Here is a 115,343-nt window from a genome sequence, read left to right as displayed (position 1 = left end):
TGGACTTTGCCCATTCAACGCGATATTGCAGGATTGAGCACCGTCGTTGGGCTTGCCATTGCGGATTGTTTGCAACAACAAGGTGCGGCTATTCAATTAAAATGGCCTAATGATTTATTATTTCAACAGCGTAAACTCGGTGGCATTTTAATTGAGTTAGCTAAGTCAAATGATAAGAATTTATGGCACCTTGTTATTGGGGTTGGGATCAATGTTTGTTTACCCACACAACAACAGATTGATCAGCCTTGGGCAAATTTGAATGAAATACTTGAACAGCCTGATCGAAATTCACTTATCGTGGTATTGATAAAATGTATTGAGCAATATTTAAATGACTTTGAACAGTATGGCATCACACCGCATTTACAACAACAATGGCAAGATTTTGATGCTTATTTTGATCAAGAAGTAAAAGTCATCACAGAACAAAAGGAAATTATTGGTATGGCTAATGGTATTGATTTACAAGGACGTTTACAGCTAATAACTGAGGATCAGCAATGCCTTTTATTTAATGGCGGTGAGGTATCTTTGCGAAAAAAATAAGCCAGCAACGCTGGCTTAATCAGATTAAGAATTTTGATATTCTTTAAGTGCTTTTTTGGCATCTTTTTTATCGAAATCAACACTATCATCATTGACTAATTCTTGTGCGACTTCTTGGTGAACTTGTTCAGCGAGTTCATCATTATCTAAATTAGAATTATTCACACGAAAATCTAATTCGGCAGCATCTTTTTTAGTAAATTCTTCTTCTGGGTGTAATTTTAAATTTACTAATTCACGAATACGATTACGACGCCAAATTTCTTTCTTAATGACTGCACGATCTTTAAACCATGCGACCATTAAACAGATAATAAGGAAGGCTCCTGCATAACCAAGCACTGGATAAACATAGCTTACTAGGGTTCTAAATCCTAAGAAACTGAAGGCAAAACCCGCTAAACAGGTGATGACAAAATAAGGGTAAAAGCGTTGTGGTTTATTTGTGCTTAAACGTTTACCTAAGGCATAAAATAATCCGATTGCGGTGTTAAAAATCATACCGTAGATAATCAATGCCATAATAACACCTAAAATAGGATTAACATTGTTAATCAAAGTTAGCATTGGCATATCGCTGTCTTTGATATTTTCCACTTCAAAAAATAAGGCTAATGTAGAGGTTACAAGAAGAAAACCAAATAAACAACCGCCTGCAAGCCCACCAATACCAGCGATACGAGGGTTAAGTTGGTTACCACCAATCACAATCATCATTGAGACGGCAAGCACTAAAGCAAGACCAACATAATTAATCACGGTAATCCAAGGATTCGGTAACGCTGGTCTAACAGTTTGTGCAATTTGTTCATAATAGGCAAAAGGTTGCTCAATTTGCATAAAAGAAATTACTGCCGCAAAAATAACCGCAACGATGACAAATGGGGTAATCGCCCCAATCACTCGTGATACTTTATCCACATTAAGCAAACCACAGACTAGCACTAAGCCAAGCATAATCGTTGAGCCTACCCAATTAGGCAGATCCCATTGTTGATTGAGGTTTGCTCCTGCCCCTGCGAACATCACAAAACCGATACAAAATAAGGCAAACACCACAATAAAATCAAAAATTTTAGAAATAACCGGGTGTGCGACACTATCAAATACGGCGGTATGTTCGTCCGCACCAAAATAACTTCCCAGTTGAACAATGGTAAAAACCGCAATACTCATAATAATTGCCGTAATCAATGCTGCCCAAATCCCTTCGGCACCAAAGGCGATAAAATATTGTAATACTTCTTGTCCTGAGGCAAAGCCTGCACCGACAATTAAACCAACAATCGCTAATGCAATGCTAATTGATTGTTTAAACATAATTCAAAAATTCTCCGTTCCAAAATAAATATACTAAATCATAGTTATTTTTAGCATAAAATACTAAAGTTACCCATTAAGGATAGCGGAATATACTAGATTAATTTTATAAGCATTGCAAGTTATTGATTAAATTAATGAATTTTTTATCTCTATGTTTGCTTATGTAATTCGGTAATTTGGCTGAAAAAATAGCCATCGGCTAACTGGGTTTTAACCTGTTGATTTTGTTGAATTTGATCAATATGTGTCAGGGGTATATTATCCATATTCTGTGTAACGGAATAGCCTCGTTGTAGCACTTTTAATGGGCTAAGATGATCAAGTTGTCCAGTAAGTTTAGCAAAATGATATTGTTGCTGTTGGTAATATTTTTTTATGGCAAATTGTAAGCGTTCCTGCCATTGATAAAGAGATTGTTGCTGCCGTTTTAATTGATGAGGTAAGGGATTTTGTTGTAAACGTGAACAAAGTGCGGTCAGTTTTTGATATTTTTTTTCATATTGTTGTTTCAAGGCAAATTGTAGCCGATGTTGTAATTGTTGGATTTGCTTATTTTGTTGCTGTAATTGATTGAGGGGATGCTGGGCTTGCAAGCGTAATAATAATTGCTTTACTTGTTGATTTTTATGCTGAAAAATCCGATCTATTGCCATTTCTAGGCGTTGTTGTTGATATAAGATTTGCTGATGCAATTCTTTTTGATCTCGGCTCACTAATTCCGCTGCCGCTGAGGGGGTAGGTGCTCGTACATCCGCAACGAAATCAGCAATGGTAATATCAGTTTCATGCCCAACGGCACTGATAATAGGAATAACGGAACGAAAAATGGCTCTTGCCACATTTTCTTGATTAAAACAATTTAGATCTTCTAATGATCCGCCGCCTCGTCCTACTATTAATACGTCCACTTCTTGGCGTTGATTGGCAAGCTCAATCATTTGCACAATTTCTGCACTAGCATCTTCGCCTTGCACTGCGGTGGGATAAATAACGACAGCGAGGCTTGGATCACGACGAGCCAAAATCTGTAAAATATCCTGTAAAGCCGCTCCCGTAGGCGAGGTAATAATTCCCACTTTACGACTAAAGTGCGGTAGATTTTTCTTGAGATTTTGAGCAAATAATCCTTCGCTAGCTAATTTCATTTTTAGGGCATCAAATTGCTGTTGCAATAACCCTGCCCCTGCAGGTTGCATACTTTCAAGAATAAGTTGATAATCGCCTCTCGGTTCATAAAGGCTGACACCCGCTCGCACTAACACTTGCATACCGTTTTGTGGACGAAAGCCCACACGTACATTTTTCATTCTAAACATTGCACATCGCACCTGAGCATTTTCATCTTTGAGCGTCAAATACCAATGTCCAGAAACTGGCTGAGTAAAATTTGAGATCTCGCCACTTAACCAAACAAGCCCTAATTGTTCCAATGATAAACGTGCTGCTTGATTAAGTTGGCTTACGGAGTAAATATGATTATTCATTTAATAACACCCAGCCGTCATCTAACCAATTACAAATGCTATCTAATAATAACGCCAAGGTATCTTCTTTTTCTTGAATAGGGGCTAATAAGGCTTGAATATCCTGCCAATAAATAGACTCGCCATCAGCAAGGCGTTTTAATAGCTGACTTTCTAAAGGATTGAGTTCATCAATCCATTCTCCATTGGCATAAATTCTTAAAGGCTGTTGGGTATAAATTAATTTGCAATTATTGTCTTGGCTTAGCCAGCCTTGTTGTTGTAAGATTTCGCCCACTTCTTCAGGCATATTGACTTCTTCACTGACTAATAGATCATAGCGACGTGAAGATACTGTTGTGGCTAAGGCTTGTTGAAAGAGGTGATCAAATTGTGATGAATTTGCCAATCTGTCTAAGAATAATTGTTTAATATGTTGAATATCTTGTGGGGCTAATTCTCCCGTAGCCTGTGGTTGAGGGCTTAAACGAAAAGGAATATGTGCCTCGCTTAACGCCAAGTCAGGATTATCTTGGCAAAGCTGTTGATTGATATTTTCTATTAACTCCGCCATATTAGGGTAACGCAAACCAAAGGAAAAGGTTAAGCAATCATCTTGCGCTACACCATAATGCGCCATACGCGAAGGCACATATAAAACATCGCCTGGCGCCATCACTTCATCAAGCACTAATTCTCCCATATCATCAAAAATACGAATAGGTTGGTTTGGCTTAAATTCTGTACTTGGATCACACCATTTACCTAATTGCCAACGGCGATGCCCATAACCTTGCACCAAAAAAACATCATATTCATCATAATGTTTTCCCACTGATCCCCCTTTAGGGGCATAAGACACCATAATATCATCACGTTGCCATTGCGGAATAAAGCTAAATTTTTGCCATAATTCCCCTAATTCTGTTGACCATTGTTCCATATTTTGTACTAACACCGACCATTTTTCCGCAAGCTGAGTAAAGTCTTGAGCAGAAAGTGGGCTGGCTTTAAAACTCCAATGATCCGCTTGATGTTGTTGTAATAAACGAGCTGTAACCTCCTCTTGTTGTGCCAACTCAATAATCTCTTGTGGTTCAAATAATCCCACAATTTCAGGTAAACCTTGGCGAATCACTAACGGCTTTTTTTGCCAATATTCGGTTAAAAAACGTTCTACGGTAATCTCTTTGGGTAAACAATGTTGCATAGCCTATTCCTTATTTCTTGTTTAATGGGTTGGCGACGGATTTTTCTGTGCTTTTTCACTTTGGCGTTTTAATTTTTCGGCTTCTTTCTGTTGTTCCGCACGTTTACGCCGAATTTCCTTTGGATCGGCTAATAAAGGACGATAAATTTCAATCCGATCCCCTGCATTGACAATATCCGTTAATTTAGCTGGACGGCTAAAAATACCAATTTTGTTTTGGCGTAAATCAATATCGGTGTACTGTTGTAAAATACCTGACTGCAAAATTGCATGTTGAATGGTTGTTCCACTCTCCACTTGCAAAGTTTTTAAATAATAACGATCAGGCAATGCGTAAGCCAATTCAATCTGAATTTTAGACATCATAAACCTCTTTGGCACGTTGTTTAAAGGCATTGATCATACGTTGATTTAACTCAGTGAAAATTTTGCCAAAAGCAAAAGAAATGAAAGGATTAGCAAACTCAAAGGTCAAATTTAAACGAATTTGACAGCTTTGTTCATCAATTTCATCAAAACGCCATTCCCCTTGCAAATGTTTAAAAGGCCCCTCCACCAGTTGCATTTGGATCGCACGATAAGGCATTAAACGATTACGGGTAGAAAAGCTATGTTGTATGCCTGCTTTACTGATAGTTAATTCACCAATAAGTTCATTATCTTGCTGCCAAATGGAACGAGTCGCAATACAGCCTGGCACAAATTCAGGGTAGCGAGCATAATCATTAACTAATTGATACATTTGTTGACAGCTATAAGGCACTAAGGCAGAGGTTGTAATTTGTGGCATTTTGTTTTTATCTAATAAAATATTTTTCATTATTATATGCAAAACTTGGGGAGAAATTAAGGGCTATCTTGTTAAACAAGATTTTATCCTCAATTTGTAATGATTGAGCCATTTTTTCTTTTCAGCTACAATAGCCGTTTATTTTTTATGGTAAATGCTAACAAAATCAAATATGGCTGAAATTAAATTAATTGTTGGATTAGGTAATCCTGGCGAAAAATATGCGGAAACAAGACATAATGCAGGCGAATGGTTCATTGAAGGCTTAGCAAAACAATTCGGTTTTCAATTAAAACCTGAGGCAAAATTTTTTGGAAAAACAGCCCGCACCTTATTGAATGGCGAAGAAGTACGCTTTTTAGTCCCCACTACATTTATGAATTTAAGTGGTAAAGCGGTTTCAGCATTAGCAAATTTTTACCGTATCAAACCTGAACAAATTTTAATTGCACACGATGAATTAGATTTACCTGTTGGGGTAGCAAAAATCAAACAAGGTGGTGGACATGGCGGACATAATGGTTTGCGTGATAGTATCGCCCAATTAGCCAATAACAAGAATTTTTACCGTTTGCGTATAGGCATCGGACACCCAGGAAGCAAGGAATTGGTCGCACCTTATGTGCTAAGCAAACCTTCCCCCAATGATCGCGCTTTCATTGATCAAGCATTACAACAAGCGGTGAAGTCCATCGATTTATTGTTTAAACAAGGTATTGTAAAAGCAACAAATCAATTAAACGCCTTTAAAGCAAATTAAACTAAACTATTTTTATTAACGAAAGGAAACATTATGGGATTTAAATGTGGTATTGTTGGGTTACCAAATGTTGGTAAATCCACACTTTTTAATGCATTAACCAAAGCTGGCATAGAAGCGGCAAATTATCCGTTTTGTACGATTGAACCCAATACGGGAGTCGTGCCTATGCCTGATCCTCGCCTACAAGCCCTCGCTGAAATTGTCAAACCTGAACGCATCTTACCTACCACGATGGAATTTGTGGATATTGCAGGGTTAGTGGCTGGGGCAAGTAAAGGCGAAGGGCTTGGTAATAAATTTCTCGCCAATATTCGTGAAACTGATGCTATTGGACACGTAGTACGTTGTTTTGAAAATGATGATATTGTGCATGTAGCAGGTAAAATTGATCCTGTTGAAGATATTGACACCATTAACACCGAATTAGCTTTAGCAGATTTAGAAAGTTGTGAAAAAGCGATTCAACGCTTAACTAAACGAGCGAAAGGTGGTGATAAAGAGGCAAAATTTGAACTAGCCATTATGGAAAAAATCCTACCGGTGTTAGAAAACGCAGGAATGATTCGCTCTATTGGTTTAGATAAAGAAGAACTACAAGCCATTAAAAGCTATAATTTTCTTACCTTAAAACCAACTATGTACATTGCCAATGTAAATGAAGATGGTTTTGACAATAATCCTTATCTTGAACGAGTAAAAGAGATTGCCGAAAAAGAAGGGGCGGTTGTTGTACCAGTATGTGCGGCAATTGAAGCAGAAATTGCTGAATTAGAAGAGGAAGAAAAAACAGAGTTCTTACAAGAATTAGGGCTAGAAGAGCCGGGCTTAAACCGCGTTATTCGTGCAGGTTATAAACTCTTGAACCTACAAACCTATTTTACGGCAGGAGTTAAAGAAGTACGCGCCTGGACAGTCTCCATCGGTGCAACCGCCCCCAAAGCGGCTTCCGTTATTCATACAGATTTTGAAAAAGGGTTTATCCGTGCAGAAGTCATTGCCTATCAAGATTTTATCCAATACAAAGGCGAAAATGGCGCAAAAGAAGCTGGAAAATGGCGTTTAGAAGGTAAAGACTACATTGTACAAGACGGCGATGTTATGCACTTCCGTTTTAATGTGTAAATAAAAATTTTAGTTGTAAAACAACCAACCCTTTGGGTTGGTTGTTTTTTGTTATAATAGACCAAAATATAAAATGTATAAACACCTACAATTAAAAATTATCTAATAATAAACCATAAATTAGAAAAAATAACTAATCAAACGCAAAAATCACAAGAAAATTAACAGAATTACTTACAGTCTAACAATTTATCTATATAATTACCCACCTTAGTACTTTTTAACCTATCAACAGGAATATTTTATGTTTATTATTGAAATTGCTATCGTCTTATTGTGTATCCTCGTTGGTGCACGCATTGGCGGTATTGGTCTAGGGGTATTTGGCGGCTTGGGGCTCGCTATCCTTTCCTTTGGTTTTGGCTTAAAACCAGCAGGCCTGCCTATTGATGTGATGTTTATGATTATGGCAGTGGTTTCTGCGGCGGCGGCCATGCAAGCGGCGGGAGGATTAGATTATATGATCAAAATCGCCAGCAATATTCTGCGTAAAAATCCTAAATATATTACTTTTATGGCACCTGCAGTAACTTGGTTATTTACGGTATTAGCAGGCACAGGCCACGTTGCTTATTCTGTGCTTCCTGTGATTGCTGAAGTAAGCCGACATAATGGCATTCGTCCTGAGCGTCCATTATCTATGGCGGTCATTGCTTCTCAATTTGCTATTGTTGCAAGCCCAATCGCAGCGGCGGTAGTTGCAGTGGTTGCTTATCTTGAACCGCAAGGCATTCATCTTGGTGATGTATTAATGGTAACCATTCCTTCAACCATTCTTGGTATTGGCATTGCCTGTATTTTTGTTAATAAAATGGGAAAAGAACTTAAAGATGATCCTGAATACCAACGCCGTTTGAACAATCCTGAATATGATCTCAGTAGCCATTCTAATACCTACCAAGATATTCATATTACCAAACAAGCAAAAATCTCTTTAGGTCTTTTCTTATTTGGATCATTATTAGTGGTATTAATGGGGGCAGTGCCATCATTGCGTCCTCACTTTAGCGAAGTCGTCAATGGCGTTACAGTAAGTAAACCTATGGGTATGGCACATACTATTGAGATCATTATGCTATCCGTTGGTGCATTAATTATTCTATTTTGTAAACCTGATAGTAATGCCATTACCAAAGGATCGGTTTTCCATGCAGGAATGCGTGCGGTTATTGCTATTTTAGGTATTGCTTGGCTAGGCGACACCTTAATTCAAGCACATATTAGTGAAATCAAAGATATTGTTTCTAGCTTGGTAGAAACCGCACCTTGGACTTTCGCCTTAGCATTATTTGTGCTTTCTATTTTAGTCAATAGCCAAGGGGCAACTGTAGCAACGCTATTCCCGCTTGCCATCGCTATCGGTATTCCACCTGCGGTATTAATTGGGGTTTTCGTTGCTGTAAATGGTTATTTCTTTATTCCAAATTATGGTCCAATCATTGCGACCATTGATTTTGATACCACAGGTACCACAAAGATCGGTAAATTTATCTTTAACCATAGCTTTATGATACCAGGATTATTAAGTATGGTATTTTGTTTAATCTTTGGGTTGTTATTCTCTAACCTATTCTTATAATTCATTAATGAAAAAAGAAGTCTGAGGACTTCTTTTTTATCTTTAGGACATTTCTCATTCCTAATCATTCATCACAAGATTATCTGTTACTATAATCTTTTATATTCGTTTCAATTTAAAATAAATGGACTTATCCGCATTATGATCTAGTATTCAAGCTATTAGCCAATTATAATAACATTTACTAGTAAAAAAGTGGATTTACAAAGACCAACTGACAGCATTATCAATACTTTATTTAAATATTACTGATGAATAATACTATTTGCCAATTTCATTTTAATCTTGCCAAATGGCATATTGCCACCGATCATACATTATCCGTTGAAGATTGGATAACTGAAGATCTTAATCATTGGTATCAAGGATTAGAAAAAACCTCACCTACCTTAAATTTTTTACCGCCATTAAAACGGCGTAGGCTAAGTGGCTCTGCTCGTTTATTTATTGATTCCGTATGGAATTTACTGGAAGACAATGCCAATATTCCTGTGGTTTATGCCTCAACTAATGGTGAAATCACGCGTAATTTTGAATTATGGCAATCGCTTTTACAACAAGGTGATGTTTCGCCCACATCCTTTAGTTTATCGGTACATAATGCTTTAGTAGGACAATGGTCAGAGTTACGTCAAGTTAAAACCGAAACAACCGCAATTTCCGTCAGAATTGATAGCCTAGAAATTGCTTTATTAGAGGCTTATTTATTATTACAAGAAGGGGCAAAACAAGTATTAGTGGTACTTGCCGAATCCCCATTATCCGACAAATATAATCCTCAACCCGTTTATCGTCAACCCTTTGGTTATGCTTTGAGCTTTATTGTTGAGCAAGGCAATGATTATCGGCTTAGTTTAATCAATACTCCTTTAACCAATAAAATCAATATGGATAATGCCTTATTATGGGTAAGAAATCATCACTTAGTGGTGGATCAATGGCAAGCACCGAGCGGTCAAGGGGGGCATTGGCTATGGGAAAGAAAATAAATTATTTACAACGTTTAATTGCCACAGGATTCGCTTTTTTATTTTGGGGAATTGCTGGGGCATTATCCCAACTTCTACTCTATCCCTATGCTAAAAGAACTGATTTCGCTAACCATTTAAAAATAAGAAAAATCGTGGGTAAAATTTGGCTTTATTTTATTCGTTATCTCCAATGGTCGGGCGTGTTGGAAGTAAAATATGTGGGATTTGAACGCTTAGGGCAAGCAGGACAATTAGTTATCGCTAACCACCCATCACTCTTAGATGTGGTCTTAATTCTATCGCAAAAACCTGAATTAAACTGTATCGTTAAACAGGATTTACTAAATAATCCTACAATGCGTAATCAAATTTTAGCCTGTGGTTTTTTACCTAATAACCAATCTTTAGAATTATTAGATGACTGTGATCGGGTTTTACAACAACAAGCCTTATTATTATTTCCCGAAGGAACAAGAACAGGTTGGGATAATGTGGTAAAATTAAATCGTGGTGCGGTATCTATTGGCTTGCGTAGTGCAAAAACCATTACACCTGTGGTAATAAAAATGTCGCCCTTAGCCTTAAAAAAAGGACAGCCTTGGTATAAAATCCCACCACAAAAAATGTGTTATCAATTTATTGTTGGTGAAGATATTGATCCACAACAATGGTTAAAAGACGCATCAATCCCAATGGCTTCACGCCGCTTAACCAAACATTTAGAAGATTATTTTAACTCCACAACTAAGGATAATAACAAATGGAACTAGAACAGCAACTTAAACAACTGATTATTGATAGCCTTGCTCTTGAGGATATTCATATTGATGAGATTGAAAATGATATACCATTATTTAGTCAAGAAGGACTAGGATTAGATTCTGTTGATGCACTAGAACTCGGTTTAGCCATTCAAAAAAAATTTAATTTCCAATTAGAAAGCGAACAACAAGAATTGAGAAATCATTTTACTAGCGTTACCACATTAGCAAACTTTATCCGTTCACATCAATGTTAAGGAGAATATATGACTGAACAACAAATTCAAACCTTACTGACTGAGGCATTACATCAATTATTTGAAATTGATCCCAATAAAATTACGCCTACAACCCATTTATACGAAGATTTAGAAATTGATAGCATTGATGCCATTGATTTAATTGATTATATCAAACGGAAAACAGGGCATAAATTACAAGCCGAAGATTTTCGTAACGTACGTACTGTTAATGATGTCGTACAAGCGGTATTGAAAATTAGCCAAAAAACTTCCCAACAATAGGCTTCATCTATAAATTATAGTCGTTCCATAAAACAACTCGGACAATATACCGAATACAATACAAATCGTATGGTAGAGCATATTATTTTAAAATAGAACGACTATCACATAAAAGTGCGGTAAGTTTTCCATTAATTTAACCAAATATCATTATTATTTAGTCAAAATTCAATCAAGCGCTATAACAATGATAGAAAATATTTAGATTAAGTATTAGGATCTTATAGTGAAATCAAATGATAATACTCTTTCCCTTATTCAAAAGCTAGAGAATCAACTACAGTTGCATACTTTCGTTGATGATTGCTATCTTGATCTTTACCTAGATCAACAAGATATTCTTATTGCCTGGGTTGCATTAAATCCTAAAGGGATTAATTATCTTCGGGAATATGGACATAATAATACATTAAATCAATTAAAACAATCATTAACAACACTTATTCCTCAATACTGGCGACTCACTGATAAATTACCATACAATCGCCAAGCTAATAGAGAACGATTACTCTTTAATCAAAATTGCCTTCAACAAATTAAAGATCCAATTTGGTTATATAAAAAATTTGAAAAACAGACCGCACTTTGTTATGCCAAAATTCCTTTAGACTTAATTTATTTGGAAAACCATTTTGCTAATTTTCCTCTCGTACCCGGCGTTATTGAATTACAATGGATACAAGAACAAATTAATGTTTTACTAAAAAAAACAGTTATTATTCAACAAATTAGCAAGTTAAAATTTCAAAAGTTCTTACGCCCTAATGATATTTTTAAATTAACATTAAATTGGCAACAAGAGAAAAAAATGGTGATATTCTCCATGCAATGTGCCGAAGAAAATTGTTGTAGTGGCATAGCACATTATAGGGAATAACCATGTCAACCTCTACTCCCTATCTCACACTTGTTAATTTATTCTTATTTTTTACCAGTGCTTGTTATCCAGTGATTTGGTTAATCAATAAAACAGCCCCATCATTATCCTATTTACCTTGGGGATTAGGCCTATTATGGTTAATAAAAGGCATAATAACCCGAAAGCAACAAAGTTATTTTGCTTATTTATTCGCAATAATCCTGTTTGTTACTGGTTTAAATAAAACGAATCAAATAATGTATTGGTATCCTGTCATCATAAATGCGTTTATGCTTATTTTATTTGCTGGCAGTTTATTTACCAGCCAATCTTTCGTAGAACGTATTGCAAGATTAAGCACACCTCATCTTAATGCTAAAGGCATCATTTATACTTATCGCGTTACCCTATTATGGTGCTTAATTTTTAGTTTTAATTTATTGATTATCACTTTTTTAATTATGCAAGAAAATTATCAATATTGGGCATATTATACTGGTGTGATTTCCTATGTTATTATAGCCATCGTTATGCTAAGTGAATGGCTCATACGGCAAAGAGTAAAAAAACAACATGAAGAATAAAGCATTTTATGATTATCCAGATGATAAAATTATTGCGTTAAACCCTACTTGGACTTGGCAACAATTTCGTTATCGGAGCTGGCAAATTTATCACCAATTAAAACAAGATAATATTCAATCAGTGGCTTTAATGCTAGAAAATTATGCATTTCAAACTTGTGTAATGTTAGCCTGTTTTAATGCCAATGTTACAATTTTACTTCCCCCTCATTTACTTGATGACAATGTAGAATGGATTGAACAAAATGCACAGCTCTTATTAACCGATGACAATATTAACAACTACGCCATAGAACAATCTGGAGAATCTGAATTAACTTTAATTAATAAATACTCAAAAAGCCAAATTTGGCAAAAAACCTCTGGTAGCACAGGTAAGCCTAAAATTTCTGTCATCAATGCCGAAAAAATGTGGAAAGAAGTAGATTCTATCTATAATGTCTTGAACCTTAAACAAGAATCCCCCCTTCATTTAGTGGCTAGCGTATCCGCACAACATCGTTATGGACTTACTTTTTGTACATTATTGCCATTAAGAATGGGATGGACATTCTCTCATTCACAGCAACATTACCCTGAATTTATGATTGAAGAAAGCCTAAAAGCGTCTTCAAGTATTTGGATAACGAGCCCAACCTTACTCAACAATCTTAATTTAAGTAATCAACAATTACTCAATTGCGGTCTTCATACTATTATTTCAGCAGGCGGCGCATTATCTCCCAATGTTGCCAAACACATTGAAAGTATACTTAATTGTAAAATCATAGAGTTTTATGGTAGTACAGAAACAGGTATCATCGCCTTTAAGCATACAACATCAAATTGGCTTACCGCACCACTAGTGCAAATAGGCATAACAGAAAAAGGGACACTATGGGTTGAGTCCCCTTGGCAAAACCAACGAGAGGAAACAGCTGATGCTATAGAATTCTATAATAATCAACAATTTAACTTATTAGGGCGTATCGATCGTATTGTAAAATTTGGTGATAAACGTATTTCATTAGTACATATTGAACAGAATTTATTATCTCATCCTTGGGTAAAAGATTGTTATATTGCCCAACATCCTATTCATTTTCGCCCAGCGGCTTGGGTTGCTCTTTCTACACAGGCGCAACAAATATTGACGAAATCAGGGAAAAAGCATGTTCAAAAAACATTACGGCAACACTTAGAAAAATCACAAGAAAATATTGCTATTCCCAGATATTGGCGTTTTACACATCAATTACCACGAAATAGTCAAGCAAAAATATCACGTCAAGTTTTTGAGCAGGTCTTTCTAAGTGAAACACAGGACAAGCATTATGAATAATACCATTGTCGTTATTCCTCATTATAATCATTCAGAAACAATTCATAACGTCGTCAAACAAATTACTCATCTAGGATTACCGATTTTAATTGTTGATGATGGCTCAAGTCTTGAACATAAAAACCGTTTACAACGCTTAGCTGGACAACCACAAGTTAGTTTATATTTTTGCCCAAACAATCAAGGCAAAGGGGCAGCCATGAAAATCGGTTTCCAAACTGTTGAAAAATTGGGATATCGCTATGCTATTCAAATTGATGCCGATGGACAACATCAAATTTCCGATATAAGCAAAATGCTGAAGCAAATAGCTTCTACCCCTGATGTATTAATTTGCGGTCACCCAATTTATGGCAATGATGCCCCTAAATCACGTTTATATGGACGAAAAATTACTAACTTTTGGAATGCAATTCACACTCAATCTTTCCAAATTAAAGATGGAATGTGTGGTTTTCGCCTTTATCCACTAGTACATATTATTCCTCTTATTGAACAAGAGTTTATTGGTAATCGTATGGATTTTGACATTGAAATATTAATCAAAGCCTACTGGCGCAATATTCCCATTGTTTGGTTAGATACCCCCATTCGCTACCAAGCAGAGGGAATATCACACTTTAAAATGTGGCGTGATAATTGGCAAATTAGTAAAATGCACACCCGTTTATTTTTTACTATGCTATATCGCTTATTAATAGGAAAAAGAAATGCAAAATAAACATTGGGCAAAACAGAAAGAACGAGGTAATGTTTTAGGCTTAAGTATTATCCGCCTTATCGTCAAATATTGCCCATTTTGGTTAATACGTTTTGTCACATTTAATATTGTTTGTTATTTTTTTCTTACCTCGCCACAAGCCAGAAAAAACATTAAACAATATCAGAAAAACTTAAAACATTACGCTCCTAAAATACAGCTAGGATCTTTTTCTCTATTTAAACAATTTCTTGCTTTTGGTGAATCTATTATTGATCGTTTTGCCATTTGGCAACATCGTATTCCACTAGAACAAATCATTATTGATGATACTGATAATCTTTCTTCTCAAATGAACGGTTCAGGGAGAGGACAATTAATCGTTTGTTCACATTTTGGTAATACAGAAATAAGCCTTTCCTTAATTAATCAAAAACAATATCCCAACTTTAAGCTTAACATTTTAGTACATCATCGCCATGCTAAAATATTTAATCAAATATTAGCAAGTACTGGAGTTAACCAATTACCATTTATTCAAGTAGATAGCCTTGATGCACAAAAAATGTTTGAAATTCATCAACGTATTGAGCGAGGAGAATGGTTAGCCATTGCCGCTGACCGTACGCCTATTAGAGGAGAAAAAACCTTACCCGTTTCATTTTTAGGCGAAAATGCTGAATTTCCCCAAGGGGCTTGGTTGCTTGCTAGTATTCTGAAAGTTCCCATTAATACAGTATTCTGCTTAAAAGAAAATGGCAAATATCGTTTTAAAGTTCGCCGATTTTTACCTGAAATAACAGGAAGTGGTAAACAACGTGAACAACATATTGCTATGGCAATGCAAAAATATGCCGCTCTATTAGCTGAAGAATGTCGCCAAAATCCCTTACTTTGGTTTAATTTTTACGATTTCTGGAATAAAGGTAACAAATGAAAATAAAAAAACATCAATATTGCCGACATCAATCAGAATATGAAATCCCCTTTTTTGATGTGGATTCTATGAATATTATGTGGCATGGTAATTATGTAAAATATTTAGAAATGGCACGCTGTGAATTTCTCGCCGAAATTGGTTATACCTACGATGTTATGCCACAAAAAGGCTATGGCTGGCCAGTGGTACAACTAAATATAAAATATATCAAACCCAGTTTATTTCGGCAAAAAATTCGTGTTGAACTTGCAGTGGTAGAATATGAAAGCTGTTTTCGTGTGGATTATGTTATCTTTGATGCCCAAACGCAGCAAAAATTAACCACTGCCACCACCACTCAAGTGGCCGTTGATATTCATAGCAAAGAAATGCAATTACAAACCCCATTATGCTGGCGTAATGCTATTGAACAACACCCTAGTTTTAAGCCATTAGACACATCAAAGGAAAAACAATGAAAAAAATGCTATGTTTATTACTTTGCCTTATCAGCAATTACAGCTTTGCTCTTACAGAGCATGAATTAATGGCGTTACTACAACAACCTAAAAACCTACAAGGTCAGTTTACTCAACAGCGCTATCTCAATAATCTTTCTCAACCCATGACTACCAGTGGCGAGTTTACCCTTGTTGCCCAACAAGGTTTACTATGGCAAATGGAAAAGCCTTTTAATCATTTATTAAAAGTAACGCCACAAGGTATTATGCAATGGAACGGACAACAATGGATCGCTAACTCACATCTCGCTCAAAAAGAACAAATTAAACTATTCCTTGGCTTACTTTCTGGCGATCTTAGCCCACTAAAATCACAATTTCATTTGCAACTCAGCGGTACGCCCCAACAATGGCAACTTGAACTACAACCTCATACACTTATTATGCAAAAGATATTTAAAAAAATTGAAATTAGCGGAGATCAATATGTCAGAACAATCCGTTTAATTGAACAACAAGGCGATAAAACAGAAATATCCTTTGAACAAATTCAGCGGGATATTCCCTTATCTGAATTTATTCAAAAAAGTTTGTTTTCATCCCAAGGTTAGTGGATAACCATTAACTCCATTATATTTTATTTGAATAGAATAAAGGGATTAAAAAAATAAGCGGTGAATTATTTTCTTTGAAACAGTATAGCCCTTTCAATTTAAACTGAGACAAGTCGGTAAATAGAATATAGTACAAATAGTAGGCAAGACATACTAACACTGTATCATTTTAAAGTATTTCATATCCTGCTTTTTCTGTCGCTCTCTTGTGCTTTCTCGTTTATGAAAGGCAACGTTATCCATAACCAATACATGTTTTCGAGCAATTCAAGTAGCAAAACTTGTTCTACTCATGCCTAAAAAATATCACTATTGATACGGCATTCAAATATGCCAACAACAAAGAGAATATTTTTAAAAAGCCTCTACCACATTGGTTGTATGGCTGTGAAATTGATGCCAAGCATTTTGGCTATTTATTTTAAAGAGTAACCTTCTTCAAGTTTTTTATGACCTTTTTTCTGACATCTAATGAATATGCACGCATAAGGTTATGCCAAATATGATTATTCGATATTCTTAATTCTTTAGCTATACAACCCCCAAAAATTAAGCAATAATAGATTTTTTCATTTTACATCAAGCAGAATCCTATGAATAATTTTAATTTAGAGAAATTACTTAACCAAAAACTTAATGCCGATAAAATCAAAGATTACGCGCCTAATGGATTGCAAATTGAAGGTAAAGCTGAAGTAAAACGTATTATTACTGGGGTAACCGCCTCGCAAGCCTTAATTGATTATGCTATTCAACAACAAGCTGATGCTATATTAGTTCATCATGGTTACTTTTGGAAAAGCGAACCGCTTTGTATTAAAGGTATGAAAGCAAAACGTATTAAAGCGTTATTACAAAATGATATTAATTTATATAGCTATCATTTACCCTTAGATATTCATGAAGAATTAGGAAATAATGCTCAATTAGCCAAAATATTAGGGATTCAGAGATTAAAACCTTTAGAGGATACCCCTTATAGTATTCCAATGTATGGCGAGCTTGATCCTCCAGTGAATACAAAGGATTTTATTACCCGTATTACACAACAATTACAACGTACCCCATTGGTTTGTACTGATAATGCTCCATCTATTATTCGTACGATTGGAATTTGCACTGGCGGGGGGCAAGGTTATATCGATCTTGCCGCCGCACAAGGGCTAGATGCCTATATTACAGGCGAGGTGTCAGAACAAACGATTCACTCAGCCCGAGAGCAAGGGATTAATTTCTTTGCGGCTGGGCATCACGCCACTGAACGTTATGGTATTAAGGCTCTTGGGGAATGGCTTGCGGAAGAATATCAACTTGAGGTAATTTTTAAAGATATTGATAACCCAGCTTAATAAGATTTATTTATAAATCATAGGATTAGGTTATTATCTTAATTTGACTTTAATCAGTGAAATTCGTTATTATACACAAGTGCGGTCAATTTTGACCCACTTTTTTATTAATGACAAATAGAGAGAGGAACACTTATGAGCTCACAATTTGATAAAAAACGTGATGAATTACTTGATGAGATTCGTGATATTTTAGCTAACGCAGAAGAATTATTTGATGACTCATCTAAATCCAGTGCAGCAGAATTAAAAAAACTAAAAAGCTCTCTTAATTCTCGCATTGGCAAAGCTAAAGAACAATTTACAGCGTTGCAAGAAGATGTTGTTGATGGTGCGAAAAAAGTGGCAAAACAAACAGATACTATCGTGCAAGATAATCCTTATAAAGCAATGGGAGTTGCGGGTGTTATCGGTTTATTACTTGGTGTATTAATCAGCAAAAAATAATCTTTGTTTTTAGGTCTTGTTTCAGGCAAGACCTTATCATTTTTCTTGTTAGGAACTATTATGCAAGCAATTCAAAATATTAAAAAAAGTATCAAAAACGTTTTTATGACTAGCCTTGAGCTTCTTCATGTGCGTTTGGAAATGGCTCGCATAGAACTCACTCAACAAAAAGAAAGATTAATTTTTACCCTTATTCTTACGTTCACTAGCTTAATTTTAATGCTAATTGCATTAATGAGCGGACTATTCGGTTTAAATGCGTTGATTATTGATCCACAAAACAAAATTAAAATTTTCTTTGCTATCAGTGCCATTGCGTTATTGATAATATTTTGTCTCGCATTAATGATTATTTATTCATTACGCAAACAACGTCGCTTTATGGCAGAAACCTTAAATGAATTGAAACTAGATATTGTCGCATTAAAAAAACTGGCAAATCGTTCACATTTAGATAATGAGTAAAAGGAAACTATGAAAAATAATCTTAATGAAGAAAAAGAATTACTCATAATGAAAGGCAGTGCCTTGCGTATTCAGCTTGAACGTCAAGCAATAAATACCCATAAAACCTTTTCTTATCCCTTGGAACAAGTAAAAAAAATCAGAGGATCAATGTTGACTCCCTTGGTTTTCGCATTAATTAAACGCCGTTTCTTCACGAAACGTCGCCTTGCTTATTCGTTGCTAGGATTGACTTCTATTTATCTGTTGGCAAAACGTAAATGATCCTTAAGGTCTGATTTGCGTTATTCATTTTTTCGCTTATACTAACGCTTAATTTTTTACACATTAGCTATATTAGGATAACAATATGGGTTTTCTTACAAATAAACGTATTTTAATCACTGGATTAGCGAGTAATCGCTCTATCGCTTATGGTATTGCTAAAGCAATGCAACGTGAAGGTGCTGAATTGGCTTTCACTTATTTAAACGACAAACTTAAGGGACGTGTGGAAGAATTTGCCAAAGAATTTGGTTCAAATATTGTCTTACCATTAGATGTTGCGAGCGATGAAAGCATTGAAACTTGTTTCAATCAACTTGCTCAACATTGGGAAAAATTTGATGGCTTTGTTCATGCCATTGGTTTTGCTCCCGCTGATCAGTTAGAAGGCGATTATGTGAATGCAGCTACTCGTGAAGGTTTCCGCATTGCTCACGATATTAGTGCTTATAGTTTTGTTGCTATGGCGAGAGTGGCTCGTCCAATGTTAAATGAAGGGGCAGCATTATTGACCCTATCCTATCTGGGAGCAGAAAGAGCTATTCCAAACTATAATGTGATGTGTCTAGCTAAGGCTTCTTTGGAAGCAGGAACTCGTGTTATGGCTGCGGATATGGGTAAACAAGGTATTCGTGTTAATGCCATTTCTGCGGGGCCAATCCGTACCCTTGCCGCTTCTGGTATTAAAGACTTCAAGAAAATGCTATCAACCTTTGAAAAAACTGCCCCATTAGGACGTTGTGTTACCATTGATGATGTAGGTAATACCGCTGCGTTCTTATGTTCTGATTTATCTGCGGGCATTACAGGCGAAGTTGTCCATGTTGATGCCGGTTTTAGCATTACTGCAATGTCAAATTTAGACTAACCATAGCATTTAATTTCATAACACCATAAATTGAGAATAGTTTTGTCGTCATCACAACCTAAACTGACGAAAACTATTCTCTTACTTTATTATTCAAAAATGAAAACATATTATGTTGCAAAATAATCCTCTATTAGCCCAACTTAAACAACAAATTCAAGCCAATAAAACCTTTGTCGAAGGAAGTGTAAAAGCCACTGACAAATCCTATGGCTTTTTAGAAACCGATAAAAAAAGCTATTTTATCCCGCCGAATGCGATGAAAAAATTGATGCACGGCGACAAAATTAAAGCCGCAATCGAAACCGTTAATGATAAAGAGCAAGCAGAGCCAGAAGCATTAATTGAGCCTATGCTAACTCGCTTTATTGCTCAAGTGCATATCAATAAAGATAACAAAATGCAATTAAAAGTGGATCACCCCAATATAAAACCTTTAATTGCCTGTCATAAAATTAAATCAGTCAATGAAAAACTGATTGAAGGAGATTGGGTTGTCGCTAGATTAAAAACTCACCCTTTACGCGATGATCGTTTTTTCTTTGCTCAAATCGAACAATTTATTTGTCATCATGATGATCACTTTGCCCCTTGGTGGGTCACGCTTGCACGCCACGAACAATCTCGCTATCCTGTGAATGGACAAGCTGAATACCCAGAAATTGAACAATATTCTCGCCAAGATCTGACCGCACTTCATTTTGTTACCATTGATAGTGAAAGCACCCAAGATATGGACGATGCGTTATATATCGAACCTATCCAACAAAATGGCGAACAAATTGGTTGGAAATTAGTGGTCGCGATTGCCGATCCTACCGCCTATATTCCCCTTGACTCACAAATTGAACAAGATGCGAAACAAAGTTGCTTTACCAATTACCTACCGGGATTTAATATCCCAATGCTACCACGAGAACTGGCTGACAACCTTTGCTCCCTCGTACCGCAACAAAATCGCCACGCTTTAGTTTGTTATATTCATACTGATTTACAAGGCAATCTCAATGCTGAGCCTGAGTTTACTTGTGCAATAGTACAATCTAAAGCCAAATTGGTGTATGACAAGGTCTCAGATTATTTAGAAAACCAACCTAATCATTGGCAACCCGAAGATGAAAGTACTCGCCAACAAATTGATTGGCTGCATCAATTTACCCTTGCTCGTACCCAATGGCGTCAACAAAATGCCCTACTTTTTAAAGAAAAACCTGATTACAGCTTTGTCTTAGAAGAAAATGGCAAAATCAAACAAATTAAAGCCCAATATCGCCGCATTGCTAATCAAATCGTGGAAGAATGTATGATTATTGCCAATATCTGTGCCGCCCAATATCTCAACGAAAAGGCAAAATGTGGTATTTTCAATACGCATAGTGGTTTTGACAAAAAATATCTTCAACAAGTACAACAATTTCTTGTCAGCCAACTTGCTAACGAACATAACCAAGAGGAACTTAACCAACGCTACTCAGCGGAAAATTTAACCAGCTTATCGGGTTATTGCCGTATGCGACAAGATATTGAGCCTTTAGCCAGCGACTATTTAGAATATCGCCTACGCCGTTTTTTAACTTTTGCGGAATTTAAAAGCGAAAACGCACCGCACTTCGGCTTAGGACTAACAGGATACGCCACTTGGACATCGCCAATCCGCAAATATTCGGATATGGTTAATCACCGTCTTATCAAAGCCTGCATCCACCAACAGCCTTGTAGCCAGCCCGATGACAGCATTCTACAACGTTTACAAGAAGCACGCCGACAAAACCGCTTAGTAGAAAGAGATATCGCCGACTGGTTATATAGCCTTTATTTCGCTGACAAAGTTGAGGAACAAAAAACTTATTCTGCCGAAATTATTGATATTAGTCGTGGCGGTTTACGGGTATTACTCACGGACAACGGTGCAACTGTTTTTGTTCCCGCTTCAACAATTCACGATAATAAAGAAGAGATTTCTATTAATAATGAGGAAATTGCTTTTTATGTTCAAGATCAACAACGCTACAAATTAGCAGATAAAATTCATATAAAATTGCTTGAAGTAAAACCTGAAACACGCAGTATTATCGGAAAAATTGTTGATGAATAGTCATAATTTTCTTGTGATTTAACAAAAATCGCCCTAGATAGGGCGATTTTTTTATAAGTAATGTGGTGTAATGGACAAAAGTGTGGGTTCTAATTATTTTTATGTCATTTTACTGGCTATTTTTGCTCAAAAAATCCTTTATAAACATAGTATTATGCTTTACACACATAAAGCAACCTATCGGTTTAACCAGACATTATTATACGATATTCTTTTATATAGCTATATTATGGATACCACTTTCTTTAAGCGAAACTTTGGTATTTTATAGTCATTCCATTTTAACGCGTGCCAACACCTATTTTTAAATGAAAGGACTATATAACCACCTAAATCCCAAAATTAAGAGAATACTATAACCTGCCGCAAGGACATCATCGATCATTATGCCGAAACCATTATGTAATTTTTGATCGAAGTAACGGATAGGATAGGGTTTGAGAATATCAAATAAGCGAAATAAAACGAATGCCACTAAACACCATTGCCAGCTAAGGTTAGGTATTGCAAGTAGGACGCAAAAAATGCCGACAAATTCGTCCCAGACAATGGAACCATGATCATGTACGCCCATATCTTTCGCTGTTTTGCCACAAAAATAACAACCAAGTACAAAACTGAGTAAAGTAAATAACAAAAAACCAGCAGGGGAAAAGAAATGCAGTAATAGGACTCCTAATAATAATCCAGCTAAGGTTCCCCAAGTTCCCGGTGCGGGGGTAAGCAATCCTGATCCAAAGCCTATTGCACAAAAATGAATGGGATTGGTTAAATGAAGTCCAGTTAAATTTTTTGCCATTATTCTTCCTTATTTAAAATGGTCAAAGGCGGTTGTTAAGGCTAAATCTATTGGCTTGCCACCTTTGGTATAATGAATCGTTGGTTTTCCATGATGAATTTGCCCAATACAAGTCAAAGGCACGCCAATATGATTGAACAGTTTCGTTAATTTTGTACGATGATTTTCTGCCACTGTGAAACAAAGTTCATAGTCCTCTCCTCCTGTGAGGGCATATTGTTGTGCTTTTTCTAATCCCACTTGATTTAATAAAGATTGTGAGAGAGGTAAATACGTTAATTCTATCTGCGCACAACATTGGCTGCGTTGCAAAATATGCATTAAATCCCCCGCTAAGCCATCGGAAAGATCAATGGCTGAATTAGCTAATTGTGATAGTGCTAACTCTAATCCTAATAATACGCGTGGGGTTGGGCGTAAATGGCGTTGAATTAAAAATTCTTGTTCAAAATTGACCGCCCTTTTTTCTTGTTGAGATTGCTGTAATAATGCTAAGCCAGCGGCACTATCGCCTAAGCTACCTGACACATAAATCCAATCCCCTGCTTTTGCGCCATGTCGGCATAATGCTCGCCCTTTTGCCACTAAACCATGTGCAGTAATCGTTAAAGATAAAGGGCCTTTGGTGGTATCGCCACCAATTAAATCAATATTGTAATGATCCAATACTTGAAAAAACGATTGGCTAAATTGGGCTAACCATTGTTCATCTAATTTCGGTAAAGTTAATGCTAAAGAAACCCAAGTAGGTTCTGCTCCCATGGCGGCGAGATCACTTAAATTGACGGCTAAGGCTTTATAGGCTAAATCTTGTGGCGCAATATCGGCAAAGAAATGAATATTTTCAACTAAAGTATCTGTCGTAATCACTAAGGATTGATGAGGAGGAATGTTGGTGATCGCACAATCATCCCCCACTGAAAGTAATACATCTTTACGTTGAGGACGTGTTGAGGCAGTAAAATAACGCTGAATAAGATCAAATTCTCCTGTCATTTACCACCTCAAATGTTATTTACGCGATAATACGGGAGCAATTTTATCCAATACACCATTAATATATTTGTGGCTTTCCTCTGCTCCAAAGGATTTCGCCAGTTCAATAGCCTCATTAATTACCACTTTATAAGGCACATCTAAGGCATATTTCAATTCATAAACCGCTAAACGTAAAATGGATTTTTCAATAGGATCTAATTCTTCAAAATCACGTTTATCTAAATAAGGTTTAATTTGTTCATCAACGGGGTCAATAAATTGTACCGTTTGGCGAAATAATTGACGAAAATAAGGCTTATCTGCCCCTTTTAGCACCTCTTCATCACTGAAAAATGCTAACTCAATATCCTCCGCTGGATTTTGTGAAATTTGCCAAGAATATAAGGCTTGTAAAGCACATTCACGCGCTCTATGGCGTGGCGAGATCTTTTTTTGTTTTAGGCTCATATTATGCGGTTTTAATTTGTTCAAGTAAGTTTACCACTTCCAAAGCAACCAATGCTGCCTCAGCCCCTTTATTGCCCGCTTTTGTGCCAGCTCGTTCAATGGCTTGCTCAATATTTTCTGTGGTCAATACACCAAAGGCGACTGGAATATCCGCTTGCATTGCCACTTGACCTAAACCACTACTTGCTTCTCCAGCCACATATTCAAAATGTGCTGTACCGCCACGAATAACCGTTCCTAATGCAACAATCGCATCATATTGTTTACTTTCTGCCAAACGGCGAGCCACAAGAGGTAATTCATAAGCCCCAGGCACACGCACTAACGTAATATTTTCATCTTTCACTTGACCTATACGTTTTAATGCGTCCACTGCCCCTTCTAATAAACTTTCATTAATAAAACTATTGAAACGTGCAATAACAATCGCAATGCGTGCATTAGGTGCGGCAACCGCGCCTTCTAATATTTTCATATTTTTTCCTAATAACTGTAAGTTGATCAAAATTCGCGACAAATTCTAGCATAAAATAAATGGAATTTCATTGTTTGCTTATTGCTATCTTTTTGCCAATAAAAAAGTAAAGAGGATCATTTTTGTCAAATTCATAAACAAAACGAAACAAAAACAAACCGCACTTCCCTCTCCTAAATCACATTGACTAAAATCGTTTCGTCCCCAGCTTGCGGCATTAATTTCCCTACTGCAATTAACTCAATACCCGCTTGTTGAGCAACTTCAAATACCTCAGACTCAGCCTCAGGTTTTACAGCGATTAATAAGCCACCAGAGGTTTGCGGATCACATAAAATGGCTTTTTGCTGGTGCGATAAGGCACTGACTTTATGTCCATAACTGGCAAAATTACGCTCAGTTCCTCCCGGAATACAACCTTTTTCAATATAATCAAGCGCACCCGCCAAAGTTTTAATCTGTTGGAATTGCACTTCAGCTTGTAAATGCGAGCCTTCACACATTTCAACTAAATGCCCTAATAAACCAAATCCCGTCACATCGGTCATAGCGGTAACGCCCTCAATATCTGCGAATTTCGCCCCAATCATATTCATTTGGCACATCGTTTCGGTAGCAAGATGTTTATGGGCCTCTTTTAATTTCCCTTTTTTCTCCGCAGTGGTTAAAATCCCTATGCCCAAAGGCTTGGTTAAATACAAATGGCAACCTGCTTGTGCTGATGCATTCTTTTTCACTTTATGCGTATCAATCACCCCCGTTACCGCCAAACCAAAAATAGGTTCTGGTGCATCAATAGAATGACCGCCAGCTAAGCTAATGCCTGCTTGATGACAAGCAAAACGCCCGCCATCAACAATACGTTGAGCGACCTCGGCAGGTAATAATTTAATGGGAAAACCTAAAATCGCAATGGCCATAATTGGCTTTCCTCCCATCGCAAAAATATCACTAATGGCATTGGTCGCCGCTATACGCCCAAAATTAAAGGCATCATCAACAATCGGCATAAAAAAATCTGTCGTACTAATAATCGCCGTACCATTACCAAGATCATAAACCGCCGCATCATCTTTCGTTTCATTTCCCACCAATAAATTTGGATCAATAAACTTATCCAAATGGCTATGTAAAATGGTTTCCAATACCTTTGGCGATATTTTACAACCGCAACCCGCACCATGACTATATTGCGTTAATCGGACCAAATCTGTTACCGTAGAATTTAATTCTTGGGCTAATTCTTGTTGTTCGTTCATTTCCGCCTCCTATTTTGCTGATATATTGTCCTTTCAATTTAAAAGGGGCAACTGTGATCTAGTTTACAGCTTATGCTTTTCTTAGCCAACAGATATAAAAAAACGGTGAAAATTCACCGTTTTAGCTCAAAGAAAAATTTACTCAACCACTAAGGTACGGCAGGTATTGGTTCCACCAACCGCTAATTCATCACCCTGTGTTAAAAGCACAAGATCCCCCGCCACTAAAAATCCTTTATCTTTTAGGATTTGTACCGCTGCCTTAGCACCTTCTACAGTACGGCTAATTTCATCGCAGTAAACTGGCGTTACCCCACGATATAAAGCACATTGATTTAAGGCATCTTGGTTACGAGATAAAGCAAAAATCGGCAAGCCAGAACTGATTCTTGACATTAAACGAGCAGTTTGTCCTGAACTTGTCATCGCAATAATGGCTGCCACGCCTTCCATATGGTTAGCCGCATACATTGCCGACATCGCCACAGATTCTTCAATAGAAGTAAATTTAACGTCCATACGATGGCGAGAAATATTAATGCTAGGCATTTTCTCAGCCCCTAAACAAACTCGTGCCATCGCCGCAACGGTTTCCGCAGGATATTGACCTGCTGCGGTTTCTGCTGAAAGCATTACCGCATCGGTTCCATCTAACACTGCATTAGCAACGTCCATCACTTCTGCACGTGTTGGCATAGGATTACTGATCATACTTTCCATCATTTGCGTTGCGGTAATCACAACACGATTTAACTTGCGTGAACGGCGAATAAGTTTTTTCTGTACGCCCACTAATTCAGGATCACCAATCTCAACCCCTAAATCACCACGAGCCACCATAATCACATCAGATGCGAGAATAATATCGTCCATAGCTTCATCAGTGGCTACCGCTTCAGCACGCTCTACTTTTGCCACAATCTTCGCTTTCAAACCAGCCGCTTCCGCTAATTCACGAGCATAATTTAAATCGGCACTTGAACGAGGGAAAGACACCGCAAGATAATCCACCCCAATTTTTGCTGCGGTTTTAATATCTTCTTTATCTTTTTCCGTTAAGGCATCAGCGGATAATCCCCCACCTAATTTATTAATACCTTTATTATTTGATAAAGGACCACCAACGGTTACCTCAGTAAAGACTTTACTCCCTTCGGTAGATAAGACTTTTAATTGCACACGTCCATCATCTAATAAAAGAATATCGCCCGGTACCACATCTTGAGGTAAGGTTTTATAATCTAAACCAACCGCTTCTTGTGTACCTTCTCCTTTTGGTAAATCCGCATCAAGCACAAATTTATCACCAATATTTAAGAAAATTTTGCCATCTTTAAAGGTAGAAACACGAATTTTAGGCCCTTGCAAATCCCCTAAAATCGCCACATGACGACCTAATTTTTTGGCAATTTCACGCACTTTCTCCGCACGCTCAATATGATCTTCTGGTGAACCATGAGAAAAGTTCATACGAACCACATTTGCCCCAGCGGCAATAATTTTTTCTAAATTATTACCACGATCCGTTGCCGGCCCCATTGTACATACAATTTTCGTTCTTCTTAGTCTTCTAGACATGAAATACTCCGTAAATATTTAATCAAATCTGATACATTAATCTTATAAAAAGACGTCATAGCCCAGGAATTATACAAAACATTATCGCTAAGCTAGAAAAAAGTTTGGCTATTATACGCTTAAATCAAAATTAGATCGAGATCACATTTTGTAATTTTATAATCGTTTCAATTTTAAATAAGACAAAGCATACTAGTCCTGTATCATTTTAAAGTAAGACAACTATAACAATATTTATCCTGAAATATTTATTGGTATAATCTGTAGTATCACAATCTTATGTTAAGGAAAACCAACATGAAAATTCTTATTATGCGTCATGGTGAGGCGGAGATGATTGCCAAAAGTGATCAGCAACGTCCTTTAACCGCATTTGGTCAGCAACAATCTTTTCAGCAAGCAAACAAACTGATTAAGGCGGATATTTTTCCTCAATATGTGCTAGTTAGCCCTTATTTACGGGCTCAGCAAACTTTTCAGCAGGTAGAAAAAGCCTTTGGTTGTCAGTTAAATATGGAAACTTGGCAAGGGCTTACACCTTATGGCGATGAGAGATTAGTCAAGGATTATCTCGGCGTACTAGAACAGCAAGGGATCACAACTGTATTAATTATTTCTCATTTACCCTTAGTGGGGAATATTGTGAATGAATTTTGTCCTTCTGATTTTATCAGTTTTTATCCTGCGACCATTGTAGAAATAGAATGGAATAAATCTCAGAGTGACATCATTAATCTTTATCCATCTATAAAAGAATAAGGGTTATAATCCCTGTAAAATGGCTTTTTCAAACAGATCATAATCTACCAGAAAGGCATCGTGACCATAATCAGAGGAAAACTCATAGTAATTAAGATTGATACCGCTTTGTTCTAGCAAGGCTTTTGTTTTATGTAAATCATTTAATTTAAATAATTGATCATTTGCTACGGCCACTAAGGTATAGCGTGCTTTTATGCGAGCTAAGGCTTGCTTGCTATCGGCATAACCTAAAGCGGGATCATAAAGGTCTAAGGCACGCAATAAATAGAGATAACTGTTAGCATCAAAACGGGTTAAGAATTTTTTTCCTTGATAGCTTAGATAAGATTCTACTTGAAAATAATCCCCCCAAAACTCACCATCATTTTTTGTGGCACGCCCAAAGGCTTTGGCTAATTGCAAATCGGTGCGATAAGTCAACATGCCCAACATACGAGCGGTAGCTAATCCTTGGTTTGGGGGCGTTTTGTCATAATAATCGCCATGATAAAAATGGGGATCATTAATAATGGCTTGTCGCATAATATGATTAAAACCAATGGCTTCTGCACTTAAGGTTAATGAGGAACAAAGATTAATCACATTATCCATAAAATCAGGATAATCAATCGCCCATTGATTTGCCTGCATTCCGCCAAAAGATCCGCCGATTACTGCGTGTAAATGCTCAATATTGAGATGTTCTAATAATGCTTTTTGTACTTTAACAATATCCTGTACGGTAATAGCTGGAAAGCGGCTACCATAGGGTTGTTGGGTTTGCGGATCTAACGAAGCTGGGCCTGTTGTGCCTTTGCAGCCACCTAATACATTAGAACAAATGAAAAAATATCGATTGGTATCCAACGCCAAGCCAGCACCAATGAATTGTTGCCACCAGCCTGTTTGTTGTGCCGAGTCAAAATAAGGTTCGGCATCGCCTGTTAAGGCGTGGCAAATTAGTATGACATTATCCTTGTTTGGACTTAATTGCCCATAAGTTTGATAAGCCACGTCAATTTGGCTAAGTTGCCCACCGAGTTTAAGTTGCAATACATGATCGGTAAAAACCTTTGCTTTTTTTAGCTGATTCATTGCATTCCTTGTGATATTTTCATTTTGGCGTATAAACTACCTTTAGCTGATCCGCTTGTCAAGGATTTTTAGCCGTCTAAACTTCTAGATAGTCAAACATCTATACGGCTTAATTTTCAGTTGAAATCTCTCTTTATTTTCTCTATGCTAGGGTTTCTCGTAGCTGATTGATTATTGATCTTGTGTCCTTTTTTATATGACAAAACCGCAAAAGCCAGCAACCCCTTGTTTATCTCAAGTCTCTCATCAAACAACAAAAATAAGATTGATGAACACTTGGCTTGTGGCAAAAATAAAGCGGTTTTGTGTGCTTATGTTGGCGTTATTATCATTATGTTTTGCCTTATTAATCCTTGTGGATCAAGCCATTAGTTTTTATGTGCGTAAACAGATTTATCAAGATATATCAAGTTTGCCCTATCGTCCTTATGGCGTAGTGTTAGGCACTGCAAAATATGTGGCCAAAAATACGCCCAATCTTTTTTATCATTATCGTTTACAAGCCGCCGAGCAACTCTTTAAACAGCATAAAGTAGATTATCTTTTACTGAGTGGCGATAATCGTACTTTACAATATAATGAACCTCGTACCATGTATCGAGATTTACGCCAAATGGGCATACCTGCAGAATTTTTGTATATGGATTTTGCTGGATTTCGGACACTAGATTCGATTATCCGAGCGGATCAAGTGTTCAAGGCACATTCCATTACCATTATTACGCAAAAATTCCATTGTGAACGTGCATTATTTATTGCCAAATATCATCATATTGATGCCATTTGTTTTGCGGCGGATTATCCTGATAGCTATAGTCTTGTCAGAGTGCGAGAATTTTTTGCTCGTTTATTAGCCTTATGGGATTTATTCACCAAAAAAGAACCGCACTTTTTAGGCGAGGTTGAACCACTACCGCCCCCCATTTCAAGATAATCTTGGTTATTCTTCTCGTCCTTTCTATTGGCAAGGCGTACCAACGCTGTATCATTTTAAAGTGAGACGACTATATTACCCCAATTTAAGTAATATCAAGATAAACTATTGTCCTTAACCGTGAAAATGAGGATAATATACGGCTCAACAAACCTAACGATATTTATGATTGAATATATTTTATTACTAATTAGTACCGCCCTGATTAACAACTTTGTCCTAGTGAAATTTCTAGGGCTTTGTCCTTTTATGGGGGTATCCAAAAAGATTGAAACCGCAATAGGTATGGGATTAGCCACCACATTTGTGTTGACAGTGGCATCGCTTTGCTCTTATTTAGCGGATACCTATTTGCTTGCCCCATTTGATGCCAGCTATTTACGCACTCTGGTCTTTATTTTAGTGATTGCGGTGGTGGTGCAATTTACCGAAATGGTTATTAATAAAACCAGCCCAACCCTTTATCGCTTATTAGGTATTTTCTTACCGCTAATCACAACAAACTGTGCGGTATTGGGCGTCGCCTTACTTAATGTAAATTCAGCCCATAATCTAACCCAATCAGTGGTTTATGGTTTTGGTGCCTCGGTGGGATTTTCTTTAGTCTTGGTTTTATTTGCCGCATTGCGTGAGCGTTTAGTCGCCGCCGATGTTCCAACGCCTTTCAAAGGGGCTTCCATTGCATTAATTACCGCAGGGCTTATGTCATTAGCCTTTATGGGATTCACAGGGCTAGTAAAATGATCGCTCAACTTTCTACAACGGGCTATATTGTTATTATTGTTGCCCTTGTCGCCATATTAGCCTTGATTTTTGGAGCAATTCTAGGGTTTTCTGCTACAAAATTAAAAGTGGAAGCCGATCCCATTGTAGAAAAAATTGATGCACTGTTACCGCAAAGTCAATGTGGACAATGTGGCTATCCCGGTTGCAAACCCTATGCCGAAGCCATTGCTAATGGCGATGTGATTACCAAATGTGTCCCCGGCGGACAACCTTTAGTGGTGAAATTGGCAGATTTGCTTGGCGTTGATGTGCCACAAACGGAATTTGAAGAACAAGCCCCTTTACCTAAAGTAGCATTTATTGATGAAGAAATGTGTATCGGTTGCACAAAATGTATTCAAGCCTGCCCCGTTGATGCCATTATTGGTAGCAATAAAGCTATGCACACTATTATTCCTGATCTTTGTACAGGCTGTGAACTTTGTGTCGCCCCTTGTCCCACAAACTGTATTAGTATGGTAACGGTAAAACCTGATATTGAGCATTGGAATTGGAAATTTGATCCTAATTTGGTGATTCCTGTGGTGAATACGGAAACAAATAAGCGAGTAATAGGGAAATGACGGATATATTAACAGCCTTTAATTCAGGGCAATTATGGGATTTTCCCGGCGGTATTCATCCCCCTGAAATGAAATCCCAATCCAATGTATTGCCTATTAGCCAATTACCCTTAGCACAGGATTTTTATATCCCCGTGAAACAGCATGCTGGGCAAGCAGGTAATCTTTTAGTGCAAGTGGGCGATAAAGTTCTGAAAGGGCAAGCCCTAACTCAAGGAAATGGCTTGCGTGAGTTGCCGATTCATGCCCCAACCTCAGGGGAAATTGTGGCTATTGCCCCTTATGTTGCCCCACATCCATCGGGTTTATCGGAGCTGACTATCCATTTAAAAGCTGATGGCAAGGATCAATGGCAGGCACAAAATCCTATTGAAGACTTTCTTAGCCAAAGCCCAGAACAATTAATTGATAAAATTTACCTTGCAGGTATCGCAGGTTTAGGGGGAGCCGTTTTTCCGAGTGCTGCCAAAATTAAAGGGGCAGAAAATCAAGTTAAATTGTTGATTATTAATGGGGCAGAATGTGAACCCTATATTACCTGTGATGATCGCTTAATGCGTGATTATCCACAAGACATTCTCGAAGGCACAAGAATTTTACGCTATATTTTACGCCCTGAAAAAGTGGTTATTGCCATAGAAGATAATAAACCCGAAGCCATTCAAGCCATTCAGCAACAACTTGAGGGAGCGAATGATATTGAGTTGCGCGTGATCCCCACTAAGTATCCTTCTGGTGCGTCAAAACAGCTTATCCAAGTGCTGACAGGTATGGAAGTGCCAAAGGGGCAACGTTCCTCTGCCATTGGGGTATTAATGCACAATGTAGGGACAGCCTTTGCAGTAAAACGTGCGGTCGTCAATGATGAACCTCTGATTGAACGAGTGGTTACCCTCACAGGCGATAAAATTCCCCAACCGAGAAATTATTGGGTAAGATTAGGGACGCCCATTTATCATTTATTACAGCAAACAGGCTATCAATATGATGAGCGTTTACCTGTATTTCTTGGTGGCCCTATGATGGGCTTTATGTTGCCGAACTTAAATGCGCCAATTACCAAAATCGCAAATTGCATCATTGCCCCCGATCATTTTGAGTATCAACCCGCCCCTGAAGAGCGAGCTTGTATTCGTTGTTCTGCTTGTTCCGATGCTTGCCCTGTTCAGCTTATGCCCCAGCAATTATATTGGTTCGCTCGAGGGGAAGAACACGAAAAATCGGAACAATATAGCCTATTTGATTGCATTGAATGTGGGGTTTGTGCTTATGTTTGTCCAAGTCATATTCCCTTAATTCAATATTTCCGCCAAGAAAAAGCCAAAATTTGGGATATAAAGCACAAAGCCAAACTTTCCGAAGAAGCTAAAGAACGCTTTGAAGCACGCCAAGCACGTTTAGAGAAAGAAAAAGAACAACGTTTAGCACGAGCCCAAAAAGCCGCAGAACAACGGCGTGAAGAATTAGCCAACCAACAGGGGATCGATCCTGTGCAAGCCGCTTTGGAACGTTTAAAAGCGAAAAAAGCCACTTCCGAACAGCCGCAAACTGAGCAAAAAACCTTAACAACGGCTCAAGGGGAAGTTGTGCCAGATAATGCAGATATTATGGCACAGCGTAAAGCTCGCCGTTTAGCGAAACAGCAAGCTCGAATCAATGATGATAAACCAACATCGCCAGCTGCCAATGGGGATAAAAAATCTACTGTTGCCGCTGCCATTGCTCGTGCTAAGGCGAAAAAATTGGCACAACAAGGGGGCGAACAGCCTAGCGAGGCAAAAAGTGCGGTGCAAAATGAAAACGTTTTAACCGACAACACCAAGCCAGAAGATCCCCGTAAAGCAGCGGTTGCCGCCGCTATTGCTCGGGCTAAAGCGAAAAAATTGGCACAACAAGGGGCTGAACAGCCTAGCGAAATAGAAAGTGCGGTGCAAAATGAAAACGTTTTAACCAACAACACCGCGCCAGCAGATCCCCGTAAAGCAGCGGTTGCTGCTGCCATTGCTCGGGCTAAGGCGAAAAAGTTAGCACAACAAGCGACTGAACAGCCTAGCGAGGCAAAAAGTGCGGTGCAAAATGAAAAGGTTTTAAGCGACAACACCACGCCAACAGATCCCCGTAAAGCAGCGGTTGCTGCCGCCATTGCTCGTGCTAAAGCGAAAAAGCTAGCACAACAAGGGGCTGAACTGCCTAACGAAGCAAAAAGTGCGGTACAAAATGAAAAAGTTTTAAGCGATAATACAACGCCAGCAGATCCTCGTAAAGCAGCGGTTGCTGCTGCCATTGCTCGGGCTAAAGCGAAAAAGTTAGCACAACAAGGGGCTGAACAGCCTAGCGAAATAGAAAGTGCGGTGCAAAATGAAAAAGTTTTAAGCGACAACACCACGCCAACAGATCCCCGTAAAGCAGCGGTTGCCGCCGCCATTGCTCGGGCTAAAGCGAAAAAGTTAGCACAACAAAATGCACAAAACCAAGATAAATAGGGAAACAAGATGTTTAAAATAGCAAGCTCACCCCATACCCATTCTGGGAAATTAACCGCTCGCATTATGCTTTGGGTAATGTTGGCAATGTTGCCCGCCATCGCTATGCAAGTGGTGTTTTTTGGTTATGGGGTATTGATCCAAATTGCTCTTGCCATCAGTTTTGCATTATTGCTTGAATTGATGGTAACCAAATTGCGTGCGAAACCCCTTTGGTTTTATCTTTCCGATCTTAGTGTTAGCCTAACGGCTTTAATTCTTGCGGTGGCAATTCCGCCTTATGCCCCTTATTGGGTCATTTTAATTGGAACCTTTTGTGCGGTGATTTTTGGCAAGCACGTTTACGGCGGCTTGGGACAAAATATTTTTAATCCTGCCATGGTAGGTTATGTGGTGTTACTTATCGCTTTTCCATTACAAATGACCTCTTGGCTCCCTCCGATTCAGTTATTAAATGAACCGCCAAGCTGGACAGATGCTTACCAACTAATTTTCTTTGGGCATACTAGCGATGGTTTTAGTTTATTGCAATTAAGTGCCAATATTGATGGGGTGAGCCAAGCAACACCTTTGGATGCGGTAAAAACAGGGCTAAAAACTACCGCACTGACACAAATTGAACAATCGCCTATTTTTGCACAATTTGCAGCGATGGGCTGGTGGCAAGTGAATATGGCTTTTTTACTGGGCGGGCTTTTTCTCTTGTGGAAAAAAATTATTCATTGGCAAATTCCTGTGGCAATGTTAGCCACCTTTACCTTATGTGCAAGCATAACTTGGATCATTGAACCTGAACAAGTGATGTCGCCGTTACAACATCTTTTCAGTGGAGCGATGATGTTATGTGCATTTTTTATTGCCACCGATCCTGTTACGGCGTCCATTACGCCAAAAGGCAAACTCTATTTTGGTTTATTGGTGGGGATTTTACTCTATATTATTCGTTTTTATGGTAATTATCCTGATGGCGTGGCTTTTGCCATTTTATTAGCCAATATTTGTGTTCCATTAATCGATCATTATACTCGCCCAAGGGTATATGGTCGTCCTATGAAGTAAGGAAACCCTATGCGATCCATTACCTTAGGTTACGCCTTTATTTTGGCATTAGTGGCATTCGTTTGTAGTGCCATTTCAAGTGGTATTTATTTTTTAACCAAAGATCCTATTCAACAATCTGTGGCAAAACAACAAAAAGCCTTATTGTTAGAAGTCGTACCTCAAGGCTATTTTGATAATGATTTATTGGCAAGTTGTGTCAAACCTAATATACCTTATATTGATAAACTTTATATTGCTAAGCAAGGGGATAAAATCAGTGCTTATGCTTTTGAAACTGTTGCCCCTGACGGTTATTCTGGCAATATTTATTTATTAGTCGGGCTAACGCCAGCAGGGGAAGTGCTGGGCGTGCGTGTCATCGCTCATAAAGAAACCCCGGGATTAGGGGATAAAATTGAAACGCGTATTTCCGATTGGATTTTATCCTTTAATCATCGTATGTTGGATAAAGCCAATTTGTCCTCTTGGGCTGTCAAAAAAGACGGTGGAAGTTTTGATCAATTCGCTGGGGCAACCATTACGCCTCGCGCCATTGTCAATCAAGTAAAACGATCTGCATTAACGATGTTAGAGCATTTTGATGCAAACGAGCAAATGAAGAGTTGTGATCTATGACAAATAATGAAAATATTGAATATGAACCTCTTACAACCAATAGCGAACCTGTGGCAAAAACAGAATCGGTATGGAAAAAGATTTTCTTACAAGGCGTTTGGAGCAATAACTCGGCATTGGTGCAATTATTGGGCTTATGCCCCTTATTAGCGGTATCAAATACTGCCACAAATGCTTTAGGATTAGGACTTGCTACCCTGTTAGTTTTAACCTGTACCAACACCATTGTCTCAATTTTTCGCAAGCAAATTCCTAATGAAATTCGTATTCCGATTTATGTGATGATTATTGCCACAACGGTAACGATGGTGCAATTATTGATGAATGCCTATACCTATAGCTTATATCAATCTTTGGGGATCTTTATCCCCTTAATTGTGACTAATTGTATTGTGATTGGACGGGCTGAAGCCTTTGCCTCAAAAAATAGTATCGCTCAATCCGCTTTTGATGGCTTTGCCATGGGGCTAGGTGCAACCTTGAGTTTATTTTTATTGGGGGCATTGCGTGAAATTTTAGGTAATGGCACCTTATTTGCAGGCATTGAAAATTTATTAGGAAGTTGGGCAAAAGGATTGAAAATAGAATTTTTTCATTTAGAAAGCCACTTTTTATTAGCTATTTTGCCTCCTGGGGCATTTTTAGGTTTAGGCTTATTATTAGCATTAAAAAATATGATTGATAAAAAATGAATAAACAAAAACGTATTGAAATTTTAACAAGGTTAAGGGCGGATAATCCCAAACCAACCACAGAATTAAATTATAAAACCCCTTTTGAGCTGTTAATTGCAGTCATTCTTTCCGCACAAGCCACTGATAAAGGCGTAAACAAAGCTACGGCAAAATTATTTCCCGTTGCGAATACCCCTCAAGGGATTTTAGATCTGGGCTTAGAGGGGTTAAAAGACTATATCAAGACCATCGGGCTTTATAACAGCAAAGCAGAAAATATTATCAAAACTTGCCGCACTTTATTGGAAAAGCATCAAGGGGAAGTGCCTGAAGATCGTGAAGCCTTAGAAGCCCTTGGTGGTGTAGGGCGTAAAACCGCCAATGTGGTATTAAATACCGCCTTTGGACACCCCACTATTGCGGTAGATACCCATATTTTTCGGGTATGTAATCGTACTGGGTTTGCACCGGGCAAAAATGTGGTTGAAGTGGAAAAGAAATTACTTAAAGTTGTGCCTGATGAATTTAAATATGATGTTCATCATTGGCTTATTTTACTGGGACGTTATACCTGCATTGCTCGCAAACCACGTTGCGGATCTTGTATTATTGAAGATCTTTGCGAATATAAACAAAAAACCGACATTTAATCTGGAATTAAGCATAAATTATGAGTATAAAAAAAACTGAACGACAAACTTGGTCAAGCAAACTTACCTATATTATGACCGTTGCTGGTGCCACCGTTGGCTTTGGTGCTACCTGGCGTTTTCCTTACTTAGTGGGCGAAAATGGTGGCGGTGCTTATGTGTTATTATTTTGTATTGCTATGTTAGTCATAGGTATCCCAATGATTTTAGTAGAAAATGTGATTGGACGGCGATTAAGAGTGAATTCTGTTGATGCTTTTGGCGACAAATTGCAGAATAAAAACATCTCTAAATATTGGAAAATACTCGGCTATATGGGGCTATTAGGGGCTTTTGGCATTATGGCTTATTATATGGTGTTAGGTGGCTGGGTACTAAGCTATATTATCAACCTTATTTCAGGACAACTGGATATATCTAGCCCAATCAATAAAGATATCGCCCAACATTTTTATGATAACAGTATCCAAGCCAGCCCTTTTGCCATTATGGGATACACCTTTATCTTTGTTATCATCAATTACATTATCCTCGCTAAAGGCATTATTGGCGGCATTGAACGCTCAGTGAAATACTTGATGCCCTTGCTCTTTATTTTCTTAATCGGCATGGTTATCCGCAACATTACCCTACCAGGCGCCGCAGAAGGTATTATCTATTACCTCAAACCTGATTTTTCTAAAATTACCCCACAATTATTTGTTATGGTATTAGGGCAAGTGTTTTTTGCCTTAAGTCTTGGTTTTGGTGTGTTAATTACTTTATCAAGTTACCTCAGTAAAGAAGAAAATTTAATTCAAACCGCAATTATCACAGGCTTTACCAACACCATTATCGCCGTATTAGCGGGCTTTATGATCTTCCCATCCTTATTTAGTTTTGGCATCGCCCCTAATGCAGGCCCAACCCTAGTATTCCAAAGCCTACCCATCGTTTTTTCTCACTTATGGGCAGGAACATTTTTTGCTGTTATCTTCTTTAGCCTATTATTTATCGCCGCACTCACCACCTCTTTAACCATTTACGAAGTCATCATTACCGTATTACAAGAAAAGCTCAAAATGCGTCGCAGCAAAGCCATTCTTTTAACGCTAGGTGGCATTTTTATCTTCGGTAATATTCCCGCCATTTTAGGGGATAATCTCTGGAAAAATGTGACGTTATTTGGACGCAGTATTTTTGATAACTTTGATTACATCAGTGGCAATATTCTCTTTATGCTCACCGCCCTTGGCTGTGCCATTTTCGTAGGCTTTGTGCTAAAAGATGACGCCAAAAAAGAACTCTCCCCCACCCCAAATTCTCGTTTTACCCGTATTTGGTTTAACTATGTAAAATATGTTGTACCTTTAATTATTTTACTGATTTTTATTAGTAACCTTATTTAATACAAATAAGAAAAACCTACCACTTAATGGGTGGTAGGTTTAAATATAAAAATATTATAGTAGTATCACTTTAACATAATAGGGTTGGCACGCCTCTCTGTATTCTTTGTACGGTCTTCAGCATTTGCCCTATCTTATTTTTAATTGAAACGCTCATAATAGCCGAGAAACGATACTCAATAATTTTAAATAAAGTGCGGTAAATATCCAGCAATTTTTTACTAAAACACCATTCCCAAAATCATTGTTATCCTGTATAATCCCGCCGCAATATTTTTTAACATTAACCTTTATAAAGAGAGATATTGCAATGCTTAGAATAATCAAAGAAGCCTTAACATTTGATGATGTTTTGCTTGTTCCAGCCCATTCAACGGTCTTACCTAACACAGCCGATTTATCCACTCAATTAACTAAAACCATTCGTTTAAATATTCCGATGCTTTCTGCCGCGATGGATACCGTAACTGAAGCTCGTTTAGCCATTTCATTGGCTCAAGAGGGCGGTATTGGTTTTATTCATAAAAATATGTCCATTGAGCGTCAAGCGGATCGAGTACGCAAAGTGAAAAAATTTGAAAGCGGTATTGTCAGTGATCCCGTTACCGTTCGCCCTGATATGAGCTTAAAACAAGTGGCGGAATTAGTTGAAAAAAATAAATTCGCTGGTTACCCTGTTACTTTGGAAAATGGCGATTTAGTGGGCATTGTTACAGGGCGTGATACCCGTTTTGTGTCGGATTTGAGTTTACCTGTGAGTGCGGTAATGACGCCAAAAGAACGCTTAGTGACTATTCGTGAAAATGCGCCTCGTGAGCAAATTTTTGAATTAATGCATAAACACCGTATTGAAAAAGTGTTAGTGGTTGATGAGCATTTTAAATTAAAGGGTATGGTTACCTTAAAAGACTTCCAAAAATCGGAGCAAAAACCTAATGCCTGTAAAGATGAATTTGGTCGTTTGCGTGTTGGTGCGGCAGTAGGGGCAGGTGCAGGTAACGAAGAACGGATTGAGGCATTAGTGCAAGCTGGGATTGATGTGTTATTGATTGACTCTTCGCATGGTCATTCTGAGGGCGTATTGCAGCGTGTGCGTGAGACACGTGCAAAATATCCTGATTTACCGATTATTGCCGGTAATGTGGCGACCGCTGAAGGGGCGATTGCTTTGGCTGATGCTGGGGCAAGTGCGGTCAAAGTGGGAATTGGTCCTGGATCAATTTGTACTACACGTATTGTTACTGGGGTAGGTGTGCCACAAATTACGGCCATTGCGGATGCAGCGGCTGCCCTAAAAGAGCGTGGTATTCCAGTGATTGCTGATGGCGGTATTCGTTTCTCTGGCGATATTGCTAAAGCCATTGCGGCAGGGGCATCTTGTGTGATGGTGGGATCAATGTTTGCAGGAACAGAAGAGGCACCTGGGGAAATTGAACTTTATCAAGGGCGTGCCTTTAAATCTTATCGTGGTATGGGATCGCTGGGAGCGATGGCAAAAGGCTCTTCCGATCGTTATTTTCAAACCGATAATGCCGCTGATAAATTAGTGCCTGAGGGAATTGAAGGGCGTATTGCTTATAAAGGTTATTTAAAAGAAATTATTCATCAACAAATGGGTGGTTTACGCTCTTGTATGGGCTTGACGGGCTGTGCTACTATTGACGAATTGCGTACCAAAGCACAATTTGTTCGTATCAGTGGAGCTGGTATTAAAGAAAGCCATGTGCATGATGTGGCAATTACTAAAGAAGCACCGAATTATCGAATGGGCTAATTTTTAATTAAGTGGGCAATGATGCCCACTTTACTATTTTAGAGAGACAATATGAATAATATTCACAATCACAAAATCTTAATTTTAGACTTTGGTTCTCAATATACTCAACTGATTGCTCGCCGAGTGCGGGAAATTGGGGTGTATTGTGAACTTTGGGCGTGGGATGTGAGCGAACAGGATATTCGTGATTTCAATCCTAACGGTATTATTTTATCTGGCGGCCCAGAAAGCACCACAGCCGAAAATAGCCCTCGTGCTCCTGAATATGTGTTTAATGCGGGTGTACCTGTGTTAGGTATTTGTTATGGTATGCAAACCATGGCAATGCAATTAGGCGGTTTAACGGAAAGCTCAAAACATCGTGAGTTTGGTTATGCGGCAGTTTCGTTGCAAAATCCGACCGCACTTTTTGCCGATTTAGATGACGGTGAACATCAGTTAGATGTTTGGATGAGCCATGGCGATAAAGTTACGCAATTACCACCGCACTTCCAAATTACAGGTATTACTCCAACCTGTCCGATTGCGGCAATGTCTGATGAAAGTCGTCATTTCTACGGTGTGCAATTCCACCCTGAAGTTACCCATACCAAGAGCGGTCTAAAATTGCTACAAAATTTCGTCGTGAACATCTGCGGTTGTGCCACTAATTGGACAGCAGAAAATATTATTGAAGATGCAGTCGCTCGTATTAAAGCTCAAGTAGGCGATGACGAAGTCATTTTAGGCTTATCTGGCGGCGTAGATTCTTCTGTTACCGCATTATTATTACATCGTGCGATTGGCAAAAATTTACACTGTGTCTTTGTGGATAATGGACTATTACGCCTTAATGAAGCGGATCAAGTGATGGCAATGTTTGGCGATAAATTTGGTTTAAATATTATTCGTGTTGATGCCGAACAACGCTTCTTAGACGCACTGGCAGGAATTGATGAGCCTGAAGCAAAACGTAAAACCATTGGAAAAGTCTTTGTTGATGTGTTTGATGATGAAGCCAAAAAACTGAATAAAGTAAAATGGCTTGCACAAGGCACCATTTATCCCGATGTAATAGAATCTGCCGCTAGCAAAACAGGCAAAGCCCATGTGATTAAATCTCACCATAATGTTGGCGGGTTGCCTGATTATATGAAGTTAGGTTTGGTTGAACCATTGCGTGAATTATTTAAAGATGAAGTGCGTAAAATTGGTTTAGCCCTGGGGTTACCTGCGGAAATGCTCAACCGCCACCCATTCCCTGGACCTGGATTAGGCGTGCGTGTACTGGGTGAAATCAAAAAAGAATATTGCGATTTATTACGCAAAGCCGATGCGATTTTTATTGAAGAGCTTTACAAAGCGGATTGGTATTACAAAGTAAGCCAAGCCTTTACGGTTTTCTTGCCAGTAAAATCCGTCGGAGTAATGGGCGATGGACGTAAATATGATTGGGTCGTTTCATTACGTGCTGTTGAAACTATCGATTTTATGACCGCCCATTGGGCACACTTACCTTATGACTTATTGGGTAAAATTTCTAATCGTATTATTAACGAAATCGATGGCATCTCCCGAGTGGTTTATGATATATCAGGAAAACCACCTGCGACTATTGAGTGGGAATAAAACATACGCATTTCAATGATGTTCAATTCATTTCAAAAATAGCTAAAAGCCTTGTTATTACAAGGCTTTTTTATTTCTTTCTATTTCACTCTATTTCATATTATTTTAATTTTTTGTCGGTTATTTTGACGGTAATAATGACAGAAAAATGCTAACAGATACAAAAATCAAATCTTTAAACCCAAAAGATAAAGTTTACAAAGTTTCAGATCGTGATGGGCTTTATGATTCGTTTTTATTTTAAAATAGCAAACCACTATAAAAATAAAAAAGAAAAGATAAACAAGTTACAATTAATAAACAACATAATTTTTTAACCATTCTAACAAAAAACATTTTATTACTCATAAAATCTACTTTATTCTTACACTCCTATTATACATTTATGTAACTACTCTTAAAAGTTATTATATTTTATATAATACTATAAATCATTTTTATCCCTTACAAAATTATTCCTTACTTCTTTAGATAATATTGAAATAAACCTATCCTCTTTTTCTTTCTGAATTTTTTTATCAGTCTTTTTATAAGTCCAATTTTTATCTGAACCATAAAAATACAATAATAAATATAATAAAGATATTGGTATCGTACAACAAATAGTCGCTATAAAAGGATCTTTAAAATTTATAATATCCCAAACCCAATAATTATATCTATAAGAATAATATAGAAATCTTAAACCATATTTTAATATAAATAATAAAATATACACATATATATTTAGATATAGATTCCAGAAAAAAACATAGCTTAGAGGTGGACAATTTTTTAATTTATTTAATTTATTTATTTATTTATTTATTTATTTATTTATTTATTTATTTTATTCATCATAATCCTCTTTCATTATAATATATTTTAAATTATTACTATCCCCTAAATATTCACTAGCGCCTCCAACTATAACAGGACTAATTACATAATCTAAAAACTTATTTCCTGATTTTAATGTTGATAATTTAATACTCCCAATACTACTACCAACGGCCCCCAAAGTATTCCAACCATAATCCTCATTATTCTCCGCTGCCAATAAACCTATACCTATATTAATGCTAATTTGCTGATCTAACCCTCTACCTCTTGTCAATACTGTTGATAATTCCGATTGTAATAAACTATATGGATCATATTCTCCACCTTGAGAAAGTTGATAACCTGTATTCGCTATCCCTGTGGTTATTATATCTGTTGTTAATGGATATTTTTCTGCAAGTTGTCCCATCTTATTTAACACGGGAAGTGTTGATGCTCCTTTAGCTACAATACACTTCGCTTTAAACCTCCAACCTCAATGACTATTTTAATTCATTTTGCCTCGATTATGTGACTATCCACAAAATCATATAGACTAAAATACTTCTACCTCAATCTATTATATTTCTTATCGTATTTTTCATTATAACGTCCGAAATTATCTCTATTTTTCTCTTTTTGAGTTTTATAAAGTAACTGATTTTGAATTTCTTCACCAAACAGCATTAAGGTGAATGAAACTGTAAACAACATAATCACTCGTCTAAAATTATAATCTGACATAAAAAAATCCATTTGATCAATATTACCTGTATCTAAATAAAGCTTTAACCAATATGAAAATTCATAACATACAATTAAAATTATAGTATCTTTAATAGAAAAAATAATTCTATTTATTATTCTTTTTATCATATTATTTGTCCTTATCGTTTGGAGAAATATATCTATTGTTCAACTCAGAAACGGAACTACCTATAACAGGTTTCATAATATCTAATTTAATTGGAATATTTCGTTGTATAACATCACTTATAATACTACTCTGAACATTTTATCCTGCCCATATAATGGAGATTTATTATTAAGATTAGCATCTATATTTGCACTTATTGCACCTGCAGAAATAGATGCTCCCAAAGATGGATAAACAATATAAGGCGTTGATAATCCCACTTTAATCACTTCTTCTGGATCAATTCTTCCTGTATCTAAATATTGTGCTCCCGCATTAACCACGCCGCCTATAAAAGCACCCTGTGCATATTGTGTTGGAGTAATTTCAGATATTGACTGCAATCCTTTCTCAACACGATTTGCTACATTATTTACAACTCCTAATTGCTGTGGATTATAGCTATAATAAATCCCCTCATTTAAAGCAATTTTTCCTTTAGTAACTAACTGATGGGTGGATTTCTCTACTTTCAGCGCAGATTGCAGAGCAAGGTTATTTAAAGCCGTACTTCCTTTACTTGTAATACTAAGTGGAGTTCCTCCACTTAATAAGAATAATCCTTCTGAGGTTGATTGAGCTAATTGATAATCCGTTGAATTATAAATCGCTTTATAACGACGATATTTTTCATCTAACCCGGGTATAAATACTTTTAACTTAGGTCCTAAATCCGCTTCTGCACGAGAACTTAATACCGATAACATCATTCCTGGATTATTATTCAACCATTCAGCTACCCATTCCTTAAGTTGATCAACCTCATACGAGGTTAAAGACGTTGGATCTGTTTGATAGCGGACTAATAAATCATCACTGATTTTATCTTTTGCCATATAATAAGAAATCATTTCTACATCTTGTTTGCTTAAGACTTTTTTCTGGTTTATGCGTTCAAGTATGGCAATCTCTTTTTCTGATAAGAAATTATTCTCCACCGCATTTCTCGAGACTTCTCCGCCCAATGTCGCTGAATGACCCAATGAGATACTATCTTGCCCTGATTGTGATAAACCACCTGCAACGGCTCCCGCTAACTGGCTTAATACCAATACCTCTTGTTTTTCCTGCTCTGTCAATTCACTCGCGGATTTACCATAAAGCTGTTCACTAATGACTTTCGCTCCAAGCTCTCCTACCCCGGCAGCAACCGCACCTGTGCTTGCCTGACCGCCTAATAATTCAGCCTCTATGGCTCCCCATAATATATGCGCTGGAATATTAAGTTCAGGGTATTGCTCCGTGGCTTGTTTAATTGCTTGGTTAATATAAGGTGAGGCGACGCCTGTTGCAATAGACTCTGTGGGTTTACCCGCTAAAACTAGCCCTAACCCTGTCGTTATCGCCTCAGCAAGACGTCTATGTGCGCCTCCTATTCGCCATTTATCTGCCTCTGTTTGTAACGCTATTGCTTGAGCCATATGCTGTTCAGCTTGATGTTTATCTCCCTGTTGTAGAGCCTTTTCTGCCGCTTGTTGCGCTTGCGTCGCTTGGTCATTAAGCTCTTGGGCTTTCGTTGCACCATAAACCCCTACCGCTTTGCGGATTTCACTCACACTAGCTTGGATTATTTTTTGTTCTTTTAATACCCCTTGAATATCTTTTACTTCGGCGACCTGCCTATTACTATGAGATAATTCCGTATTTATCCCTAACGCTGCCGCACTGGTTTCTATCGGTGCGCTGTCTTTATTTAATACAATACGCCCTTCTGTTAAGGTCGATTTTGTCACGCTGCTATCATGACCAAAACTGCCTAACGGTAACCCTGTTGACAAGGTTTTTCCTAAACTTTGCGCTTTACCATTCTTTTCCGATTGACTTGATGAAGGTTGATTTTCTGTATTTTTTGCTTGTTTTCCGCTAATACTCCCTTCTAACGACCCACTAAAAGCGCCATAATCACTGCGGTTATCAATATCTCGGAAAGTGATTTGATTGGTGATTAATTCACTGTTCACTGTATTGGTACTACTTATTACACCTCCCACTAAATTGACATTATTCGCCTTGATATGATAACCGCCATCACCAATAAATAACCCACTTTGCTCTTTCACTTGTTCATAATAAGCATTGCCGCCACTCAATGAGGCTGAGCCACTAAACTGCCAAGCACTCCCAAAACCGCCTTCTACATGAACCCTTACTCCGCCTTGATGTGATTTGCTTTTTATTCGGTCTTGCTGACTTTCTATATGCAAATCGCCACCCACATCAATATAAGCCTTATCTGCATAAGCCGCTGCCCCTGTTAATATTGTGTAATGCTAAATATTCTAATTTATCATTAAGCATATTTTTCCATTAACTTCACAAAAGGCTTATAATGTGGTTCATACTCAGCTAAAGCACGAAATGATTCTAAGATACTTTCATCTGAATCTTCTGATCTAACATAATGTACATTCCCTCCCTTTTGCAACATCAGTCTCAAAACATTTAATTTATTCGGCATAATACCTATTTGCGATAAAGGAGTAATATTTCTTTTAGACGGAATATTTGGATCCGCACCAGCATTTAATAACACTATTGCAGCACCTGCATTAGCAACCCCCATAGCTTTAGATAATGGCGTCATGCCATAACAATCTTGTGCGTTCACTGGCACACCATGACGAATATAAAAATTAATTGTTCTTGGTGGTGACTTCTTAAAAAAGCCTAAATTACATCTATGTAACCAATTCCATTGATACTCTTCTGTTATTTCTAAAATATCTAATAATTTCTCTTTAATAAATATTCTTTCTAAATATTTTATATCTCCCCTAAAATTAGCTTTTTCTACACGTTCTTCAAGAATTGTTTTGCTTATTTCTAATTTAGACATCATTTATTCCTCATATTAAAAACTTCTTTATAAATTATCAGAAAATACATTAACATAATCATTTAATTGCTGTTGAGTTAAATTCAATTCTTTTGCGGCTAATGATAAACGACGATACTCCCAACTAAAAGCATATAGGCTAAAACATTTTCTGCTTTAGCCTATGAATAAAATTAATTCCTAAGCATATTTTTCCATTAACTCAATTACAGGCAAAAAAATCGGTTCATCATATCTATATTTTTTTATCCCTTCTAAGATACCATGTTGACCGTTATAAAAATGCACATTTCCACCTTTTTCCAACATTAACTCTAATAATGCTAGCTCCTTTGGCATTCCACTTATATATGCTAACGCTGTTGCATGATCTCTATCTGGAATATTCGGATCTGCCCCCGCATTTAATAACGCTATCGCAGCTTCCGCATTTCTTGCTTGCATCGCGTAATGGAGTGATGTCATTCCCGCTCCATCTTGGGCATTCACTTCTACACCATGAGTAATATAAAAATTTACTGCGTCTATTGCTGCCGCTCTTCTTGGATTTAAATTACATCTGTGTAACCAATTCCAATTTTCAACCTCTGTTGCGGCTAAAATATTCAATAATTTTTTTTCAAAAAAGATTTCTTTTAATAATGATATATCCCCTCGACAATTTGCATCAATCACTAATAGTTCTGGATCTTCCTTTTTAATTTTTTTTTCTTCATTCATTATTTATTCTCCTCTGCTAAAAATTTATTCATATCCTCAAGAATATCTTTAATATTATTCTTACCAGGCATCTCATTTTTATGACTACGGTTAATTGAACGATTTTCTAATCTAAATCTCTCAGGACGTGCATTCACATAATCATTTAATTGCTGTTGAGTTAAATTTAATTCTTTTGCCGCTAACGATAAACGACGATGCTCCCAACCGTAAGCATGCCCTATATCTATCGGTCCTTTAATCAAATTTCCTTTACTATCTAAATAATCACCATTAGATAATTCCTTATATTCCGCAAAAATTTTCTGCAATGTTTCCGAGCGTAAATAAGAACGGTTATATAGACCATCAACTGGATCACCTGTTGATAAATAACGTCCTGTTTCAGCATCAATCCGTTGATGGAGACGATTAAAATGGGGCTCTGTTATTTGATGATTAAGGGTTTCAAAACGGTTAGTATCTTTTTGTATCACTGTCACTTGTTGACCATTTTGATCGGCAAATTGATAAGCTTTATAACCATCAATATCATCTATTCGTTTCGCCCCCTCTGGTAACGCATGCCAACAGTCATTATGTACCCATACCCCTTCATTCAAGCTATCTTTACCTTTCACAAAGTAACTGTGGTCTTGAGCAACCGTTAAGTTATAAGCCTGTAATGGTTCTTTTTTAATGGTTACTCTTTCTACCCTTTGCCATCGGTTACTTTCTGACAATAATTTAAAGCCTGCTTGTAAATGCTCAGCGTTTATCCATTTACCATTTTCAATCTGACCTTGATAATTATGCCCTGCTGATTGTGGGGTGTTGTTATCCATTGCTACTTGAGCAAAGAATGGGTGTATTTTATTTGATATGATCGTTTGGGTTTGTCCTTGACTATCTGTAATTTCAATGTAAACACGATAATCATAAGGATTGCTATAATGGGCTTGTACCTGTTGATAGGTGCTGATCCCTGTAACCGCATTTTTGGCTAACACTTTATCGCCAACATTTAAGTTGGCTATTGCAGTATAGCCTGTTTGCGTTTTGACTTGCATATCACCATGGAATGAACAAGTTAAACTAACAGGAGAAGTTTTAGGTATATTAGTACGCTGAGCAACAAGTTTTATACTATCTTTGGCAAGACCGCCTATGCCTGTTATAGCACTGATTACGCCTAACTCCGTTGAGAGGTACACTTCCATTCGTTTTAAATCAGCCTCTCTTGTTCTTCCCATTGCTTCTAATCTATCTGCCTCTGCTAACTGTTGCTTTATTTCATCAGAGGTATTTTCTAATGGTGATTGAACAAAATCCTTAATTGCCTGACCTATTTCTTTCAGTTGAGATTGTGCCTCGCTATCGCCGATAATGGCTTTTGAAGTAATATCAATTAATTCTACTGAACCATGAACCCCCTCTTTGGCGATTTTAATTAATGCCTCTTTAGCAACATCTTCCATATAAAGGTGACGAGCTTGTCCATATTTTTCGGCAACATCAAGATAGTAATTTGAGGTAGGTTGATTAATTTCATTCATTAGCTTGTCATAACTATGATAAGCTGCAGAAACAGTAAGCAATTCCTTAGCACAACTATTTGTCATGCCTGCACGACAAGCTGCGGCTAATTGCTCACTCCGAGAATGATATAAAGCATGTAGTTCAGCAATGCGTTTACCTATTTGACTACAATCTTCTCCTTGGCTTTTACATTCCGCATTTTTCTCCATTAACTTGACTAATTCTTCTGCCTCATGCCTAAATAGGTAGTTATTCTCCACCGCATTTCTCGCGACTTCTCCGCCCAATGCCGCTGAATGCCCCAATGAGATACTATCTTGCCCTACTTGTGATAAACCACCTGCAACGGCTCCCGCTAACTGGCTTAATACCAATACCTCTTGTTTTTCCTGCTCTGTCAATTCACTCGCGGATTTACCATAAAGCTGTTCACTAATGACTTTCGCTCCAAGCTCTCCTACCCCAGCGGCAACCGCACCTGTGCTTGCCTGACCGCCTAATAATTCAGCCTCTATGGCTCCCCATAATATATGGGCTGGAATATTAAATTCAGGGTATTGCTCCGTGGCTTGTTTAATTGCTTGGTTAATATAAGGCGAGGCTACGCCTGTTGCAATAGACTCTGTGGGTTTACCCGCTAAAACTAGCCCTAACCCTGTCGTTATCGCCTCAGCAAGACGTCTATGTGCGCCTCCTATTCGCCATTTATCTGCCTCTGTTTGTAACGCTATTGCTTGAGCCATATGCTGTTCAGCTTGATGTTTATCTCCCTGTTGTAGAGCCTTTTCTGCCGCTTGTTGCGCTTGTGTCGCTTGTTCATTAAGCTCTTGGGCTTTCGTTGCACCATAAACCCCTACCGCTTTGCGGATTTCACTCACACTAGCTTGGATTATTTTTTGCTCTTTTAATACCCCTTGAATATCTTTTACTTCGGCGACCTGCCTATTACTATGAGATAATTCCGTATTTATCCCTAACGCTGCCGCACTGGTTTCTATCGGTGCGCTGTCTTTATTTAATACAATACGCCCTTCTGTTAAGGTCGCTTTTGTCACGCTGCTATCATGACCAAAACTGCCTAACGGTAACCCTGTTGACAAGGTTTTTCCTAAACTTTGCGCTTTACCATTCTTTTCCGATTGACTTGATGAAGGTTGATTTTCTGTATTTTTTGCTTGTTTTCCGCTAATACTCCCTTCTAAAGACCCACTAAAAGCGCCATAATCACTGCGGTTATCAATATCTCGGAAAGTGATTTGATTGGTGATTAATTCACTGTTCACTGTATTGGTACTACTTATTACACCTCCCACTAAATTGACATTATTCGCCTTGATATGATAACCGCCATCACCGAGAAATAACCCACTTTGCTCTTTCACTTGTTCATAATAAGCATTACCGCCACTCAATGAGGCTGAGCCACTAAACTGCCAAGCACTCCCAAAACCGCCTTCTACATGAACCCTTACTCCGCCTTGATGTGATTTACTTTTTATTCGGTCTTGCTGACTTTCTATATGCAAATCGCCACCCACATCAATATAAGCCTTATCTGCATAAGCCGCTGCGCCTGTTAATAAGGTATCCCCTTTACTTTGGATAAATAAGCTCTCTGTATCAATACGGCTATTTTGTTGGGTCAGGCTTTCATATTCATTTTTTCCTTTACTAAAACCTGCTTTACCATAAAAAGACCAACCCGTTTTGGCGCCTACACTTACCGCTGTGCCTACCTCTACTCCGCTACTTTGGTTTTTACCCAAAAATTCTGAGTAATCTTGCCCTGAATAAAGATGAATTTTTCCTTTCTCTGCACTTAATATCACTTTGCTGTTAGCTAAACGATTGCCTTGTTCATCTCGGTTACTTAATAAGGTATGCTCTCCATGAATATCTCCCTCGCGAGCAACCAAACTCACCTCTCTGCCATTTATTACATTACCTACACTTAATCGTTGTTTGCCATAATTATCTTCCCGAGCATGACTAAAACCCGTTCCACTTTCTGCCCTAAATAATACGGCATTATCTTTGTTATTTAATACGCCTTGTAAGGTTTTATAAGTAGTATAACCCTGTGCTGCCAGCCCCATTGCTTGAGCAGCTTTCACTCTATCACTTGCCTCTTTATTGTCTATTGCCTGCTCTGCCGCTTGAATTACATCAATAATCGGAGAGATTATCCGAGAAAACTGACCGATTTTTAAATCACTACGATGAGATTGGCTATCCTCAAGATTATAAGCACTGCTCATATTTATAGATTTTGCACTTAAAAATACCCCTTCTTGGCTTAATAACTTCGCACTTGTCTGATTAAAATCTCCACCAGCATATATCTCTACCTTATCATTTAAGCTGGCTACGGTCGTAGCACTATGACTAACCTGTTGTTGATTGCTATTATCAATTAAGCGGTTATAACCAGAAAAACGTTCGGTATCCGATATTGCCACCGTACCAATACTTTGTCCTTTATTACTTTGTGATTGTTGATAACGGCTCTGTGCAGTATCAAGCTGAATATTCCCCCCTGCATAAATGCGATTACGTCCCTCACTCACAATTTGTGCACCTTTAACCATCACATCGCCCTGTTGAGCTATAATATGACTTTCTCCGCCAAAGGATAAAACGGTTCCTTGTTGTGATAACGAATAGGCTTGACCTTGATTTTTATCATAATAGGCACCAAACGCATCTTGTCCTTTCCTAGCGAGATCAATTTCTATACCATTCCGTTTTATATCACTTTGTTGTTGATTAGATGTATTTGCACTGTCTAATATAATATTCCGTTTTGCTATTAACCGACCTTCTTGTTTAGCACTTAATACCGCCCCTGTCGCAACAATATCTTTTTCTGTTGCAACAAGTGTTAAATTACCACCTGCATCAATTTGACTCGCTAATGCTGTCTGTTGTGATTGATATTGCTGTTGTTGCTGCCGATTAGCGTATAAATAAGGCGAACCAGGTGATTTCACTTGATTAAAAGTATTCATTATTGATTCATTTGTAGTAATGATTTTCCCTACTATTCCTGTCGCCGATCCCTGATTTGCTTGCTTTTCATAATCTCTTTTAAACATTTTTACCGGATCGATACCAACACTCACGCCAAAACCTGCTGCTTTTTGTTTAAATTGTGATGATTGTTGGTTGGTTTGATAAACACTGTTTATATCAATTTGTGCAGCTTGCAAATGGGCATTTTGCCCAGCTTTGAGTTTCGCCCCATCTATTGTTAATGCCCCTTGTTCAACAGATAAACGTATCTGATTTTTAGCTGAAAGTTGACTCACCGCAGCAATAGACTGATGCTGTTGTTGATCAAATTGAGAACGTTGATATTGAAAACCAATTTTTGCAACACTATTTGTTAGTGCCGATGAAATCCCTGTTTTCTTGTATTTTTGCCATTCTTTTTGAGAATAATGGTGATAATCAGCCGCAAGATGTATTGATTGTTTCGCACTAATGTCAATATCTTGTTTGCTTGATAATTGACTATTTTTTAACATAACTCTATCAGCTTGTAACTGAATTTGTTGAGCATTAAGCTTACTTGCTCGTTGCTCTGTTTGTCTTGTTTGTAGAGAACTTTCATAACTACTTGAACTAAACAATCCTTTATTTTTCACATAATGATATTCATCTAATTCGTGGTATTCCGCTACACTATCCAATATAAGTTGATTTTCCGCCAATGCCACCAATTTCTGTTGGCTATTGATTTCACTACCACTAATATGAATATCTTTACCTTGTAAAAGAACATCGCCTTGACTTTGTAAATGAGTTATCACCGCTGATTGTTCACTGACTTTTTGTTGATGATGTGCTTCACCTTGCCGGCGATGCTGTTGTTGCCCCATACTACCAATATTTAATTGTTGAGTAGCACGAATTTCGGTTTGTTTACCATCGTTACGAATGATTATCCCGCTAAGTTCAATATTGTCACCATTTAGGCGTAATGCACCTTCCGCATTTTTCACATATAATTTCGCTTGACGATCAAGATTCTGACGAGAGAAATGATAATTTTGCTGTTTTATTTCATCTGTTGCTAAGGTATTACTTAATGTAAGATGATGTGCTTTAAGCATAAGGTTATCTTCCACTTCAATTTCTCCGCCTTGCACGCTGAGACGCTCCTTAGCTTGCAAATTAGCCTGGCGAGCAATAATGTTACCTTGATGTTCAATATTATGACCACGAAGCAAAATATTATTTGCTATAAATTTTCCTGTATTGCGAATTGTGCCTTGGCTATCAATATAAATATCATTAGCTTGGAATCCACTGTGCAATAAAGTTCCTAATGATTGTACATCTTCTGTCGAATCTTGATGTTTTATTCTCCGCGACATAACATAAACTTTAGGCTGATAAACCTGTTGAATCCGTCCATCAGGTAATCTAACTTCCTCTAACTCAAACCATACTATATCACTAGTTAGGTTTTTGACTTGCTCTGCACTTAATTTTATCCCTACGGAAAGATTAAATTGTTTTGCAAAAACAATTCCATTATCCATAAGTTGCTTATATTGCTCTTCAAAAGCCCGTCGATCACCGTTAAATGTTTTTCCTGTGAGTTGATGCAGTTGCTGAGCCACTTTTTGTTGTTCATAATATCCGTCACCAAGTCGTTTATGTACATGACTATGCTCATAACGAAGAGCATTAAACATATACTCCCCGCTTAACCATTGCCGCCGATCAGTAAAACGAGAATCCGTTTCAATCAGAGGACGATTATTAGGCTCAGGATTTAATTGATAAAGGCTTGATGTAGGCAAAAGTTGTTGAGCGAGGGTATCAGGTAAACGCTGGGCATCAAGATCATTAAATTGATAATTTTCAAAAAACTGTGCAACAGGCAAGGTTATACTTTTTGTTTCTTGAGACAGTAACCCTGTATAATATGAAGTATTTTCACGACGATATTTAGAACGTCCACTCCCCGTTTTACTGCTCCGTTTACGTTCATAACTATAATAATGATTGCCATAACGCTCGCTCACTTGGCTACCTTGAGCATGAATGTTATCAATATCTCCTCCGCTTAAATAAGCGACTCCACCAAGAATAATTTGGCTTTTATCATTAATAAATTGCTGGCTTTCCACGCTAAGATCGCGACCAATAGATATTTTACCTGCTTGGCTTTGTACGACAGTATCCGCTTTAATCCGTTGTTTATCAATGTTTTTTACCCAATAATCTGTATATTCTGCGCCTCGTCTAGCTAATAATTTTTGATTATGTTGTTTAATTTCACGGCTTAATTGTTCAAAAGCAAATGAGTTATCCTCTACCCATTGTTTATATAATGCGAATGTTGGAGCAAGTGAGGTTATTTGTTGTTGATATTGTGCTAACTCTTGTTCATAAAGAGGTAATTTTTGCTGATATTCTTCTAATACTTGTTGATAACGGACTAACGCCTGCTGATAACGGAGTTGACTACGACGACTGGAGCCATCTTGTTTCGGCTCTGTGGGTTTTATCAATGGAGTAGGTGCCGTAGGCAATGTAACATGAAGTAGCTTATCACCAACACTTTTACGTTGTTGCGTTTGAATACCAAAAGCAAGCCAAACGGGATTATCTGGAAAATAATAGCTCTTCGGATTTAATTCACAATCTGCACTATTACCACTTAAACATTGATTAACTTCAGGCAACAAATAAGACTTTACATCGCCATTGGTAGGTTGAAGGGCTTGTTCAAGCTTAGGCATATAAGCAACTTGATTGCGTGTTTTACCCCGATTAAGAGTGCGATATTGCATATAGTCTTGTGCAATACGAAAATGATTTTCATCGCTACCTTTCGGTACAATATAAGACCAATTTACGGGCTGCTCAGCAATGATTTGTTGTTCAGTACGGAAAAATGCATTGTTATTTTCAATATAATTTACTCGCCAATGCCCATTTGCGGCTTCAATCAATCCACTACGATTCACTAAGCGCTCTGCTTTCCCCGTTGTATGATAGTTACTATCTAAATACTCTCCAATAAATAATCCGCCTAGACTTATTAAGCTCGTCGCTTGTTCTGGATAACCCGTATAATAACGACTTTGATTAATCACTTCTTTGGCTCCAATATCAAAACGTTCACGCGCCGCGATAACAGGAGATCGAATTTCACCTTGTTCAGATATTTCATCTTGATTAAACAGTTGTTGTGTTTCAATAGCAATATGATCACCAAAAATTCGCCCTGTTCCTTGATTAGTCAAGACCTGTGCTTTTATCAATGTTTGTGAAAGAGGAAGTGATAATGTTGAGGATTTTTCTTGAATATCACTAATACGGCTATTAATCACGCCTTGATTAAATAACTGTTCAGAAAGGGCAATATCAATATATTGTCCTTGTATCTCGCCTTCTCGCTCTTGTGTCAAAGATTGTGCTTTTATATCAACCTTGTTCTTAGCAGCAATACCACCAACCTGTTTTATTGTCTCTTTTACCTGCCAACTCACATCGCCTTGTTCCGACAATATCAAGCCGCTTTGCTGATTACTCCCTTTCGTTCCCTTAATGCTGACATTTTGTTTACCCTGTATCAGCCCCGAATTATCCAATAATCCAGCTTGTGCTAATAGAGGATTATTTTGCCCTTGAATACGAATTTTACCCCCAGCAATCACCTTTCCTTGAGATTGATTTTCTATCTTACCATTGCCTACCAACAGGATTTCTTGGATCGCTTGTATTTGCCCTTGATTAACCACATTCCCCGCACTATCAACCACGACATCGCCCGCGGTTGCACCAATATGCCCAAAATTACGTACCCCTAAACCTTGTTCTGTGCCAATTAAATGAATTTTGCCTGCATACATTCCTCCTAATTCTCCAATATCCACTGCATAATATTGCTCTGGTTGGGAATGGGCCGTATGACGATTTTTGCTGTTAATAATTTGTACGGATTGATTATTATAGCTAACTTTATTCTGACCAGTTGTTACCTTCAATCCTTTATTTGCCCAAATACCTGCGTTAATATCAGCGTGGCGAGCAATAATATCAGTATAGTCTGACTGACGATTATCCATACCTTTGCCACTTACCTTAACGGCTCCTTGTTCTACAATAAATCCTGTCAGTTCACCATCTTGAATCTCTACTTTCCCTGTAGTCATTGTGGTTCTATTCGCATTAATTACACCGCAACCTTCACAATGCAAACCACTTGGGTTAGCAATCACAATATCGGCTTTTTTGCCAGCGACTTCAATATATCCCTTTAACTGACTTGGCTTGCTACTATTGACCTCATTAACGATCACTTTCGCCTCTCCAGCGGCTAAATAAGGATTACCTTGTACCATTCCAGCCAGTTGGGTTGAAGTCGCTTTACGACTATTATTTAAAATCGCCCCTTTCTTATCCACATCAAATTGCTGATAGCGGTTATAAGACAACCCTTTTTCATTGGGCGTTTGAATATTAACTTGAGGGAGACCATTTGCCGTTTCTAATACGATTGGGCGTTGATGATCCGCTGCGCTTGGATCAGAAACGATCATTAATGGCTCTGCTTGAGCTGGTAAAACACTGACAAAGCCTAATGCGAGATAACAAGCGAAAGATAAAAAAGTTAATGGCTTATTTACATAAAGTGCGGTCGCTTTTTTAATTCTTTTTGTGCTTTCTGTATTGGATTTACCACCTGTTTTAGCTAACTCAGAAACCACCACGAAACGACTAAGGCTTTTATTAAAGATCACACGATAACAATATTTATTCATTTCCTATCCTTAATGCTCAATTTGCCATTAAAAATTCAAACTCAAGTTAAAACCGACAATGTTATTTTTTGCCCTAAATCCTTCTGGAACATAAAGCGGTTTACCTACAAAAAAATCATAATAAAAGGCTTTCCAATGCCCACGAAATCCTACACTTGTCCCTATCATTGTACGTCCAAGCAGCTCCTTTGTTGAAGGACCTCTTACAATCCCTTTATCTAAGGTGACATAAAATTGTTGTTGCACATAGGGAATCGTCCAGGCTAGCTCATTTCTCCATAACCAACCTCGTTCTCCCGACAAACTTAATTCGCCATCTGTTCCTCTCACAGTATAACGTCCACCAAGACTAAATCTATCCTGTTGAATTAAAGGGGTTTTGCTCCATTGCGCATTCCAACTTGTTGTCAAATCAAAATGTTGTCCTAACCACTGAAAAGGTTGTTGATAACTAACTTCAGCAGTAATAATTCTCATTCTTGAACTTCCCTCATTAAAGCGTTCTTCAGAATAAGGACGAGCATGAAATGCACCTGTACCTCGTTTAAAACCCGCGTGAAAATTTAAGGTTGCTGAACCAAGATAAATACGATGGTTTACTCCAATTTCCCAACCACCTGTTCGTTTACGCTGAATACCAACCTCTCGCCCATCAATATAGTTTTTAGATTGCCTCGCCCAACCGCTAACAGAAAAAGTGAGCTTCTGTTGGTGATTACGAAACATAATCCGAGAAAGTGTGGCTTTACTATTTTCACTTTCGCCCGCATAAAGTAATCTTGAACCATAAGCTGCGGCCACTTGTTGATGATAATCATTAAGGCTATGACTTAAAGTTAAACGCCAGTAACGAAAAGGAATAGAATAATAAAAGCTCAAATTTTTACTCTGTCTCGGTCCGTTATCATCTTCGCCAAGCCAAGTAGGACGAGCCATTGAATGGGTAAAACTGCTATAAAATAAATCATTTGCCGTAAACATATTATCTAAAGATAATGTCAAAGAGCCTTGTAAACGCCCTGTTGACTTTGAGCCTGAGTCATCTAATCCCAAGGTCAAACGAAATGGAAAAGTTTGAACATATTGAATAGCTAAATCACTTTGTCCTATTTCCCCACTTTCCTCTCCTGCTGGAACAATATTAATAGTTGCATCAGCAGTAGGTAAATGCTTAAAATTTTCCAAAGACTGTTCAATATCTCTGATATTCAATAATGCCCCTTGTTGCGGAACTAACCCTGTTAAAGCCGTTAAGCGAGTAAATTTATTTACATCAGAACGGTCTTCAATTAACGCATAACGCATTCTACCTGGAATAATGGTAATCACTAACTTACCTGAAGTTAAAGATTGTTCACCAACGACAACTTTTGTTGTAACAAAACCTTTATCCAAAATAATATTTTGCATACTACGCAATAAAACATTAATGCCTTGTCCACCTAAACAATAGGGTAAAGACAAATTTAACTGCCTAACCGCCTGATTATATGCCCATAAAAACTCGCTTTTCTGGTTCGCCTCTTTCCCATAATCCCTTACATAAATGTCGCTAATTGAATAACAATTTGATTCATCAATGGGGAGCTGTAAAGATTCTGTTTTAGGTTTTTCAAAATGAATATCTGGGGTTTTCGCAAATTGTGCCTCTCGTTCATTCTCTTGTTGTTGCTGTCGTTGCTGCTGTTCAGCATCAATTTGCGTGGTTTGCTGTAATGTTGATTCTGAAATAGGATTAGATTGGCTAGTAAGAGGCATACATAGCGTGGAAATAATCAAAGATAATAAAGCTCTTTTTCGCATTTTATATATTATATAGTAACCATAAATAGCTTATAAAATAGTATAAATTTACATTTATCACAATATTTTTTACATAAAGCTCTATTATCATTATTTATAATTGCTTCTCTTTAATAGAGTACAAGACTGTACGGCGAGGTATACCAAGGCTGTATTATTTTAAAATGAAAGATTATATATGAAAAATCCACCGCTCTTTATCTGATAAAAATGTGACCTGATAAAAGTGCGGTGGATTTTTACGAAATTTTTGAGTTGGTCGATAAGCCGAGTTCTGTCGTGGGCAATCATTCCTCTAGGCGATAAATCACTTTATCGCTCAAGCAACCTACCCGAATCCTGTGCGGGCAACACATTGGATTCCTATTTGGTCTTGCTACGAGTGGAGTTTACCTTGCCATAAACTGTTACCAGCTATGCGGTGCGCTCTTACCGCACCCTTTCACCCTTACCTAAAAATAGGCGGTCTTCTCTCTGTTGCACTTGTCGTCGGCTCACGCCGCCCAGACGTTATCTGGCACTCTGCCCTATGTAGCTCGGACTTTCCTCTCGTCTATTTGTCCCACTCATTTCAGTAAACTGACGTTAAGGGCTTCAATAAACCAGCGATTGCCTAACCAACTCGGGCGGCATTATACTGTAAAAACAAGGCTATCGCTACTTACTCATGAGAAAAGATAGAGAAAACATAAAACTTATTATAAAATGACCGCACTTTTATTATTGATATTAGAGAGATCAATATGAATTATTTACCTATCGCACAATCTTGCTTACAAGTTGAACAACAAGCGATTTCTCAACTTAGCTTAAACCTTAATGAGAATTTTAATCGAGTCGTTGAATTGATCTTACAAGGCGAGGGGCGTTTGGTTATTGGGGGCATTGGTAAATCAGGCTTAATCGGTAAAAAAATGGTCGCCACCTTTGCTTCCACAGGCACACCGAGTTTTTTTCTCCACCCCACAGAAGCATTTCATGGCGATTTGGGTATGTTAAAGCCAGTTGATATTGTGATGTTAATTTCTTATAGTGGCGAAACCGATGATGTGAATAAATTAATTCCTAGCTTAAAAAATTTTGGTAATAAAATTATTGCCTTAACGGCCAATCCAAATTCAACCCTAGCGAAACACGCAGATTATTGGCTCAATATCCGTGTTGAGCGTGAAGTGTGTCCCAACAATCTTGCACCAACCACTTCCGCATTAGTTACCCTTGCATTAGGCGATGCTTTAGCGGTGTCCCTTATTACTGCTCGCCACTTCCAACCTGAAGATTTTGCCAAATTTCACCCTGGAGGTAGTCTTGGCAGACGTTTACTTTGTAAAGTTAAAGATCAAATGCAAACCCAGCTACCATTAGTTACGCCACAAGATAACTTTACCGATTGCTTAACCATTATCAATAAGGGCAGAATGGGAGTGGCTATTGTTATGGAAAATAACCAATTAAAAGGCATTATTACTGACGGCGACATTCGTCGTGCGTTAGCAAAACAAGGGGCAGAAACCTTTAATCAAACCGCACAACAATTAATGACCGCATCACCAAAAACCGTTTATCAAGATGAATTTGTTGCAAAAGCAGAAGATTTTATGCGTGAACATAAAATTCATTCCTTAATTGTGTTGGATAAAAGTGATAATGTAGTTGGCTTAATGGAGTTCTCAAACTAATGCAGAAAAAATTAGCAAATATTAAATTAGTGATTACCGATGTTGATGGCGTGCTTACCGATGGATTATTACATTATGACGCACAAGGAGAAGCCATTAAAAGTTTTCATGTAAGAGATGGATTAGGTATCCGTATGCTTATTGAAAATGGTATTCAGGTTGCCGTATTATCTGGACGTGATTCCGCTATTTTGCGTAAACGAATCCAAGATCTCGGTATTCAATTAGCCTTATTGGGTAAACTAGAAAAACAAACCGCCTGCTATGAATTGATACAACAAGCGGGCGTTACCCCCGAACAAACTGCTTATGTTGGTGATGATACAGTGGATCTTCCCGCCTTTGCGGTTTGTGAATTATCATTTGCTGTTGCTGATGCTCCCGAATATATCCAACAACAAGCAAATTATGTTCTCAAACAAAAGGGAGGGCAAGGCGCTTTCCGTGAAGTCGCTGATATGATTTTACAGGCACAAAATAAAGCGGATATTTATACAACCGCTCAAGGTTTTTTATCCACTATGGAAAAAATGGCACAGTGAAAATAAGGCAAGAAATATTTTCTTGCCTTATTTGATACTCGCTTCACCGCACTTCAAATAAAATTACTGAGCTTTTACCTCAATCACTCCCCCTGCTGTTCCGCCAACACATCTAATTGTTTTAACCAAGCGAGTTTTTCTTTTATTTTTGCTTCCATACCTCGTTCGGTGGGGAAATAAAATGCTGTGCCTTTTAGTGGTTCGGGGAAATAATTTTCTCCTGCGGCGTAGGCGTTGGGTTCGTTATGGGCGTAGCGGTATGCTTTACCATAATCTAAGGATTTCATTAGATTCGTAGGGGCATTGCGTAAATGCAAGGGAACGTCAAAATCAGGGCTTTCGCTCGCAAGTTGTTTAGCCGCTTTAAAGGCAGTGTAGATCGCATTACTTTTCGGGGCTACGGCTAAATAGACGATAGCTTGGGCAATGGCACGCTCTCCTTCATAGGCACCCACGCGAGTAAAACAATCCCAAGCGGCAATGGCTACTTGCATTGCTCTGGGATCGGCATTACCAATATCTTCCGATGCTATGGCTAATAAACGGCGAGCCACATAAAGGGGATCGCCGCCTGCGGTAATAATTCTGGCATACCAATAAAGAGCGGCATCAGGGGCGGAGCCTCTCACTGATTTATGTAAGGCAGAAATTAAATCATAAAATCGATCGCCCCCTTTATCAAAACGTGCTTGCCTTTCGCCTAGCACTTCACTCAATAAAGTGCGGTCTAATTTTTTGCCATTTTTTCCTTGCTCTGCCATATCGCTCATTAATTCTAGGCAATTTAAGGCTAAACGGGCATCGCCGTTCACATAATCTGCTAACAAGGTTAGCAAGCCTTCCTCAATGTCAAAATGCTCTTGTCCTAACCCCTGTTCAGGATTATGTAGGGCTTGTGTTAGCACTTGTTCAATCTCTTGCTTGGTTAGCGCTTTTAGCACATAAACTCTAGCACGAGATAGCAAGGCATTATTTAATTCAAAGGAGGGATTTTCGGTGGTGGCACCAATAAAAATAATGGTGCCATCTTCAATATGAGGTAAGAAAGCGTCTTGTTGGCTTTTATTAAAGCGATGTACTTCATCAACAAAAAGCAAGGTTCGCAAGCCTGCTAATTTGTTATGTTGTGCTTGTTCAATGGCTTCGCGAATTTCTTTCACGCCACTGGTTACCGCCGATAAACGTACCACTTGAGCTTTTATGCGTTGGGCAATAATTTCCGCTAAGGTGGTTTTTCCTGTGCCTGGAGGTCCCCATAAGATCATAGAATGGCTTACCCCTGCTTCAATGGCTTTGCGTAATGGTTTGCCCTCGGCTAATAAATGCTGTTGTCCCACATAGTTTTCCAAACTTGTCGGACGCATACGTGCCGCTAAGGGCAAAAAGTCATTATCACTAAAATCTAAACTGAGGTTAGCCATTTTTAGATACCATTATTTTTTACGTTGATCGTCAAATTCTGCCCCTTTAGGTGGGCTAAATTGAAAAAGTTTATCCGCTAAAGGTTGGTTACTAATGTTACGCAGGCTATATAAATTGCTTTGTCCGTCTTGTTCAATGGTGCTGAAATTGCGTAATACACCATTGCTGTCAATACGAATACTAAATTGTTTAATTTGGCTATTGTTTGCTTTTGGCTTTAATACAAAGGTATCCACTTGTTGTTCCACATTATAAGCCGCCCAATGATTGTTATCATTACTGGTAAGCAAAACAAAAGGGGTATTATTTACGACATCTGTTACCCAATTTGCGGTGACTTGTTCCACAAAGGGATCATAAAACCAGAGGGTTTTGCCGTCAGAAATCATTTCTGTTTGTTGTGGCGAGGTGCTTTCCATACGGAATAAATTTGGGCGTTTCAGTTGTAATTTACCACTGCCTTGTTGCACATTTTTGCCCTCAGGCGAGGATACCGTTTGTTGATAATCTGCACTGAGATTTTGCACTAAGTTTAGGCGTTTTTGCAGCTCGCCGCTAGCATCAGCCCAAGCCATACCGCTAATAAACAAGATAAAAAGTGCGGTCATTTTTACGGTTATTTTTTTCATTGCTTTTCCTTTTGCTCATTAATAAATGATTAATTAATAGTCGCTGTTGCGTGCTAACACTTCGCGTTTTCCATTTTGCATTGCGGAAACAATACCTTGTTCTTCAAGCTGATCCATAATACGAGCGGCACGATTAAAGCCCACACGAAAACGGCGTTGGATTGCTGATGTTGAGGTTGTGCCTGTACTGACCACAAATTCCACCACTTCATCAAATAAACCGTCAAGCTCATCGTCCATAAGCATAGGGCTATTGCCATCATCCTCCGCACTATTTTCTAAAATGGCATCAATATAATGAGGCTTCGCCCTTGCTCGCCAATCATCAGCCACACGGCGTACCTCTTCATCGCTCATAAAAGCACCATGAACACGCACTAAATCTGTGGTGCCATTACCAAGGTATAACATATCGCCACGCCCTAATAATGCCTCTGCCCCATTTTGATCCAAGATGGTACGAGAGTCGTTGCGTTGTACCACCGTAAAGGCAATACGACTAGGGATATTGGATTTAATCAAGCCTGTAATCACATCAACGGAAGGACGTTGTGTGGCTAGAATCACATGAATACCTACCGCACGTGCTTTTTGGGTTAATCGGGCTATTAATTCCTCAATTTGTTTGCCTGCCACCATCATTAAATCAGCAAATTCATCAACGATGACTACGATATAGCTCATTTTTTCTAATGCCGGTGGCATAGTATCCATGCTATCGCCTGGTTTCCACAATGGATCAGGGATCGGTAAATTCATTGCTGCCGCTTGATCGATCTTTTCGTTGTAGCCTTCAATATTACGTACATAAAGTTTTGATAATAATTGATAACGGCGTTCCATTTCCTCAACGCACCAACGTAAGGCATTTGCTGCCTTATTCATATCTGTTACCACTGGCGTGAGTAAGTGAGGAATATCGTTGTAAATGGATAACTCCACCACTTTAGGATCAATCATAATAAACTTAACGCTTTCAGGTTTTACCTTAAATAATAGGCTTAATATCATTGTATTAATCCCAACGGATTTTCCTGACCCCGTTGAACCTGCCACCAATAAATGGGGAGTTTTGGCTAGATCAATCACAATCGGCTTGCCGCTGATGTCCTTACCCAATGCCATTGGCAACAGGAAATTAGATTGCAAAAATTCCTTAGAGTTCAACACATCGCGTAGCCACACCACTTGTCGCCGTTGATTAGGTACTTCAATGCCAATATAAGGCTTGCCTGGAATCACTTCTGCTACACGAATAGAACTAAAACTCAAGGCACGAGCTAAATCACGATCAATGCTAGTTACCTTAGCGGCTTTAACCCCAGGTTGTAAGGCTAATTCATAACGGGTTACCACAGGTCCAACTAAAATATCTTCCACCGTCGCTTTGACACCAAAATCCTGTAATTTTTGGCTAATATGTTGTGCGGTTTGTAAGGTTTCCTCACGCGTCACTTGGTTGGCTTGCACCGTATGACGCTCCAATAAATCCAAGCTCGGCATAGGTGTTGTCGGTTTTGCCGTATTGGTTTGGGTAGGCTGTAATAAAGGATGAATTAAACTGCCCTCATAAGGTTTATAAGCTGGCGGCTCAATTTTATCTGTGGCTTCGTCAAGATGAGATAAGGTGACCACTGGCTCGCCATTTGCTTGTTCTACCTCAACATTGTGCTTATCAGTTGCCAATGAGGCATTGTTTTGTTCAACCGCAAGGGGTTGACTTTCTTTATCCCCTTGAACAGGATTAACTAAACTCACTTTCGGCATTTCTGGCAAATCTGAAGAGGAATGAACCACCTGAAAAGCGGTATTTAATGGCAATGGCGGTTCTTGATAATTTTCCGCAATGCTCACTTTAGGCAATTCGCTGTCTTGCTCTGTATTAAAATGAAAATCAATATTTTCTCGTGAAATCTCCTCTCCCCCTTGGGCAAAAAATGGCGTTGCCACTTGAGAAGTTGAGTGATGTTCTTCCTGTTCACTATGCTGTTCTGTAATATGCTCTGGTGCGTTATTGTCTAAACCTGTTATTGTCGGTTTCACAAAGTTCGCCACATTTACCATTTGATTTTCCGTTGGCTTAATACTAGGTTCTGCCGTAATCGGTGGGTTTTTCTCTGAGCTTTGTTGTGTTGGTGTTTGCTCCTCATTATTTTTACCTGCTAGCCAACGATAAAACTTAACCAATACACCTACAAATAAAGTACCAGAACAACAAATAAAGCCAATAATGGTGGCGCAAACTGCTAGCAATACCACGCCAAAATCGCCAATATAAGGGGCAAGCACAAGATTTAGCCAACTGGCTAATACCCCTCCCGATAAGTAATAATTTGAATTTGGCAAGGCAAACTTCGCCAATAGGCTTAGCCCTAATAAGAAGAAAGTAAAGCTAATCAATGTAATAAAAATCGTTAATTTGGATAAAGTTTTGGCTTTTTTACTGCATAAAATATAAACAGGCACAAAAAAACACAAAAAGGGCAATATATTGCCCATATAACCAAATAAGGTAAAAAATAAATCAATTAGCCAAGCCCCTAATGCCCCCGCTTTATTAATACTTTCTGGTTGATAACTGGACACTGACCAAGCATTATCAATAGGGCTATAACTTGACCAAGCCACAATAAGATATAAACCAAATAAAGCAAAAAAGAAAAACACTAACTCTGCCAAATATTGCTTTGGCGTAAAACCTATTTTCATTCGTTCAATCATCTTGCGTTATTTTAATTGTAAAAAATTTGTCTGTTTCACTTCTTCCATCACAACATAAGTACGTGTGTCGTTAACACCGGGTAAACGTAGCAAGGTTGTGCCTAATAATTTACGATAAGCCGCCATATCCGCCACTCTGGTTTTAAGCAAATAGTCAAAATCCCCCGATACCAAATGACATTCTTGGATTTCATCAAGCTGTTGTACCGCGACATTAAAGGCTTCAAAAACATCAGGTTTACCACGCACTAAGGTAATTTCCACAATCACTAATAAAGGCGAGTCTAATAATTCAGGGTTCAATAAGGCACGATAGCCCATAATAACCCCTTGCTTTTCCAAGCGTTTTACTCTCTCTAAACAAGGTGTCGGCGATAAGCCCACTTTTTTTGATAAATCAATATTTGAAATTTTGCCATTGCGTTGCAATTCATTCAAAATTTTTATATCAATATGATCCAATGCTTTAACCAGTTTTTTATCCATAATTCTACCTTATCATCACGCATTTCATTTGAACCTGCCTATTCTACACGATTTTTTTATGAATTTTGCCTTGATCTTTCATTCTCGGCGGATTAATCAAATTGCTCCAAGATTGCCAAAGCGTCCGCCAATTTTTTTACAGTAAAAACTTGCATATTTTTGACCGCACTTTTGGGTTTATTGGCAAAAGGCACGATAGCACGTTTAAAACCATGTTTCGCCGCTTCATAGATCCGCTCTTGCCCACTGGGTACAGGACGAATCTCACCCGCTAAGCCCACTTCGCCAAATACCACCAAATCTTGTGGCAGTGGATTATTGCGGAAGCTAGAAATCAAGGCAAGCAACAAAGCAAGATCCGCACTGGTTTCACTGACCTTAACACCACCTACCACATTAACAAACACATCTTGATCGGACATTTGTAAACCGCCATGACGATGTAACACCGCTAATAATAAGGCTAAACGATTTTGTTCTAACCCCACCGCAACACGGCGAGGATTGGCTAACATGGAATGATCCACCAAGGCTTGAATTTCCACCAAAAGAGGGCGAGTTCCCTCCCATAACACCATCACCGAGCTACCTGAGGTTTGTTCATCGCCTCGGCTTAGAAAAATGGCAGAAGGATTTTTTACTTCACGCAAGCCCTGCTCGGTCATCGCAAACACGCCAAGTTCATTCACCGCCCCAAAACGATTTTTATGGCTACGCAAGGTACGATAACGTGAGTCGGTTTCCCCCTCCAATAATAAGGAACAGTCGATCACGTGTTCCAATACCTTCGGCCCCGCCAAAGTGCCGTCTTTGGTGACATGTCCCACCATCACAATCGCCACCTGACGAGTTTTGGCATAACGAGTTAAAAATGACGCACATTCTCTCACTTGTGCCACACTGCCGGGCGAAGATTGAATATCGGCAAGGTGCATTACCTGAATAGAGTCAATTACAATGAGTTGAGGTTTAAGTTGATCCGCCAAATGACAAATTTGTTCCACCGAAGTTTCCGATAACATTTGTAACTGATCCGTAGGCAAACCTAAACGGTTGGCACGCATTGCCACTTGTTGCAAAGATTCTTCCCCTGTCACATAAAGAGCGGTCATTTTTTGCGATAATTGGCACATCACTTGCAACAGTAATGTGGATTTTCCTGCCCCTGGGTGTCCACCAATTAAAATGGCAGAACCTGGCACAATACCGCCCCCTAACACCCGATCTAACTCATTAAAACCGCTGCCAAACCTTGGGGTTTCTTGCAAACTAATTTCCGCTAAGGTTTGGATTTTCGCTTGAGTTTCCCCCGCATAACCACTAAAACGATCGCCCTTTGCCGACTTTGCTGGGGCTAAACGCACTTCCGTAATGGTATTCCAAGATTTACAAGCGGAACATTGTCCTTGCCAACGAGGGTAATCCGCCCCACATTCATTACACACATAAGCGGTTTTCGCTGCTTTCGCCATTCTTTACTCCTGAGTCAGCCATAATAAATTGATTAATCTTGGTACATAACTGCCTAAATGCAACAATTCAATTAATACTTGCATAGCTTGTTGATTATTTTGGTTTTCACTATGCTGGCGAATAATCTGTTTTATCTGTTGATACACATAATCATTCGCCTCAATCATCTCTTCTACAATATCTTCATCAACTGGCACAGTAGATTGTCTTTGCTCAAGGCATTGCCCCAATAATTTGGCATTATCTTGATAATAATGGTAAAGATTAAAAAACGCCCCAACACGTTCCACCGTATGAATAAAGGTATCAGCAAAATAATCAGCCCCTAATGCCACCGTTTCTTCGATCAACTGCTGCTCATATTGTAAAAGGGCGGTCAAAATTTGATGAGAATTTTTTTGTTGCGTCGCCTTTAAGAAATCGCACCATTTCGCCACCCAATCCTGTGGTACGATATTGCTGACCTTAGCTAACTGATAACCTCGCTCCGCTTTACTGCAAGAACTTAAACGAATACCATCGGTTAAGGTTAAATTTTTGATAAAACGAAATAAATCCGCAATATTACCTTGGGTTAATTCAAATTCTACCTCACAAATAGGGGCTTTAAGACTTTCATTTACAATAATTTCCCCTTGATCTAACGCCACCTCAATTTCACTATAATTAGCCAGCTCCACTTGCCAACTCTGGCGACAAAAATCCGTCCGAAAAATGGGAATTAATTGTTGCTCTAATTGATATAAATCTTTATCTGCCAATTCTTTAATAGGATTATCGGCAAACTGTTCAGCAAATTGCTGCAATATTGGCGATGAGGAAAGCAACGGTATATTGTATTCTGGGCGGATATGTAGCCCTGCTTGCACTTGCCCTTTGGTTTTTAGGGTCAATACAAAGTGTTCATTCTCGCCTCGTACACGCAAACCCATTTGCTGCTTGGCAAAAAAATGTTCAGCGGTATCATAATAACAATTTGTCAAAAAACGTTTTTTTTGCCCTAAAAGATGAAAATCACTCATTTGTTGGCTCAAAAAATCAGCAAAAGCCTGGTTTACTGTCAATTTTAATTCAATTTCTTTATTCATAATAAAACCTTATTAAATCAAACCGTTAGCAACAATTTTTCGTCAAAAACTCGTATTATCCTCCAATAAAAAACAAAGTTTTTCACTGAAAAATCGTGAATTTCAATGCCATATCTTGTAATATTCGCATAAATTTTACTGGTTAGCATAAATTTTTATATTTATTTTAACAGTAATAACCCTAGAAAATGATTAATTTATCGGAGTAACCTGATATGGCGATGAATAATATTTTGGGATTGTTTGCTCATTCCCCCTTAAAACCTTTACAAAAACATTCAGCAAAGGTCACTGATAGCTGTGCATTATTAGTGTCTTTTTTTGAGAAAACCTTTGCTGATCAATGGGAAGAAGCAGAAGAATTACGTGTAAAAATTTCTGAATTAGAACGCCGAGCTGACACCTTAAAACGTGAAATTCGTCTAAAATTGCCAAGAGGTTTATTCCTGCCGATTGATCGTACGGATTTACTTGAGTTGGTGACTCAACAAGATAAATTAGCTAATTATGCAAAAGATATTGCTGGGCGTGTAATTGGGCGTCAATTAGCCATTCCAACCCTTATTCAAACGGATTTTCTCCACTTTTTACAACGTAGCATTGATGCCGCACAACAAGCCCATAAAGTGATCGATGAAATGGATCAACTGCTTGAAACAGGCTTTCGTGGTCGTGAATTGACGTTAGTTAATAATATGATCAATGAATTAGATGCCATTGAAGACGATACTGATCGTATGCAAATTAAATTAAGACGTGAATTAATGAAAATTGAAACGGAATACAATCCCATTGATATGATGTTTTTATACAAAATTATTGAATGGGTCGGTGTACTTGCTGATCAGGCTCAGCGTGTTGGCTCACGCATTGAACTGATGATTGCACGTTCGTAATAATGTTATATTAAATAGGAAAAGACAATGGAAATTATCAACCAGTATGGCTCCTTATTTATTATTATCACCGCCGTTTTTGGGCTATTAATGGCTTTTGGTATTGGGGCTAATGATGTCTCCAATGCAATGGGTACCTCTGTGGGGTCTGGTACAATTACCGCTAAACAAGCGATTTTTATTGCAATGATTTTTGAATTTGCTGGGGCCTATCTCGCTGGGGGGGAAGTCACAGAAACCATTAAAAGCGGAATCATTGATCCCATGCAATTTGCTGATGCCCCTGATACCTTAGTATTAGGTATGATGTCTGCTCTACTTGCCGCAGGTGTTTGGTTATTTATCGCTTCTAAAATGGGCTGGCCAGTTTCCACCACCCATTCTATTATCGGGGCCATTATTGGCTTTGCCTTAATTACTGTGGGGTCACAAGCAGTAGAATGGGGTGAAATTCGCAATATCGTAGGGAGTTGGTTTATTACGCCAGTCGTAGCGGGTATTGTGTCTTATAGTATTTTTATCAGTACCCAAAAATTGATTTTTGATACCGAAGAACCCCTTAAAAATGCCAAACGTTTTGGACCTTATTATATGGGCTTAACCGCCTTTATTCTCTGTATCGTTACCCTAACCAAAGGGCTAAAACACGTTGGTTTACACCTTACCTTAACCGAAACCTTTTTTATTTCGCTTGCCATTGCGATTATTGCCATTATTGCTTGCCACTTTTACTTACGTAGCGAATCCTTCAAAAATCGTATCCAAGGGGGTACATTCGGTGGGGTTGAAAAAGTCTTTAGTATTTTAATGTTGATGACCGCTTGTTCTATGGCATTTGCCCATGGTTCTAATGATGTTGCTAATGCGATTGGGCCATTGTCCGCAGTGGTATCCATTATTGAACATAACGGCGAAATCGTCGCCAAATCTCAATTAGTATGGTGGATTTTACCACTCGGCGCATTTGGGATTGTATTAGGTATGGCCGTTATGGGCTATCGTGTAATGGGAACCATTGGTACAGGAATTACGGATTTAACCCCAAGCCGTGGTTTCTCTGCTGAATTCGCTTGTGCGATTACGGTGGTCATTGCCTCTGGCACAGGCTTACCTATTTCCACCACGCAAACCTTAGTGGGAGCAGTATTAGGGGTAGGCTTTGCTCGTGGTATCGCCGCACTGAATTTAAATGTGATCCGTAATATTGTTGCTTCTTGGGTGGTTACCCTACCTGCAGGTGCCATTGGTGCAATAATTATTTACTCTACTTTAAACGCGATTTTCCGTTAATTCCGCAAGAGAGTGCTATGATTAATATGATTAATATAGTCGTTTCAATTTAAAATGAGACAAGGCGGTACGCCGAAGACAGTACAAGTAGTACGGCGAGGCGTACCAACGCTGTATCATTTTAAAGTGGAACGACTATAGCACTCTCTCAAACATATTTAAGGATATTATGAAAACTATCACAAAAATCTTTCTTCCTATTATCTTATGTCTTGCTTTTGCTCAACAAGTGATTGCTGAAACACGTTATGTCAGCGAAAACCTAAATACTTTTTTACGCCGTGGGGCGGGTGATCAATACCGTATTGCAGGCGCAATCCAAGCTGGTGAAAAAGTGACCGTATTAAACCAAAAAGATAAATATAGTTTGATTCGTGATAGCCGTAATCGCGAGGCTTGGATTCTCACGAGTGAACTTAGCGATAGCCCAAGTAGTCGTGAAGAAAATCCACAATTAAAACGCCAAATTCAAGAATTAACCTTAAAACTCAATAAATTAGATGAAGATTGGCAACAGCGTACCGCTGAAATGCAACGCCGTACCAAACAAGCCGAGCAACAAAGTAGCGAATTATTAGAACGCAATTCACAGCTTAACCGTGAGCTTGAAATCACTCGTAATAAAAACCGTGATTTAGAAGCAATGCTTGATGCAGGCAAACGAGAAATTGCGATCCAATGGTTTATTTATGGCGGCTCAGTATTGGGTGTTGGCTTGATTTTAGGGCTAATTATTCCATTTATTTTGCCAAAACGCCGTCGCCGTCGTGATGGTTGGGTATAATTCCAATGATGCAAATTTATTTAGTCGGTGGTGCAGTCAGAGATCAACTGCTTTCCCTACCGATTAAAGATAAAGATTGGGTGGTTGTAGGGGCAACCCCCGAACAATTATTAGAACAGGGATTTCAGCCTGTGGGCAAAGATTTCCCTGTTTTTCTTCATCCTCAAACTAAGCAAGAATATGCCCTTGCTCGCACCGAACGCAAAGCAGGACAAGGCTATACTGGCTTTATCTGCGACAGCAACCCCAATGTAAGCCTAGAACAAGATCTTTTACGGCGTGATCTCACCATTAATGCCATTGCCCAAGATTCACAAGGTCATTTCTACGATCCCTATGGCGGTATTCAAGATTTACAACAAAGGCTATTACGCCACGTTTCTCCAGCCTTTAGTGAAGATCCACTGAGAGTATTAAGAGTGGCACGCTTTGCCGCACGCTTTCATTATTTAGGCTTTAAAGTCGCAGAAGAAACCCTAACCTTAATGCAACAAATTAGCCAAACAGGAGAATTAAGCACACTTTCAGCAGAACGTGTATGGCGAGAAACAGAAAAAGCCCTAAACGAAAACAATCCTGATATTTATTTCCAATTGTTACAACAAGTAGGGGCATTAGCCGTCCTTTTTCCAGAATTAGACAAATTAAATGGCGTGCCTAACCCTGCTAAACACCACCCCGAAATTGATAGCTTTATTCATAGCCTTATGGTGTTACAACAAGCCACACAACTTAGTCAAAATCATCCCCATAAAAGTGCGGTTCGTTTTGCGGCAATTTGTCATGATTTAGGCAAAGGACTAACGCCAAAATCCCTGTATCCTCATCATTATGGACACGAGCAAAAAGGGCTTATCCCCCTTGCTCATCTCTGCCAACGGTTAAAAGTCCCTAATGAATTTACCCAACTCGCCCAAATTTGTTGCCAATACCATAGCCATATTCATCGTGCCTATGAACTTCGCCCAGAAACCATTATCAAATTATTTAATCATATTGATGTATGGCGTAAACCAGAACGACTACAAGATCTACTCTTAGTTTGCCAAGCGGATAGTCAAGGACGGTTAGGCTTTGAACAACGCCCCTATCCACAAAAAGAGTATATAGCAGAGGCTTACCAACTTGCTCGCCAAGTGGATATCCAACAAATTATTGCTGAGGGTTATCAAAAACAAGGCATTAAAAATGAACTGAATAAAAGACGTATTCAAGTGGTGAGGGATTATAAAAATAGGGTTAAAAATACTCTACACCAATCCTCAATTTAGCATTATAATGACGAGATTACTGACTTAAATAAGCACAGGCTATGAAATTAAAATCCCTTTTATTCTTATTCTGTTATGGCTTACCTAGCTTACTTTTTGCCCAATGGAAAATGGTAGGAAAAGCCGATTATACTTGGGGGCCTTTTCACGTCTATACCATTGCACTTTATACTGAAACTGGGGAATACAAAGCAGGCATTCGCCCTTTAATGTTGACCATCAAATTTAATAAACCCGTAGAGGGAAAAAGTTTTGCGATAACCCTAATGAAAGAAATGAATTCTCTCAACATTGAAGGCTTTAATAAACATAAAGTGTTAGAGGATTTACAAGCCATTTTCCCTGACTTACAACCCAATGATCAACTGAGTTATATTGCAATGGAAGATCAAGGGTATTTTGTGCTAAATGATACAGTGCTTAACCATAATTTTGATGCGGCGTTTAGTGATGCGGTTATTGCTATTTGGCTGGCAGAGAATAGCAATTTTTCACGTTTACAAAACGCTTTATTAGGTAATAAAGATAAAACCCAAACGGAAAAATTACCACATAATACCCCTGAGATCGCCCCAACAAACCAAGAGAATCTTGATCCTAAACTTGATTTAGAAGCCACAACGCCACTTAGTTAAATATATCAAGTTACTGAGGATTATTTTCCTTTTGCTCCGCAGGTAGGGTTTTAATCCAAAAAAAGAAAAACCAATATTGAATAACTAATAAAAGAATAATGCTGATTCGTCCATAAATATTAGACATAAAATAAAAAGAAAGCCCCATCATAGACGTAGAAAGGCACAAAATCGCAATCTTGGATTTCAGCGTTAATGCCCGTTGCTCATGAAACGTTTTTAAATGTTTATGATAAATTTGGGTTTGCATAAACCAATTTGATAAACGTTCTGAACTTTTGGTAAAAAAGAATAAAGTACATAATAAAAAAGGTGTGGTTGGCAATAACGGAAGAAAAATACCAATAATACCCAATGCTAAACAAAGAAAACCTAATAAAATATAAATAATTCGCATAAATAATACTTAATGAATGAAAACAAAAATGGTTTTCAAGTATATCGGATTTTGTTAATTTTTACATGATGAATATTATTGAATTTAACTATCAACATCATCACAATAATATATGATTGAACAACAATTTATCGAGCAAATACAGCTATATTACCGCCCACCACAAGCCTTTTTAATTGCGTTTAGTGGTGGCTTAGACTCCACAGCCTTACTCAGTTTATGCAAAAAATTGCGTGAAAAACAACCGCACTTTTCCTTGCGAGCTATCCATATTCATCATAATTTAAGCCCCCATGCGGATCAATGGCTAAGCCATTGTCAACAGCTTTGCCAACAATGGCAAATTCCTTTTATCAGTGAAAAAGTACAGGTTCAATCAGGACAAGGCATTGAAGCTGGGGCAAGAGAAGCTCGTTATCAAGCCATCAAGCAACATCGTTTTAGCAACGAAATCTTAGTGACCGCCCATCATCAACAAGATCAAAGCGAAAGTTTTTTGTTGGCATTAAAACGTGGTAGCGGTATTCAAGGTCTAGGCGCAATGCAAACACAAAGCCAATTATTTGATATGCCTATTTTTCGCCCTTTATTAACATTTTCACGTTGGCAATTACAGGATTATGTGCAACAACAAGGTATTTGTTGGATCAATGATGAAAGCAATTTAGATAATCAATATGATCGTAATTTTTTACGCAATGAGGTACTTCCTATCTTACGTCAACGTTGGCAACATTTTGATCAGGCAGTACAACGCTCTGCACAACATTGTTATCAACAACAACAATTAATCAATGAATTACTCGCCGAGGAATTTGCCCAAATTTATCAACAAACAGAAAAAACCCTTGATATTGCCAATTTTTCACAGTATTCCCCCTTAAAACAAGCCGCCTTGTTGCGTTTATGGTTACAACATCATCATCTTTCTATGCCCTCAAGCCAACAACTAGAACATATCCTTGCCGAAGTGGTATTTGCTAAAAGGGATAGAACCCCAGAATTTCGTTTAGGGCAAGTCATACTACGCCGTTACCAACAACGGCTATTTATTACCCCACCTTATCAAGATTTAAGCCAAGTAAAACTAGAACTCCGCATTGATAGCCCTATTCACTTGCCCGATCAATTAGGTACATTAACCTTACAAAAAAAAGGTAAAAAACTCACCGCACTTTGGCAAACAGAAACCCAAAACTACCACAGTGAATTTTATGCACAAGACGATCAATTTGAAGTCAGATTTGGCTATTCAGGCAAGCTCAAACTTGAAGAAAAACGCCCAAACCAAGATATCAAAAAAGTGTGGCAACAACTCAACGTCCCCGTCTGGCAACGCCAACGCATTCCTCTCATTTTCCAACAACAAAAATTAAAAAGTGCGGTGGGTTTTTTTGTTGTTTTGGGATAGGGAGGTGATTGTTTTATAGAGGGTATAAATGGATAAAAAGGCGAATATTGATTCGCCTTATAAAGCATTAAAATGGAATAATAATATTATTGATTAACAAAATTCTCGCCTAGCTCAATATCCGCACGCAAAGTAGCTAACATATTATCTAGTGCAGATTGCTCAAAGCTACTTAATTTACCAATAGGTAAAATTTCTTCTACCCCCTCTTTGCCTAAACGCACAGGTTGTGCAAAGAAACGGGCATATTCGCCATTACCTTCCACATAAGTACATTCAACAACAGATTCGCCACTTAATCCTTTTACCAGAGAACGGGCAAAACGTGCGGCGGCTTGTGCCATAGATAAAGTCGCTGAACCACCACCCGCTTTGGCTTCAACCACTTCAGTACCTGCATTTTGGATACGATGAGTTAATGCGGAAACTTCTTCATCATTCCAGCTAACGTCTTGAACTTGAGATAATAATGGTAAAATAGTGACGCCAGAATGACCGCCTATTACAGGCACATTAACATGATTAATCTCTAATCCTTTACGTTCAGCCACAAAGGTTTCTGAACGTATTACATCTAAGGTCGTTACACCAAATAATTTACGTTTGTCATAAACGCCTGCTTTTTTTAAGACTTCAGCGGCAATGGCAACGGTGGTGTTCACAGGATTAGTAATAATGCCCACACAGGCTTTTGGGCAAGTTGTCGCTACTTTTTCTACTAAATTACGTACAATGCCAGCGTTAATATTAAATAAATCAGAACGATCCATACCGGGCTTTCTTGCCACGCCTGCAGAAATTAATACCACATCGGCACCTTGTAAGGCAGGTGTCGGATCTTCGCCTGCAAAACCACTGACTTTAACGGCAGTAGGAATATGGCTCACATCTGTGGCAACCCCTGGGGTGATTGGGGCAATATCATATAAAGATAATTCAGAACCAGCAGGTAATTGTAATTTTAATAATAATGCTAAGGCTTGACCAATACCACCTGCGGCACCTAAGACGGCTACTTTCATATAAGACTCCTTAATTAATAATAAGACACACTGGCTATAGTGTAAGGCTGGGGGAAAAGAAATTCAATGAGATTAATTCAATATTGCGATCTAGTGCAAATTTTCCAATAAAAATACCTTATTTTCTAACTTTTTATTGCTATCATTTGCATTTTTATGCAAAATTTATGCAATTTTCACAACCAATAAAATAATGATGACAAATAAAACAGATAAACTACAAAGTGCATTTAAGCATTTACTTTCACAAGAACGTTTTGGCTCACAAAGTGAGATTGTCAATGCCTTACAGGCATTAGGATTTGAGCAAATTAACCAATCTAAAGTGTCACGAATGCTCACTAAGTTTGGTGCGGTGCGTACACGTAATAGCCGTATGGAAATGGTTTATTGTTTGCCTGCAGAACTGAGTGTCCCTAATACCAGTAGTCCCTTAAAAAATCTAGTATTAGATATTGATTATAATGCGATGTTAATTGTGGTCAAAACCACGCCGGGTGCGGCACAATTAATCGCTCGCTTACTGGATTCTTTGGGAAAAAGCGATGGTATTTTAGGAACCATTGCAGGCGATGACACCATTTTTATTACCCCAACCAAAGACACCGATATTGAACAACTGATGGCAAATATTCAACGACTTTTTAATAAGGCATTATAACGGGGTAAAAATGAAAATCTTGGTAACAGGTGCAACAGGATTAGTCGGACAACAACTGACGAAACAACTTATTCAGCAACAACATCAAGTAACGGTGCTAACACGCTCATCACAAAAAGCGAAAGAGCTATTTGCAGATAACGTGGACATTTGTACGGATCTCAACGACTATCAAGATTTTAATGGGTTTGATGCTATTATCAATTTAGCTGGCGAGCCTATTTTTAAACATTATTGGACAGATAAGCAAAAGCAGAAACTCGTCAATAGCCGTATTCATCTCACCCAACAATTAGTACAACGAATTAACCAAAGCCAAACACCACCTCATACTTTTATTTCTGGTTCGGCAATGGGCTATTATGGCGATTGTGGACAACAACTCATTGATGAGAATACGAAAAGTGGTAATCAATTTCCTGCTCAACTTTGCCAACAGTGGGAACAAACTGCTCTTGATGCTAAAACACGAGTTTGTTTACTGCGGACAGGTATTGTCTTAGCAAAACAAGGGGGGGCATTAAAGGCAATGCTTCCTCTCTACCAAGTGGGTTTAGGGGGAAAATTGGGGAATGGCAAGCAATATTGGGCTTGGATTAGCCTTGAGGATATGGTCAAAGCGATTGTTTTTTTGTTGGATAATCCAGCTTGCCAAGGTAGTTTTAATTTGGTGTCGCCTTACCCTGTTACCAATCAAGAATTTAATAAAATCTTAGCACAACAACTTAAACGCCCAGCAATAATGGCTGTACCCCGTTGTTTATTAAGCCTTATACTCGGCGAACGAGCACAATTATTATTGGATAGCCAAAACGCCTTTCCCATAAAATTACAAGCGATGGGGTTTGAGTTTGGTTATCCTAGTTTAAAAGAGACCTTATCAAAAATCTTGACTTAAGAGGGAAAGATAACGGCTTTTATTCATTGTATCGCCAGCAATAAATTTCCGCTATAATATAGCCGTTCCACTTTAAAATAATGCGGTGTGGGTACGCCTCGCCGTACTATTTGTACTGTCATCGGCATACTGCCTTGTCTTATTTTAAATTGAAACAGCTATAAACAAATTTTGATAAAGTAATTGAGGTTTTTTATGACTCCTGTTGTTGCATTAGTTGGACGTCCTAATGTGGGGAAATCCACCTTATTCAACCGCTTAACGCGTACCAGAGATGCCTTGGTCGCTGATTTTCCGGGTTTAACACGCGATCGTAAATATGGACAAGCCCATATTGCTGGTTATGATTTTATTGTGATTGATACTGGGGGGATTGATGGCTCGGAGCAAGGCGTTGAAGAAAAAATGGCTGAACAATCCCTATTGGCTATTGACGAAGCGGATGTGGTGCTATTTTTAGTGGACGCACGAGCAGGGCTGACTTCCGCCGATATTGGTATTGCACAATATTTACGTCAACGGCAACAAAAGAAAACGGTATTAGTCGCCAATAAAACCGATGGTATTGATGCGGATTCCCATTGTGCTGAATTTTATCAGTTAGCCTTGGGGGAAGTGGTACAAATCGCTGCTTCACAAGGGCGAGGAGTAAACCAATTAATGGAAAATGTGCTTGTGCCATTATTTGAACAACAGGCTGAATCAAGTGAAAGTGCAGTGCAAAATGACGAAAATTTTGAGGAAATCGCTGTACAAGATGAATGGGAACACGACTTTGATTTTAATAATGAAGAAGAGAGTCAATTATTGGATCAAGCCCTAGAAGATGAAGCGCAAGATAATGAAGAAAAAAGCATTAAAATTGCGATTGTTGGTCGCCCTAATGTGGGTAAATCTACCTTAACAAATCGGATTTTAGGCGAAGATCGTGTGGTAGTCTATGATATGCCCGGCACCACCAGAGATAGTATTTATATTCCTATGGAGCGTGATGGCCAGCAATATACCTTGATTGATACCGCTGGGGTGCGTAAACGGGGTAAAGTGACGCTAACAGTGGAAAAATTTTCTGTGATAAAAACGTTGCAAGCCATTCAAGATGCTAATGTGGTGTTATTGACGATTGATGCACGCGAAGGTATTTCTGATCAGGATTTGTCTTTATTAGGCTTTATTTTAAATGCGGGGCGTTCTTTAGTCATTGTGGTGAATAAATGGGACGGTTTAGATCAAGAGATTAAAGATCAGGTGAAATCCGAGTTAGATCGCCGTTTAGATTTTATTGATTTTGCTCGTATCCATTTTATTTCTGCTTTACATGGTAGTGGCGTAGGAAATTTATTTGAGTCTATTCAAGAGGCTTATGCTTGTGCTACACAAAAAATGACGACATCTATGCTCACGCGTATTTTACAAATGGCCACTGATGAACATCAGCCTCCTATGGTAAGTGGACGTCGTATTAAGTTAAAATATGCACACCCAGGCGGTTATAATCCTCCGATTATTGTTGTGCATGGTAATCAAATTGAACGTTTACCTGATTCTTATAAACGTTATCTTACCAATTATTATCGCCGTAGCTTAAAAATTATTGGTAGCCCAATTCGGTTATTGTTACAAGAAGGGAGCAATCCTTTTGCGGGGCGGCGTAATACCTTGACGCCAACGCAATTACGCAAGCGTAAACGGTTAATGAAATTTATTAAGAAGTCAAAAAAATAAGTGAAAAAATTGCCAGTATTTACTGGCAATTTTGTTATGTTATTTTACCAAAACTTCCACCAGGCTGATTTTGCGGGTTTAGCATCAATAATTGTATTATTTTCAAAAACTTGATCACTGTCAAGCAAAGGGCGATCAAGATGAAAACTGGTGACGATTCGATTATGATCAAAATTCACTGTGAGCGTATGTTGATCAGGTTTTTCATAACCACGTTGTTCAAGGTAAACATAGTACCAAGTATTTGCACTAAAAGGATCGGTTAATACGGGCGTACCTAATAAATATTGTACTTGTTCAGCATTCATACCGGCTTTTAATTGTTCTACCTCATAAGACTGTAAATAATTTCCTTGTGGCACATCAATTCGATAAACAATTCTGTCCACACTAGAACAAGCAGTTACCGCCATAGCTAAACAGGCGATACTGATAACGGATTTTAATCGCATAGAAATCTTACCTTTTTACCTTGTTGTCATAAAATTCTGTTGTTGATAATACCTAAACTTACTTTGAAAGCCAACTCATTCTCATCAATTAGTCTTTTTGCTTTTCTAATTGCTCCCGTAAATTCGGTGGAATTCCCTTAATGGTAAGCGTATCGGTATTAGCGTCCCAATAAATACGCGAATTTAACAATGCAGCATCAAAACTAATGGTGATGCCTTTTCCTGATCCTGAAAATTTGGTTAAACTTTTCAACGCCGAACGTACGGGAGGAATACTTTGTTCTAATCCATAATCTTGTTGTGCCGTAAAATCAGCAAAAGGCTGTTCATTTAGAGTAGGCATATTATCGGAAAGTTCCCTTAGACCAATTTCATCACCAGCATTAATTTGCCCTTTACAATAATCAAACACTTGTTTTTTTACGGCACGAGTTTGTTCTTTATTTAATTCCCCTTGTTCACAATAATCTTCAACCGCTTGTAGTAAACATTGATTTTGTAATTGTGGATCTAAGCCGGTTTCTGCGCCAAGAAAATCCAAGAAAAAATCACTGACTTTACGCCCTACTCGCCCTTTCACAAAGGTTAAATAGCGGTTAGAGTTAGCATTGACTTGTAATTCAGTTAAATTAATACGACAAGCAATATCAAACTGATTAATATCTAAATATTGGGTGCGATGAATTTCTAAGTTGTCGTCCACTAACATACTTGAACGACTATCCAATAATGCAATAAATAAATAATCTGTGGCTAAAAAATTATATTGGCACAAAATAAAGGTTCCACTGTCCGCAAACACATATTTGCTCAATTCTGTCGCCAATAATTTTGCTGATTGATGACTAAAGGTTAAAAAATCCTGTTCACGTTCTAAAAATTCGTTCAACCATTGGGCAAACAATGAAGAAGATTGAAAAACACCATAGCCTTTAGCTTTATTTTGATAGCCTTGATGTAAGAGTAACATCATTTGTTGGACTTCGGCATTAACAGGCAATACCTCTTGTCGTAATTGCACCGCTAAAGACACTTGATTTTCAGCTTGAGAGGCTTCTTGTTCAATAGGCGTTTCCGCTACTAACTGATGTAATACAATTTGTTTAACATTTATACTCATAATCTTTATGTACTCACATAAGGGAAAATTTTTAGCATTATAATGCAATTCTCTCTACTTTTTTAACTAAAACAGGAATAAAATATGCTAATATTATTGAGTTATTCATTCAATAAAATGATAAAAAGACTATGGCAAAAACATCAAAATATACAGATCAACAGATTAATCCTATTTTAGCGGAAATGATCGCCGTACTAGAAAAACATCAAGCCTCCGTAGATTTATCCCTTGTCTTATTAGGCAATATGACTTCAAATTTACTCATAAATAATATGGGCGAAAAACAACGTGTAGCCTTAGCCCAAGCCTTTGCGAAAGCATTACTTGATTCCGTACAACCAAAAAAATAACGCATCAATGATTAAAGTAAGCAGACAATACAAAGAAGATACCTCACAAAAAATCTCGTGGGGGCATTGGTTTGCTTTTTTCAATATTATTTGGGCAATCATTATTGGGGCACGCTATGCCTTTTTAATCGATTGGCCTGACACCCTATTTGCACGAGTTTATTTTTTCATCAGCATATTAGGGCATTTCAGTTTTGTGGTCTTTGCTTTCTATTTACTGATTATTTTTCCACTCAGTTTTATCGTCAAAAACCACCGCACTTTTCGTGGCTTAAGTGTGATTATCGCCACATTATGTATTAGCCTTTTATTGATTGATACCCAAGTTTTTGCTGAATTTAATTTCCATTTATCTTCCGTTGTCTGGAATTTATTAGTCAATCCTGAAAATGGCGAGTTAGCCCGTAGTTGGCAAATCTTTTTTGCCTTTATGCCGTTAATTTTACTGACTGAAATGGTATTTTCTCGCTGGTCTTGGTATAAATTACGCAGTTTAAATCGGCAAAAATGGCGAACTTGGATCGCTCCGCTCTTTTTTAGTTGTTTTATCGCTACCCACTTAATCTATACTTGGGCTGATGCTGTACTTTATCGCCCTATTACTATGCAAAAATCTAATTTCCCATTGTCTTACCCAATGACCGCCCGCTCATTTTTACAAAAACATGGTTTTTTAGATAAACAAGAATATCGCCAAACCATTCAACAGCAGGGACGGCCAGAGGCAGCGAAATTAGATTATCCGAAACAGCCTTTAGAGATTGATCCTCATCATCAAGCCCAAAATATATTATTTATTACTATCGCAGGTTTGCGTTATGATGCGATTACGCCGACAACAATGCCAGCACTTCGCCAATTTGCCGATAAAGCAAGCGAGTTCACCAACCATTACAGCACAGGGAATAATGCCAATACAGGCTTAGCAGGGCTATTTTATGGGCTTAATGCCAATTATGTGGATAGTTTATTAAATGCTCACCTCAGCTCATTATTGCTCCAATTAGCTCAACAGCAACATTATCAAATTGGCTTATTTTCCGATAACAATTTCAACCAATTTTTATTTCGCCAATCCATTTTGGGCAAAATAACACCAAAAAATCAAGCCAATCAAACACAACAACAAAGCATACAGGCGTTACAACATTGGTATCAAAACGCCCTAACCCAGCAACAACCTTTATTGGCTTATTTAGATCTCAATATTGCCAATAATCTCGATCAAGAAGCCTATCAACAGGCATTGCATAAACTAGATCAAGCATTAGCACCACTCTTAAACCAAATTCAATCAAATACATTAGTGATCATTACTGCAGAATATGGCTATCAATTTACGGACGATCATCAACTACAACTACAAGACAATTTCTCACGCCAACAAATTCAAGTGCCATTGATTATCTATGGCAAAGATTTACCTGTGGGCAAGATCAATAAACTTACGAGCCATGTGGATTTATTTGCCACATTACTCCCTTTTTACGGCGTAAAAAATCCATCTTATACATATAGCCAAGGGGAAAATCTTTTTGCCCCTGAACGGCAATTTAATTGGGTAATAGCAGGTAATTATCGCTGGAAGGTGATTATCACGCCTAATGGCACTCAATATCATATTGATGATAAAGGAAATTATCAAAAATATAATGCAGACTATCAAGCGGAAAACTCCGCAAGCCCACCATTAGGATTATTTTTAGAAGTCTTTCGTCAAAACCATCAATTTTTTGCGGATTAACCAATATGTTGTGGATTTTAATTATTAGCCTAATGCTATTAGGCGGATATTTATACTTATTTCATCGTAAAAAGCCAAAAATACATTGCTTAATGTATCATCATATTAACCCAGAAAATAACCTGCACGGCGTGTTTATCCAAGATTTCCAACAACAAATGGAAAAGATCAAAGGCTACCAGACCTTTACTTTTCAACAAGTTATCGCAAAAAATTATCAATTACCCGCTAACAGCATACTCATTACCTTTGATGATGGTTATCGCAGTAACTATGAGTTGGCTTACCCTATTCTTAAACAATTTAACCTCAAAGCAACCATATTTCTTAATACAAAATACATTGATATTGATGAAAACTACTTAACTTGGCAACAAATTCAAGAAATGTATCAAAGTGGGCTTATTGATTTTCAGCTACATACCCATTCCCACAGCTTGATCCCAAAAAGTACTGAAGTCACAGGCTTTTACGATCACAGCACCTCAGAATACCTAAAACGCGAAAGTTTTAGCTTATTTTTTAAGGGGCTATACCGGCAACAACAACATTCTAACCTGTTTAATGGTTTACCGCTGTTTAAATTCAGAAGTCGCCTTGCGGTCAAAGGCTATTTGCCACATAAGGATTTTATCAGCAAATACCAACAGATTGTGCAACAAAAGGCTTTTCAACAAAAAAACCTAAAACAACGACAAATATGGCTTAGCCAACATTTTAAACAACAGCAAAGCCATTACTTCCAGCCGATAAACAAAAAACAGTTTTTTGCTTATATGTATGATGAAATCAAACAAAATCAACAACTTATAAAACAGCATCTAGGTTACAATGCTACCGCACTGGCTTATCCTTGGGGACAACGTTCTCATATAAGCCAAAAATATCTAAAACAATTAGGGGTAAATACCTTTATTACCACGAAAAAAGGCGCAAATTCCTCCCCTCTAAACCCTAATTGCATTTATCGCTTAGATTGTGAAACCTTTAAAAACATTGAAGATTTTTCTCGTAACATTCAATGCGATTATGGCTATTGGCATTATAAAGTGAAAAAACTTTTTATGAGAAAATGATAGGGGCAAATTGTTTAAAAAACGATAGTCCTTTCAATTTAAAATAAGAGGGTACGCTGAGACAATACTAAAAGTACAGCAAGGCGTACCAATATTGTATGAGTTTAAAGTGGGACGACTATTTCAAACTAAAGGATTATTTTTTCTTTCCAACAACACTAGCACTTCATAATGGAAAGAATGAGGGAACATATCAAAGAGTTGAACTTTGCTGAGATGATAATCGGTTAATTGCTTTAAATCTTGTGTCATCGTTATGGCATTACAGCTTGAATAAAGCAAAAAGTGCGGTCTGATTTGGTTAAGAAATTGAATGAGCGATTGCCCTATACCACGTCTTGGCGGATTAACAATAATTAAATCAGGCAAATGTTGTTCACGTTGCTTAAGTGCAAATTCTGCACTGTCCAATGACTGAAAATTCACTTGCGTTAATCCCAATAATTGAGCGGATTTTTTGGCACAAGCAATGGCGGATGCAGAAATTTCAATGCCGGTTAAACTCACTTCGGATTGAGCTTGTTTTAAAGCCTTAGCACAATGCAAGCCAAAGCCACCAACCCCACAAAATAAATCCCATAAATGCTGAATAGGTAAGGTTTTTATCCATTCTGCCGCTGTAGCATAAAGCTGTTCAGCCACAATGGGATTAGTTTGGAAAAAGCCTTGTGGACGAATAAAAAGCGGAATTTGGTTAAACTGCTCTAATAGGCTTTGTTGTTCCGTCAAAAAAATCTCTTGTTCGCCCTCTAATACCGCAGAATGTTGCGGTTGAATATTTAAACTTACCACTTTGAGCTTAGGCAATTTTGCCATTAAGCCCGCTAATTCTCGCTGTACCAAACTTAAGCGACGAGACGAACGCACCACAAAACGTAGCATTAATTCGCCATTATAACGGCTTTCTGTGAGCAAAATATATTTAAGCTCCCCTTTCTGTTTTTTTACGTTATAAGGCACTAGCCCTGCTCGAGCGATAAAATCTTTTAACTGTAAAAAAATAGCTTGAAAATGTGGCGGATACAATAAACAATCCGTTAAATCCACCGCACTTTGTGGATCATCAATGGCTTTTAGTATGCCCAATTTCGGGCGTTCAACCACACCACTCACCACCATTTTGGCTTTATTACGAAACCCCTGTTGTGGCGAGGTTACCGCAGGTAAACATTGGGTTGTCGCTTGAATAAGCCCTGTCAGCTGTTGAGCGAGATGGTTTTGCTTGCGTTGTACTTGCTGCGCATAAGGCAAGGTCAACCACTGGCAAGATTGACATTCAAGCTGTTGATAATGTTGACAAGGGATCGCTAACTGCATGAATGTTATCCTTGTTTTATCGCTAACCAATTTTGTTGTAATTGGGTTAAGGCATTATGATTGGCTATCCAACGTGGCGAGCGAGTCAATTCACGCCAATTAAAGGGTTGAGGACGGAATAAGGTTTGGATACGTTGTTGACGTAAACTGGCTTGTGCCGTTGTTTCTTGATATTTGAAATGATCTAAGAGTTGAATAACCGCTTGAGGATTATTACAAAGCAATAATAAATCACACCCCGCCTTTAAAGCACAATGGGAACGTTGTACAAAATCCCCCATAAAGCTCGCTCCCTCCATACCCAGATCATCGGAAAATATCACGCCCTTAAAGTCAAGTTGCTGACGTAGCACCTGTTGTAGCCAATAGGAAGATCCACTAGCCGGTTGGCTATCACATTGTGAATAAACCACATGAGCTGGCATAATTGCTCCTAATAAATTTTGCTCAATCAAGGTTTGAAAAGGTTTAATATCTTGTTGCCAAATTGCTTGTGGAGGGCGATCATCAATAGGCGTTTCTAAATGAGAGTCGGCAATGACCTGCCCATGCCCCGGAAAATGTTTGCCTGTGGCGGGCATTTTGGCTTGTTGCATACCAAGAATAAAAGCACGCGCTAAATTCACTACCTGTTGCCAATCTTCGCCAAAACTGCGATCGCCAATGGCTTGGCATTGATGACCTAAATCCAATACGGGAGCAAAACTCAAATCAATATCTAAGGCTCGCATTTCGCTCGCCATTGTCCAACCAGCCTCTAATGCCATTGCCTGTTGAGCTTGGGGATCATCAAGCTGTTGGGCAAAGGCTTGCATAGCGGGTAATTGGGTAAAGCCTTGGCGAAAACGCTGTACTCGCCCCCCTTCTTGATCAACGGTAATCAATAATGGCTTATTAACTCGTTGACGTAAGGATTTTACTAAGGCCTGAATTTGGTCAAGATCATAAAAATTACGGCTAAATAAAATCACCCCTGCAACCAGTGGATGATGTAAAATTTCTACTTCTTCTTGGCTAAGTTCTTTTCCTGCCAGATCAATTAATAGGGTTGACATAAAAAATAAATAAACTCGTTTTTGGGCTAATATAGTCGCTCCCAATTTAAAAGTGCGGTCAAAATTTTATATTTTTTACAAAAAAATTAAAAATCAGACCGCACTTTTTCACTACTGAGGCGTATCAATAAATAAGCGATAATTAACACTTTGTACCGTTGGCTTAGTTAAGGGCAAACGTAAATGTTGCTTACCGTCAAGCTGAATAATAGCTTGTTGCTCAGTTTGTTGTTGAGCAAATAATTGGGTAACCCCTTGCTTATCATACCAAGTTACCGCATAACGCAAGCTCAGAGGATGATCTGTTTTGTTTTTGATACGAAAACTGTTGTGATCTAATTGAATAGCCAGCACAGGATCAAGAGCGGCTACCACATTTAAAATCGGCTTATGTGTATGCACCAAATTAGGTTGATGACTGCCACAAGCGGTTAATAACAGCATTAATGACAAGCCAAACCAATACAAACCAGTTTTTTTCATCTTATTTTCCTAACATTTTGCCTAGCGGTTCGCCACCAACCAAATGCATATGCAAATGAAACACCTCTTGCCCAGCATGGCGGTTGCAATTCACAATTAAACGGTAGCCATCTTCGGCAATTCCCTCTTGCTGTGCAATTTTCGCCGCTACAGTAAATAATCGCCCTAAAGCACGTTCATCTTGTTCACTCACATCATTAACTGTTGGAATAAGATGATTAGGAATAATTAAAATATGGGTTTTTGCCTGCGGAGCAATATCACGAAAGGCGGTAACAAGATCATCTTGATACACAATATCCGCAGGAATTTCTTGGCGAATAATTTTACTAAAAATGGTTTCCTCTGCCATTATAGCCTCCTCAAATAGCTGTTTATTTAAACAATTTCTCTCCTAAAAAATAGGTTTCTTTTGTAACAGAAAACGTAGCAAATAGCAATTTGATTGAAAATTTGATCTGAATCAAAAAAGCCCTTTTTCCTGCTATTTTGCCTTGAAATAACCCTATTATTCCCCTACAAAAGGGCTTATAATGAACAAATCTTATAAAATATAAAAAATTTTTTAATCCTGATATTGGGGATTAATTTTATTATTTATCTATCGGAGTCTTACTATGAAGCCAGAAAATTCAGCTTCAACTTGTATGCTTAAACCTGCCGAAATGTCCCAAGTGGGCGAAGATGTGGCGGTTTATAAAGCAAGTAAAAAACAAATTTTCTCCTTCTTTTCTGCTATTCCTGCTGGTGCGTTTATCGCTCTCGCCTTTGTGTTTTATACCACTACCCAAACAGGGGGAGCCGATGTGTCTTGGGGATTACTCAAACTCGTTGGCGGTATCGTGTTCTCCTTAGGGGTAATTATGGTTGTGGTTTGTGGTTCAGAACTTTTTACCTCCTCAACAATGACCTTAGTGGCTAAAGCCAGTGGACGAATCTCTTGGCAACAAATGGTGCGTAATTGGATTGTGGTTTATTTTGGCAATTTTCTTGGTGCATTATTTATTGTCCTACTTATTTGGTTTGCTGGGCAAACACTCGCAGCGAATGGGCAATGGGGACTTACCATTCTAAAAACCGCTCAACATAAGATCCATCATACTTGGCTCGAGGCTTTTTGTTTAGGGATTTTATGTAACATTATGGTATGTATTGCCATTTGGATGAGTTATGCGGGCAAGACTTTGTTAGATAAAGCATTAATTATGATTTTACCCATAGCGATGTTTGTGGCTTCTGGCTTTGAACATAGCGTTGCCAATATGTTTATGATCCCTATGGGAATGGTTACTGCCCATTTTAGTGGGGCGGAATTTTGGCAAGCCATTGGTTTTGCCCCCGAACAATTTGCAGATTTAGATTTTTATCATTTTGTGGTGAAAAATCTTATTCCTGTTACCTTGGGCAATATTATCGGCGGTGGTTGTTGTGTTGCGTTAGCGCAATGGTATATCAACAGACCCCATTAATCTGATTAAGCGAAAATCGGCAAGAAGTGCTGTCGGTTTTAGCAAAATTTTTAACATAGTTTTACTTTTTCATTTAATCAATAGAAGGAATGTACACACATGACTCAATTAACTGAACAACAACAAAAAGCATGGGCTGGTTTTACTGGCGGAGATTGGCAAAAGGAAGTCAATGTTCGTGATTTTATTCAAAAAAACTATACCCCTTATGAGGGCGATGAATCTTTCTTAGCGGAAGTTACCCCTGCCACAACCGAATTATGGAACGCAGTAATGGAAGGCATTAAAGTGGAAAATAAAACCCACGAGCCTTATGACTTTGATACTTCTAATCCATCAACCATTACTTCTCACGCCCCAGGCTATATTAAACAAGAGCTTGAGCAAATTGTCGGTTTACAAACTGACGCCCCATTAAAACGTGCCATTATGCCATTTGGTGGGATTAAAATGGTAGAAGGATCTTGTAAAGTTTATGGACGTGAGCTTGATCCTGAAGTGAAAAAAATCTTTACTGAATACCGTAAAACCCATAACCAAGGAGTATTTGATGTTTATACCCCAGATATTTTACGTTGCCGTAAATCTGGCGTATTAACGGGCTTACCTGACGCTTATGGACGTGGACGTATTATCGGAGATTACCGTCGTTTAGCGGTTTATGGTGCTGATTTCTTGATGAAAGATAAAGTTAATCAGTTCAATTCATTACAAGCACGTCTTGAAGCTGGCGAAGATATTCAAGCCACCATTCAACTGCGTGAAGAAATTGCCGAGCAACATCGTGCTTTAGGCAAAATCAAAGAAATGGCAGCGAGCTACGGCTATGATGTATCTCACCCAGCAACCAATGCAAAAGAAGCGGTACAATGGACGTATTTTGCTTATCTTGCCGCTGTAAAATCACAAAATGGTGCGGCAATGTCTTTCGGACGTGTGTCTTCATTCTTGGATATTTATATTGAGCGTGATTTACAAGCAGGTAAAATCACCGAGCAAGAAGCCCAAGAATTAATTGACCATTTAGTGATGAAATTGCGTATGGTGCGTTTCTTGCGTACCCCTGAATACGATCAATTATTCTCTGGGGACCCAATTTGGGCAACTGAAACCCTTGCGGGTATGGGATTAGACGGTCGTACTTTAGTTACCAAAAATAGCTTCCGTTTCTTACACACCCTTTATACTATGGGACCATCGCCAGAACCAAACCTAACCATTCTTTGGTCTGAGCAATTACCAGACGCATTCAAACGTTATTGTGCCAAAGTATCTATTGATACTTCATCTGTACAATATGAAAATGATGATCTTATGCGTCCAGATTTCAACAACGATGACTATGCCATCGCTTGTTGTGTCAGCCCAATGATCGTGGGTAAACAAATGCAATTCTTCGGTGCAAGAGCTAACTTAGCCAAAACCATGCTTTATGCGATAAACGGCGGTGTTGATGAGAAAAATGGTATGCAAGTTGGGCCTAAAACTGCCCCAATTACCGATGAATACCTGAATTTTGATGATGTAATGGCACGTATGGATAGCTTTATGGATTGGTTAGCGACCCAATATGTTACCGCATTAAACATCATTCACTTTATGCACGATAAATACGCTTATGAAGCAGCATTAATGGCATTCCACGATCGTGATGTTTATCGTACTATGGCTTGTGGTATCGCTGGGCTCTCTGTGGCTGCGGACTCACTTTCAGCTATCAAATATGCCAAAGTGAAACCAATTCGTGGCGATATTAAAGATAAAGACGGCAATGTAGTGGCAAGTAATATTGCGATTGACTTTGAAATTGAGGGCGAATATCCACAATTTGGTAACAACGATAGTCGTGTTGATGAAATTGCTTGCGATTTAGTTGAACGCTTTATGAAGAAAATCAAAACTCACAAAACTTATCGTAACGCCGTTCCAACACAATCAGTATTAACCATTACATCTAACGTAGTTTATGGTAAGAAAACAGGTAATACCCCTGACGGTCGCCGTGCTGGTGCGCCATTTGGTCCAGGTGCGAACCCAATGCACGGACGTGATCAAAAAGGTGCGGTAGCCTCTCTGACTTCTGTGGCTAAATTACCATTTGCTTATGCAAAAGACGGTATTTCTTATACTTTCTCTATCGTACCAAATGCGTTAGGTAAAGATTATGAAGCACAAAAACGTAATCTTGCTGGCTTAATGGACGGTTATTTCCACCACGAGGCTGAAGTGGAAGGCGGTCAACATCTTAATGTAAACGTTATGAACCGCGAAATGTTGTTAGACGCAATGGAAAATCCAGAAAAATATCCACAATTAACCATTCGTGTTTCTGGTTATGCGGTGCGTTTTAACTCTTTAACTAAAGAGCAACAACAAGATGTGATTACTCGTACTTTCACACAAAGTATGTAATCCTATCTATTAAGCAAAAATATAGTCGTTTCAATTTAAAATGAGACAAGGCGGTACGCCGAAGACAGTACAAGTAGTACGGCAAGGCGTACCAACGCAGTATCATTTTAAAGTGGGACGACTATAATCAAAATTCTGACCGCACTTTGACGAAGTGCGGTTAGTTTTTTCATCGTTTTTTTCAACTTTTTAAGGTAAAATTGCAAAAATTTTTTAAGGTATGAGGTAATTATGTCTGTTGTGGGAAGAATTCATTCCTTTGAATCCTGTGGTACGGTTGACGGTCCGGGTATTCGCTTTATTTTATTTTTGCAAGGCTGTTTGATGCGTTGTAAATATTGCCATAATCGTGATACTTGGGATCTGCACGCTGGTAAAGAAATTACTGTCCCTGAACTAATGAAAGAAGTGGTAACCTATCGCCATTTTATGAAAGCCTCTGGCGGCGGAGTTACAGCCTCAGGCGGTGAGGCTGTTTTACAAGCTGAATTTGTCCGAGATTGGTTTCGAGCTTGCAAAGAGCAAGGTATTCATACCTGTTTAGACACCAATGGCTATGTTCGCCGTTACGATCATATTATTGATGAACTCATTGATGTCACCGACCTCGTACTCTTAGATTTAAAAGAATTAAATGATGATATTCATCGCAACCTTATTGGCGTTTCCAACAAGCGTACCCTTGAGTTTGCCAAATATTTACAAAAACGCAATCAACCTGTTTGGATTCGTTATGTGGTGGTGCCGGGCTATACGGATGATCTCAATGATATTCATCAGCTTGGGCAATTTATTCAAGGTATGGAGAATATTGAAAAGGTGGAACTTCTTCCTTATCATCGCTTAGGTGCACACAAATGGGAAGCCATGGGCGAAAAATACGAATTAGAAGATGTAAAGCCACCGAGCAAAGAATCTCTCGAACAAATTAAACAGATCCTAGAAAGCTATGGGCATAGGGTAAAATATTAACTTTATTCTATGTTTTTTGTTTATGTGCTTTCTTTTCAGCTCGCCGACGCTGAAAAAAAGCACTTAATTTTTCACTACATTGTGAGGCTAAAATGCCTTCCGTGATTTCAATACAATGATTCATTTTATAATCATGAAATAAATGAAAACGTGAACCTATTGCCCCTGTTTTATAATCCCTCGCCCCAAAAACTAAACGCTTAATCCGACTATGTAAAATTGCCCCTGCACACATAGGGCAAGGTTCAAGGGTTACATAAAGGGTGGCATTAATTAACCGATAATTTTGCAAATATTGCCCTGCTTGACGTAATGCCATAATCTCTGCGTGGGCAGTAGGATCGGACAAGCTAATGGATAAATTCCAGCCCTCGCCAATCACTTGATGATGTTCATCAACTAACACCGCCCCCACCGGAATTTCCCCTAATTGTTCGGCTTTATCCGCCAAGGATAACGCCTGTAACATAAATTTTTCGTCTAATTCTGACCGCACTTTTTACTACCTCAATAAGCCGTTTTTAAAATGGATCGACTATACTTATTGTAAAGCAAATAACGCTCCTTTACCCCTTAAAAAGCCCCAGCCTAAACTTAGAACGATAGAATAATTTTGGCGTTCAGAGGACGGAGAACTGAGGACAGAAGACAGTATTAATTTTAAATATCAATAAATTAGCATATCCATTATTCTGTCCTCTGTCTTCCGTCGTCTGTCCTCTGAATAGTAAAGAAAGTAGGTCGTCCCCTTTGTAAAAGGGGGCGAAACTGTTAGTAAATACGGAGAAATAACAGTGAAAAAATAATCCCAAAACTCACCGCACTTTAACAATCTCAGCGTACCACTTCGTCTTATTTTAAATTGAAACAACTATATTTTAAATTGGAACGACTATAAAAAGAGCGTTATCATAACGCTCTTTTCACTCTCTTATCCAACTTATTTACGTCCACGAGAACGTTTTTCTCGAGCAGGGCGTTCCATAAATGCCTTTTCTTTAAAGGTTCGCCCTTTTTTATCCTGCCCTGCAAAACGTTGATGACCTCGTTCACCTCGCTTGGATTTGCGTTCCTTGCCGCCCGATTGTTGAGCATGAGCAATCAGCGACATACGCATTTGTTTATTCAATACTCGCGTTTTAGCGAACATTTGCAATAATTCTTTTGGCATACCCTGTGGTAGCTCAATGGTAGAATAATCATCATAGAGCTTAATATGCCCAATATAACGGCTATCAATATTGCCCTCATTGGCAATCGCCCCCACAATATGACGCACATCAACGCCGTCGCCACGTCCTACCTCAATACGATAGAGATCCATTTCTTTTGGTAAGCCATAACCGCTACGGCGTTCACCACCACGAGAAGATTGCCCTCTTTCACGCTCACGCTTAGGTTTTGTGGGTTCAATCGGATCAGGTGGTAAAATCATTTTTTGTTTACCTTGCAATAACATCATCATCGCCGCAGCAATATCTTCTTGATCCTGATCGGCGGTAAACATATCCTCTAATAGGCTACGGTATAATTCCAAATCATGATGTTCCAGCTGTTTAGTGATTTTTTGCTGAAATTTCTTACGGCGACATTGCTCTAAAGTAATATGATTTGGTACGCTCACTTCTTCAATGGCTTTTTTCATTAAATGTTCAATATTACGCAATAAACGGCGTTCTCTTGGCTCAACAAATAATAAAGCTCGCCCTGCTCGTCCTGCTCGTCCTGTACGCCCAATACGATGTACATAGGATTCTGCATCAAGTGGAATATCATAATTTACCACCAAGCTAATGCGTTCAATATCAATACCACGCGCCGCAACATCCGTTGCCACCACAATATCTAAACTGCCATGGCGTAAACGTTCTAAGGTTTGTTCACGTAATTGTTGGGTCATATCGCCATTTAAGGCTGCCGCACGAAAACCGTGTTTTTCCAATAACTCGGTAACCTCTAAGGTGGCGGTTTTGGTGCGGGTAAAAATAATCGCCGCATCAAACTCTTCCACTTCTAAAAAACGTAATAAAGCCTCATTTTTACGAAAGCCTTTCACAAACCAGCAGCTTTGGCTAATATCAGGGGCGGTACGTTGTGTTGATTGAATTTTGACCTCTTGCGGATTACGCATAAAACGTTTGGTAATACGGCGAATTGGCTCAGGCATTGTGGCTGAAAATAATGCGGTTTGATGAGCCTCTGGTAATTCTGCCATTACCGTTTCAACATCATCAATAAAGCCCATTCTCAACATTTCGTCGGCTTCATCTAATACAATAAAGCGTAATGCCGAAAGATCTAAGGTGCCACGGCGTAGATGATCAAGGATACGTCCCGGTGTCCCTACAACCACTTGAGCCCCTTGTCTTAAGGCTCTAAGCTGAATATCATAACGTTGCCCCCCATAAAGGGTAACGATATTTATACCTTTCATATATTGACTAAACTGCTCACAAGCATCGGCAACTTGAATAGCTAATTCACGTGTTGGTGCCATCACGAGCATTTGCGGATATTTTTCGTCCACATCAATTTGTGCTAATAAAGGCAAGGAAAATGCAGCGGTTTTACCACTGCCTGTTTGTGCCATACCTAACACATCTTGTCCAGCTAAAAGGAAAGGAATACAAGCCTGCTGAATAGGAGAAGGTGAACTAAAACCTAAGTCAGAAACAGCAGAAAGAATGAATTTAGGCAACCCTAAATCCTCAAAAGTCATTGTTTGTTCAGTCATTTAAAAATACTCAAAAAGAAAAATAGAAGTCGTTGTACGTTCTATTTTAATAAAAAATTATGTTGCTTTATTGAGCAACCGCCCCTTGCTTGCGATTATCTCGCCATTGAGATAATTCAAACAATGCAAAACGATACTCAACAAAGTTATATACTTGATTTGCTACGGCAAGTTTAAATAAACCCATTGCTTCATCGATATGATTTGTATCGAGTTTTTGTTTTGCGAGATAAAAATACGTTTCCGTTAAAACTTCTGCATAATCCGCAGATTGTTGATCATATTCTGCAATCTGTTGCAAAAGTTGATTTAGCGATTTTTTACCCAAAAAATAATCCACAATTTGGGTTCCCCAATATTCAAGGGAAAGTGAGTTCGCTCGCTCACGAAGATTAACTATGGCCTGCCTTGGGTTTAGTTTTACTTCATTGAAATAAAGCCATAAAGCTCGATAAGGATCGCTGGGATCATTTTGATAAAAATGTTCAAAATCCTGTTGAGCTAAATGATAACGTTCAGTGTAATAAAAATTTAATCCTCGATTTAAATAGGCATATTCATAATTTGGCTGCAAAGCCAAAACCGCATTAAATGCCTCTAAGGCTTCTTCATAGTCTTGTTGCAACAAAAAATATAAACCTAAATAATTATAAGCTGAAGCCATTCTAGGTTGTAGCCTCAAACTCTGGGCAAAATCATAGCCCGCTAATGTCCAAAGACCAAGGCTATCATAAATGACACCTCGTTCAAAATGTAAATCAGCACGTTCCTCTGTCGTTAAAGGGGCAAGTAACAAGACTTGACTAAGGCGAACCAACATTTCTTCTTGTTCAGAATGAATAGCTGGCGTCTGTGGCGCTAACAATATATCTTGTCGAGCCAAGCCATCGCTTTCCTGTGCCATACACCCCATAAGGAATAGACTAACAAAGAAATTAGATAAAAAAATGCTTAAACCAAAACCTTTACATTGTTTGTCTAACATCTTCATTACGCCTAATCCCCTATATCAATAATCACTCCATAAGGAGATGATTATCTACAAATAAGAAACCGCAGGCTTGTTTATACAACAAACCTTGCGGTCTAAGATACAATTATTGTTCTGTATCAAGTTGTTGTGCTTGATCTACCGAGTTTTGCTCAACATCATTTGAAACATTTTTATTCGCTAACTCTTTCATTGTTAAACGAATACGTCCTTGGCGATCAATTTCAACCACTTTTACTTGTACATCTTGCCCAACCTGTAAATAGTCAGACACTTTCTCAACACGCTCTTCGGCAATTTGAGAAATATGCACCAATCCTTCTTTACCACCGACAATGGCAACAAATGCCCCAAAATCAGCAATACGGGTCACTTTACCTTTGTAAATTGCACCGGCTTCCACTTCCGCAACAATTTCTTCAATGCGTGCCATAACAGCTTTAGCGGCATTATTATCCACGGCGGCAATTTTTACAGTACCATCATCTTCAATATCAATAGATGTAGAGGTTTCTTCGGTTAAGGCACGAATAGTTGCACCACCTTTACCAATCACATCTTTAATTTTCTTCGGATCAATCTTCATGGTATGGATACGAGGAGCAAGATCAGAAATTTCCGCACGAGGAGCAGGAATTGCTTGCTCCATCACGCCTAAAATATGCATACGTGCTGCTTTAGCTTGATTTAAGGCAATTTGCATAATTTCAGCAGTAATCCCCTCAATCTTAATATCCATTTGCAACGCCGTTACCCCTTCACGTGTCCCAGCCACTTTAAAATCCATATCGCCAAGATGATCTTCATCACCTAAAATATCAGAAAGTACCACAAAATTATCTTGCTCTTTCACTAAACCCATAGCAATCCCAGCTACCGCAGATTTAATCGGCACTCCAGCGTCCATCAGGGCTAATGATGCACCACACACCGATGCCATAGAAGAAGAACCATTTGATTCAGTAATTTCAGATACTACACGTACCACATAAGGGAACTCAGCTTGTGATGGCATAACCGCTGCCACACCACGTTTAGCCAGACGACCATGCCCAATCTCACGACGTTTTGGTGAGCCAATCATACCTGTTTCCCCCACAGAATAAGGCGGGAAATTATAATGGAATAAGAAATGATCTGAACGTTCGCCAGTTAATTCGTCAATAATTTGAGCATCACGCTCAGTACCTAATGTGGCTACCGCTAAGGCTTGGGTTTCACCACGGGTAAAAATAGCTGAACCATGAGTACGAGGTAATACCCCAGTACAAATATCTAAAGCACGCACTGTATCTACAGTTCGTCCATCAATTCGCGGCTCGCCACGCAAAATTCGTCCACGAACAACCGCACTTTCTAATTGACTTAGAATATCCGCAATTTTTCCTTCCGTAATACTTTCATCTTCATTATCGGTAAGAACAGCCTGTAAAACATCATTTTTAATCGCATCAATTTGCTCATAACGTGCTTGTTTTTCAGTAATACGATAGGCCTCGCCTAAACGTTGCTCCGCTAATTCTTTCACACGATTAATTAACGCGGTATTTGGCTCAGGAGCAACCCAATCCCAACGAGGTTTTCCTGCCTCTTGAGCAAATTCCTTAATGGCTTCAATCACGACTTGTTGCTGCTTGTGTCCAAAAACCACCGCCGCTAACATTTGTTCTTCTGTTAAAATATCCGCCTCGGACTCCACCATTAACACCGCTTTATCAGTACCAGCAACCACTAAATCTAAACGGCTTATTTTTTGCTCTGCCATAGTTGGATTTAATACAAATTGATCATTGATAAAACCCACTCTTGCAGCCCCAATCGGCCCATTAAATGGCACACCAGACAGGCTTAATGCGGCTGAAGCACCAATCATTGCCACTAAATCAGGACTGACTTGTGGATTAACAGAAACCACAGTGGCAATAATTTGAATTTCATTATAGAAGCCTTCAGGGAAAAGCGGACGAATCGGACGATCAATTAAACGAGCAATTAAGGTTTCCCCTTCAGACGGACGCCCCTCACGCTTGAAAAAACCGCCCGGGATACGCCCTGCCGCATAAGTACGCTCTTGATAATTAACAGTTAATGGAAAGAAATCTTGCCCTTCCTTAACCTCTTTTTTTGCCACAACAGTCACAAAAACTGTCGTATCGTCCATACTCGCCATCACCGCCGCCGTAGCTTGACGTGCAATAGCCCCTGTTTCTAATGTTACAGTATGTTGACCATATTTAAACTGTTTTACGATAGGTGTCACAATTTTTCCTTATAAATAAATGAGTTAATCTTAATATTTTATTTATTCATTGCGACTAGCAAAAATAATCTCAAGAAAATCACTTTTGATAGCCGCACGCTAAAACGAATAAATAAAACCCTGCCATTATACAGGGTTTTATTATAAAGGGTAAGGTTTTATGCTAAATAATGAGAAAATCCTTAAACTACTGCACCACCATCAACCCCATTGCGCCTTTATCTGCAAGCATTAAATCTGAGGTGCCGAAGGTTAATGGGAAATTATGAGATGAGGGATTAATAAAATGCACCAAGAGCTGTACGGATTTATCCACCCATACCGTATCTTTCCAGCCTTGTTGCTCTGGCGGTAAAGGTTGATTATCAATGCTTTCAATGATAAATCTTGCTCCTTGTAAACGAAATCCAACTGGTGAGTCTGCACTAATATTCCAACGTTCTAGCGAACCGAGTTTCGCATTAACATCAATACGCCGAGGATCAAAACGGCGTTGATTAATCATAGCGTTATCATTATTAATATGAAAATGCCGTTCTTGGCTTATTGTTGTTGGTAATGTTAAATCTGGTGGAAATGGAATTCTAGGTTGTTGGCTAAATACGGATAGCAATCCTTCTGGTCTCAACTCCAAAATAGTATTATCAAGTAAATTCTGTTCAGCGGAAAATAAGCCTGTTAATTTATCCCAAAGGTTAGTAGCACGCCCAGCCATTAATCTCACATTGCCCCCTTCATTGAGATCGAGCAAAATTTCTGCCCTTTCACTAGGGGCTAAGGACAAGGATTTGACTGCTCTACTTACGGGCAAAAATCCTTGATCGCTGGCGATCCAATGTAAGTCTCTGCCATCATCACAACTCAGCTCATAACGTCTAGACAAAGAAGCATTAACGATGCGTAGCCTTACCCAGCCTCGTGCGACCTTTAAATAAGGCGATTGTTGTCCATTAACAAATAAACGGTTGCCTAAAAATTGATTTTGATTCGGTTGAAATAATTGCGTACCTTGGTTATTCAATTCTAAATCTTGCAAAATTAATGGGATATCGTTGACACCATATTGATTAGGCAACGCGTTTTTCGGCGAGTTAGGCTCTTCAATAATCCACATTCCAGCTAAACCGCGATAGGTTTCATAAGCGGTTTGCGTTAAACTATAGCCTTGATACCAACAAGTGGCTGGGGCTTGTTCAATACTGATAATAGGCGACCAACTTTGATTAGGTAGTAACACTTTACCTACACCCCCTAATAATTCTGCGGGGGCTTGTAGCCCTTGTAAATTCATAGCAACAGGGCGAGATAAGTTATTACGATACACCAAGCGAACAAACTCGCCACGCTTAACACGAATGGTCGGTCCTAAATAAAGCCCATTAAATCCCCAAACTTCCGTTGATTTATCCTCAATTAAGGCTTTACGCACCGTTTCCAAGGTTAAATATAGCGGTCGCCCTCGACGACTTTCTAACAAGGGCGGTATCAATAAAGGCGGGCGAGCTGCCGCCCACGCACTTTGTGGTAAGCTCAAAAGTGCGGTGGAATATAAGCCTGTTTTTAATAGCTGCCGTCTTGTTATCGCTTTCATAATTATTTTACTTTGCCTTTTGTTGAGCAATTTCAGCATCAAGCTCAGCAATGCGTTGTGCCATAATTTGATGGCAATAATTGGCTAATTCACGCACATTTTCTTTGCTGTAATGGCTGACATCAATGGGTTGCATAATTTCACAAATGACCTTGCCGTTGTTTTTACGATTTAAATCCACTTGATCATGGGTGGTTGAACACACCACAGGCACAATCGGCACCCCTGCGGAAATCGCCGTATGAAATGCCCCTGTTTTAAAGGGTAATAATCCTCTGCCACGACTACGCGTCCCCTCTGGAAACATCCAAATCGATAACTTTTCTCGATTAATTCGCTGAGCCAATGTAGCCATCGTGCTATGGGCTTTATTGCGATTATCACGATCCAGAAAAATATTGCCCGTTACCCAATATAATATGCCAAAAAAAGGCACCCAAATCAGACTTTTCTTGCCTACACTGACTGTACGAGGCATTACCATATAAGAAATGGTCAACATATCATAATTATTTTGATGATTACCAATATAAATACAAGGACCAAAATCCTTCGCATTGTCAGGAAAACGGTGTTCCACCTCTAAGCCCACCAAGGGATATAAACGCCCAAACCAACGAGCCATAATGCTCACATTATTAGGATTTCTAAAACGGATAAAAGAATATAATGAGCCTAGAATACAGATTAATAATGAACAGGTAACCACAGTGATTACACGCCATAATTTCAACATAATTCACCTTCCTACTAAAAAATTTCCGCAAGTATAGCGAAATTCCAAGCAAATGGGTATAAACTATCGCAAATAAACTTTTGTTATAAAATGATCACTATGACCAAGCCTACTTTTTTTATTGCTGACTTACATCTTAATCCTGCTCAACCTCATCTAACGGCATTGTTTACTCAATTTATGCAACAACAAGCCCCACAGGCACAGGCTGTTTATATTCTTGGTGATTTATTTGATTTTTGGATTGGTGATGATGAACAATCAGAGTTAATTGAGCAAGTCAAGTGTCAAATCAAGCAACTTACCGAGCAAGGCGTCCCCTGCTATTTTATCCACGGCAACCGAGATTTTTTGCTAGGTGAACGATTTGCTAAAGCCTGCCAACTACAATTATTGCCTGAATATTATGTGATTGATTTATATGGCAAAAAAACCTTACTTTGCCATGGCGATACCCTATGTATTGATGATATTTCTTATCAAAAGTTCCGCCAACGAGTGCAACAAAAATGGTTACAACGGCTTTTTTTATGTTTACCGCTGTCCCTACGTTTACATATCGCCCATAAAATTCGGCAAAAAAGTCAACAGGATAAACAATATAAAAACCGTCAGATTATGGATGTAAACCCAGAATATGTCTTGAAAATCTTACAACAATTCAAGGTAGAACAAGTTATCCATGGGCATACTCATCGGCAAAATATTCATCAAATTCCGCCGCACTTTTGTCGCATTGTACTAGGCGATTGGGGAAAAACCGCCTCAATATTAATGGCTGATGAAAAAAGCATAAAATTTTTACCTCAGTAATATCGTTGTTTCCATTTAAAATAAGACAAGGCGGACGGCGAAATGTAGCAACCCAATATTATTTAAAAATGGGACGGCGATATATTTTAGTTTTGTGCGATAGATCGCAAAAGTGCGGTCTATTTTTTAAAAAATTTTTCAGCGATTTATAAAATTGCTAGATTAATGCAAGTGAAATCAGTACAATTCGCACTTATTTTTGCCGTTAGCCGAGGATTAGCCCTCTTTAATGCTAACTAAACTTTCACTCTACTTTTGCCACAAGTGTAACAACGAGGCGTTTTTTATGTCAGAAAAAATCAATTTAATGAATCTTACCCGCCAACAAATGCGAGAATTTTTGCAAGAATTGGGGGAAAAACCTTTCCGAGCAGATCAATTAGTCAAATGGATTTACCACTTTGGTGAGGACAATTTTGACAATATGACCAATATTAATAAAAAATTACGAGAAAAATTAAAAGCCGTCGCAGAAATCAAAGCGCCCGAAGTGGCGGTTGAACAACGTTCCTCAGACGGCACCATAAAATGGGCAATGCAAGTAGGCGATCAACAAGTGGAAACCGTATATATTCCCGAAGCGGAACGAGCCACTTTATGTGTTTCCTCGCAAGTAGGTTGTGCCTTAGCCTGTACCTTTTGTTCAACGGCACAACAAGGCTTTAATCGCAATTTGACGGTGTCTGAAATTATTGGTCAAGTATGGCGTGCCTCTAAAATTCTCGGTAATTTTGGTGTAACGGGTGTGCGTCCCATTACCAATGTGGTGATGATGGGTATGGGCGAACCGCTATTAAATATGGCAAATGTGGTACCCGCTATGGAATTAATGCTTGATGATTTTGCTTATGGTTTATCCAAACGGCGTGTTACCCTTTCCACTTCTGGGGTCGTGCCTGCCTTAGATAAATTAAGCGAAATGATTGATGTGGCGTTGGCAATTTCATTACACGCCCCTACTGATGAATTGCGTGATGAAATTATTCCGCTTAATAAAAAATACAACATTAAGATGTTAATGGACGCCGTAAATCGTTATTTGGGCCAATCTAACGCAAATCATGGTAAGGTTACCATTGAATATGTGATGTTAAATCAAGTGAATGATGGCGTTGAACAAGCTCATCAGCTGGCACAAGTACTAAAAAATACCCCTTGCAAAATTAACTTAATCCCTTGGAATCCGTTCCCTGAGGCACCTTATACTAAAAGCTCAAATACACGTATCGATCGTTTCCAAAAAACCTTAATGGAATATGGTTTTACTGTGATTGTACGTAAAACACGTGGCGATGATATTGATGCGGCTTGTGGGCAATTAGCTGGCGATGTCATCGATCGCACGAAACGGACAGCGATTAATGCCATGAAAAAACAATTTGGTGAAAATATTGGTGTACGACATCAATAATCAACCACCTTATAGTCGTTTCAATTTAAAATGAGACAAGGCGGAACGACGAAGACAGTACAAGTAGTACGGCGAGGCGTACCAAACGCTGTATCATTTTAAAATGGGACGACGATAACAGGAGGAAATATGCTCAACTTATTACTCAATCTAAAAAGTGCGGTGCGATTTTCTCTTGTTTTTCTTATGATTGGCTTGATGTTGGGCTGTGTTTCCCATAGCACAAGCCCTACAAAGGAAGAGTTCAATAAGCAACAAGCCGCCAAAGCACGCATAGAATTGGCTTTAGGTTATCTTGCTCAACAAGATATGCAACAAGCCAAAATCAATTTAGATCGTGCCTTGGCACACGCTCCAAATGATTATTTAGTCCATGCCGCTCTAGCTTATTTTTATCAAAAACAAGGCGAAACAAACCAAGCAGAGCAGGCTTATCTCACAGCCATTGAGCTTGATCCTAAGCAAGGGGATAGTTATAACAATTATGCCACTTTTTTATGTAGTCAAGGTCGTTTTGAGCAAGCCTATACCCAATTTGAGCAAGCCTTAAATAGCCCTCATTATTATCATCAAGCGGACACCTATGAAAACTTAGTACTTTGTAGTGCCGCAGCGAAAGATCAAATACGCCTACAACAATATTTCGCCCAATTACAACAACGTGATCCTTTGCGTGCTAATCAACTTCTTCCTTTGCTCAAGAAAGAGTAAATTATCATAATAATCATCGATAAGTATTGCAAAACGATCCTGACAAATTTAAACTTTAGCATTTAAATTAAGACTGATTAGAATTGGAACATTATGCAAAATAAACCCGACTTCGCTGAACCGAATACGCCTTCCCTCGGCGATCAATTTCGTTTAGCCCGAGAAGCCTTAGGACTGTCTTTGACAGAGGCCGCAGAAAAGGTAGGATTACGCCTTTCTATTTTGCAACATATTGAAAATAATGAATTTATTCATTCCGCTATTCCTGCTACCTTTATGCGGGGTTATGTGCGTAACTATGCAAAATTTCTAAAATTACCAGAAAATCTCTATCAACAAATCCAATTCGGTGAAATAGAAAAAAATGATTTAAATAAAAATGCTCGTGCCAAAAAAGTGGTAAATAGCCACTCTGGGCATGGGCGTTGGTTAAGTTGCTTAACTTGGTTTGTGGTTATCGCGGTCATTGGTATGACCTTATTATGGTGGTGGGAAAACCATCAACAAGCCAACGCCGAGCGTGATAATTTAGTGGATAATTATGTGGTCAACCATTCCGAATCGGTACAAAGTCATGCATTGCCTGTTAGCCTAACCGCCACTGAAGAAAAACCACGGGCAGAACAGGCTGAAAATGTGCCATCAACAGAAAACGCACCTGTTTCTTCCGATAACTTAACCCAAACAACAACCTCTGATGTAATGAATGCAGCAACATCATCAGATAATACAAGCGTTGTGGCACAACATATTCACAATATCTCTACTCCTGCTACTGCGGATACTGAGCAAACTCAGCAACCTATTTTGCATATTGAAGTCACGCAAGCGAGCTGTTGGATCAGTGTAAGAAATGCCAATGGGAAAATCTTAGCAGAAAAAGAATATAAACAGGGCGAAGTGCTTCACTTTAATGATGGTGAACCTTATTCATTAATTATCGGGGCGCCAAATAATGTCAAAATTACCTATCGTGGGCAAAATGTGCCATTAAAAGTTGATGGGCGTGTCGCTCGCTTTCGTTTACCTGAATCATAATTAGGAAAATTATGTTAGCAAAACCAAATATTAAACGTCGTGAATCCAGTAAAATTTATGTGGGTAATGTGCCTGTTGGGGGCGATGCCCCTATTGCGGTGCAATCAATGACCAATACACGTACCACTGATGTAGAAGCGACCGTTGCACAAATCAAGGCTTTAGAACGTGTGGGGGCGGATATTGTTCGGGTTTCTGTACCAACAATGGATGCCGCAGAAGCCTTTAAATTAATCAAACAACAAGTCAATCTCCCTTTAGTGGCAGATATTCACTTTGATTATCGCATCGCACTAAAAGTCGCCGAATATGGGGTTGATTGTTTACGCATTAACCCGGGCAATATCGGACGAGAAGATCGTATTCGTGCGGTAGTTGATTGTGCAAAAGACAAAAATATCCCTATCCGTATTGGTGTTAATGCGGGTTCATTAGAACGTGATTTACAAGAAAAATATGGCGAACCTACCCCAGAGGCATTATTAGAGTCAGCACTACGCCATGTTGAAATCTTAGATCGATTGAATTTCGATCAGTTTAAGGTAAGTGTCAAAGCCTCAGATGTATTCCTTGCAGTTGAATCTTATCGGCTACTTGCTAAAGCCATTAAGCAACCCTTGCATTTAGGCATTACAGAAGCTGGAGGAGCAAGAGCGGGTGCCGTAAAAAGTGCGGTCGGTTTGGGAATGCTTTTAGCGGAAGGAATTGGCGATACCTTGCGAGTATCCTTAGCAGCAGATCCAGTAGAAGAAATCAAAGTAGGTTTTGATATTCTAAAATCCTTGCGTATCCGCTCAAGGGGCATTAATTTTATCGCTTGCCCTACTTGCTCACGACAAGAATTTGATGTAATAGGGACTGTCAATGCCCTCGAACAACGCTTGGAAGATATTGTTACCCCAATGGATGTGTCTATTATTGGCTGTGTCGTCAATGGACCGGGCGAAGCGCTGGTTTCCGATCTGGGGGTAACAGGTGGCAATAAAAAAAGTGGTTATTATCTTGACGGAGAACGCCAGAAAGAGCGTTTTGATAATGATCTTCTCATTGATCAACTTGAGGCAAAAATTCGTGCCAAAGTGGCAACTCAAGATCCTAAAAATCGCATTATTTAATCATTAATAACAAAAAAGGAAAAATTGTGGCAAAAACAATTCAAGCAATCCGCGGAATGAATGATTGCTTACCAACAGAAACCCCTTTATGGCAATGGGTTGAAGCCCAAATACGCCAAGTTTTAGCGAGCTATGGTTACGCCGAAATTCGTATGCCTATCGTGGAGAATACTCCCTTATTTGCTCGAGCCATTGGCGATGAAACTGATGTGGTCAGCAAAGAAATGTTTACCTTTAATGATCGTGATGAAGAAAGCCTTACCCTGCGTCCAGAAGGTACCGCAGGCTGTGTGCGTGCAGGTATTCAACATGGTTTATTATATAACCAAGAACAACGTTTATGGTATATGGGACCGATGTTCCGCTATGAACGCCCACAAAAAGGACGCTACCGCCAATTTCATCAAGTGGGTGTGGAAATTTTTGGTATTGCCAATCCTGAGATTGATGCGGAATTAATCATTCTTACCGCACGTTTATGGCAAGCCTTAGGCATCGCTGATCATGTAACATTACAACTGAACTCCATTGGCTCATTAGAAGCCCGTAAAAATTACCGACAAGCCTTAGTGGATTTTCTTCAACAGCATTTAGATGTGATTAACCAAGATGAAGATTGCAAACGCCGTCTTACCACTAATCCATTGCGGATTTTAGATAGTAAAAATGAGGCGGTACAACAAGTACTTAATCATGCACCAAAATTACATGATTATTTAGATGAAGAATCAAAAACGCACTTTGCTCAACTTTGTCAATTACTTGATGCTATGGGTATTCATTATGAAATCAATCAAAAGCTCGTGCGTGGTCTAGATTACTATAATAAAACCGTATTTGAATGGGTAACCTCTGCATTAGGTGCACAAGGCACAGTTTGTGGGGGAGGACGCTATGATGGCTTAGTTGAACAATTAGGCGGACACGCAACGCAAGGTGTTGGTTTTGCCATGGGGTTAGAACGTCTGGTATTACTCGTCCAAGAAGTTAATCAAGCCATTCCTGTGAGTAAAGCCGTTGATCTTTACATCGTGCATAGTGGCGAAGGTACAACGCTTGCCGCCTTCAAACTGGCAGAAAAACTTCGTAGTGAACTGCCACAATTACGCACAATGTTACATTGCAGTGGTGGTGCATTCAAAAAACAATTTAAACGAGCAGACAAAAGTGGGGCAAAATTTGCTTTGGTTATTGGTGAAACAGAAGTACAATCCCAGCAAGTCATTGTCAAAGATTTATTAAGCAATGATCAACAAATTAGCCTCGAACAAAATGCGGTTACTGATTATTTACGTCAATATTATCAAGGATAAAAAGGAAAAATTATGGCATATTCTGCAGAAGAAGAACAAGATTTAGAACAGCTTAAAAGCTGGTGGCAACAAAATTATTTAGTCATCATTATCGCTGTTATTATCGCCTTTGTAGCCGTATTTGGCTGGCGATATTGGCAATCCTATCAACAAGAAAAAATGTTGCAAGCCTCACATCAATATGAACAGCTTCTTTACCAAAATAAAGACAATTCGGCCCAAATTGCTGAGCTTATTCAACAACATGGCAACAGTAGCTATGCCGTCTTTGCTTTATTAGATCAAGCCAAAAACGCTGTTGAAAAACAACAATTTGCTGAAGCGGAAAACGCCTTAAAACAAGCCACGCAACAAGCAAAAGATGATATTTTATTATCGATTAGTGCGATTCGTTTAGCCGCTGTACAATATCAACAACAGCAATTTGATCAAGCCCTAGAAAGCTTAAAACTGGTTAAAGGCGATGTCTGGCAAAGCCGTAAAGATTTGCTCACTGGCGATATTTTGCTCGCAAAAGGCGATAAAGCTGGTGCGAAAGCAAGCTATCAACAAGCACAAAATCAAGCAAACCCCTTTGAACAACAATGGATAGAAGTGCGGTTGAATAATCTTTAATTTTGTTTTGCCGTTTAGTATAGTCGTTTCAATTTAAAATGAGACAAAGCGGTACGCCAAGACAGTAAAAATAGTACGACGAAGCGTACCAACACTGTATCAATTTAAAATTTAACGACTATATTTATCAAGGCGATAAACGGCGTTTATGCCATTCGCCTTGTTGAAATTGATATTGAATACGATCATGCAAACGGCTGGCTCTGCCCTGCCAAAATTCCATCATATCAGGTATCACAACATAACCGCCCCAATGAGGTGGACGGGGAACTTGGCGTGGGTAAGTGAGGGCGAGCTTTGCTGCTTTAGTTAATAAACTTCGGTAATTTTCAATGGGTTGGCTTTGTTCGCTTGCCCAAGCTCCCAATCGGCTAGTATAAGGGCGGCTGGCGAAATATTGGTCTGATTGTTCTGCACTGATTTTTTCTACTCGTCCTTCAATGCGGACTTGCCGTTGTAATTCCGACCAGAAAAAGGTTAGACTGGCGAAAGGATTAGCAGCAAGATCTTGTCCTTTATGGCTTAAATAATTGGTAAAGAATACAAAACCTTGTTCATTCACTTCTTTGAGTAATACCATTCTGGCACTTGGTCGTCCATCTGCACCAACAGTGGCTAAGTTCATTGCAGTAGGCTCATTTACTTCAGCATGCAAAGCCTGTTGTTGCCATTGTTCAAACTGTTGAAAGGGGTTGGTAGCACATTGTTTAATGGATAACACTTGTTTGGTGTATTCTTGGCGGATATGGTGTAAATCCATAGTTTGTTCCTAGCTTTGAAAAAGTAAAAATACAGTTAAACAAACTTTTTAAAAACAACATCTAACATGGAAGTTTGTTTAGCTATATAGTTATTCGCCTTTTGAAATAATACTGCATTGACTCGCTTCGCTGTTCTACCTGTACTGTATTCTGCAAACCGCCTTATCTTATTCCAAAAGTTGAACAACTATAACTATTCAGATTAAATGCAAACATAGATTTTCATCCATATTTGTATTGAGCCTAAAAATCTAAATATATTTTACCCGACTCTGAAAAATCCTGTATTACCCTTCGATTCAATGGGTGTACAGGTTGTCCTTGCTGAGTTAACGGTGCGAACGAAAATACTCTGATATTATTCTGCCTAAAAGCCAACAAAAGTCGTTTTTTTCCCTCAACTAAAGATTGACGCTCTAGGTTTCCCCAAGCCCCCCAAATTTCATTAATACCATTATTAAGTAAAAAGTCTACTATCAACTGAACATTATTTTCTGCAAGCTCAGAATCAAAATTATCTAAATTTAATGCATTTGTCGCTCGCTCTGGATATACATTAGCAATTACCCATCCATCATATCCTAACCTCTTACTAACATTTATTATTCGATTAACTGTTTTATCACTAAAGTCTTTTTTTGCCGCTGATGGGTTCATACAAATCACGACTAAGGGTTTAGCTCCTAGTCTACCGAGTAAATATCGATAATCTTCATATTCTTCAGGCACACACAAATTTGGTTCTTCACCCTGTGGATAAGATAGACGAATATCACTGACTTTTTTATTCATAAATACACCTCTTTGAAATCAATATAGTTAACAACTTAAAATATCATACAAACAAGAACTAATTACAGACTCCCACCTTTTGAAATAGTACAGATTTGCTCCGTTTCGTATGCTATTTTACAGGTTTTGGCAAGTAATCTTGTCTTATTTTAAAAGTTAAGCGGTTATATGAAATTAAAATTTTATTTATTTTCACCGCACTTGGTAGATTATGGCTTTAATAAATAAGCTCTTAGCGTAGCAAAATCATTTGCCATTTCATCAGACAAGAGAGGTAATTTATTATGCTTATCTAATGCCTCTGGCAATGGTAAGTCAATGGATAAAATACGTTCTACTGATTCTTTGAATTTTGCTGGGTGAGCCGTGCAAAGGAACAGTCCTGTTTCGTCCGCTTGTAAATCTTGGCTTAACACTTGGTAAGCAATCGCACCATGTGGTTCACAGAGATAACCTTTATCATAGAGTTCATTCAATGCTTGCTCCGTTTGTGGGTCAGTCAAAGCGGCGGAATGAAGATCTGCTAACGCCCAACCATTGCGTTTGAAAATTTCTTCTACCCGAGGCCAGTTATTTGGGCGGCTTACGTCCATGGCATTAGATAAGGTAGCAACGGTATCATGAGGGTTCCAATGTCCGTCTTGTAAATAACGTGGTACGGTATCATTGGCATTGGTTGCCGCCACAAAACGTTTAATCGGTAAACCGAGAGATTTGGCGATTAAACCTGCGGTCAGGTTTCCAAAATTACCACTTGGCACAGACACAACAAGGTTTTGTCGCTGTTCTTTTGGTAATTGACTCACAGCCTCAAAATAATAACAAATTTGTGCCAGTAAACGGCTAATATTAATGGAGTTTGCCGAGTTTAATCCAATACTTTCTCGCAATTCTTGATCATCAAAGGCTTGTTTTACTAAGGCTTGGCAATCATCAAAATCGCCATTAATCGCAACCGTACGAATATTGCCACCGAGTGTACAGAATAATTTTTCTTGTAATGGGCTAATTTTTCCTTTTGGATATAAAATAACCACTTCAATATTTGGCAAGCCATAAAATGCGTGTGCTACTGCCGCCCCCGTATCGCCAGAAGTTGCGGTTAAAATGGTAATTTTGCCATCGCCACGCACATTCGCTAAGGCTTGTGCCATAAAGCGTCCACCAAAATCTTTAAAGGCTAAGGTTGGCCCATGAAAAAGTTCTAGGGCATAAATATTGTCAGCCACTTTTGCCACTGGCGCTGGGAATGTAAAGGCATTTTCTACCATTTGATTAAGCTGTTCCGCAGGAATTTCATCGCCAATTAAACGGGCTAAAATGCGTTGACTACGCTCAACGAGGGGTAATGCTAATAATTGTGCGATTTCTTCTTCACTGAATTGCGGAATATGTTCAGGGAAAAATAGACCTTGATCTTTACCTAACCCTTGGCGTACCGCTTGGGCAAAATTCACTTGTTGTTCAGGGTGTTTAATATTGTATAAATTCATTGTGTTAGTCCATACTTAAAATAATTGTTTATTATACCTGTAATCTGATTTAGGACAATTCTCTTGCCCCCGCATTATCCACTTTACAAATATGCACAAAGCCCTCGTTATTTTGTAAATAATGCTGTTCTAAATAATTGGCTAAACGGCTCGCATGTGCCAAATCAGGGGCAATGGAAAAAATGGTTGGGCCTGAGCCTGAAATGCCCGTAGCTAATGCGCCAAGATCTCGGGTTGCCTGTTTCACTTCGGCAAAATGAGGCAATAAAGCCTCACGATAAGGTTCAGCAATCACATCTTGCATCATTAATGCTGCCAATGCGGCTTGTTGAGTATGGCAAGCATGCACAAAACTGCCTAAATGGCGACCATGAGCAATCACATCTTGCCGTGTATATTGTTTTGGCAAAATGGCTCTGGCTTCCGCTGTGGACACTTCAATCCCTGGATAAGCCAGGACCCAATACCAATCATCAAAAAAAGGTAAGGTTTGACAAATATTGCCTAAGGATTGCACCATTAATTGCACGCCGCCAAGATAACAAGGCGCAACATTATCGTAATGAATAGATCCCGAAATACGCCCTTCTAATTCGCCCATCATTTCTAATAATTCCATCTTAGAAAAAGGCTGTTGATGAAATTGATTTAATGCCACTAACGCCGCCACAATGGAACAAGCACTAGAACCAAGCCCTGAACCAATAGGCATATTTTTTTCTAAGGTTAGGCGTAAGGGTTTCACTTTAACATTGCGTAATTTCAAGCGTTCACTAAATAAGACATAGGCTTGATAAACAATATTTTTTTGTGGCTCTTTGGGTAACTTACGCACAAAATAGCCCACAGAATCCAACTCAAAGCCTTGGGCAATCGGCTCAATTTGTACCACATCGCCAAGCAAAGAACCATCAATAGGGGAAATCGCCGCCCCTAACGTATCAAAACCCACACTAATATTTGCACTAGAGGCTGGGGCATAAATTCTAACCATTGATTCCTCCATTACTTTGTAATGTTCTTAAAATATCAGCAAAAATCCCTGCTGCGGTTACTGCATTGCCTGCGCCATAACCACGCAATAATAATGGAATAGGCTGGTAATAGCGAGTGTAAAATGCTAAAGCATTTTCGCCATTTTTCACTTTGTATAAAGGATCATCGCTATCCACTTCCACAATAGATACCTTGCACTTACCCTGTTCAATTTGCCCCACATAACGCAAAACTTTGCCTGCGGCTTTGGCGTTTTCCACTCTGGCACTAAATTCTGCATCAAGCTGTGGCAACATTGCCATAAATTCCTCTACCGATTTCCCCTCGGCAAATCCTGCGGGTAACACGCCTTCCACTTCTACATCGCTAAGCTCTAAATTCAAGCCACTTTCTCTGGCTAAAATGAGCAATTTACGTGCCACATCTTGTCCAGATAAATCATCACGCGGATCTGGCTCGGTAAAACCTTTTTCTCTGGCTAACGCCGTCACTTGCGATAAGCTCATTCCCTCTTCTAATTTACCAAAAATAAAAGACAATGATCCCGATAAAATACCGTTAAATCGCTCAAGTTCATCACCTGCCGCTAATAAATTTTGCAAGTTTTCAATCACAGGTAACCCCGCTCCCACATTGGTATCATATAAAAACTTACGTTGATTACGGCGGGCATTATCACGCAATAATTGATAATAGGCTAATTCTCTGGTATTGGCTTTTTTATTTGGGGTAACCACGTGAAAGCCCTCTTTTAACGCACGAGCATAAAGGCTTGCTACTGAATCCGCCGAGGTGCAATCCACAAAAACAGGATTAACCACATGATGTAATTTAATAAAAGATAATAGAACATCAAAATCTGAGGGTTGAGTGGCGTTGTCTAAATCTTGTTGCCAATGGGTTAAGTCTAAACCGTTTTCATCTAACAACATTTTATTAGAATTAGCTAAAGCACAAACACGAATTTCAATATCTTTTCCTGCTAAATATTGCTTCTGGTTTTTAATTTGTTCAATTAATTCGCCGCCAACGCCGCCAACGCCTACAAGAAAAATATCCACCACTTTTTTATTATTAAACAAGGCTTGATGCGTAGCTTTCACTGCCTCTATCGCTTTATTTTGTGCCACAACCGCAGAAATTGAACGCTCAGAAGATCCTTGTGCAATGGCAACAATACTAATATTTGATTGAGCTAACGCTGTGAAGAAACGTGCAGCAATACCTTTACTTTGACGCATACCATCGCCCACCACTGAAATAATGGATAAATCTTTAATCACTTCCACTGGCTCAAGCTGTTGTGATGTAAGTTCTTGGGCAAACTCTTGATTTAAAGCGTTCAAGGCGACTTCTGTCAATTTAGTTGGTACACAAAAACTAATACTATATTCCGATGAAGATTGAGTAATTAAAATTACGGATACATTGGCTTTTGACATAGTAGAAAATACACGAGCCGCCATACCCACCATACCTTGCATACCCGGCCCAGACACATTAAACATAGATAAATTATCAAGATTAGTAATGCCTTTCACTTGCAACTGTTCAGAAACCACATTGGCATTAATCACTGTTCCTGCCGCTGTTGGATTGCCCGTATTCTTGATTAAGCAAGGAATATTCGTTTGTACCAATGGCCCAATGGTACGAGGGTGGATCACTTTTGCCCCAAAATAAGACAGCTCCATCGCTTCGTGATAAGTTAAACTTGATAATAATCTTGCATCAGGTACTAAACGTGGATCGCAAGTATAAACGCCGTCAACGTCCGTCCAAATTTCACACACCGAGGCTTGCAAGCAAGCGGCTAAACAAGCGGCAGAATAATCCGAGCCATTGCGTCCTAATAACACTAACTCCCCTTGTTCATTCCCTGCGGTAAATCCAGGCATTAACACCACATTTTTCGCAGGAATGGTTTCCGCTTGAATACGTTGGGTTGAAATCTCAATATCCACAGAAGATTCTAAATAACTGCCATAAGCCAATAATTTTTCCACAGGGTTAATCAAGGTAACTTGATAGCCACAAGCCTCAAACCAGGCTTTCATCATCACAATAGAAAGTTTCTCGCCACGGGAATCTATGGTGGCTTTTACCGCATCAGGACATTGCCCCGTTTGTTGCATTTGTGCTAATAATTCATTAATTTGTGCAAATTCCTGATCGATAATTTTTCTTGTGCCTACTAAATCAAACTTATTATTTTTTTCATATAATCCATTGATAATATTATAAAAAATCTCTAACGCTTCGCTGATATGTAAATCGGTTGGTTGATTAAGAGGGGCTTTTTCAGAAAGGGCAACAAGGTGGTTAGTAATTTTAGCCGGGGCTGATAATACGGCGGCTGCTTGTTCGGCTAAATGTGCCTGCTCGATCAACTGGGCTGCCTGCAAAAAACGCTCGGGATTGGCTAAAGAGGTCCCACCAAATTTTAAAACTTTCATGTTGTTCTCCTGTGGATTATAAATTAATGAATAATATTTATAAAAAAACCCGCATTTATTATGCGGGTTTCGTGAATATGGTTTTACGCACTAGCCCGCCCCACTAATAATAATGGTCATCATAATAATGGTGGTGGTACGAATAAAAGTGCGGTTCATTTTTACATTATTTTTTCATCAAAAATCGAATGTGTTTAGAAATACCTAAAATTTAGGTGGTTGTCAATGAAAAATCATAAATTTAAGCAAAAATCTTAAGATTTCAACCTAAACCGACCTCGGCTATATCGGGTTTTTAATAAGGTGTTGATATTATCCTGTGTTCTGGTGCTGGTTAAAGCCTGAGAAATAGACAATGAGTGTTGAATGGTATTGGCATGAGTGATGGCGATAGCCAAAGCATCAGCGGCATCGGCCTGTGGCTGGCTTGTTAGGTTTAAAATCTTGCTGACCATATGTTGTACTTGCACTTTATCCGCAGAACCTATCCCCACCACAGTTTGTTTGACTAAACGAGCAGCATATTCAAAGACAGGCAGTTGATGATTAACCGCAGCCACAATAGCCGTACCACGAGCTTGCCCAAGTTTTAAAGCGGAATCCGCATTTTTCGCCATAAAAACCTGTTCAATGGCAAAACAATCGGGCTGAAATTGCATAATAATTTCACTAACGCCCGCATAAATGCGTTTTAATCTGGTGGGTAAATCCTCTGCTTGAGTGCGAATAACACCACTACCGAGATAAAAGAGCTGGTTTTTCTGTTGTCGGATCACGCCATAACCCGTTATTCTTGAACCGGGATCAATGCCTAGAATAATGCTCATACTTATTCCATTTTCATTAATTATTGATTTAATTGTGCAGTAACACTCACATCAATTTGACAATTTTTCGCTAAAATATTGTCTGCTTTAGCGGTATTATTAAATAACATAATTGCAGGGATAGTCGCATAATTGCTTGCGGATAAACCATTATCAATATTTAAGGTATAATCTCCTGCAACTGTTACGAATTGTGCGAAATCATCATTTTTTGGATTACGCACAAAGGTATCTTGGATCGGTTGATTATTTAATAATACTTTCGCCGTTTTCGCATTTTCGCCCACGAAAGAATAAGTTACCACCATAGAGGTATTATTATCTGCACCACAGTTATAAGCAACCACTTTATTTACACCTTGCTCATCTGCTTTTTCAATCACTTTCACAGGATCTTGAGCACAAGCGGCTAATACTGCTGAAGCTAATAATACAGGTACAAATTTTGTTAATTTCATCATTACTCCTTGTTATTATGAATGATTATTTTATAGCAAGGCGGCAACTTCTTCGCTAATTTCGCCATTGTGATAAACATTTTGTACATCATCACAATCTTCTAGCATATCAATTAAACGAAGGAGTTTTGGTGCCGTTTCTGCATCCAACTCTACCGTAGTAGAAGGAATCATTGTAACATCTGCCGACTCAATTTTAAAGCCTGCGGCTTGAATGGCATCACGCACATCGCCCAAATCTTCCCAAGCGGTGTAAATTTCAAAGCTACCATCTTCTTGGGGTTGAATATCGTCAGCTCCAGCTTCAATCGCAGCTTCGGTTAAACTATCTTCATCAGCGTTGGTAATTAAAATTAAGCCCTTTTTGCTAAATAAATAGCCTACTGACCCCTCAGTACCTAAGTTACCACCACATTTGGTAAAACTTGGACGAACTT

At 38.6% G+C, this 115,343-nt stretch carries 104 protein-coding genes and 1 other RNA gene (2 of these 105 cut by a window edge); 57 read left to right on the top strand and 48 right to left on the bottom strand.

The genetic code is table 11. The annotated features are described in order from the left end of the window. Nucleotides 1-549, top strand: partial view of a bifunctional biotin--[acetyl-CoA-carboxylase] ligase/biotin operon repressor BirA gene (gene birA / locus EV694_RS00805; protein WP_132687902.1) — the 3' portion only. It extends 222 nt beyond the left edge of the window; the window shows 549 of its 771 coding nt (coding positions 223-771); its start codon lies beyond the left edge, outside the window; it ends in the stop codon at nt 547-549. 24 nt (nt 550-573) lie between these two features. Here birA and EV694_RS00800 read toward each other — a convergent pair whose 3' ends face one another. From EV694_RS00800 to EV694_RS00780, 5 genes are all read right to left on the bottom strand, one after another. After that, complete coding sequence (locus tag EV694_RS00800) at nt 574-1,869, bottom strand: YkvI family membrane protein (protein ID WP_132687899.1); 1,296 nt, start codon at nt 1,867-1,869, stop codon at nt 574-576. 152 nt (nt 1,870-2,021) lie between these two features. Next, nucleotides 2,022-3,356: an exodeoxyribonuclease VII large subunit gene (gene xseA / locus EV694_RS00795; RefSeq protein WP_132687897.1), complete on the bottom strand. Its 1,335-nt coding sequence runs from the start codon at nt 3,354-3,356 to the stop codon at nt 2,022-2,024. Continuing rightward, entirely contained in the window at nt 3,349-4,545 is a 1,197-nt protein-coding gene (locus EV694_RS00790) for a ribosomal protein uL16 3-hydroxylase (RefSeq protein WP_132687894.1), read from the bottom strand. The genes xseA and EV694_RS00790 overlap by 8 nt, the downstream gene beginning before the upstream one ends. A gap of 21 nt (nt 4,546-4,566) precedes the next feature. Next, the gene (locus EV694_RS00785) at nt 4,567-4,908 is read right to left on the bottom strand and encodes an RnfH family protein (protein WP_132687891.1); all 342 of its coding nucleotides are present in this window, start codon (nt 4,906-4,908) and stop codon (nt 4,567-4,569) included. Continuing rightward, nucleotides 4,901-5,335, bottom strand: a complete 435-nt coding sequence (locus tag EV694_RS00780) for a type II toxin-antitoxin system RatA family toxin (protein ID WP_132689159.1) — start codon at nt 5,333-5,335, stop codon at nt 4,901-4,903. The genes EV694_RS00785 and EV694_RS00780 overlap by 8 nt, the downstream gene beginning before the upstream one ends. 172 nt (nt 5,336-5,507) lie before the next feature. Here EV694_RS00780 and pth point away from each other — a divergent pair, with 172 nt between their 5' ends. The 20 genes from pth to rnb all read left to right on the top strand — a co-directional run bounded on the left by pth (nt 5,508) and on the right by rnb (nt 22,001). Further along, on the top strand, nt 5,508-6,095 hold the full coding sequence (gene pth, locus EV694_RS00775) for an aminoacyl-tRNA hydrolase (RefSeq protein ID WP_132687888.1): 588 nt from the start codon (nt 5,508-5,510) through the stop codon (nt 6,093-6,095). Between the two features lie 33 nt (nt 6,096-6,128). Then, nucleotides 6,129-7,220, top strand: coding sequence for a redox-regulated ATPase YchF (gene ychF, locus EV694_RS00770; protein WP_132687885.1), 1,092 nt, complete (start codon nt 6,129-6,131; stop codon nt 7,218-7,220). A 244-nt stretch (nt 7,221-7,464) separates the two neighbouring features. After that, nucleotides 7,465-8,799 (top strand): anaerobic C4-dicarboxylate transporter, encoded by a 1,335-nt coding sequence (locus EV694_RS00765; RefSeq protein ID WP_132687883.1) that lies wholly within the window; start codon nt 7,465-7,467, stop codon nt 8,797-8,799. Nucleotides 8,800-9,050: 251 nt separating this feature from the next. Continuing rightward, a complete protein-coding gene (locus EV694_RS00760; RefSeq protein WP_132687880.1) occupies nt 9,051-9,788 on the top strand; it encodes a beta-ketoacyl synthase chain length factor in 738 nt (245 codons plus the stop codon). After that, on the top strand, nt 9,773-10,540 hold the full coding sequence (locus tag EV694_RS00755) for a lysophospholipid acyltransferase family protein (RefSeq protein ID WP_132687878.1): 768 nt from the start codon (nt 9,773-9,775) through the stop codon (nt 10,538-10,540). The genes EV694_RS00760 and EV694_RS00755 overlap by 16 nt, the downstream gene beginning before the upstream one ends. Further along, a complete protein-coding gene (locus EV694_RS00750) occupies nt 10,531-10,788 on the top strand; it encodes a phosphopantetheine-binding protein (protein WP_132687875.1) in 258 nt (85 codons plus the stop codon). The genes EV694_RS00755 and EV694_RS00750 overlap by 10 nt, the downstream gene beginning before the upstream one ends. Before the next feature lie 9 nt (nt 10,789-10,797). After that, nucleotides 10,798-11,055, top strand: a complete 258-nt coding sequence (locus tag EV694_RS00745) for an acyl carrier protein (RefSeq protein ID WP_132687873.1) — start codon at nt 10,798-10,800, stop codon at nt 11,053-11,055. Nucleotides 11,056-11,281: 226 nt separating this feature from the next. After that, complete coding sequence (locus EV694_RS10970) at nt 11,282-11,932, top strand: ApeI family dehydratase (RefSeq protein WP_132687870.1); 651 nt, start codon at nt 11,282-11,284, stop codon at nt 11,930-11,932. 2 nt (nt 11,933-11,934) lie between these two features. Continuing rightward, nucleotides 11,935-12,498, top strand: coding sequence for a COG4648 family protein (locus tag EV694_RS00735; RefSeq protein WP_132687867.1), 564 nt, complete (start codon nt 11,935-11,937; stop codon nt 12,496-12,498). Next, a complete protein-coding gene (locus tag EV694_RS00730) occupies nt 12,488-13,819 on the top strand; it encodes an AMP-binding protein (protein WP_132687864.1) in 1,332 nt (443 codons plus the stop codon). The genes EV694_RS00735 and EV694_RS00730 overlap by 11 nt, the downstream gene beginning before the upstream one ends. Beyond that, on the top strand, nt 13,812-14,540 hold the full coding sequence (locus EV694_RS00725) for a glycosyltransferase family 2 protein (protein WP_132687860.1): 729 nt from the start codon (nt 13,812-13,814) through the stop codon (nt 14,538-14,540). Before EV694_RS00730 ends, EV694_RS00725 begins: the two co-directional genes overlap by 8 nt. Then, a complete protein-coding gene (locus EV694_RS00720) occupies nt 14,530-15,456 on the top strand; it encodes an LpxL/LpxP family acyltransferase (protein ID WP_132687857.1) in 927 nt (308 codons plus the stop codon). Before EV694_RS00725 ends, EV694_RS00720 begins: the two co-directional genes overlap by 11 nt. 2 nt (nt 15,457-15,458) lie before the next feature. Next, on the top strand, nt 15,459-15,917 hold the full coding sequence (locus tag EV694_RS00715; protein ID WP_207859779.1) for an acyl-CoA thioesterase: 459 nt from the start codon (nt 15,459-15,461) through the stop codon (nt 15,915-15,917). Next, nucleotides 15,914-16,510 carry a LolA family protein gene (locus EV694_RS00710; protein ID WP_132687851.1) on the top strand — a complete coding sequence of 199 codons (597 nt, stop codon included), beginning with the start codon at nt 15,914-15,916 and terminating at the stop codon, nt 16,508-16,510. Before EV694_RS00715 ends, EV694_RS00710 begins: the two co-directional genes overlap by 4 nt. A 596-nt stretch (nt 16,511-17,106) precedes the next feature. Further along, complete coding sequence (locus tag EV694_RS00705; RefSeq protein WP_132687848.1) at nt 17,107-17,862, top strand: Nif3-like dinuclear metal center hexameric protein; 756 nt, start codon at nt 17,107-17,109, stop codon at nt 17,860-17,862. 135 nt (nt 17,863-17,997) lie between these two features. Beyond that, nucleotides 17,998-18,309: an ElaB/YgaM/YqjD family protein gene (locus EV694_RS00700; RefSeq protein ID WP_132687845.1), complete on the top strand. Its 312-nt coding sequence runs from the start codon at nt 17,998-18,000 to the stop codon at nt 18,307-18,309. A gap of 60 nt (nt 18,310-18,369) precedes the next feature. Then, entirely contained in the window at nt 18,370-18,774 is a 405-nt protein-coding gene (locus EV694_RS00695; protein WP_132687842.1) for a phage holin family protein, read from the top strand. A 9-nt stretch (nt 18,775-18,783) separates the two neighbouring features. Further along, nucleotides 18,784-19,038: a hypothetical protein gene (locus EV694_RS00690; RefSeq protein ID WP_132687839.1), complete on the top strand. Its 255-nt coding sequence runs from the start codon at nt 18,784-18,786 to the stop codon at nt 19,036-19,038. Nucleotides 19,039-19,123: 85 nt separating this feature from the next. After that, a complete protein-coding gene (locus EV694_RS00685; RefSeq protein WP_132687837.1) occupies nt 19,124-19,906 on the top strand; it encodes an enoyl-ACP reductase FabI in 783 nt (260 codons plus the stop codon). A 112-nt stretch (nt 19,907-20,018) separates the two neighbouring features. Beyond that, a complete protein-coding gene (rnb, locus tag EV694_RS00680) occupies nt 20,019-22,001 on the top strand; it encodes an exoribonuclease II (RefSeq protein WP_132687834.1) in 1,983 nt (660 codons plus the stop codon). Between the two features lie 304 nt (nt 22,002-22,305). Here the strand turns inward: rnb and EV694_RS00675 are convergent, their stop codons facing one another. The 6 genes from EV694_RS00675 to pyk form a co-directional block, all read right to left on the bottom strand. Further along, nucleotides 22,306-22,800 carry a phosphatidylglycerophosphatase A family protein gene (locus tag EV694_RS00675; RefSeq protein WP_132687831.1) on the bottom strand — a complete coding sequence of 165 codons (495 nt, stop codon included), beginning with the start codon at nt 22,798-22,800 and terminating at the stop codon, nt 22,306-22,308. 9 nt (nt 22,801-22,809) lie between these two features. Next, nucleotides 22,810-23,796 (bottom strand): thiamine-phosphate kinase, encoded by a 987-nt coding sequence (thiL, locus tag EV694_RS00670; protein ID WP_132687828.1) that lies wholly within the window; start codon nt 23,794-23,796, stop codon nt 22,810-22,812. A gap of 15 nt (nt 23,797-23,811) precedes the next feature. Continuing rightward, entirely contained in the window at nt 23,812-24,246 is a 435-nt protein-coding gene (gene nusB, locus EV694_RS00665; RefSeq protein WP_132687826.1) for a transcription antitermination factor NusB, read from the bottom strand. Between the two features lies 1 nt (nt 24,247). Beyond that, nucleotides 24,248-24,721, bottom strand: coding sequence for a 6,7-dimethyl-8-ribityllumazine synthase (gene ribH / locus EV694_RS00660; protein WP_132687823.1), 474 nt, complete (start codon nt 24,719-24,721; stop codon nt 24,248-24,250). Between the two features lie 173 nt (nt 24,722-24,894). Next, a complete protein-coding gene (gene selD, locus EV694_RS00655) occupies nt 24,895-25,980 on the bottom strand; it encodes a selenide, water dikinase SelD (protein WP_132687820.1) in 1,086 nt (361 codons plus the stop codon). Nucleotides 25,981-26,118: 138 nt separating this feature from the next. Then, complete coding sequence (gene pyk / locus EV694_RS00650; RefSeq protein WP_132687817.1) at nt 26,119-27,558, bottom strand: pyruvate kinase; 1,440 nt, start codon at nt 27,556-27,558, stop codon at nt 26,119-26,121. Between the two features lie 297 nt (nt 27,559-27,855). On the opposite strand from pyk, the gene sixA reads away from it, so the two are divergent. Further along, complete coding sequence (sixA, locus tag EV694_RS00645; RefSeq protein WP_132687814.1) at nt 27,856-28,317, top strand: phosphohistidine phosphatase SixA; 462 nt, start codon at nt 27,856-27,858, stop codon at nt 28,315-28,317. 3 nt (nt 28,318-28,320) lie between these two features. Here the strand turns inward: sixA and metX are convergent, their stop codons facing one another. Then, a complete protein-coding gene (metX, locus tag EV694_RS00640; RefSeq protein WP_132687811.1) occupies nt 28,321-29,394 on the bottom strand; it encodes a homoserine O-acetyltransferase MetX in 1,074 nt (357 codons plus the stop codon). A 313-nt stretch (nt 29,395-29,707) separates the two neighbouring features. Here metX and EV694_RS00635 point away from each other — a divergent pair, with 313 nt between their 5' ends. The 11 genes from EV694_RS00635 to guaA all read left to right on the top strand — a co-directional run bounded on the left by EV694_RS00635 (nt 29,708) and on the right by guaA (nt 41,934). Beyond that, complete coding sequence (locus EV694_RS00635) at nt 29,708-30,328, top strand: SanA/YdcF family protein (protein ID WP_243645962.1); 621 nt, start codon at nt 29,708-29,710, stop codon at nt 30,326-30,328. Between the two features lie 165 nt (nt 30,329-30,493). Then, nucleotides 30,494-31,072 carry an electron transport complex subunit RsxA gene (rsxA, locus tag EV694_RS00630; protein ID WP_132687808.1) on the top strand — a complete coding sequence of 193 codons (579 nt, stop codon included), beginning with the start codon at nt 30,494-30,496 and terminating at the stop codon, nt 31,070-31,072. After that, complete coding sequence (gene rsxB, locus EV694_RS00625; protein WP_132687805.1) at nt 31,069-31,677, top strand: electron transport complex subunit RsxB; 609 nt, start codon at nt 31,069-31,071, stop codon at nt 31,675-31,677. The genes rsxA and rsxB overlap by 4 nt, the downstream gene beginning before the upstream one ends. Beyond that, nucleotides 31,674-34,160 carry an electron transport complex subunit RsxC gene (gene rsxC, locus EV694_RS00620; protein ID WP_132687802.1) on the top strand — a complete coding sequence of 829 codons (2,487 nt, stop codon included), beginning with the start codon at nt 31,674-31,676 and terminating at the stop codon, nt 34,158-34,160. The genes rsxB and rsxC overlap by 4 nt, the downstream gene beginning before the upstream one ends. A 9-nt stretch (nt 34,161-34,169) precedes the next feature. Next, nucleotides 34,170-35,219, top strand: coding sequence for an electron transport complex subunit RsxD (gene rsxD, locus EV694_RS00615; RefSeq protein ID WP_132687799.1), 1,050 nt, complete (start codon nt 34,170-34,172; stop codon nt 35,217-35,219). Nucleotides 35,220-35,228: 9 nt separating this feature from the next. Further along, entirely contained in the window at nt 35,229-35,837 is a 609-nt protein-coding gene (gene rsxG / locus EV694_RS00610; protein WP_132687797.1) for an electron transport complex subunit RsxG, read from the top strand. Further along, on the top strand, nt 35,834-36,529 hold the full coding sequence (locus tag EV694_RS00605; protein ID WP_132687794.1) for an electron transport complex subunit E: 696 nt from the start codon (nt 35,834-35,836) through the stop codon (nt 36,527-36,529). The genes rsxG and EV694_RS00605 overlap by 4 nt, the downstream gene beginning before the upstream one ends. Beyond that, nucleotides 36,526-37,161, top strand: a complete 636-nt coding sequence (nth, locus tag EV694_RS00600; protein WP_132687791.1) for an endonuclease III — start codon at nt 36,526-36,528, stop codon at nt 37,159-37,161. The genes EV694_RS00605 and nth overlap by 4 nt, the downstream gene beginning before the upstream one ends. Before the next feature lie 20 nt (nt 37,162-37,181). Further along, nucleotides 37,182-38,549, top strand: coding sequence for a sodium-dependent transporter (locus EV694_RS00595; RefSeq protein WP_132687789.1), 1,368 nt, complete (start codon nt 37,182-37,184; stop codon nt 38,547-38,549). 310 nt (nt 38,550-38,859) lie between these two features. Next, nucleotides 38,860-40,323, top strand: a complete 1,464-nt coding sequence (gene guaB / locus EV694_RS00590) for an IMP dehydrogenase (RefSeq protein WP_132687786.1) — start codon at nt 38,860-38,862, stop codon at nt 40,321-40,323. 51 nt (nt 40,324-40,374) lie between these two features. After that, on the top strand, nt 40,375-41,934 hold the full coding sequence (guaA, locus tag EV694_RS00585) for a glutamine-hydrolyzing GMP synthase (RefSeq protein ID WP_132687783.1): 1,560 nt from the start codon (nt 40,375-40,377) through the stop codon (nt 41,932-41,934). 829 nt (nt 41,935-42,763) lie between these two features. Here the strand turns inward: guaA and EV694_RS00575 are convergent. The 8 genes from EV694_RS00575 to rnpB all read right to left on the bottom strand — a co-directional run bounded on the left by EV694_RS00575 (nt 42,764) and on the right by rnpB (nt 58,937). Then, nucleotides 42,764-43,165: a hypothetical protein gene (locus tag EV694_RS00575; RefSeq protein ID WP_165865476.1), complete on the bottom strand. Its 402-nt coding sequence runs from the start codon at nt 43,163-43,165 to the stop codon at nt 42,764-42,766. A 137-nt stretch (nt 43,166-43,302) separates the two neighbouring features. Then, nucleotides 43,303-43,611, bottom strand: a complete 309-nt coding sequence (locus tag EV694_RS00570) for a hypothetical protein (RefSeq protein WP_132687777.1) — start codon at nt 43,609-43,611, stop codon at nt 43,303-43,305. Between the two features lie 117 nt (nt 43,612-43,728). Next, nucleotides 43,729-45,912: a VENN motif pre-toxin domain-containing protein gene (locus tag EV694_RS00565; RefSeq protein WP_279386848.1), complete on the bottom strand. Its 2,184-nt coding sequence runs from the start codon at nt 45,910-45,912 to the stop codon at nt 43,729-43,731. Between the two features lie 29 nt (nt 45,913-45,941). Then, the gene (locus EV694_RS00560; protein ID WP_243645941.1) at nt 45,942-46,487 is read right to left on the bottom strand and encodes an ankyrin repeat domain-containing protein; all 546 of its coding nucleotides are present in this window, start codon (nt 46,485-46,487) and stop codon (nt 45,942-45,944) included. A 180-nt stretch (nt 46,488-46,667) separates the two neighbouring features. Further along, nucleotides 46,668-47,207, bottom strand: coding sequence for an ankyrin repeat domain-containing protein (locus EV694_RS00555; protein ID WP_132687768.1), 540 nt, complete (start codon nt 47,205-47,207; stop codon nt 46,668-46,670). Continuing rightward, on the bottom strand, nt 47,207-56,509 hold the full coding sequence (locus EV694_RS00550; RefSeq protein ID WP_132687765.1) for a two-partner secretion domain-containing protein: 9,303 nt from the start codon (nt 56,507-56,509) through the stop codon (nt 47,207-47,209). The genes EV694_RS00555 and EV694_RS00550 overlap by 1 nt, the downstream gene beginning before the upstream one ends. Before the next feature lie 27 nt (nt 56,510-56,536). Next, nucleotides 56,537-58,312, bottom strand: coding sequence for a ShlB/FhaC/HecB family hemolysin secretion/activation protein (locus EV694_RS00545; protein ID WP_132687762.1), 1,776 nt, complete (start codon nt 58,310-58,312; stop codon nt 56,537-56,539). Nucleotides 58,313-58,559: 247 nt separating this feature from the next. Next, nucleotides 58,560-58,937, bottom strand: an RNA gene (gene rnpB, locus EV694_RS00540) — RNase P RNA component class A. Between the two features lie 118 nt (nt 58,938-59,055). Here rnpB and EV694_RS00535 point away from each other — a divergent pair. Further along, entirely contained in the window at nt 59,056-59,991 is a 936-nt protein-coding gene (locus EV694_RS00535; protein WP_132687759.1) for a KpsF/GutQ family sugar isomerase, read from the top strand. Continuing rightward, nucleotides 59,991-60,533 (top strand): KdsC family phosphatase, encoded by a 543-nt coding sequence (locus tag EV694_RS00530; RefSeq protein ID WP_132687756.1) that lies wholly within the window; start codon nt 59,991-59,993, stop codon nt 60,531-60,533. The genes EV694_RS00535 and EV694_RS00530 overlap by 1 nt, the downstream gene beginning before the upstream one ends. Before the next feature lie 83 nt (nt 60,534-60,616). On the opposite strand, the gene EV694_RS00525 is transcribed toward EV694_RS00530, so the two are convergent. The 6 genes from EV694_RS00525 to EV694_RS00500 all read right to left on the bottom strand — a co-directional run bounded on the left by EV694_RS00525 (nt 60,617) and on the right by EV694_RS00500 (nt 68,352). Continuing rightward, complete coding sequence (locus tag EV694_RS00525) at nt 60,617-61,954, bottom strand: replication-associated recombination protein A (RefSeq protein ID WP_132687753.1); 1,338 nt, start codon at nt 61,952-61,954, stop codon at nt 60,617-60,619. A gap of 12 nt (nt 61,955-61,966) precedes the next feature. Beyond that, nucleotides 61,967-62,584, bottom strand: coding sequence for an outer membrane lipoprotein periplasmic chaperone LolA (gene lolA, locus EV694_RS00520; RefSeq protein WP_132687750.1), 618 nt, complete (start codon nt 62,582-62,584; stop codon nt 61,967-61,969). Nucleotides 62,585-62,617: 33 nt separating this feature from the next. Then, on the bottom strand, nt 62,618-65,293 hold the full coding sequence (locus EV694_RS00515; RefSeq protein ID WP_481584869.1) for a DNA translocase FtsK: 2,676 nt from the start codon (nt 65,291-65,293) through the stop codon (nt 62,618-62,620). A gap of 18 nt (nt 65,294-65,311) precedes the next feature. Beyond that, the gene (gene lrp, locus EV694_RS00510) at nt 65,312-65,791 is read right to left on the bottom strand and encodes a leucine-responsive transcriptional regulator Lrp (RefSeq protein ID WP_132687745.1); all 480 of its coding nucleotides are present in this window, start codon (nt 65,789-65,791) and stop codon (nt 65,312-65,314) included. 92 nt (nt 65,792-65,883) lie between these two features. Continuing rightward, nucleotides 65,884-67,263 (bottom strand): DNA repair protein RadA, encoded by a 1,380-nt coding sequence (radA, locus tag EV694_RS00505; RefSeq protein WP_132687742.1) that lies wholly within the window; start codon nt 67,261-67,263, stop codon nt 65,884-65,886. 3 nt (nt 67,264-67,266) lie between these two features. Further along, nucleotides 67,267-68,352 carry a CYTH domain-containing protein gene (locus EV694_RS00500; protein WP_132687739.1) on the bottom strand — a complete coding sequence of 362 codons (1,086 nt, stop codon included), beginning with the start codon at nt 68,350-68,352 and terminating at the stop codon, nt 67,267-67,269. Between the two features lie 215 nt (nt 68,353-68,567). On the opposite strand from EV694_RS00500, the gene EV694_RS00495 reads away from it, so the two are divergent. The 5 genes from EV694_RS00495 to EV694_RS00475 all read left to right on the top strand — a co-directional run bounded on the left by EV694_RS00495 (nt 68,568) and on the right by EV694_RS00475 (nt 73,228). Next, on the top strand, nt 68,568-69,248 hold the full coding sequence (locus EV694_RS00495; RefSeq protein ID WP_132687737.1) for a TIGR00153 family protein: 681 nt from the start codon (nt 68,568-68,570) through the stop codon (nt 69,246-69,248). Nucleotides 69,249-69,275: 27 nt separating this feature from the next. Next, nucleotides 69,276-70,538, top strand: a complete 1,263-nt coding sequence (locus tag EV694_RS00490) for an inorganic phosphate transporter (RefSeq protein WP_132687735.1) — start codon at nt 69,276-69,278, stop codon at nt 70,536-70,538. A 169-nt stretch (nt 70,539-70,707) separates the two neighbouring features. Further along, nucleotides 70,708-71,322 carry a TIGR04211 family SH3 domain-containing protein gene (locus EV694_RS00485; RefSeq protein ID WP_132687733.1) on the top strand — a complete coding sequence of 205 codons (615 nt, stop codon included), beginning with the start codon at nt 70,708-70,710 and terminating at the stop codon, nt 71,320-71,322. An 8-nt stretch (nt 71,323-71,330) separates the two neighbouring features. Beyond that, nucleotides 71,331-72,593, top strand: a complete 1,263-nt coding sequence (locus tag EV694_RS00480; protein ID WP_132689154.1) for a multifunctional CCA addition/repair protein — start codon at nt 71,331-71,333, stop codon at nt 72,591-72,593. Nucleotides 72,594-72,634: 41 nt separating this feature from the next. Then, nucleotides 72,635-73,228, top strand: coding sequence for a chalcone isomerase family protein (locus EV694_RS00475; RefSeq protein ID WP_132687731.1), 594 nt, complete (start codon nt 72,635-72,637; stop codon nt 73,226-73,228). Nucleotides 73,229-73,238: 10 nt separating this feature from the next. Here the strand turns inward: EV694_RS00475 and EV694_RS00470 are convergent, their stop codons facing one another. Continuing rightward, complete coding sequence (locus EV694_RS00470) at nt 73,239-73,625, bottom strand: YbaN family protein (protein WP_132687729.1); 387 nt, start codon at nt 73,623-73,625, stop codon at nt 73,239-73,241. Between the two features lie 112 nt (nt 73,626-73,737). Between EV694_RS00470 and tilS the strand changes: the two genes are divergently transcribed. Then, complete coding sequence (gene tilS / locus EV694_RS00465) at nt 73,738-75,036, top strand: tRNA lysidine(34) synthetase TilS (protein WP_132687723.1); 1,299 nt, start codon at nt 73,738-73,740, stop codon at nt 75,034-75,036. An 86-nt stretch (nt 75,037-75,122) separates the two neighbouring features. Here the strand turns inward: tilS and mdh are convergent, their stop codons facing one another. Then, entirely contained in the window at nt 75,123-76,058 is a 936-nt protein-coding gene (gene mdh, locus EV694_RS00460) for a malate dehydrogenase (RefSeq protein WP_132687721.1), read from the bottom strand. 193 nt (nt 76,059-76,251) lie between these two features. Between mdh and argR the strand changes: the two genes are divergently transcribed. The 3 genes from argR to der all read left to right on the top strand — a co-directional run bounded on the left by argR (nt 76,252) and on the right by der (nt 79,342). Then, the gene (gene argR, locus EV694_RS00455; RefSeq protein ID WP_132687718.1) at nt 76,252-76,719 is read left to right on the top strand and encodes a transcriptional regulator ArgR; all 468 of its coding nucleotides are present in this window, start codon (nt 76,252-76,254) and stop codon (nt 76,717-76,719) included. A 10-nt stretch (nt 76,720-76,729) separates the two neighbouring features. Beyond that, nucleotides 76,730-77,617: a TIGR01777 family oxidoreductase gene (locus tag EV694_RS00450; RefSeq protein ID WP_132687715.1), complete on the top strand. Its 888-nt coding sequence runs from the start codon at nt 76,730-76,732 to the stop codon at nt 77,615-77,617. A gap of 195 nt (nt 77,618-77,812) precedes the next feature. Then, nucleotides 77,813-79,342: a ribosome biogenesis GTPase Der gene (gene der, locus EV694_RS00445; protein WP_132687712.1), complete on the top strand. Its 1,530-nt coding sequence runs from the start codon at nt 77,813-77,815 to the stop codon at nt 79,340-79,342. Nucleotides 79,343-79,386: 44 nt separating this feature from the next. On the opposite strand, the gene bamE is transcribed toward der, so the two are convergent. Together bamE and yejK are read right to left on the bottom strand one after the other, a co-directional pair. Further along, nucleotides 79,387-79,794 carry an outer membrane protein assembly factor BamE gene (gene bamE, locus EV694_RS00440; protein ID WP_132687709.1) on the bottom strand — a complete coding sequence of 136 codons (408 nt, stop codon included), beginning with the start codon at nt 79,792-79,794 and terminating at the stop codon, nt 79,387-79,389. Nucleotides 79,795-79,882: 88 nt separating this feature from the next. Beyond that, the gene (gene yejK / locus EV694_RS00435) at nt 79,883-80,914 is read right to left on the bottom strand and encodes a nucleoid-associated protein YejK (protein ID WP_132687706.1); all 1,032 of its coding nucleotides are present in this window, start codon (nt 80,912-80,914) and stop codon (nt 79,883-79,885) included. A gap of 131 nt (nt 80,915-81,045) precedes the next feature. Here yejK and EV694_RS00430 point away from each other — a divergent pair, with 131 nt between their 5' ends. Genes EV694_RS00430 through EV694_RS00420 form a run of 3 tightly spaced genes read left to right on the top strand, consistent with a single transcriptional unit; the run spans nt 81,046 to nt 84,087 of the window. Then, the gene (locus tag EV694_RS00430; protein WP_132687704.1) at nt 81,046-81,267 is read left to right on the top strand and encodes a DUF1414 domain-containing protein; all 222 of its coding nucleotides are present in this window, start codon (nt 81,046-81,048) and stop codon (nt 81,265-81,267) included. 7 nt (nt 81,268-81,274) lie between these two features. Beyond that, entirely contained in the window at nt 81,275-83,011 is a 1,737-nt protein-coding gene (locus EV694_RS00425; RefSeq protein ID WP_132687701.1) for a DUF3413 domain-containing protein, read from the top strand. Between the two features lie 5 nt (nt 83,012-83,016). Then, a complete protein-coding gene (locus EV694_RS00420) occupies nt 83,017-84,087 on the top strand; it encodes a polysaccharide deacetylase family protein (RefSeq protein WP_132687698.1) in 1,071 nt (356 codons plus the stop codon). A 123-nt stretch (nt 84,088-84,210) separates the two neighbouring features. Here the strand turns inward: EV694_RS00420 and rlmC are convergent, their stop codons facing one another. The 4 genes from rlmC to hinT all read right to left on the bottom strand — a co-directional run bounded on the left by rlmC (nt 84,211) and on the right by hinT (nt 87,294). Then, entirely contained in the window at nt 84,211-85,404 is a 1,194-nt protein-coding gene (gene rlmC / locus EV694_RS00415) for a 23S rRNA (uracil(747)-C(5))-methyltransferase RlmC (protein WP_132687695.1), read from the bottom strand. Nucleotides 85,405-85,409: 5 nt separating this feature from the next. Continuing rightward, complete coding sequence (gene nagZ / locus EV694_RS00410; protein WP_132687693.1) at nt 85,410-86,459, bottom strand: beta-N-acetylhexosaminidase; 1,050 nt, start codon at nt 86,457-86,459, stop codon at nt 85,410-85,412. Between the two features lie 111 nt (nt 86,460-86,570). Continuing rightward, the gene (locus EV694_RS00405; RefSeq protein ID WP_132687690.1) at nt 86,571-86,942 is read right to left on the bottom strand and encodes a DUF1425 domain-containing protein; all 372 of its coding nucleotides are present in this window, start codon (nt 86,940-86,942) and stop codon (nt 86,571-86,573) included. Nucleotide 86,943: 1 nt separating this feature from the next. Then, nucleotides 86,944-87,294, bottom strand: coding sequence for a purine nucleoside phosphoramidase (gene hinT, locus EV694_RS00400; RefSeq protein ID WP_132687687.1), 351 nt, complete (start codon nt 87,292-87,294; stop codon nt 86,944-86,946). A gap of 265 nt (nt 87,295-87,559) precedes the next feature. Here hinT and focA point away from each other — a divergent pair, with 265 nt between their 5' ends. The 3 genes from focA (at nt 87,560) to pflA (ending at nt 91,795) form a co-directional block, all read left to right on the top strand. Further along, nucleotides 87,560-88,411, top strand: a complete 852-nt coding sequence (gene focA / locus EV694_RS00395; protein ID WP_132687684.1) for a formate transporter FocA — start codon at nt 87,560-87,562, stop codon at nt 88,409-88,411. A 99-nt stretch (nt 88,412-88,510) separates the two neighbouring features. Further along, nucleotides 88,511-90,823, top strand: a complete 2,313-nt coding sequence (pflB, locus tag EV694_RS00390) for a formate C-acetyltransferase (protein WP_132687681.1) — start codon at nt 88,511-88,513, stop codon at nt 90,821-90,823. A 231-nt stretch (nt 90,824-91,054) separates the two neighbouring features. Beyond that, entirely contained in the window at nt 91,055-91,795 is a 741-nt protein-coding gene (pflA, locus tag EV694_RS00385; protein ID WP_132687678.1) for a pyruvate formate lyase 1-activating protein, read from the top strand. A 7-nt stretch (nt 91,796-91,802) separates the two neighbouring features. Here the strand turns inward: pflA and tadA are convergent, their stop codons facing one another. The 6 genes from tadA to EV694_RS00355 all read right to left on the bottom strand — a co-directional run bounded on the left by tadA (nt 91,803) and on the right by EV694_RS00355 (nt 100,107). Next, a complete protein-coding gene (gene tadA, locus EV694_RS00380) occupies nt 91,803-92,291 on the bottom strand; it encodes a tRNA adenosine(34) deaminase TadA (protein WP_132687675.1) in 489 nt (162 codons plus the stop codon). 444 nt (nt 92,292-92,735) lie between these two features. Next, nucleotides 92,736-94,529 (bottom strand): DEAD/DEAH box helicase, encoded by a 1,794-nt coding sequence (locus EV694_RS00375; protein ID WP_132687672.1) that lies wholly within the window; start codon nt 94,527-94,529, stop codon nt 92,736-92,738. 67 nt (nt 94,530-94,596) lie between these two features. Beyond that, nucleotides 94,597-95,514 (bottom strand): lipoprotein NlpI, encoded by a 918-nt coding sequence (gene nlpI, locus EV694_RS00370; RefSeq protein ID WP_132687669.1) that lies wholly within the window; start codon nt 95,512-95,514, stop codon nt 94,597-94,599. 112 nt (nt 95,515-95,626) lie between these two features. After that, on the bottom strand, nt 95,627-97,780 hold the full coding sequence (gene pnp, locus EV694_RS00365; protein ID WP_132687666.1) for a polyribonucleotide nucleotidyltransferase: 2,154 nt from the start codon (nt 97,778-97,780) through the stop codon (nt 95,627-95,629). A 187-nt stretch (nt 97,781-97,967) separates the two neighbouring features. Next, the gene (locus EV694_RS00360) at nt 97,968-99,371 is read right to left on the bottom strand and encodes a multicopper oxidase domain-containing protein (protein ID WP_132687663.1); all 1,404 of its coding nucleotides are present in this window, start codon (nt 99,369-99,371) and stop codon (nt 97,968-97,970) included. A 7-nt stretch (nt 99,372-99,378) separates the two neighbouring features. Then, nucleotides 99,379-100,107 (bottom strand): 1-acylglycerol-3-phosphate O-acyltransferase, encoded by a 729-nt coding sequence (locus EV694_RS00355; RefSeq protein ID WP_132687660.1) that lies wholly within the window; start codon nt 100,105-100,107, stop codon nt 99,379-99,381. 99 nt (nt 100,108-100,206) lie between these two features. On the opposite strand from EV694_RS00355, the gene lpxH reads away from it, so the two are divergent. The 7 genes from lpxH to EV694_RS00320 all read left to right on the top strand — a co-directional run bounded on the left by lpxH (nt 100,207) and on the right by EV694_RS00320 (nt 107,123). Further along, on the top strand, nt 100,207-100,920 hold the full coding sequence (gene lpxH, locus EV694_RS00350) for a UDP-2,3-diacylglucosamine diphosphatase (protein ID WP_132687657.1): 714 nt from the start codon (nt 100,207-100,209) through the stop codon (nt 100,918-100,920). Nucleotides 100,921-101,206: 286 nt separating this feature from the next. After that, a complete protein-coding gene (gene rlmN, locus EV694_RS00345) occupies nt 101,207-102,331 on the top strand; it encodes a dual-specificity RNA methyltransferase RlmN (protein ID WP_132687654.1) in 1,125 nt (374 codons plus the stop codon). A gap of 129 nt (nt 102,332-102,460) precedes the next feature. Continuing rightward, nucleotides 102,461-103,042 carry a type IV pilus biogenesis/stability protein PilW gene (gene pilW, locus EV694_RS00340; protein ID WP_132687652.1) on the top strand — a complete coding sequence of 194 codons (582 nt, stop codon included), beginning with the start codon at nt 102,461-102,463 and terminating at the stop codon, nt 103,040-103,042. 93 nt (nt 103,043-103,135) lie between these two features. Beyond that, nucleotides 103,136-104,080 carry a RodZ domain-containing protein gene (locus tag EV694_RS00335; protein WP_132687649.1) on the top strand — a complete coding sequence of 315 codons (945 nt, stop codon included), beginning with the start codon at nt 103,136-103,138 and terminating at the stop codon, nt 104,078-104,080. An 11-nt stretch (nt 104,081-104,091) separates the two neighbouring features. Then, complete coding sequence (ispG, locus tag EV694_RS00330; protein WP_207859767.1) at nt 104,092-105,195, top strand: flavodoxin-dependent (E)-4-hydroxy-3-methylbut-2-enyl-diphosphate synthase; 1,104 nt, start codon at nt 104,092-104,094, stop codon at nt 105,193-105,195. A gap of 26 nt (nt 105,196-105,221) precedes the next feature. Continuing rightward, the gene (hisS, locus tag EV694_RS00325; protein ID WP_132687643.1) at nt 105,222-106,508 is read left to right on the top strand and encodes a histidine--tRNA ligase; all 1,287 of its coding nucleotides are present in this window, start codon (nt 105,222-105,224) and stop codon (nt 106,506-106,508) included. A gap of 12 nt (nt 106,509-106,520) precedes the next feature. Next, nucleotides 106,521-107,123, top strand: a complete 603-nt coding sequence (locus EV694_RS00320; RefSeq protein ID WP_132687640.1) for a YfgM family protein — start codon at nt 106,521-106,523, stop codon at nt 107,121-107,123. Between the two features lie 127 nt (nt 107,124-107,250). On the opposite strand, the gene pdxH is transcribed toward EV694_RS00320, so the two are convergent. From pdxH to EV694_RS00280, 8 genes are all read right to left on the bottom strand, one after another. Continuing rightward, a complete protein-coding gene (gene pdxH, locus EV694_RS00315) occupies nt 107,251-107,883 on the bottom strand; it encodes a pyridoxamine 5'-phosphate oxidase (protein WP_132687638.1) in 633 nt (210 codons plus the stop codon). A gap of 244 nt (nt 107,884-108,127) precedes the next feature. Then, nucleotides 108,128-108,676, bottom strand: coding sequence for a DUF1643 domain-containing protein (locus EV694_RS00310; protein WP_132687635.1), 549 nt, complete (start codon nt 108,674-108,676; stop codon nt 108,128-108,130). 209 nt (nt 108,677-108,885) lie between these two features. Next, on the bottom strand, nt 108,886-110,169 hold the full coding sequence (thrC, locus tag EV694_RS00305) for a threonine synthase (protein WP_132687633.1): 1,284 nt from the start codon (nt 110,167-110,169) through the stop codon (nt 108,886-108,888). Nucleotides 110,170-110,218: 49 nt separating this feature from the next. After that, the gene (thrB, locus tag EV694_RS00300) at nt 110,219-111,163 is read right to left on the bottom strand and encodes a homoserine kinase (RefSeq protein ID WP_132687630.1); all 945 of its coding nucleotides are present in this window, start codon (nt 111,161-111,163) and stop codon (nt 110,219-110,221) included. Next, nucleotides 111,156-113,621 (bottom strand): bifunctional aspartate kinase/homoserine dehydrogenase I, encoded by a 2,466-nt coding sequence (thrA, locus tag EV694_RS00295; protein WP_132687628.1) that lies wholly within the window; start codon nt 113,619-113,621, stop codon nt 111,156-111,158. The genes thrB and thrA overlap by 8 nt, the downstream gene beginning before the upstream one ends. Nucleotides 113,622-113,875: 254 nt before the next feature. Next, nucleotides 113,876-114,448 carry a crossover junction endodeoxyribonuclease RuvC gene (gene ruvC, locus EV694_RS00290; protein ID WP_132687625.1) on the bottom strand — a complete coding sequence of 191 codons (573 nt, stop codon included), beginning with the start codon at nt 114,446-114,448 and terminating at the stop codon, nt 113,876-113,878. Nucleotides 114,449-114,468: 20 nt separating this feature from the next. Continuing rightward, entirely contained in the window at nt 114,469-114,906 is a 438-nt protein-coding gene (locus EV694_RS00285; protein ID WP_132687622.1) for a hypothetical protein, read from the bottom strand. Nucleotides 114,907-114,936: 30 nt separating this feature from the next. Further along, nucleotides 114,937-115,343 carry the 3' portion of a YebC/PmpR family DNA-binding transcriptional regulator gene (locus tag EV694_RS00280; RefSeq protein WP_132687620.1) on the bottom strand. It continues 334 nt past the right edge of the window, so only the last 407 of its 741 coding nucleotides appear in the window; the start codon falls outside the window, past its right edge — the gene reads right to left on this strand; it ends in the stop codon at nt 114,937-114,939.

This window comes from Volucribacter psittacicida (genome assembly GCF_004339025.1).
GTDB lineage: Bacteria > Pseudomonadota > Gammaproteobacteria > Enterobacterales > Pasteurellaceae > Volucribacter > Volucribacter psittacicida.
The sequence above is the reverse complement of the archived record's forward strand: the minus strand, read 5'-3'. Positions and strand labels throughout refer to the sequence as shown.

Coding starts and splice junctions, on each gene's coding strand:
- EV694_RS00475 (WP_132687731.1), top strand. CDS start 72,635: ATGAAATTAAAATCCCTTTTATTCTTATTCTGTTATGGCTTACCTAGC.
- EV694_RS00490 (WP_132687735.1), top strand. CDS start 69,276: ATGGAAATTATCAACCAGTATGGCTCCTTATTTATTATTATCACCGCC.
- EV694_RS00685 (WP_132687837.1), top strand. CDS start 19,124: ATGGGTTTTCTTACAAATAAACGTATTTTAATCACTGGATTAGCGAGT.
- EV694_RS00780 (WP_132689159.1), bottom strand. CDS start 5,335: ATGCCACAAATTACAACCTCTGCCTTAGTGCCTTATAGCTGTCAACAA.
- EV694_RS00320 (WP_132687640.1), top strand. CDS start 106,521: ATGGCATATTCTGCAGAAGAAGAACAAGATTTAGAACAGCTTAAAAGC.
- EV694_RS00700 (WP_132687845.1), top strand. CDS start 17,998: ATGAGCTCACAATTTGATAAAAAACGTGATGAATTACTTGATGAGATT.
- EV694_RS00525 (WP_132687753.1), bottom strand. CDS start 61,954: ATGGCTAACCTCAGTTTAGATTTTAGTGATAATGACTTTTTGCCCTTA.
- rsxA (WP_132687808.1), top strand. CDS start 30,494: ATGATTGAATATATTTTATTACTAATTAGTACCGCCCTGATTAACAAC.
- EV694_RS00760 (WP_132687880.1), top strand. CDS start 9,051: ATGAATAATACTATTTGCCAATTTCATTTTAATCTTGCCAAATGGCAT.
- selD (WP_132687820.1), bottom strand. CDS start 25,980: ATGAACGAACAACAAGAATTAGCCCAAGAATTAAATTCTACGGTAACA.
- EV694_RS00675 (WP_132687831.1), bottom strand. CDS start 22,800: ATGGCAAAAAATTTAACTGGACTTCATTTAACCAATCCCATTCATTTT.
- pflB (WP_132687681.1), top strand. CDS start 88,511: ATGACTCAATTAACTGAACAACAACAAAAAGCATGGGCTGGTTTTACT.
- EV694_RS00695 (WP_132687842.1), top strand. CDS start 18,370: ATGCAAGCAATTCAAAATATTAAAAAAAGTATCAAAAACGTTTTTATG.
- EV694_RS00570 (WP_132687777.1), bottom strand. CDS start 43,611: ATGATAAAAAGAATAATAAATAGAATTATTTTTTCTATTAAAGATACT.
- sixA (WP_132687814.1), top strand. CDS start 27,856: ATGAAAATTCTTATTATGCGTCATGGTGAGGCGGAGATGATTGCCAAA.
- nlpI (WP_132687669.1), bottom strand. CDS start 95,514: ATGTTAGACAAACAATGTAAAGGTTTTGGTTTAAGCATTTTTTTATCT.
- rsxD (WP_132687799.1), top strand. CDS start 34,170: ATGTTTAAAATAGCAAGCTCACCCCATACCCATTCTGGGAAATTAACC.
- EV694_RS00530 (WP_132687756.1), top strand. CDS start 59,991: ATGCAGAAAAAATTAGCAAATATTAAATTAGTGATTACCGATGTTGAT.
- pdxH (WP_132687638.1), bottom strand. CDS start 107,883: ATGGATTTACACCATATCCGCCAAGAATACACCAAACAAGTGTTATCC.
- pth (WP_132687888.1), top strand. CDS start 5,508: ATGGCTGAAATTAAATTAATTGTTGGATTAGGTAATCCTGGCGAAAAA.
- EV694_RS00335 (WP_132687649.1), top strand. CDS start 103,136: ATGCAAAATAAACCCGACTTCGCTGAACCGAATACGCCTTCCCTCGGC.
- guaA (WP_132687783.1), top strand. CDS start 40,375: ATGAATAATATTCACAATCACAAAATCTTAATTTTAGACTTTGGTTCT.
- hinT (WP_132687687.1), bottom strand. CDS start 87,294: ATGGCAGAGGAAACCATTTTTAGTAAAATTATTCGCCAAGAAATTCCT.
- EV694_RS00515 (WP_481584869.1), bottom strand. CDS start 65,293: ATGAAAATAGGTTTTACGCCAAAGCAATATTTGGCAGAGTTAGTGTTT.
- argR (WP_132687718.1), top strand. CDS start 76,252: ATGATGACAAATAAAACAGATAAACTACAAAGTGCATTTAAGCATTTA.
- EV694_RS00495 (WP_132687737.1), top strand. CDS start 68,568: ATGGCGATGAATAATATTTTGGGATTGTTTGCTCATTCCCCCTTAAAA.
- xseA (WP_132687897.1), bottom strand. CDS start 3,356: ATGAATAATCATATTTACTCCGTAAGCCAACTTAATCAAGCAGCACGT.
- EV694_RS00470 (WP_132687729.1), bottom strand. CDS start 73,625: ATGCGAATTATTTATATTTTATTAGGTTTTCTTTGTTTAGCATTGGGT.
- EV694_RS00450 (WP_132687715.1), top strand. CDS start 76,730: ATGAAAATCTTGGTAACAGGTGCAACAGGATTAGTCGGACAACAACTG.
- EV694_RS00765 (WP_132687883.1), top strand. CDS start 7,465: ATGTTTATTATTGAAATTGCTATCGTCTTATTGTGTATCCTCGTTGGT.
- EV694_RS00360 (WP_132687663.1), bottom strand. CDS start 99,371: ATGAAAGCGATAACAAGACGGCAGCTATTAAAAACAGGCTTATATTCC.
- EV694_RS00285 (WP_132687622.1), bottom strand. CDS start 114,906: ATGAAATTAACAAAATTTGTACCTGTATTATTAGCTTCAGCAGTATTA.
- EV694_RS00545 (WP_132687762.1), bottom strand. CDS start 58,312: ATGCGAAAAAGAGCTTTATTATCTTTGATTATTTCCACGCTATGTATG.
- pflA (WP_132687678.1), top strand. CDS start 91,055: ATGTCTGTTGTGGGAAGAATTCATTCCTTTGAATCCTGTGGTACGGTT.
- ribH (WP_132687823.1), bottom strand. CDS start 24,721: ATGAAAATATTAGAAGGCGCGGTTGCCGCACCTAATGCACGCATTGCG.
- EV694_RS00550 (WP_132687765.1), bottom strand. CDS start 56,509: ATGAATAAATATTGTTATCGTGTGATCTTTAATAAAAGCCTTAGTCGT.
- thrB (WP_132687630.1), bottom strand. CDS start 111,163: ATGGTTAGAATTTATGCCCCAGCCTCTAGTGCAAATATTAGTGTGGGT.
- bamE (WP_132687709.1), bottom strand. CDS start 79,794: ATGCGATTAAAATCCGTTATCAGTATCGCCTGTTTAGCTATGGCGGTA.
- EV694_RS00355 (WP_132687660.1), bottom strand. CDS start 100,107: ATGTTGAAATTATGGCGTGTAATCACTGTGGTTACCTGTTCATTATTA.
- nusB (WP_132687826.1), bottom strand. CDS start 24,246: ATGAGCCTAAAACAAAAAAAGATCTCGCCACGCCATAGAGCGCGTGAA.
- ychF (WP_132687885.1), top strand. CDS start 6,129: ATGGGATTTAAATGTGGTATTGTTGGGTTACCAAATGTTGGTAAATCC.
- ispG (WP_207859767.1), top strand. CDS start 104,092: ATGTTAGCAAAACCAAATATTAAACGTCGTGAATCCAGTAAAATTTAT.
- tilS (WP_132687723.1), top strand. CDS start 73,738: ATGATTGAACAACAATTTATCGAGCAAATACAGCTATATTACCGCCCA.
- EV694_RS00790 (WP_132687894.1), bottom strand. CDS start 4,545: ATGCAACATTGTTTACCCAAAGAGATTACCGTAGAACGTTTTTTAACC.
- radA (WP_132687742.1), bottom strand. CDS start 67,263: ATGGCGAAAGCAGCGAAAACCGCTTATGTGTGTAATGAATGTGGGGCG.
- rnb (WP_132687834.1), top strand. CDS start 20,019: ATGTTGCAAAATAATCCTCTATTAGCCCAACTTAAACAACAAATTCAA.
- EV694_RS00725 (WP_132687860.1), top strand. CDS start 13,812: ATGAATAATACCATTGTCGTTATTCCTCATTATAATCATTCAGAAACA.
- EV694_RS00560 (WP_243645941.1), bottom strand. CDS start 46,487: ATGTCTAAATTAGAAATAAGCAAAACAATTCTTGAAGAACGTGTAGAA.
- EV694_RS00575 (WP_165865476.1), bottom strand. CDS start 43,165: ATGGGACAACTTGCAGAAAAATATCCATTAACAACAGATATAATAACC.
- nth (WP_132687791.1), top strand. CDS start 36,526: ATGAATAAACAAAAACGTATTGAAATTTTAACAAGGTTAAGGGCGGAT.
- EV694_RS00785 (WP_132687891.1), bottom strand. CDS start 4,908: ATGTCTAAAATTCAGATTGAATTGGCTTACGCATTGCCTGATCGTTAT.
- EV694_RS00375 (WP_132687672.1), bottom strand. CDS start 94,529: ATGACTGAACAAACAATGACTTTTGAGGATTTAGGGTTGCCTAAATTC.
- guaB (WP_132687786.1), top strand. CDS start 38,860: ATGCTTAGAATAATCAAAGAAGCCTTAACATTTGATGATGTTTTGCTT.
- EV694_RS00420 (WP_132687698.1), top strand. CDS start 83,017: ATGTTGTGGATTTTAATTATTAGCCTAATGCTATTAGGCGGATATTTA.
- rsxC (WP_132687802.1), top strand. CDS start 31,674: ATGACGGATATATTAACAGCCTTTAATTCAGGGCAATTATGGGATTTT.
- lolA (WP_132687750.1), bottom strand. CDS start 62,584: ATGAAAAAAATAACCGTAAAAATGACCGCACTTTTTATCTTGTTTATT.
- ruvC (WP_132687625.1), bottom strand. CDS start 114,448: ATGAGCATTATTCTAGGCATTGATCCCGGTTCAAGAATAACGGGTTAT.
- EV694_RS00430 (WP_132687704.1), top strand. CDS start 81,046: ATGGCAAAAACATCAAAATATACAGATCAACAGATTAATCCTATTTTA.
- EV694_RS00425 (WP_132687701.1), top strand. CDS start 81,275: ATGATTAAAGTAAGCAGACAATACAAAGAAGATACCTCACAAAAAATC.
- EV694_RS00730 (WP_132687864.1), top strand. CDS start 12,488: ATGAAGAATAAAGCATTTTATGATTATCCAGATGATAAAATTATTGCG.
- pilW (WP_132687652.1), top strand. CDS start 102,461: ATGCTCAACTTATTACTCAATCTAAAAAGTGCGGTGCGATTTTCTCTT.
- EV694_RS00500 (WP_132687739.1), bottom strand. CDS start 68,352: ATGAATAAAGAAATTGAATTAAAATTGACAGTAAACCAGGCTTTTGCT.
- EV694_RS00800 (WP_132687899.1), bottom strand. CDS start 1,869: ATGTTTAAACAATCAATTAGCATTGCATTAGCGATTGTTGGTTTAATT.
- thiL (WP_132687828.1), bottom strand. CDS start 23,796: ATGACAGGAGAATTTGATCTTATTCAGCGTTATTTTACTGCCTCAACA.
- nagZ (WP_132687693.1), bottom strand. CDS start 86,459: ATGTCAACCCTATTAATTGATCTGGCAGGAAAAGAACTTAGCCAAGAA.
- pyk (WP_132687817.1), bottom strand. CDS start 27,558: ATGTCTAGAAGACTAAGAAGAACGAAAATTGTATGTACAATGGGGCCG.
- der (WP_132687712.1), top strand. CDS start 77,813: ATGACTCCTGTTGTTGCATTAGTTGGACGTCCTAATGTGGGGAAATCC.
- EV694_RS00705 (WP_132687848.1), top strand. CDS start 17,107: ATGAATAATTTTAATTTAGAGAAATTACTTAACCAAAAACTTAATGCC.
- EV694_RS00485 (WP_132687733.1), top strand. CDS start 70,708: ATGAAAACTATCACAAAAATCTTTCTTCCTATTATCTTATGTCTTGCT.
- rsxG (WP_132687797.1), top strand. CDS start 35,229: ATGCGATCCATTACCTTAGGTTACGCCTTTATTTTGGCATTAGTGGCA.
- rlmC (WP_132687695.1), bottom strand. CDS start 85,404: ATGCAGTTAGCGATCCCTTGTCAACATTATCAACAGCTTGAATGTCAA.
- EV694_RS00535 (WP_132687759.1), top strand. CDS start 59,056: ATGAATTATTTACCTATCGCACAATCTTGCTTACAAGTTGAACAACAA.
- EV694_RS00735 (WP_132687867.1), top strand. CDS start 11,935: ATGTCAACCTCTACTCCCTATCTCACACTTGTTAATTTATTCTTATTT.
- thrC (WP_132687633.1), bottom strand. CDS start 110,169: ATGAATTTATACAATATTAAACACCCTGAACAACAAGTGAATTTTGCC.
- EV694_RS00745 (WP_132687873.1), top strand. CDS start 10,798: ATGACTGAACAACAAATTCAAACCTTACTGACTGAGGCATTACATCAA.
- rlmN (WP_132687654.1), top strand. CDS start 101,207: ATGTCAGAAAAAATCAATTTAATGAATCTTACCCGCCAACAAATGCGA.
- lpxH (WP_132687657.1), top strand. CDS start 100,207: ATGACCAAGCCTACTTTTTTTATTGCTGACTTACATCTTAATCCTGCT.
- EV694_RS00310 (WP_132687635.1), bottom strand. CDS start 108,676: ATGAATAAAAAAGTCAGTGATATTCGTCTATCTTATCCACAGGGTGAA.
- yejK (WP_132687706.1), bottom strand. CDS start 80,914: ATGAGTATAAATGTTAAACAAATTGTATTACATCAGTTAGTAGCGGAA.
- EV694_RS00605 (WP_132687794.1), top strand. CDS start 35,834: ATGACAAATAATGAAAATATTGAATATGAACCTCTTACAACCAATAGC.
- EV694_RS00555 (WP_132687768.1), bottom strand. CDS start 47,207: ATGAATGAAGAAAAAAAAATTAAAAAGGAAGATCCAGAACTATTAGTG.
- EV694_RS00635 (WP_243645962.1), top strand. CDS start 29,708: ATGTTGGCGTTATTATCATTATGTTTTGCCTTATTAATCCTTGTGGAT.
- EV694_RS00690 (WP_132687839.1), top strand. CDS start 18,784: ATGAAAAATAATCTTAATGAAGAAAAAGAATTACTCATAATGAAAGGC.
- rsxB (WP_132687805.1), top strand. CDS start 31,069: ATGATCGCTCAACTTTCTACAACGGGCTATATTGTTATTATTGTTGCC.
- focA (WP_132687684.1), top strand. CDS start 87,560: ATGAAGCCAGAAAATTCAGCTTCAACTTGTATGCTTAAACCTGCCGAA.
- EV694_RS00720 (WP_132687857.1), top strand. CDS start 14,530: ATGCAAAATAAACATTGGGCAAAACAGAAAGAACGAGGTAATGTTTTA.
- EV694_RS00480 (WP_132689154.1), top strand. CDS start 71,331: ATGCAAATTTATTTAGTCGGTGGTGCAGTCAGAGATCAACTGCTTTCC.
- EV694_RS00755 (WP_132687878.1), top strand. CDS start 9,773: ATGGGAAAGAAAATAAATTATTTACAACGTTTAATTGCCACAGGATTC.
- metX (WP_132687811.1), bottom strand. CDS start 29,394: ATGAATCAGCTAAAAAAAGCAAAGGTTTTTACCGATCATGTATTGCAA.
- EV694_RS00710 (WP_132687851.1), top strand. CDS start 15,914: ATGAAAAAAATGCTATGTTTATTACTTTGCCTTATCAGCAATTACAGC.
- mdh (WP_132687721.1), bottom strand. CDS start 76,058: ATGAAAGTAGCCGTCTTAGGTGCCGCAGGTGGTATTGGTCAAGCCTTA.
- lrp (WP_132687745.1), bottom strand. CDS start 65,791: ATGGATAAAAAACTGGTTAAAGCATTGGATCATATTGATATAAAAATT.
- EV694_RS00405 (WP_132687690.1), bottom strand. CDS start 86,942: ATGAAAAAAACTGGTTTGTATTGGTTTGGCTTGTCATTAATGCTGTTA.
- EV694_RS00595 (WP_132687789.1), top strand. CDS start 37,182: ATGAGTATAAAAAAAACTGAACGACAAACTTGGTCAAGCAAACTTACC.
- thrA (WP_132687628.1), bottom strand. CDS start 113,621: ATGAAAGTTTTAAAATTTGGTGGGACCTCTTTAGCCAATCCCGAGCGT.
- EV694_RS00750 (WP_132687875.1), top strand. CDS start 10,531: ATGGAACTAGAACAGCAACTTAAACAACTGATTATTGATAGCCTTGCT.